The organism is Paeniglutamicibacter terrestris (genome assembly GCF_012271785.1).
Lineage (GTDB): Bacteria > Actinomycetota > Actinomycetes > Actinomycetales > Micrococcaceae > Paeniglutamicibacter > Paeniglutamicibacter terrestris.
The window spans coordinates 1-115343 of record NZ_JAAWVT010000008.1; the positions used below are offsets into that span (position 1 = coordinate 1).

Annotated in this window: 91 protein-coding genes, 4 pseudogenes and 1 riboswitch (1 of these 96 running past the window's edge); of the genes and pseudogenes, 47 read left to right on the forward strand and 48 right to left on the reverse strand. The window is 59.5% G+C overall.

Going from position 1 to position 115343, the window contains the following annotated elements; genetic code table 11:
- Together HED64_RS14805 and HED64_RS14810 are read left to right on the forward strand one after the other, a co-directional pair.
- On the forward strand, nucleotides 1-516 hold a 516-nt coding region (locus HED64_RS14805; RefSeq protein WP_168152781.1), incomplete at its 5' end, for a WxL domain-containing protein.
- Between the two features lie 861 nt (nucleotides 517-1377).
- Nucleotides 1378-1680 (forward strand): DUF4193 family protein, encoded by a 303-nt coding sequence (locus HED64_RS14810; RefSeq protein ID WP_132361475.1) that lies wholly within the window; start codon nucleotides 1378-1380, stop codon nucleotides 1678-1680.
- An 810-nt stretch (nucleotides 1681-2490) separates the two neighbouring features.
- On the opposite strand, the gene HED64_RS14815 is transcribed toward HED64_RS14810, so the two are convergent.
- Nucleotides 2491-3744, reverse strand: a complete 1254-nt coding sequence (locus tag HED64_RS14815) for a hypothetical protein (RefSeq protein WP_168152782.1) — start codon at nucleotides 3742-3744, stop codon at nucleotides 2491-2493.
- Nucleotides 3745-4231: 487 nt separating this feature from the next.
- On the opposite strand from HED64_RS14815, the pseudogene HED64_RS14820 reads away from it, so the two are divergent.
- Nucleotides 4232-4661, forward strand: a pseudogene (locus HED64_RS14820) (recombinase family protein); the annotation flags it as partial.
- A gap of 324 nt (nucleotides 4662-4985) precedes the next feature.
- Here HED64_RS14820 and HED64_RS14825 read toward each other — a convergent pair.
- From HED64_RS14825 to HED64_RS14835, 3 genes are all read right to left on the reverse strand, one after another.
- A complete protein-coding gene (locus HED64_RS14825; RefSeq protein ID WP_168152783.1) occupies nucleotides 4986-6008 on the reverse strand; it encodes a TerC family protein in 1023 nt (340 codons plus the stop codon).
- 359 nt (nucleotides 6009-6367) lie between these two features.
- A complete protein-coding gene (locus HED64_RS14830; RefSeq protein ID WP_168152784.1) occupies nucleotides 6368-7924 on the reverse strand; it encodes an AbgT family transporter in 1557 nt (518 codons plus the stop codon).
- 255 nt (nucleotides 7925-8179) lie between these two features.
- Entirely contained in the window at nucleotides 8180-9268 is a 1089-nt protein-coding gene (locus HED64_RS14835) for an ArsR/SmtB family transcription factor (protein WP_168152785.1), read from the reverse strand.
- 160 nt (nucleotides 9269-9428) lie between these two features.
- Between HED64_RS14835 and HED64_RS14840 the strand changes: the two genes are divergently transcribed.
- Entirely contained in the window at nucleotides 9429-11291 is a 1863-nt protein-coding gene (locus tag HED64_RS14840; protein WP_210149770.1) for a CocE/NonD family hydrolase, read from the forward strand.
- A 133-nt stretch (nucleotides 11292-11424) separates the two neighbouring features.
- On the opposite strand, the gene HED64_RS14845 is transcribed toward HED64_RS14840, so the two are convergent.
- From HED64_RS14845 to HED64_RS14875, 7 genes are all read right to left on the reverse strand, one after another.
- Nucleotides 11425-11874 carry a molybdenum cofactor biosynthesis protein MoaE gene (locus HED64_RS14845; protein ID WP_168152786.1) on the reverse strand — a complete coding sequence of 150 codons (450 nt, stop codon included), beginning with the start codon at nucleotides 11872-11874 and terminating at the stop codon, nucleotides 11425-11427.
- Entirely contained in the window at nucleotides 11861-12364 is a 504-nt protein-coding gene (locus HED64_RS14850) for a MogA/MoaB family molybdenum cofactor biosynthesis protein (protein WP_168152787.1), read from the reverse strand. Before HED64_RS14850 ends, HED64_RS14845 begins: the two co-directional genes overlap by 14 nt.
- Entirely contained in the window at nucleotides 12361-12888 is a 528-nt protein-coding gene (gene moaC / locus HED64_RS14855; protein ID WP_168152788.1) for a cyclic pyranopterin monophosphate synthase MoaC, read from the reverse strand. Before moaC ends, HED64_RS14850 begins: the two co-directional genes overlap by 4 nt.
- Nucleotides 12885-14141 (reverse strand): molybdopterin molybdotransferase MoeA, encoded by a 1257-nt coding sequence (locus HED64_RS14860; RefSeq protein WP_168152789.1) that lies wholly within the window; start codon nucleotides 14139-14141, stop codon nucleotides 12885-12887. The genes moaC and HED64_RS14860 overlap by 4 nt, the downstream gene beginning before the upstream one ends.
- A gap of 63 nt (nucleotides 14142-14204) precedes the next feature.
- Nucleotides 14205-14798, reverse strand: a complete 594-nt coding sequence (locus HED64_RS14865) for a dihydrofolate reductase family protein (RefSeq protein ID WP_168152790.1) — start codon at nucleotides 14796-14798, stop codon at nucleotides 14205-14207.
- A 445-nt stretch (nucleotides 14799-15243) separates the two neighbouring features.
- Nucleotides 15244-15456 (reverse strand): helix-turn-helix domain-containing protein, encoded by a 213-nt coding sequence (locus HED64_RS14870; RefSeq protein WP_168152791.1) that lies wholly within the window; start codon nucleotides 15454-15456, stop codon nucleotides 15244-15246.
- 2 nt (nucleotides 15457-15458) lie between these two features.
- On the reverse strand, nucleotides 15459-15932 hold the full coding sequence (locus HED64_RS14875) for a hypothetical protein (RefSeq protein WP_168152792.1): 474 nt from the start codon (nucleotides 15930-15932) through the stop codon (nucleotides 15459-15461).
- An 84-nt stretch (nucleotides 15933-16016) separates the two neighbouring features.
- Between HED64_RS14875 and HED64_RS14880 the strand changes: the two genes are divergently transcribed.
- The 3 genes from HED64_RS14880 (at nucleotide 16017) to HED64_RS14890 (ending at nucleotide 17766) form a co-directional block, all read left to right on the forward strand.
- Complete coding sequence (locus HED64_RS14880) at nucleotides 16017-16181, forward strand: hypothetical protein (protein ID WP_168152793.1); 165 nt, start codon at nucleotides 16017-16019, stop codon at nucleotides 16179-16181.
- Nucleotides 16182-16414: 233 nt separating this feature from the next.
- Nucleotides 16415-17473, forward strand: coding sequence for a GTP 3',8-cyclase MoaA (gene moaA / locus HED64_RS14885; protein WP_168152904.1), 1059 nt, complete (start codon nucleotides 16415-16417; stop codon nucleotides 17471-17473).
- A complete protein-coding gene (locus tag HED64_RS14890; RefSeq protein ID WP_168152794.1) occupies nucleotides 17473-17766 on the forward strand; it encodes a MoaD/ThiS family protein in 294 nt (97 codons plus the stop codon). The genes moaA and HED64_RS14890 overlap by 1 nt, the downstream gene beginning before the upstream one ends.
- 335 nt (nucleotides 17767-18101) lie before the next feature.
- Here HED64_RS14890 and HED64_RS14895 read toward each other — a convergent pair whose 3' ends face one another.
- On the reverse strand, nucleotides 18102-19637 hold the full coding sequence (locus HED64_RS14895) for an ABC1 kinase family protein (protein WP_245326035.1): 1536 nt from the start codon (nucleotides 19635-19637) through the stop codon (nucleotides 18102-18104).
- A gap of 182 nt (nucleotides 19638-19819) precedes the next feature.
- A complete protein-coding gene (locus tag HED64_RS14900) occupies nucleotides 19820-20362 on the reverse strand; it encodes a PadR family transcriptional regulator (RefSeq protein WP_168152796.1) in 543 nt (180 codons plus the stop codon).
- A gap of 313 nt (nucleotides 20363-20675) precedes the next feature.
- Here HED64_RS14900 and cycA point away from each other — a divergent pair, with 313 nt between their 5' ends.
- Nucleotides 20676-22151, forward strand: a complete 1476-nt coding sequence (gene cycA / locus HED64_RS14905; RefSeq protein ID WP_168152797.1) for a D-serine/D-alanine/glycine transporter — start codon at nucleotides 20676-20678, stop codon at nucleotides 22149-22151.
- 127 nt (nucleotides 22152-22278) lie between these two features.
- Here the strand turns inward: cycA and HED64_RS14910 are convergent, their stop codons facing one another.
- The 6 genes from HED64_RS14910 to HED64_RS14935 form a co-directional block, all read right to left on the reverse strand.
- Nucleotides 22279-22890, reverse strand: coding sequence for a maleylpyruvate isomerase N-terminal domain-containing protein (locus HED64_RS14910; protein ID WP_168152798.1), 612 nt, complete (start codon nucleotides 22888-22890; stop codon nucleotides 22279-22281).
- 166 nt (nucleotides 22891-23056) lie between these two features.
- A complete protein-coding gene (locus tag HED64_RS14915; RefSeq protein ID WP_168152799.1) occupies nucleotides 23057-24568 on the reverse strand; it encodes an alanine/glycine:cation symporter family protein in 1512 nt (503 codons plus the stop codon).
- Nucleotides 24569-24868: 300 nt separating this feature from the next.
- Nucleotides 24869-25681: a hypothetical protein gene (locus HED64_RS14920; RefSeq protein ID WP_168152800.1), complete on the reverse strand. Its 813-nt coding sequence runs from the start codon at nucleotides 25679-25681 to the stop codon at nucleotides 24869-24871.
- Nucleotides 25681-26907 carry a toxic anion resistance protein gene (locus HED64_RS14925; RefSeq protein ID WP_168152801.1) on the reverse strand — a complete coding sequence of 409 codons (1227 nt, stop codon included), beginning with the start codon at nucleotides 26905-26907 and terminating at the stop codon, nucleotides 25681-25683. Before HED64_RS14925 ends, HED64_RS14920 begins: the two co-directional genes overlap by 1 nt.
- Nucleotides 26908-27335: 428 nt before the next feature.
- Nucleotides 27336-28739 (reverse strand): M16 family metallopeptidase, encoded by a 1404-nt coding sequence (locus HED64_RS14930; protein WP_342590739.1) that lies wholly within the window; start codon nucleotides 28737-28739, stop codon nucleotides 27336-27338.
- 228 nt (nucleotides 28740-28967) lie between these two features.
- The gene (locus HED64_RS14935) at nucleotides 28968-31196 is read right to left on the reverse strand and encodes a polyribonucleotide nucleotidyltransferase (protein ID WP_132361511.1); all 2229 of its coding nucleotides are present in this window, start codon (nucleotides 31194-31196) and stop codon (nucleotides 28968-28970) included.
- Nucleotides 31197-31837: 641 nt separating this feature from the next.
- Between HED64_RS14935 and HED64_RS14940 the strand changes: the two are divergent.
- From HED64_RS14940 to HED64_RS14960, 5 genes and pseudogenes are all read left to right on the forward strand, one after another.
- Nucleotides 31838-32389 (forward strand): annotated as a pseudogene (locus HED64_RS14940) (recombinase family protein).
- A gap of 125 nt (nucleotides 32390-32514) precedes the next feature.
- Nucleotides 32515-33531 carry a hypothetical protein gene (locus HED64_RS14945; RefSeq protein WP_168152802.1) on the forward strand — a complete coding sequence of 339 codons (1017 nt, stop codon included), beginning with the start codon at nucleotides 32515-32517 and terminating at the stop codon, nucleotides 33529-33531.
- 372 nt (nucleotides 33532-33903) lie between these two features.
- A complete protein-coding gene (locus tag HED64_RS14950; RefSeq protein WP_168152803.1) occupies nucleotides 33904-35013 on the forward strand; it encodes a hypothetical protein in 1110 nt (369 codons plus the stop codon).
- 225 nt (nucleotides 35014-35238) lie between these two features.
- The gene (locus tag HED64_RS14955; RefSeq protein ID WP_168152804.1) at nucleotides 35239-36885 is read left to right on the forward strand and encodes an AAA family ATPase; all 1647 of its coding nucleotides are present in this window, start codon (nucleotides 35239-35241) and stop codon (nucleotides 36883-36885) included.
- 294 nt (nucleotides 36886-37179) lie between these two features.
- The gene (locus HED64_RS14960) at nucleotides 37180-38424 is read left to right on the forward strand and encodes a hypothetical protein (RefSeq protein WP_168152805.1); all 1245 of its coding nucleotides are present in this window, start codon (nucleotides 37180-37182) and stop codon (nucleotides 38422-38424) included.
- A 115-nt stretch (nucleotides 38425-38539) separates the two neighbouring features.
- Here the strand turns inward: HED64_RS14960 and HED64_RS14965 are convergent, their stop codons facing one another.
- The 4 genes from HED64_RS14965 to HED64_RS14980 all read right to left on the reverse strand — a co-directional run bounded on the left by HED64_RS14965 (nucleotide 38540) and on the right by HED64_RS14980 (nucleotide 42442).
- Nucleotides 38540-40021 carry a DUF2130 domain-containing protein gene (locus HED64_RS14965; RefSeq protein WP_168152806.1) on the reverse strand — a complete coding sequence of 494 codons (1482 nt, stop codon included), beginning with the start codon at nucleotides 40019-40021 and terminating at the stop codon, nucleotides 38540-38542.
- 451 nt (nucleotides 40022-40472) lie between these two features.
- Nucleotides 40473-41234: a TM2 domain-containing protein gene (locus tag HED64_RS14970; RefSeq protein WP_168152807.1), complete on the reverse strand. Its 762-nt coding sequence runs from the start codon at nucleotides 41232-41234 to the stop codon at nucleotides 40473-40475.
- A gap of 90 nt (nucleotides 41235-41324) precedes the next feature.
- Nucleotides 41325-41945 (reverse strand): Rv1352/Rv1906c domain-containing protein, encoded by a 621-nt coding sequence (locus tag HED64_RS14975; protein WP_168152808.1) that lies wholly within the window; start codon nucleotides 41943-41945, stop codon nucleotides 41325-41327.
- Nucleotides 41942-42442 (reverse strand): hypothetical protein, encoded by a 501-nt coding sequence (locus tag HED64_RS14980; RefSeq protein WP_168152809.1) that lies wholly within the window; start codon nucleotides 42440-42442, stop codon nucleotides 41942-41944. The genes HED64_RS14975 and HED64_RS14980 overlap by 4 nt, the downstream gene beginning before the upstream one ends.
- Before the next feature lie 238 nt (nucleotides 42443-42680).
- On the opposite strand from HED64_RS14980, the gene HED64_RS14985 reads away from it, so the two are divergent.
- From HED64_RS14985 to HED64_RS15010, 6 genes are all read left to right on the forward strand, one after another.
- The gene (locus HED64_RS14985; protein ID WP_168152810.1) at nucleotides 42681-44681 is read left to right on the forward strand and encodes a hypothetical protein; all 2001 of its coding nucleotides are present in this window, start codon (nucleotides 42681-42683) and stop codon (nucleotides 44679-44681) included.
- On the forward strand, nucleotides 44681-46291 hold the full coding sequence (locus tag HED64_RS14990; RefSeq protein WP_168152811.1) for an N-6 DNA methylase: 1611 nt from the start codon (nucleotides 44681-44683) through the stop codon (nucleotides 46289-46291). The genes HED64_RS14985 and HED64_RS14990 overlap by 1 nt, the downstream gene beginning before the upstream one ends.
- Nucleotides 46288-47508 carry a restriction endonuclease subunit S gene (locus HED64_RS14995; RefSeq protein WP_210149772.1) on the forward strand — a complete coding sequence of 407 codons (1221 nt, stop codon included), beginning with the start codon at nucleotides 46288-46290 and terminating at the stop codon, nucleotides 47506-47508. Before HED64_RS14990 ends, HED64_RS14995 begins: the two co-directional genes overlap by 4 nt.
- 100 nt (nucleotides 47509-47608) lie before the next feature.
- Nucleotides 47609-50806 (forward strand): type I restriction endonuclease subunit R, encoded by a 3198-nt coding sequence (locus HED64_RS15000; protein WP_425351808.1) that lies wholly within the window; start codon nucleotides 47609-47611, stop codon nucleotides 50804-50806.
- A gap of 120 nt (nucleotides 50807-50926) precedes the next feature.
- Nucleotides 50927-51835 (forward strand): hypothetical protein, encoded by a 909-nt coding sequence (locus HED64_RS15005; protein ID WP_168152813.1) that lies wholly within the window; start codon nucleotides 50927-50929, stop codon nucleotides 51833-51835.
- A 638-nt stretch (nucleotides 51836-52473) separates the two neighbouring features.
- Complete coding sequence (locus HED64_RS15010; protein ID WP_168152814.1) at nucleotides 52474-53484, forward strand: EcsC family protein; 1011 nt, start codon at nucleotides 52474-52476, stop codon at nucleotides 53482-53484.
- A gap of 28 nt (nucleotides 53485-53512) precedes the next feature.
- Here the strand turns inward: HED64_RS15010 and HED64_RS15015 are convergent, their stop codons facing one another.
- Nucleotides 53513-53980: a hypothetical protein gene (locus HED64_RS15015; RefSeq protein ID WP_168152815.1), complete on the reverse strand. Its 468-nt coding sequence runs from the start codon at nucleotides 53978-53980 to the stop codon at nucleotides 53513-53515.
- A 468-nt stretch (nucleotides 53981-54448) separates the two neighbouring features.
- On the opposite strand from HED64_RS15015, the pseudogene HED64_RS15020 reads away from it, so the two are divergent.
- The 7 genes and pseudogenes from HED64_RS15020 to HED64_RS15050 form a co-directional block, all read left to right on the forward strand.
- A pseudogene (locus tag HED64_RS15020) lies at nucleotides 54449-54934 on the forward strand (APC family permease); the annotation flags it as partial.
- 933 nt (nucleotides 54935-55867) lie between these two features.
- Nucleotides 55868-56371 (forward strand): annotated as a pseudogene (locus HED64_RS15025) (APC family permease); the annotation flags it as partial.
- A 374-nt stretch (nucleotides 56372-56745) separates the two neighbouring features.
- Nucleotides 56746-57987, forward strand: coding sequence for an MFS transporter (locus HED64_RS15030; RefSeq protein WP_168152816.1), 1242 nt, complete (start codon nucleotides 56746-56748; stop codon nucleotides 57985-57987).
- A gap of 297 nt (nucleotides 57988-58284) precedes the next feature.
- The gene (locus HED64_RS15035) at nucleotides 58285-59829 is read left to right on the forward strand and encodes an ABC transporter substrate-binding protein (protein WP_168152817.1); all 1545 of its coding nucleotides are present in this window, start codon (nucleotides 58285-58287) and stop codon (nucleotides 59827-59829) included.
- 1 nt (nucleotide 59830) lies between these two features.
- Entirely contained in the window at nucleotides 59831-60784 is a 954-nt protein-coding gene (locus HED64_RS15040; RefSeq protein ID WP_342590740.1) for an ABC transporter permease, read from the forward strand.
- Nucleotides 60777-61628, forward strand: coding sequence for an ABC transporter permease (locus HED64_RS15045; protein ID WP_168152819.1), 852 nt, complete (start codon nucleotides 60777-60779; stop codon nucleotides 61626-61628). Before HED64_RS15040 ends, HED64_RS15045 begins: the two co-directional genes overlap by 8 nt.
- Nucleotides 61621-63180, forward strand: coding sequence for an ATP-binding cassette domain-containing protein (locus HED64_RS15050; protein ID WP_168152820.1), 1560 nt, complete (start codon nucleotides 61621-61623; stop codon nucleotides 63178-63180). The genes HED64_RS15045 and HED64_RS15050 overlap by 8 nt, the downstream gene beginning before the upstream one ends.
- Nucleotides 63181-63488: 308 nt before the next feature.
- Here HED64_RS15050 and HED64_RS15055 read toward each other — a convergent pair whose 3' ends face one another.
- The 4 genes from HED64_RS15055 to HED64_RS15070 form a co-directional block, all read right to left on the reverse strand.
- Nucleotides 63489-65360, reverse strand: a complete 1872-nt coding sequence (locus tag HED64_RS15055; RefSeq protein WP_210149774.1) for an alpha/beta hydrolase — start codon at nucleotides 65358-65360, stop codon at nucleotides 63489-63491.
- Between the two features lie 547 nt (nucleotides 65361-65907).
- Nucleotides 65908-66504, reverse strand: a complete 597-nt coding sequence (locus HED64_RS15060; RefSeq protein WP_168152821.1) for a hypothetical protein — start codon at nucleotides 66502-66504, stop codon at nucleotides 65908-65910.
- A gap of 238 nt (nucleotides 66505-66742) precedes the next feature.
- Nucleotides 66743-68206, reverse strand: a complete 1464-nt coding sequence (locus tag HED64_RS15065; RefSeq protein ID WP_168152822.1) for a protein adenylyltransferase SelO — start codon at nucleotides 68204-68206, stop codon at nucleotides 66743-66745.
- Between the two features lie 232 nt (nucleotides 68207-68438).
- The gene (locus HED64_RS15070; RefSeq protein WP_132361540.1) at nucleotides 68439-68810 is read right to left on the reverse strand and encodes a hypothetical protein; all 372 of its coding nucleotides are present in this window, start codon (nucleotides 68808-68810) and stop codon (nucleotides 68439-68441) included.
- A 191-nt stretch (nucleotides 68811-69001) separates the two neighbouring features.
- On the opposite strand from HED64_RS15070, the gene HED64_RS15075 reads away from it, so the two are divergent.
- The 4 genes from HED64_RS15075 (at nucleotide 69002) to HED64_RS15090 (ending at nucleotide 71660) form a co-directional block, all read left to right on the forward strand.
- Nucleotides 69002-69319, forward strand: coding sequence for a MerR family transcriptional regulator (locus HED64_RS15075; RefSeq protein WP_168152909.1), 318 nt, complete (start codon nucleotides 69002-69004; stop codon nucleotides 69317-69319).
- Nucleotides 69320-69455: 136 nt separating this feature from the next.
- Nucleotides 69456-70115, forward strand: a complete 660-nt coding sequence (locus HED64_RS15080; RefSeq protein WP_132361542.1) for a cyclodeaminase/cyclohydrolase family protein — start codon at nucleotides 69456-69458, stop codon at nucleotides 70113-70115.
- Between the two features lie 399 nt (nucleotides 70116-70514).
- The gene (locus HED64_RS15085; RefSeq protein WP_245326029.1) at nucleotides 70515-71285 is read left to right on the forward strand and encodes a CPBP family intramembrane glutamic endopeptidase; all 771 of its coding nucleotides are present in this window, start codon (nucleotides 70515-70517) and stop codon (nucleotides 71283-71285) included.
- Between the two features lie 102 nt (nucleotides 71286-71387).
- Nucleotides 71388-71660 (forward strand): hypothetical protein, encoded by a 273-nt coding sequence (locus tag HED64_RS15090; RefSeq protein WP_168152824.1) that lies wholly within the window; start codon nucleotides 71388-71390, stop codon nucleotides 71658-71660.
- Nucleotides 71661-71684: 24 nt separating this feature from the next.
- On the opposite strand, the gene HED64_RS15095 is transcribed toward HED64_RS15090, so the two are convergent.
- Nucleotides 71685-72746 (reverse strand): M23 family metallopeptidase, encoded by a 1062-nt coding sequence (locus HED64_RS15095; protein ID WP_245326030.1) that lies wholly within the window; start codon nucleotides 72744-72746, stop codon nucleotides 71685-71687.
- A gap of 3 nt (nucleotides 72747-72749) precedes the next feature.
- Nucleotides 72750-72920, reverse strand: a riboswitch (cyclic di-AMP (ydaO/yuaA leader).
- Nucleotides 72921-73550: 630 nt separating this feature from the next.
- Here HED64_RS15095 and HED64_RS15100 point away from each other — a divergent pair.
- The gene (locus HED64_RS15100; RefSeq protein ID WP_245326031.1) at nucleotides 73551-75785 is read left to right on the forward strand and encodes a beta-glucosidase; all 2235 of its coding nucleotides are present in this window, start codon (nucleotides 73551-73553) and stop codon (nucleotides 75783-75785) included.
- A 79-nt stretch (nucleotides 75786-75864) separates the two neighbouring features.
- On the opposite strand, the gene HED64_RS15105 is transcribed toward HED64_RS15100, so the two are convergent.
- Nucleotides 75865-77301: an MGDG synthase family glycosyltransferase gene (locus tag HED64_RS15105; protein ID WP_168152826.1), complete on the reverse strand. Its 1437-nt coding sequence runs from the start codon at nucleotides 77299-77301 to the stop codon at nucleotides 75865-75867.
- Between the two features lie 436 nt (nucleotides 77302-77737).
- On the opposite strand from HED64_RS15105, the gene HED64_RS15110 reads away from it, so the two are divergent.
- Nucleotides 77738-78175, forward strand: a complete 438-nt coding sequence (locus tag HED64_RS15110) for a DUF1003 domain-containing protein (RefSeq protein WP_068737978.1) — start codon at nucleotides 77738-77740, stop codon at nucleotides 78173-78175.
- Nucleotides 78176-78205: 30 nt separating this feature from the next.
- On the opposite strand, the gene HED64_RS15115 is transcribed toward HED64_RS15110, so the two are convergent.
- From HED64_RS15115 to HED64_RS15135, 5 genes are all read right to left on the reverse strand, one after another.
- Nucleotides 78206-79852, reverse strand: a complete 1647-nt coding sequence (locus HED64_RS15115) for an ABC1 kinase family protein (protein WP_168152827.1) — start codon at nucleotides 79850-79852, stop codon at nucleotides 78206-78208.
- 206 nt (nucleotides 79853-80058) lie between these two features.
- Nucleotides 80059-80286: a hypothetical protein gene (locus HED64_RS15120; RefSeq protein ID WP_168152828.1), complete on the reverse strand. Its 228-nt coding sequence runs from the start codon at nucleotides 80284-80286 to the stop codon at nucleotides 80059-80061.
- Between the two features lie 90 nt (nucleotides 80287-80376).
- The gene (locus tag HED64_RS15125) at nucleotides 80377-81597 is read right to left on the reverse strand and encodes an NADP-dependent isocitrate dehydrogenase (RefSeq protein ID WP_342590748.1); all 1221 of its coding nucleotides are present in this window, start codon (nucleotides 81595-81597) and stop codon (nucleotides 80377-80379) included.
- Between the two features lie 72 nt (nucleotides 81598-81669).
- A complete protein-coding gene (locus HED64_RS15130; RefSeq protein ID WP_168152830.1) occupies nucleotides 81670-83514 on the reverse strand; it encodes a phosphoenolpyruvate carboxykinase (GTP) in 1845 nt (614 codons plus the stop codon).
- A 218-nt stretch (nucleotides 83515-83732) separates the two neighbouring features.
- Nucleotides 83733-83915: a hypothetical protein gene (locus HED64_RS15135; RefSeq protein WP_168152831.1), complete on the reverse strand. Its 183-nt coding sequence runs from the start codon at nucleotides 83913-83915 to the stop codon at nucleotides 83733-83735.
- A gap of 88 nt (nucleotides 83916-84003) precedes the next feature.
- On the opposite strand from HED64_RS15135, the gene HED64_RS15140 reads away from it, so the two are divergent.
- From HED64_RS15140 to HED64_RS15155, 4 genes are all read left to right on the forward strand, one after another.
- On the forward strand, nucleotides 84004-84375 hold the full coding sequence (locus tag HED64_RS15140) for an ArsR/SmtB family transcription factor (RefSeq protein ID WP_168152832.1): 372 nt from the start codon (nucleotides 84004-84006) through the stop codon (nucleotides 84373-84375).
- Nucleotides 84375-86036 carry a SulP family inorganic anion transporter gene (locus HED64_RS15145; protein ID WP_342590741.1) on the forward strand — a complete coding sequence of 554 codons (1662 nt, stop codon included), beginning with the start codon at nucleotides 84375-84377 and terminating at the stop codon, nucleotides 86034-86036. The genes HED64_RS15140 and HED64_RS15145 overlap by 1 nt, the downstream gene beginning before the upstream one ends.
- 168 nt (nucleotides 86037-86204) lie before the next feature.
- A complete protein-coding gene (locus HED64_RS15150; RefSeq protein ID WP_210149776.1) occupies nucleotides 86205-87188 on the forward strand; it encodes a beta-ketoacyl-ACP synthase 3 in 984 nt (327 codons plus the stop codon).
- 599 nt (nucleotides 87189-87787) lie between these two features.
- The gene (locus HED64_RS15155; protein WP_168152833.1) at nucleotides 87788-90208 is read left to right on the forward strand and encodes a phosphoketolase family protein; all 2421 of its coding nucleotides are present in this window, start codon (nucleotides 87788-87790) and stop codon (nucleotides 90206-90208) included.
- A gap of 121 nt (nucleotides 90209-90329) precedes the next feature.
- On the opposite strand, the gene HED64_RS15160 is transcribed toward HED64_RS15155, so the two are convergent.
- The 3 genes from HED64_RS15160 to HED64_RS19940 all read right to left on the reverse strand — a co-directional run bounded on the left by HED64_RS15160 (nucleotide 90330) and on the right by HED64_RS19940 (nucleotide 93283).
- Nucleotides 90330-91481: an acetate/propionate family kinase gene (locus HED64_RS15160; RefSeq protein ID WP_168152834.1), complete on the reverse strand. Its 1152-nt coding sequence runs from the start codon at nucleotides 91479-91481 to the stop codon at nucleotides 90330-90332.
- A 216-nt stretch (nucleotides 91482-91697) separates the two neighbouring features.
- Complete coding sequence (locus HED64_RS19935; protein ID WP_245326032.1) at nucleotides 91698-92684, reverse strand: DUF4389 domain-containing protein; 987 nt, start codon at nucleotides 92682-92684, stop codon at nucleotides 91698-91700.
- Nucleotides 92685-92710: 26 nt separating this feature from the next.
- Nucleotides 92711-93283 carry a hypothetical protein gene (locus tag HED64_RS19940; RefSeq protein ID WP_245326033.1) on the reverse strand — a complete coding sequence of 191 codons (573 nt, stop codon included), beginning with the start codon at nucleotides 93281-93283 and terminating at the stop codon, nucleotides 92711-92713.
- A gap of 486 nt (nucleotides 93284-93769) precedes the next feature.
- Here HED64_RS19940 and HED64_RS15170 point away from each other — a divergent pair, with 486 nt between their 5' ends.
- The 5 genes from HED64_RS15170 to HED64_RS15190 all read left to right on the forward strand — a co-directional run bounded on the left by HED64_RS15170 (nucleotide 93770) and on the right by HED64_RS15190 (nucleotide 101014).
- The gene (locus HED64_RS15170; protein WP_168152835.1) at nucleotides 93770-94396 is read left to right on the forward strand and encodes a hypothetical protein; all 627 of its coding nucleotides are present in this window, start codon (nucleotides 93770-93772) and stop codon (nucleotides 94394-94396) included.
- 23 nt (nucleotides 94397-94419) lie between these two features.
- A complete protein-coding gene (locus HED64_RS15175; RefSeq protein ID WP_342590742.1) occupies nucleotides 94420-96882 on the forward strand; it encodes an Ig-like domain-containing protein in 2463 nt (820 codons plus the stop codon).
- A gap of 457 nt (nucleotides 96883-97339) precedes the next feature.
- Nucleotides 97340-98803, forward strand: a complete 1464-nt coding sequence (locus HED64_RS15180) for an amino acid permease (protein WP_168152836.1) — start codon at nucleotides 97340-97342, stop codon at nucleotides 98801-98803.
- Nucleotides 98804-98984: 181 nt separating this feature from the next.
- Nucleotides 98985-99764: a type 1 glutamine amidotransferase domain-containing protein gene (locus HED64_RS15185; protein ID WP_132361557.1), complete on the forward strand. Its 780-nt coding sequence runs from the start codon at nucleotides 98985-98987 to the stop codon at nucleotides 99762-99764.
- A 335-nt stretch (nucleotides 99765-100099) separates the two neighbouring features.
- Complete coding sequence (locus HED64_RS15190) at nucleotides 100100-101014, forward strand: hypothetical protein (RefSeq protein ID WP_168152837.1); 915 nt, start codon at nucleotides 100100-100102, stop codon at nucleotides 101012-101014.
- Between the two features lie 386 nt (nucleotides 101015-101400).
- Here HED64_RS15190 and HED64_RS15195 read toward each other — a convergent pair whose 3' ends face one another.
- Complete coding sequence (locus HED64_RS15195) at nucleotides 101401-102636, reverse strand: serine hydrolase domain-containing protein (protein ID WP_168152838.1); 1236 nt, start codon at nucleotides 102634-102636, stop codon at nucleotides 101401-101403.
- A gap of 679 nt (nucleotides 102637-103315) precedes the next feature.
- Here HED64_RS15195 and HED64_RS15200 point away from each other — a divergent pair.
- On the forward strand, nucleotides 103316-103681 hold the full coding sequence (locus tag HED64_RS15200) for a hypothetical protein (RefSeq protein WP_168152839.1): 366 nt from the start codon (nucleotides 103316-103318) through the stop codon (nucleotides 103679-103681).
- A 257-nt stretch (nucleotides 103682-103938) separates the two neighbouring features.
- Here HED64_RS15200 and HED64_RS15205 read toward each other — a convergent pair whose 3' ends face one another.
- Nucleotides 103939-104676, reverse strand: coding sequence for a YceI family protein (locus HED64_RS15205; RefSeq protein WP_168152840.1), 738 nt, complete (start codon nucleotides 104674-104676; stop codon nucleotides 103939-103941).
- A gap of 545 nt (nucleotides 104677-105221) precedes the next feature.
- On the opposite strand from HED64_RS15205, the gene HED64_RS15210 reads away from it, so the two are divergent.
- Together HED64_RS15210 and HED64_RS15215 are read left to right on the forward strand one after the other, a co-directional pair.
- On the forward strand, nucleotides 105222-105956 hold the full coding sequence (locus tag HED64_RS15210) for a hypothetical protein (RefSeq protein ID WP_168152841.1): 735 nt from the start codon (nucleotides 105222-105224) through the stop codon (nucleotides 105954-105956).
- A gap of 248 nt (nucleotides 105957-106204) precedes the next feature.
- Nucleotides 106205-106978 carry an isocitrate lyase/PEP mutase family protein gene (locus HED64_RS15215; RefSeq protein ID WP_168152842.1) on the forward strand — a complete coding sequence of 258 codons (774 nt, stop codon included), beginning with the start codon at nucleotides 106205-106207 and terminating at the stop codon, nucleotides 106976-106978.
- Nucleotides 106979-107073: 95 nt separating this feature from the next.
- Here HED64_RS15215 and rpsO read toward each other — a convergent pair whose 3' ends face one another.
- The 4 genes from rpsO to HED64_RS15235 all read right to left on the reverse strand — a co-directional run bounded on the left by rpsO (nucleotide 107074) and on the right by HED64_RS15235 (nucleotide 109760).
- Nucleotides 107074-107343 (reverse strand): 30S ribosomal protein S15, encoded by a 270-nt coding sequence (rpsO, locus tag HED64_RS15220; protein ID WP_132361571.1) that lies wholly within the window; start codon nucleotides 107341-107343, stop codon nucleotides 107074-107076.
- A gap of 319 nt (nucleotides 107344-107662) precedes the next feature.
- A complete protein-coding gene (locus tag HED64_RS15225; protein WP_168152843.1) occupies nucleotides 107663-107872 on the reverse strand; it encodes a hypothetical protein in 210 nt (69 codons plus the stop codon).
- Nucleotides 107873-108004: 132 nt separating this feature from the next.
- Nucleotides 108005-108745 carry a class I SAM-dependent methyltransferase gene (locus HED64_RS15230; protein WP_168152844.1) on the reverse strand — a complete coding sequence of 247 codons (741 nt, stop codon included), beginning with the start codon at nucleotides 108743-108745 and terminating at the stop codon, nucleotides 108005-108007.
- A 67-nt stretch (nucleotides 108746-108812) separates the two neighbouring features.
- Nucleotides 108813-109760 (reverse strand): bifunctional riboflavin kinase/FAD synthetase, encoded by a 948-nt coding sequence (locus HED64_RS15235; RefSeq protein ID WP_168152845.1) that lies wholly within the window; start codon nucleotides 109758-109760, stop codon nucleotides 108813-108815.
- A 174-nt stretch (nucleotides 109761-109934) separates the two neighbouring features.
- Here HED64_RS15235 and HED64_RS15240 point away from each other — a divergent pair, with 174 nt between their 5' ends.
- Nucleotides 109935-110546 carry a DUF937 domain-containing protein gene (locus tag HED64_RS15240; protein WP_168152846.1) on the forward strand — a complete coding sequence of 204 codons (612 nt, stop codon included), beginning with the start codon at nucleotides 109935-109937 and terminating at the stop codon, nucleotides 110544-110546.
- A gap of 122 nt (nucleotides 110547-110668) precedes the next feature.
- On the opposite strand, the gene HED64_RS15245 is transcribed toward HED64_RS15240, so the two are convergent.
- The 3 genes from HED64_RS15245 to truB all read right to left on the reverse strand — a co-directional run bounded on the left by HED64_RS15245 (nucleotide 110669) and on the right by truB (nucleotide 112484).
- Nucleotides 110669-111163 (reverse strand): hypothetical protein, encoded by a 495-nt coding sequence (locus tag HED64_RS15245; protein ID WP_168152847.1) that lies wholly within the window; start codon nucleotides 111161-111163, stop codon nucleotides 110669-110671.
- Complete coding sequence (locus tag HED64_RS15250; protein WP_168152848.1) at nucleotides 111160-111534, reverse strand: hypothetical protein; 375 nt, start codon at nucleotides 111532-111534, stop codon at nucleotides 111160-111162. Before HED64_RS15250 ends, HED64_RS15245 begins: the two co-directional genes overlap by 4 nt.
- Nucleotides 111535-111605: 71 nt before the next feature.
- Nucleotides 111606-112484 (reverse strand): tRNA pseudouridine(55) synthase TruB, encoded by an 879-nt coding sequence (gene truB, locus HED64_RS15255; RefSeq protein ID WP_132362518.1) that lies wholly within the window; start codon nucleotides 112482-112484, stop codon nucleotides 111606-111608.
- Nucleotides 112485-113165: 681 nt separating this feature from the next.
- Here truB and HED64_RS15260 point away from each other — a divergent pair.
- Entirely contained in the window at nucleotides 113166-114263 is a 1098-nt protein-coding gene (locus HED64_RS15260) for a ScyD/ScyE family protein (RefSeq protein WP_168152849.1), read from the forward strand.
- Between the two features lie 170 nt (nucleotides 114264-114433).
- On the opposite strand, the gene HED64_RS15265 is transcribed toward HED64_RS15260, so the two are convergent.
- Nucleotides 114434-114736 (reverse strand): helix-turn-helix domain-containing protein, encoded by a 303-nt coding sequence (locus tag HED64_RS15265; RefSeq protein WP_168152850.1) that lies wholly within the window; start codon nucleotides 114734-114736, stop codon nucleotides 114434-114436.
- A 69-nt stretch (nucleotides 114737-114805) separates the two neighbouring features.
- On the opposite strand from HED64_RS15265, the gene map reads away from it, so the two are divergent.
- Nucleotides 114806-115343 carry the 5' portion of a type I methionyl aminopeptidase gene (gene map / locus HED64_RS15270; protein ID WP_168152851.1) on the forward strand. Its footprint extends 227 nt past the window's final position, so only the first 538 of its 765 coding nucleotides appear in the window; it begins with the start codon at nucleotides 114806-114808; the stop codon falls past the right edge of the window.

A 115343-nucleotide genomic window follows, 5' to 3' on the forward strand; every position in this document is an offset into this window, starting at 1 on the left:
ACCGCCACCACCGCTGCGCCCGCCACACCCACGACAGCCGCACCCACCGCCACCACCGCTGCGCCCGCCACACCCACGACAGCCGCACCCACCACCGGCAGCCTGTCGATCACTGCTCCGGAAGCACCAGTCAATCTTGGCTCTGGTACCCCCAAATCTGGTGCTGGGACAATCAGCGGGAGCTTAGGGGAAGTCCACGTTACTGACACACGAGAAGCAGGCACTGCTACTGGGTGGATTGCCAGCGTCAGCTCTGCTGGTTTCACCACGCCCACCGGGCTGCGCATTCCGGCCACCGCACTCAAGTACGATGCCGGTGACATCACGGGACCGGACTCGGCAAAATACCTCCCGAACGATTCGGATCACTTGAGTGGCACTGCTACCCCCGTCGTGACGGCAATCGAGATTACGGGCCCCAATGACGCCATATGGAACCCCACCATCACTCTAACGATTCCGGTTGGCACCCTTGCCGGCGAATACTCGGCTATTCTCACGCACTCTGTCCTGTAGAAGCGCCCGGACCTGGGACTGGGTCATCTGCGGCACCTTCGCCATGGGCACAGCCTGCTCCCTGCAGACCGCACACTTCGCTCGGCCAAAAGAGTGAATACGCAGCCGGTACGCAACACCGCCGATTGGACGAACCGGAGACTCCGCATATTTCTCGTCCCAGAGGTCGGAAGGCAGCAATATAACAGCTCAACCATCTCCGGAGGCGCCTCGCCTCAAATGAGTTCCTTCATCCGAGCCCAATCGTATGAAGCTTCTCAGCCAGAAAAACAGGATAAATCGAACACTTCGTGCGCCCAGCCCATCCGGGCACGGGCGTCTGAGTCTTGTGGGACGGCCAACGGATGCTCCCATCCAATATTGTCAGATGGTCCTTGTCGCGGATCTTGGGCTCCGTAGACATGAGCACTCGGCTGGCCACCGGCGAGGCCATCGCATATTCCCCTAAGACCCGCAGCGAAAGTTCATAGTCCTTCTCGAACAGAACGGTCTCGAATGTATCCCGAAACGGTGTCGAGAGGAGTACTTTGGCGCTCGGTGCAGGCCCATCAAAAACCAGAGCAGTTATTGCCCATATTGCCAACCAAAGGAACCCGTTCTCCCTGCCCGATCCAACTCCACGATGAACTTGCGGGACGTTCCGATGGACTCTGCCAGAGTTTGTTGGCTAAATCTCAGGGATTCGCGCATGGAACGCATGGTTCTTTCAAGTGTGAACGTGTTCAATTCGAGCAGATTCATTCCTAAAATCTCGCACCCAACGATTACACAAAAAAGTGCGGGAGATTGTCAATTGGCTAAAGCACTCCCCCGGACCTACACTTTTGGCAGTAAATAGCTCCACCAGAAAGCAGGACCACCATGGCTCAGGATTACGACGAAGTACGCCCCGATGTTGCCGAAGCATCCGAGCGCGTCCTCAAGGACGTCCAGAAAATAGAGGCCCCGAACGCCAAGAGCGTCCAAGCCGACCTCGAAGAGACTGACCTTTCCGAGGGCCAGGAATTGCCCGGCGCCATCGTTCTGGACGAATTGGTCGTCGAAGTGATTCCGCAAGGCGCCGATGAATTCGTGTGCTCAGAATGCTTTAGCGTTAGGCATCGCAGTCAGGCCGCTAAGGTGCTGGGCGGCGTGATTATTTGCCGTGAATGCAACGAGCTGTAGACCAACGTTACTTACCCGGTGAGTTGCTGAACGTTAGCTCGGCGAATTTCGTGAAACCGAGGTGGCGTTCGCAGCGGAGCTGGGCCAGTTTCCTTATGGCTATCGAAATAGCAATGAAGTTCGCGCTCCAGTTGGAACTTTAGGCCAGCGGGCTCTGGAGTTCCAGATACACCGATTCCGCCATCACAGCATTGCGTGAAAACGGGCAAAAATCTCGGGACAAAACATCGCGAGTTCATCCCGGCTGGCTGAGCGCCCAACTAACATGTTGGGCGCTGCGCATTCACTGCACCCACGGCTCAAGGACTGTGGACATTTCGAGTCGCGACCGCTTCCGGGACCTGACCCATCGACGCCCCATGCGCTCTACTTTGCGCAGGTCCCACAACTGATCGCTTGCGAGACACTCCAAATCCTCTTTGCCCAATCCCGGATTCCCGTGGTTTGTTTTTGCGGTTTTGACGATAAATCTCGCATTCTTGACAGCGATAGATGTCGCAGGAATCACGGGTCCGCTGTCCCAGAATAAGAGGGTCCGCAGACGGTGCAAACGTGACCCAAATTCGCCTGAAAATTCCACGTGTGTTGCTTCAAACCACCGACCGTTGGCTGGCAACATGCGCCCCCAGACCCATAACCCTTTCAAGGGAATCTCCGTGACCCGGAGAAGATCGTAAACAACGCGATAGACGATCCCCAAGATCTTCGTTCGCGCCGCCAGCGACAGTCTCGACCGCAAGATCGAGGCCACCCTCGACACGGAAATCTACCCAGCACCACCGGGGTCGACACCGTAAACCCGCCGGGAAACTAGCTCTTCCAGAGGACAACAACGTCGCTTGAGTCGGCTTCGGGGTCCTGGGCATCGCTCGTGGGCCAACTCATGTAGTCCCCGGAGCAATAGTCCGTGCCCCCTCCCTGCAAAGCCAACACCACCGACAGGTCCTTGGAATCGCGGTCGTACACATAGCGTTTGGTGGCGAGGTCTTCGGAATCACCGTAATAAGTCCACGAAATCCGAGGACCGCATTGGGTTAGCCACGAAATCTCGGCGCCGTCGGGATGTTGGAACCCCTCTGTTTGGCGGGTGCGAGGGTCAACGAGGTAAAGGTTCTCGCCATATTCCACCGCGAACCCACGCTCATCGGAGCCCCATAACCGCATGCCGTACTCGTCTCTGGAGTCCTCTGCCTCGCGAAGGATTGCCTCACGCTTTCCTCCCGGCGCGTAGGAACTGATCGTTCCCGTGTAGCCCTTTTTGCTGTTGTCCGGGACATCGACCGCGGCCAGTACCCTGTCTTCCCACACATTCACATACATGAGATTTTTCGGCACTTTCTCATCGGTAAGGGCCGGTTCGAATTCGTCCCGCACGGTGCCGGGGTCTTCAAGGTCCACGGAGTACAGCTTCTCTTCATAGAAGTCATCCTCCGGGTTGGAGCGTTGAAAGCTCCAATAGACCCTGCCGTCGGCCAATACTGGAGAGCTGAGCATCGTGTACTCAAAGACGTCGTTGGGACCCTTCTTCCATGAACGCGTTGCCAGCACGCGGACCTCGGTGCTCCCGGGAGAGACGCTGAGGATTTTCCATCCCCTGCTCGAGGCATTCTCGGAATGGATTTCGCTCCAAATAATCCCCGAATCGGTAACCGTCATACCCTCAACTTTTTGCGGCAGATAATCCTTCTTTGACGTTCCCGCGACGGTGAACGGCTCAAGGACCCCCGAAACGTAGCGCCCGAGGCGCTGGGATTCCGGATCGATGCCATATTCGGTTTGCGCCAGTTCCTGCTCTTGATCCGATAGGCGAGGTCCGTAGAGTCCCACTAGCGTTCCGGAGGAGTCCACCGCCTCGGCGTAGAACGCCGTTTTCGAGTTCACGAGGCCACGCGTCGAGGATTCTTCGGTGAAGTCCTCGTCTTTGGTTGCCACCCGGGCTTGCTTCATACCTTGGACATGGGCGGTGACCTTGGTGCCATCGGCCCACACCAGGGGTACGGGCACCTGTACCGGGGTTGCCGCTACGCTCGGGGTCTGCACGGCATTCGGCGGGGACAAAGGCATGCAAGCGGTCAACCCAAGAGATATCACGGTGCCGGCCACTCCAAGAGCCAAGAGGCCCCGGGTCCGCGACGCGCGCTGGATGCTACGCCGTGGATTCGAAGAAGGATTAATGATGAGTCCCTATCAGGTTTATCAAGCATGTGGACTGGTTTTCGAATAATCCTAGTTCATAGGCTGAGGGATACCGGGGTTGTCCGCGGCTATGCGCCGTATCTGAATCGTTTCTTCTCAGGACGTGTTTTCTGAATCGAATGTTCTGGCGCGGCTGATGCATGCCTGTTGTGCGAGGGAGCATTCAGTCGCGCAGCATCTCGAACGAGACGGTATTTGTGAGGGACAGGAGGGATCCGGATTAGCGACGCAACGCCCATCGGAGAGCCCGAATTTGACGTTCAACAGGAACTCGTTAACGAACAGATGCCTTCGCTGCGTTCACAGTCCATCCCTAGTCGAATAAACCCAAAGATTTTTGAGTCAAAATCACTGGCTGGGACATTTGGGATACACGTGGGTGAGCACTTTGAGCAACGATTCGACGTTACAACTTGACGCTCTGGTGTTTGCCCGGCGTGCATAAGCGGGATGTATTCGCCAATGTCACCTCCGGCAGCCGAATGGCGATCGTGCGGCCCGGGGTGAAGTAGCTGCTCGAGTACGCCGAGGCCGTGGACACCGTGGTGGTCTGGCAGGTCGACCAGCAAGGCTGCTCCCTTATTGATGTGTTGAACGCCGTGACCCTGCTGCGTGAACGCGGGGTCACCGTGCGCTCCTTCTCGGACGGGATCGACCTGTTAACCTCGACCGGTCAGATGATGCTGACCGACTATGTGCCACCTTCCGCAGTACGAGCGCGAACCGATTGGTGAGCAAGTCAACGCCGTATCGCCGCGGCCGGCCAATCCGGAACCCATTTTGGCTGACCGCGGCGATACAGCAGATCCTTCAAGAACCGGCGATCCCCTGATCCCTTTGGAAAGGACTCGACTTCTGAACGGCACTTGCCCTTAGAGATCGATCTCCGCGAGCGTCCTCAACCTGCCCCGTACCCGAGAGCCCGGGAGGCCGATCACACGCTTAGCGCCAATCGCTGTACTGCTCTTCCCAGTGGCCGTATCAGTGCTTCGACTTGGATGGCAAAGGACATCTAAGTCGAAGCACTAGCAGGTTCCGTTTCACAATTCTCCCTGCGAGGACACGCATGAATGCTCCCTACGTGGTTTAAGAGATTTCGACGTGCTATCTCATTTGGAGTTCTGCTCTAAGGCGGGGGAATCGCTCGGCGTATCTACATCTGGTGGCGTTTGGCTGCCACGAGTCTTCAGCAGGCTCGCGACCGTGGCCACAGCAACCGTCGCTCCAATGAACAACAGGGAGAACGAGATCGGGATCTCGGGGACCCACAAGAGAGGCTCCCCACCGTTGATGAAGGCAAGTTCATTGACGTGCAAAGCGTGGAAGACGAGTTTGACACCGATGAAGGCCAGGATGACAGCAAGGCCTTGTGACAGGTAGACCAGTCGCTCCAACAGGCCACCAATGAGGAAGTACAACTGACGCAGCCCCATCAGGGCGAAGACATTGGCTGTAAAGACGATGTAAGCCTCGCTGGTGAGCCCGTAGATGGCGGGGATGGAGTCGACAGCGAAGATCAAGTCGACGAAACCAATAGCGATGATAGTCAGCAGCATCGGAGTGATGAAGCGCTTGCCGCCCAGCTTTACGACGAGCTTGTCCGCGTGATATTCATCAGTCACCGAGAAGCGGCGGCGCACCCACCGCATCATCCGCCCATTGGCGGGATCTACCTCGTGGTTTGAGAACGCCTGTTTGTAGGCCAGGAAGAGCAGCAGTGCGCCAAAGATGTAGAAGCTCCAGGAGAGGTTCTCAATCAAAGTCGCTCCGAGCGCAATGAAGATGCCACGCAAGACCAGCGCAATGATGATGCCCACCATCAGCACCTTTTGCTGGTAGATCCTCGGTACGGCAAACGCACTCATGACCAGCAGGAAGACAAAGAGATTGTCGATCGACAGTGCCTTTTCGGTGAGGTACCCCGCGAAGTATTCGCTTCCATAGGTCCATCCGGAGAACACGCCGATACCGACACCGAACAGCAGTGCAAGGCTGATGTAGAAGACCGACCAGCGGGCGGACTCACCGATGGAAGGTTCGTGCGGTTTACGCACGTGGGCAAAGAACTCGTAAATGAAGAAAGCGATCGTCACAGCAATAGTGATGATCCAGATCAGGGGTGATACCTGCATGTGGGTACTCCTAAGGTCTTGGCGTGGTTGCGACGCCAAGGTCTCCTCCGCTCTGAACACCTCAGAACCGGCGGCCCGGAATGCACCAGTGCAAACGTATTGACGGACCGACCGCGGACGGGAGTACTCCCCTTGATGAAAAAATCCTATCAAACCCAGAACCGGCGGCTGATCCCGAGAACGTCAATCTCAGAACCTACACACCGTCTTCACAGGAATTACGCAGCATGTTGCCGCCCAACAGATTCCTCGGCTCCCACCACCATTCCCTTGCAGTCCAGAGCCCCAACAACGTGGCGCCGGGCTCAACGACATCGTGAGCCCGGCGCCAGATTGCACTCGGTCAATTTCCTCCTGCGCTACCGCACGGGGGCACCGGGGCCCAGCGGAATACCCAAGGCCCACCATGCGAGGAACAAGCCAAGCCACACGACGAACATGATCAGCGCACACGGCAACGTGAAGGAAATGAGCGTGCCAATGCCCGCCTTCTTATTCAACGTCTGGAGGTAACCCACACAAAGAACGAAGCTGGTGCTCATTGGCGTGATCGAATTGGTGCACGAATCGGCAATGCGATACAGCGCCATCGTGGTGGCAGGATTTGTCCCGAGCAGCATCATCATCGGGATAATAACCGGCGCGACCAACGCCCACAATGCTTGGCCGGAGGTGATCAACAAGTTCAGGACCGCAATGCACACCACAACAATCAGGAACAACGCCACACTACTGATGCCCAGGCCTTGAATGGCATCGGAGCCCACCACCGCCACCACGGTGCTGATCTTCGTGAACTTGAACAACGCCAAGAATTGGGAGACGGCAAAAAACAAGACGATCAGTGGCGCAATCGAACGAACACCATCGGCCATGAATCGAGGGATATCGGAGGCGGATTCAAGCTGCTGCGACCCGGCGGCGAAGGCCGTGCCCAGAACCAAAAAGAACATCGACAAGAAGAACGCGATGCCGTCTAGGAACGGCGATTCCAAGAATTCCCCGCCCTCGCCACGCAACGGTGATCCCGACGGGATGATGGCCGCGGCCAACAACGCGAGGAAGACCATCGCCGAGATGCCGGTAGCGCGCAGCCCACGGCGCTCCTGCTGGTCCGTGAGCACGGCGCTGGACCCCATGACCGATGACGCGGCAGCATCGGCCTGGTCAACGTCAACCACCAAGGTGTGCTCGCGCTTCTTCAGAATGAGCTCGGTGACCAAGGTAATCGTAATGGCCAACACCAGCGCGGAGACCGTTGTGAAGTACATATTGTCCGTGGCTCGCACCGTGACATTCGGGTCGATGATGTGGGCGGCTTCGGTGGCAACCTTCGCGAAGACCACATCGCCCGGAGCGATCAAAGGATTAGCGTCCCCGGCGGCATTGATCGATACGAACGCCACGATCATCCCGAGCATTGGAGATCGTCCCACAGCCTTGAAAGCCACGGCTCCCAGCGGAATCAATACTACGTAGGCGGAGTCGGAGAGGAACTTCGACAGTGCGCCGCCGAGGGCCACGGCAAACACCACGGAGCGCGGCGAAACATTGCTCAGGGCACGCCGGGCAATGACTTCAAAGAGTCCTGACCTATCGGCGACCGCAACGCCCAACATCACGATCAACACCGTGCCCAGCGGACCAAAGGTGACAAATGATTCCTCCGCGCCGGACAACAGCGAACGGATGGCATCAACGCTCAACGCGTTGTTGACCCCAACCATCTCTCCGGATGCGGGATCTTCGACCTGCACACCGGTGCCTGACAAGATCCAGCTGGCCACGGCCAGAACGCCAAAGAGGATCCAGAACAGCCAGAACGGATGCGGGAGTGCATTTCCGGCCCGCTCAACCCCGGCAAGCAGGCGGAGCCCGAGTGACTCACTGCGGCCTCGAGTTTTGGTGATGGTCATGGGTCCTCCAGTAGTGCGGTAGCCCTGAGCCATGAAGTGCCCAGTAGCGTGGAATCGAAAAACCCCACCGGTGATTTGTATTACAAACAGCGCAAGATCGGGCCATGATTAACCAATTCTTGACAATCGTTCCTGAGGTTTCGGGAGTGTTGCGGAAACCTTCCAGCTGCCCGACCAGGGACAACCAGGTCGGGGCGCGGCAAGAAACCTACACGGTTTACCTCACTGGGGATTCTTCCAATGGCCGTGCAGAAGTCACCTGGTCAGGGTGGCCAGCAGGTCCGGGCCCATCCTGAGCACCGTGGCCGTATCAATGCGGTGGTAGACCATTTTTCCGTGGCGATCCGAAACCACCAAACCCGCTTCGCGCAGCACCCGTAGGGATCGGGAGATCTGCGCCGCAGGCTGACCGAGTCGGCCCGCGAGTTCAGAGGTCGTCATGGGCTCGGCCGAGATATGCCGGAAAAGCTCCATTCGGGAGTCGGCACTCAGTGCGCTGAGTCTGTCACGGACTTGTTGGATCTGCAGGAGTTCTTCCTGCGGGGTCTGCGCCGGAAAATGGATGATGACCGGGTACCCGGCATTGTCCTTGACCGTGAGGTGATTGCCGATCCAACGCGAAGGGACCAGCATCAGCTGACGCTTGGCCAGCTGCACTCGGCGCTGCTGTAGCTTGTCGAAACGGACCTCGGAAGTTCCGTGGAATGCCTTGGCCGTGACGCTGAGCGAGGCGATCGTCTCGATGGGGTCAGCTCGGTTCAACTTGCCTGAAAGCTGTGCTGCGGCTCGACCGATGGTGAGGGAGAGAGCTACCCATTCCTTGCCGAAGAACGAATTCCAGCACTCCGAGCAAAAACTAATGATCCTCTCTCTGAACGCTTCGGGATCCTCGAGCAGCTGTTGTGCCAGCTCGAAGCGGCCCAATGATCGCGACCGGCACGTCTCCAGGAACTCCCGACGAATTTTCTGATCTTGTAGAAGTTCGGAGGCTGCCGGGAGGTCTTTGCTGAATCCACGGACAGCTTCGGCCGCCATGGAGACGAATACATCAATCGGTAGGGCTGCCATGCCGGCAAGTTCACGTTCAAAGGTTGGGTTTGATTCGCTGCGAACAGGAAAGAAGAAGCGTGCGCGGAACCGGGCCCAGAGCGGCGATAGCGCGTCGAACTCCGCGATCGTTCGTTCATCCAGGTTGCGTGCAATGGCCTGAACTTCTGCGGACGAATCGAAGTGATGATCCGGCTCGGCCCATACATGGAGTATCGCCATCAATTCGGCCAGTGGGGAAACCACGACGCGCAGGTTGTTGGTGTCGAAGCCAGCAAATCTAAGTTCAATCGCCATGCTTCATCCTTGCCGTCCGGAACCGATCAGAACAATTGGCTCAATTGCGCCAATTGTCGCACGGAGCACCGGTTCACTGCATAACTTCAAGGTGGAAGGCTTTGCCAGAACAATCGAGAGAAACACCGGGAAGATGAAAAACCGGGGAATGGGGTAACAGTTGACTAGTCACATTGACGAGAAATCCTTGATTTCGGAAGTTGCAGCCGATGGCCAGGAATTCATGGTTGAGATGAGTGACGGATGCCGACTCGCCACCGACGTATATCTGGGGACCAGTCCCGAACAGTCCCGACCCGTACTGTTAGAGCGCACACCCTATGGCAAGCGTTCGAGCCGAGATTCAGACCAGTCAATTCATGACCAACCGACGCCGTTGCCCTCTGAGATCGCCGAGTTCTTCCTGAATCGAGGCTATATCGTGATTCGTCAGGATTGCCGCGGTCGCGGTAACTCCGAGGGTGAGTTCGTCAAGTACCTCAACGAAGGGCAGGATGGGGCGGATACCATCGCCTGGATCAAAGCGCAGCCTTGGTGTGATGGGCGTGTGCTCATGAATGGCGTTTCCTACTCGGCCCATGTGCAAACTGCGGCAGCAGCCTTAGCTCCGGCCGGTCTGGCCGCCATGTTCATGGACTCCGGCGGATTCTCCTCGGCCTACGAGGTCGGCATGCGCATGGGTGGGGCCTTTGAACTCAAGCAGGCGACCTGGGCTTTTCGCCATGCGGTGCGAAGTCCGGCAGCGGCTGAGAACCCCGTCACTGCCTCCGGCTTGGCTGCAGTAGACATTGCAGACTGGTTCCATCAAACGCCGTGGCGACGTGGCAGTTCCCCGGTGAGCCTGGCACCCGACTATGAAGAATACCTACTGCAGCAGTGGGCTCATGATGATTTTGATGATTACTGGGCACAGCCTGCCATCTATGCTCGCGGTTCCTACGACAAGTTTCCCGATGTTCCAAGTTTTCACATCTCCAGCTGGTACGACCCGTACATAGACTCAGCCGTGGAGAATTTTCAACAGCTAGGGAAACGCAAGACCAGTCCCTCGTACCTCATGCTGGGACCCTGGACTCATGGGAAACGCTGCCAAAGCTACGCAGGTGACGTCGACTTTGGGCCAGCGGCCTATTTTGACGGCAATATTGCTCCGTCCTATCTGGATTTCAGGACTGATTGGATGGACGAAGTATTGGGAAAGCACCCGGGCGCCGAGCAACGGGCCCCTGTCACCTACTTCTTAATGGGGGGCGGCAGCGGCAAGGCTACGGAACAAGGCCGGCTGGATCATGGCGGCCGCTGGGAACGGGCCACCTCGTGGCCTCCGGAAAATGCTCAAAAGACCACTCTGTACTGCTCGCCGGATGGTTCGTTACTGCCGGAGCGCATGGCACAGGAATCAGCGATCACCTATGCCTTTGATCCGAACAACCCGGTTCCGACCATCGGCGGCCAGGTCACTAGCGGCGAACCGGTCATGCGCGGCGGGGCCTACAACCAAGTGCCCAGCGACGAAGTTTTTGGAGCGAGCAAGCCGCACCTACCGCTCAGCGCCCGCCCCGACGTCCTGGTGTTCCGCACTTTACCTCTGCAGGAGCAAGTCAGTATCGCGGGTGAAGTAAGCGTCGAGATCTTCTTATCGTCCTCGGTCAAGGACACCGACCTGACCATCAAGCTGATCGACGAGTATCCGCCCAGCGTTGACTTCCCCCAGGGCTTCGCCATGAATCTCACTGAAGGAATTCGGCGGGTGCGTTACCGCAATTCCTACACCGAACCCGAACTCATGGAGCCACATCAGGTATATCGCGTCACGGTCACGGCACCTGCCACCGCAAATCTCTTTGCCGCGGGCCACCGCATCCGCCTCGATGTTTCATCAAGCAATTTTCCGCGCTTTGATGTGAACTCTAATACCGGCGGCACGATTGCGACTGACAGGATCAAGATCGTGGCCGAAAATACGATTCATATGTCCACCGATCATCCGACGTCACTGTCCCTGCAGGTTCTACCCGGCTAGAGCGCACTGGTTCCTGGGCGCCAACTCGTGGTGGGAGATGTATCGCCGATCGGTGCGATTTTCGACGACCCCGAGCCGGCGGTCATGGTCCCAGGAGGCGTTGCCTCCGCAGTCAAGAACAGGAAGACAATTACTAGGCGCTGCCCACCCACTGAACCTCGCCGTCGGCGAAGAACTGTTCCTTCCAGACCGGAACGTGCGCCTTCACGGTTTCCACTAGATCGCGGCAGGCTTCAAAGGCCGCTCCGCGGTGGGCTGATGCGGCAGCGGCTACCAGTGCTGCATCGCCGATGTGCAGCTCCCCCACCCGGTGCGCGGCCCAGAGCCGGGTCCCGGGGTGGCGCGCTGCAACCTCGGTGACCAGCTCCAGCATGCGAGCCGGGGCGCTGGGGTGGGCACTGTAATTCAGCTGGGTGACGGCACGGCCGCCGTCGTGGTTGCGCACGATGCCACCAAAGGTGACCACCGCGCCGGTGTGATCCGATTCCACGGCATCCCAGGCAACATCCACGGCCAGCGGTGTTTCGCTGATCCCGGCGAACACTACTTCCCCGGGAACCGATGGTTGGTTAGTGGTGGGCATGGCGGCCCTCCAGCTGATCACAGATGTGCTCCAGAATCGGTGTGAGCACTGTCAGTCCATCCATGACCCCGGAGGGCGAGCCGGGCAGGTTCACGATGAAGGTGTCCCCGGAGATTCCCGCATGACCGCGGCTCAGTGCTGCCAGCGGCGTCTTTTCCCGGCCGGTGGCGCGCAGCGCCTCCATGATGCCGGGCACCAAACGATCAAGCAGCGGTTCGGTTTCTTCCGGGGTGGTGTCATCGGGGGTCAGCCCGGTGCCGCCGGAAGTGATGATGACCCGCGGGCGGGCCAACAGCAGACCCTGCAGCGCCGCGCCGACCGAGGGGCCGTCGGGAACCACGATGGCGGGGATGACATCAAAGTTTTGTTCCTGAAGCCAGTCGGCGATCACCGGGGCGCTGGCATCCTCATAGATGCCCAGTGCGGCACGGGTGGACGAGATCAGGATGGCTGCCTTACGAGGGGCACCCAGGGGTTCGCAGGCACTCATGCGCGCAGTTCTCCTTCGGGGTTGGGACGTAGTTCTGGGGTGATATCCCACGAGCCGGATTTTCCGCCGGACTTGGCGAGCACACGCATGTCGGTAATCACCGCATGCTTATCAACGGCCTTGATCATGTCATAGAGGGCCAAGGCCGCGGTGCTCACGGCGGTGAGGGCTTCCATCTCGACCCCCGTCACCCCGCGGGTCTTGACCGTGGCGATGATCCGCACGCTATCGGTGGACGATAGGTCAAAGTCGATGACCACTCTGGAGATGGGCAAGGGGTGGCACAGCGGGATCAGTTCGGAAGTTTTTTTGGCTCCCATAATTCCTGCAATGCGGGCCACGGCGAGTGCGTCTCCCTTGGGCATTCCCGCAGTGGCGATCAGGGCCAGGACCTCGGGGGTGGTTTTGAGGCTGGCTTCGGCTGTAGCTTCACGGCTGGTCTCGGCCTTGTTGCTGACATCCACCATGTGGGCGCTGCCATCGGAGCGAACGTGGGATAGCTCGGGTGTGGGTTCCTGGCTCATGAGCCGTCTCCAATGATCAGTGCCTGCACATCGCTTCCCGCGGGCAGGGCGGTGGTGTCTTCGTTGATGAGGATGAACGAGTTGCTGGCGGCCAGGGCGGCGAGCAGATGGGAGGAGGCCCCTCCCAGCGGGGTGAAGGTGCCATTGGAGTAGGTGCCGCGACGTACCTGTAGCTTGCCGGGCATCGAGGTCACCTCTTCGGTGAGTCTTGCCGTCAGTTGCTGGCGCTCGGGCAGCGAGAGGATCTCGGCGAGCGCGGGGCGCAGGAACATCTCGTAACTGACGTAGGCGCTGACCGGGTTGCCGGGGAAGGCAATGAACGCCACCGGTGCGTGCCCAGGCAACCCCAGGGTCCCTGCTCCCTGAGGCCCTCCCGGCTGCATGGCCACCGAGCCGAATTCGATGCCGTGATTGATGAGCACCTCCTTGACCACGTCGAAGGCTCCTTGAGAGATCCCCCCACTGCTGAGCACCAATGAGTAGGCGCGCTCGCCGGCTTCCAAGGCGTGGCCGAGGGAGGCCACGAAGCTTTCGGGGGAATCGTCAAGGACCCCCACGGTGCTCACGGCGCATCCTGCGGCTTCCAAGGCGGTGGCCAGCAGGGTGGTGTTGGCGTCGTGGATCTGCCCGGGGGCAAGTTCTCCGCCCGGTGCCACCAGTTCGTCCCCGGTGGATAGCAGCAGCACCTCCGGGCGCCTCAGCACCGTCACCTCGCCGATCCCCAGTCCCGCGAGCAGCCCCAGGGATGTGGGTCCCAGCAGCGTGCCGGCGCCTAGCACCGGGTCCCCGGCAGCGATGTCGCTGCCGATGGTGCGGATGTAGGTGCCGGGCTCGGCCATGGCCGGCAACCGAACGCGGAAGCCGGAGGTAGTCTCGGCCGTGCTGGGGAACGTGTTGGGGTTCGCGGCCTCGATGGGGATTACGGTGTTGGCTCCCCCCGGGACGGGGGCACCGGTCATAATCGGTGCCGCGGTGCCGGGTTCCAGGGCCGGTGCCCCAACGCCTGCGGCAATGGGTGCCACCACGCGCAGCGGCTCGGACCCGAGGTCCGCGGTGTTCACCGCGTACCCGTCCATTTGCGAGTTGTCCCAAGGTGGCAGAAAACGCGGGGCAGTCAACGGGGCGGCCAGCGTCCGGCCCAAGGCACGGTCCAGGACAAGGGTCTCGGTGCCCGGGTTGGTGAAGGCCGTATCGACGATGTCCTTGATGCCTGCCCGGTGTTCGGCGACACTGCGGCGGAAGGGAGAGGTCATGTCAACCATCCTAGGGCTCAACCGGCAACGGATACCCATTGGCGGCAGTGCTGCGACGAGGAGCTAGGCCTCGCTGGCCGGAGTTTTCTTCAGGCACCGGTAGCGCACCAGCATGACCCCTGTCTCAAAGCTTCGCGGTGGTTCCACCAGCTCGAAGGCGCTGGCGTCCACTCCCTTGGGGAAGAGCTTCTTCCCCGTGCCCAACACCACTGGATACACCCACAGGTTCAGCTGGTCCACCAGCCTCGCGGTGAAGAGCGACTGCAACAGGTCCGCACTCCCCCAGGTGTGGACCTGCCGGTGGGCGGCCAGCAGGATCGGGAGTGCTGCGGCGGCATCCACGAGTTGTGTGGTGTTCTCCCACGTGTGCTTCGGGGTGCCTCGGGAAGCTAGGTACTTGGGCACCGCGTCGAAGGCAACCCCGATGTCGTCCGTCTTCCCCGGCCAATAGCTGGCAAAGAGCTCATAGGTGATCCGACCCAGCAAGAGGGCATCGGATTGCTGCACGTCGGCAATGATCTGTGCACCGGCTTCGGCCGTCCGATAGGGAGTTTCCCATCCCGGGTATTGAAATCCCTCGTCCTGGTCGCTTGGACCGCCGTTGGCCTGGATCACCCCGTCCATCGTGATGTGCATGTTCACGTGCAGCTCACCCATGACGCGCTTCTTCCCTCACATTGGAACCGTCGGCAATGAATGCGCCGGCCGTTTGATGCAGCAAGTGTAGGCTCCATGCTGATCTCAGGAAACGGTTGTCCCGGCAGTTCCAACTAATACCGGGAGTGTGGATGTTGCCGCACTGACGCTGTGGGCCGGCCGCGCACGTCCCTCAACCATGTCGTGGGCCGCCCGGAGGAGTTCGTGCCGCGTCCGCACGGCGGACTCGCTCGAGGTTTTCATCGCCGGCCACACGATCGTGAACGCTGGAGGCCGCCATAGAGTCGGCCTTCAGGCTCTCCCCCGGGAGTATCGTTTCGATCGGATCCAATCTCCGATGTGCGCTACCAACAAGAACGTCGGGACCGCACAAGGGTGGGATCCCGATGGTCTCGCCGCCAACTTTGTCCATGGCCGGGTGATGCTTCCGTCGAGGCCTTGGGTATCAGCTGCTCTGCGCGCCATCGCCTCTGGGGTCAAAGAGCTCATCGATTCTGCACCCGAAAACCTCGGCCAAGCGGAAGGCCAGCGGCAAGGACGGGTCGAACCGGCCGCGCTCGATGGAGATCACCGTTTGGCGGGAAACGCCGAGCGCATCGGCGAGGTGCTGCTGCGACCAGCCACGTTCCTGCCGGCGTTCGTTAAGCGAGTTCTTCACTCTCAGCCACGCTTCTTCGCCATGAGGTACCGGACGAACGTACTGAAGAAGCCGACCACCAAGACCCCGCTGAGAGCCCAAAGCACGTCGAGCTCGAACCCCGTGATGGAGATGATCGCTAGGACCAAGCCGGTCAGCATGATGGTGTCGCGAAAGGCACCAGCCATGGCAGCATCAAGCCAAGTCGATTCGATCGATTCATCTGGCTTGTCGATTGCTCCCCGCAGGCTCGACCTGTCGACGACGAGAGCCCAGACCAAGCCCATGAGCCCCCAAGACATCACTAGGGCGAACACTCCAGCGACTGGCACCGCATGCTCGCCGTGGGCCACTCCCGTCCAGAGGGTGATGGCACCGACACCGATGGCCAGCAGCAACCCGGCCGGGACGGCGACGGCCAGGGCAGGAAGGCGTCCGCCGGCGAAGCGGGTACGGCCCCAACGCGTGCGACTGTCGGTTCCGGGTTCAACACTCATGGACACTCCTTAAGTAAAGCGTGCTTGACTTGTAAAACAAGCTTGACATGTAAAGTCCACTTTACGCAATCCCTCGTTTCAGAAATGGGCGGCATAGAATGCGACTCGGCGTTACGGCTCTTCGGACGTGCGCTTGCCGTGGCTTGGCGCATGGCCGAGGAAGTCGCCTCTCGCCCGCTGGCCCAGCGCTTCGGCCCGGATTGCGCGGCGCAGATCCAGCGACTCGACTACCAAACCTCGGTGCTCTGAGTGCGAGATGCCAATATTGCAGGCCGCGCACAGGGCTTGTTCAATGCCCCGCGCGGCCTTATTTCGCGCATTCTGGGATGGCCATCACCGGCGGGCGTTTCCTCGGACCCAGTCGAAATGAGTCGAAGTCCGCCAACGGCCGAGCAATACAAGGGGCAATGCCCAGCAAGGTGGACTACCCTCAATATATGGCGACGAACAGTGATACACCACGGAACACCGTCAGCCTGCCCATGCCCACCATCCTGACACCGGCACCCGCAGACTCCCCCGGACTCAGCGACACGTTCGGACGGCAAGCCACCGACCTGCGCATCTCGCTGATCGATAAGTGCAACCTGCGCTGCACCTACTGCATGCCCGCCGACGGTCTGGCCTGGCTAGCCAAATCCAAACTGTTGACGCTTGAGGAAATCACCCGGATCGTCCGCATCGGTGTCCGCGACCTAGGAGTGCGCGAACTGCGCCTCACCGGCGGGGAACCGCTGGTCCGCGTGGATCTGGCCCAAATCATTGCAGGCGTCCGCGCCGAACACCCCGAGCTACCCATCTCCCTGACCACCAACGGGGTGGGTCTAGCCAAGAAGGCTGAGGCGCTCGCCGAGGCCGGGCTAACTCGTATCAATGTTTCCCTCGATACCCTGCACGCGGAGACCTTTGCCAAGCTCACCCGTCGCGACCACATCGATTCGGTGTTCGCCGGCATCGATGCCGCGCTGGCAGCTGGTCTCACCCCGGTGAAGATCAATGCGGTGTTGATGCGAGGAATCAATGACGAGCAGGCTCCCGAGTTGCTCGCCTGGGCGTTGGAGCGCGGGCTAGAACTGCGCTTCATTGAACAGATGCCGTTGGATGCTGACCACACGTGGCGCAAGAACAATATGGTCACCGCCGCGGATTTGCGTGCCTACCTGGAAACTCGTTTCCGTCTCTCCACCGATACTAAGCCGCGTGACGGTGCACCCGCCGAGCGTTTCTTGGTGGCCGCCAACGAAGAACCGGAAAAAATCCTTGGTGCGGTAGGCATCATCGCCTCGGTGTCCGAACCCTTCTGCGCCGATTGCAAGCGAACTCGTATCACCGCCGAGGGCAAGGTGATGAGTTGCCTCTTCTCCCGCGAGGAAACAGATCTCTTGGCTCTGCTGCGCGACGGCTCGGATGATCACGCTATCTCCGAACGCTGGCGGGCAGCCATGTGGGCCAAGCCCCGCGCCCACGGAATGGACCACACCGGGCTGGGTTCAAAGGACTTTGTACAATCGGACCGCTCCATGAGCGCCATCGGAGGATAATGCTGATTCGATACTTTGCCGCGGCCGCCCAGGCCGCCGGCACCAGCGAGGAACATCTGAACATCGATGAGGGCGCAACCACCACCCTCGGCGACGTCTTGGGAATCCTCACCGCTCGCGAATCAGCTGCACCCCCGATCTCCGATGGACCGCTGCTGCGCAAGGCCACGAGCTTGGGCACGGTGTTGACCCGGTGCAGTTTTCTGATCAACGGCACCAGCGAACAGGACCAAGGCCGGGAATTGGCTCCCGGGGACATTTTGGATGTGTTGCCGCCCTTCGCCGGCGGCTAGCGGCTGCGAAAAACACCACAAGAACGCTTGGTGCCTTTCGGTGGATCTCAAAGGCGTCAGCGCGGTACCTGAAGATTCTCCCCAGCATGTTTGACGCCTCTGCGCCAACGCCAATGGTTCTGACGCCCCGGCCGCCACCCGCCCATGCCCGCAGAAGTATTGCTCTTCTCGGGATGCAGGGACCGAACGACGTTGGCGTTATGACTTAAGGCCGAGAATCCGATCACGCGTGTCGATCTTGCAGAGCTCGAGGCAAGCGAGCCGAAGGAAAGCAAAAGCACGTGGTGTGATTCCTTAACGTGCGCTCGACCGTGGCGTTCGGCGACATATTTCTCTCAGCGGGAGCGACGTCCCACCCACAGCCCGTGCAGCAATGGCAGTACCGAAGCCAGCATCAAAACGTTTCCCAATGCCAGGTCATCAACACGCACCAGTGAGCCCGCGATCAACAGGGCACCAAAAACCACTGCGGAGGCGGCGCGTTGTGCGGTGCGCTCACGGCGCACCATCTTTTTCTCTAGACGAGGATTGGCCACCGAGAGCAAGCCATCCTCGATCTTGGTGAGCAACCCATCAAGACGTCGAGGCAAGAGCAGGGCGGCCGACGCGGCATCGATGACCTGTTGGGCCACGTCGCGCACGATGTTGCCGCGCTCATCCCGTAGCAGTTGCGCGGCGTAGGGTTCCACCGAATCCCACAGGTTGAACCGGTCATTCAGCGAGCTGCATACCCCGGAGGTCAACGACATGGCGCGGATGATCAGCAGGAAGTTCTCCGGCAACTGGAACGGGAGCGAACGCACCACGTCTCCGAATTCATCACCAAAATCCTTGAATTCCCGGGGATCCACCTCGCGCAGTTCGGCGAAACCCTTTCCACCAAATCTGGCAAACAGGTGCGTCATGGCACGTTCGAGTTCGACGGTGTCGGCCGAGGGCACCAACACTCCCACTTCACTGATCGCCCGCACCAAGCCCTTGCCGTCACGTGCTGCCGCAGCGATCAACAGTTTGCGCAGGCCGCTGCGGGTACTGGAGGCAACCTCACCCATCATCCCGAAGTCAATGAACGTCAAGGTCCACGGATGCGTGGCAGTTGGATCGGTATTAGGCGTGACAAAGATGTTGCCGGGATGGGGATCTGCGTGGAAAAAGCCGTTGCTAAAGAGTTGGTCAAACATGACCGAGGCGAACACCGGGGCAACATCTGCCGGATCGATACCCGCAGCTTTTAATGCTCGGGCGTCGGTGATCTTGATGGCCGTGACGTCCTGCAGGGTGAGCACGCGGCGGGTAGAACGCTCCCAGACGATTTGTGGAACAGCTACCCGCTCGTCGTGGGCAAAGTCGGAGGCAAAACGCTCGGCATTTGCCGCCTCATGCAGGTAGTCGATCTCCTCGAGGCTGGTCTGCGCGAATTCTTCGACGAGCGCTGGCATATCCGCACGTTTGGAAACGATGCTCACGTGGCTAAGCCAGCCCGCCACCTTGCGCAGTGCCGCGAGATCCACCGCAACAATCTTTTCGATACCCGGTCGCTGGACCTTGAGAACGACGGCTTGAAGCCCGGTGTCGTCAGCATCGATTCCCTGAAGCTGCGCCCTGTGTGCCTGGCCCAGCGATGCCGCAGCGATCGGCGTTTGCTCGACCCACGCGAATACCGTCTCCAGCGGCGCACCCAGTTCGGACTCGGCCAGGGCCCGGATCGCGGGGAACGGGACCGGTGGCACCTCATCTTGCAAACCCTCGAGTTCGGCGGTGATTTCCGGCGGGAGCACATCAAGGCGTGAGGAGAGGAACTGCCCCACCTTGATCATCAGTCCACCCAAGTCCAGCGCGAGGGCATGGAAGCGCTGGGCAAATCGTCGCATGCGCTGGGTGCGGGTGCGTTCGGCCAGCTTGGAGAGGCCGATGCGAGGAAAAGCCAACTCAAAAAGCCACGTCACAGCCAAGTGCCAGGCAGCGAAGCGAAGGATGCGGCGATACCTGGCACGAGTTGCCCGTGCACTGGGCGTCGGGTCAGTGCGCTCCGGAGAAACTGCTGGCACCGGTGTCAGTCCTGGGCGAGGATTGCGTACAGTCGGCGTCGTGCATCATCGAGCACGGCAACGGCTTCTTTCACTTGTTCCGGCGAACCTGTGCGACCCACCTGCGTGGCTGCCTGCGCTAGCTCGACGCCTGCCTTGGGCAGCGCGGAGAAAGCCGCACCAGGCGACGGTGCCATGGTTTCCCACGGCGCCGATGGACCGATCTCGGCCGCTTCTGCCCTGCCCGCTTCGGTGAGCGAGTAGATCTTGCGGCCATTGGCTTCCTCGACACTGATGAAACCTTCATCGGCCAGCAGCTGCAGGGTCGGGTAAACGGAACCCGCGCTGGGCTTCCAGTTGCCCGAGCTGCGTTCCTCGATCTCGCGGATGACCTGATATCCGTGCATCGGACGTTCGGCGAGCAGGGCCAATATGGCAGAGCGCACTTCGCCTCGTCCCGCGCGGGTGCCTGGACGTTTTTCGAACCGTGAACGCAGCTCCTCGACGGCCTGCCACATGGAATCAAAGTTGTTGCCGGTAAATCCACCGGCCTGATAGGAATTACGCATTTTGCTCTCCCGAATCAATCGTGAACGATGTGCAGCGATAGTCAACGATATATCGCCCATTTGAGCAAAAACAAGAGTTTCGGCGCTTCTGCCAGCAGATACACAGCAAAGAATCGCCGCCCATAGAACCTCGCAACGGTTCACCGGGGCGCCCGGTCGCGCAGCTACGACGACCGGCACTCAAGCATGTGATTCACAACGCATTCACCTCGAGCCGAGTGTGCCCGCGTTCACATGCCTGGAAGTTGGGCGTAAGGTTTTGACCGTTGTACTACGCATCACACTTTCGCATCTAGTTGCTCAAGGATCCTTCATGACTGAAAAGTCCACCCACGTGGAGCCGGAGGGCATCGCCAATGGCGATAACCCACCGCTCGAGCGGGCCCTCTCAAACCGCCACATCCAGCTCATGGCCATCGGCGGCGCCATCGGCACCGGCCTGTTCATGGGTTCGGGAAAGACCATCTCCGTAGCCGGCCCCTCGGTCATTTTCGTCTACATGATCATCGGCTTCATGCTCTTCTTCGTCATGCGCGCCATGGGCGAATTGCTACTCAGCAACCTGAAGTACAAGAACTTCGGTGACTTCGCCGGCGACATCCTGGGCCCGTGGGCCTCGTTCTTCACCGGCTGGACCTACTGGTTCTGCTGGATCGTTACCGGCATCGCCGACGTGGTCGCCATTGCCCACTACGTGGCCTTCTGGTGGCCAAATCTTCCGCTATGGATTCCGGCCATCCTCTGCATCCTGATCCTGCTCGGCTTGAATCTTCCCACGGTTCGCGCCTTTGGTGAGACCGAATTCTGGTTCGCACTAATCAAGATCATTGCCATTATGGCTTTGATCATTGTCGGCCTGGTCATGATCATCATGCAGTTCGAAACCGAGGGTGCTACCGCTTCCTTCACCAACCTCTGGGATCACGGCGGCATGTTCCCGACCGGCTTCATGGGCTTTGTTGCAGGCTTCCAGATCGCTGTGTTCGCCTTCGTGGGGATCGAATTGGTCGGTACCGCGGCCGCGGAAACCAAGGCACCGGAGAAGAACCTTCCCCGAGCCATCAACTCCATCCCGATTCGTGTGCTGCTCTTCTACGTGGGTGCCCTGATCATTCTCATGGCCGTTCGTCCCTGGACCAGTTACACCGCGGATGAGTCTCCGTTTGTGGGCATGTTTGCGCTGGCTGGTCTGGTCGGCGCGGCAGGCGTCATCAACTTCGTGGTGCTCACCTCCGCGACCTCGAGTGCTAACTCCGGCATCTATTCCACCTCGCGCATGGTCTACGGGCTGGCCCGCGAGGGAGATGCCCCCAAGGGGTTCGGCAAGCTCTCCAGCCGCAAGGTGCCCAAGAACGCGCTGATCTTCTCCTGCATGTTCCTGCTCGCCGGCGTGGCACTGCTCTATGCGGAAGGCTCCGTGGCCGAGGCCTTCACCCTAGTCACCACGATCTCGGCACTGTGCTTCATGTTCGTCTGGTCAATCATCCTGATCAGCTACATCGTCTACCGCCGTCGTCGCCCGCAGCTGCACGAGGCGAGCACGTTCAAGATGCCCGGCGGAACCTTCATGCCCTACGTGGTGCTGGCCTTCTTCGGCTTCATCATCTGGGCATTGACCACCCAACCCGACACCATGGCGGCCCTGCTCTTCACCCCGCTCTGGTTTGTTGCCCTGGGCATTGGCTACTTGGTATTGCGCCGCAACCCGGAGCACGCAGCCATTCGTGCCGAGCACGATGCCAAGGTCGCGCAGGAACACGCTGAACGCAAGGCACGTATCAACGCCTAGCCAATTCAGTTTCACCGGCCACCGGCCGGGTTTCACGAGCCCCTGGATGATCAGGGAATCGTGACACGCGGCCGGTGGTCTTTTTTGTGCCCTCTTGCCACTCCAGCGGCGCGTTGGCGCTTGAGCTTCAGAGCACCGAGAAGCCGGCGGGATAACTCGCTCGTCCCGTGGCGGCCAGCAAAAGCGGCCCGGCTAACCCTCCGGAGATCGCCAGATCGGAGACGATTGCCAGCGCCTGCGCCGCCGCGGAATCTGGAACCTCGGCGATGACCCCGAGTGCAACACAAAGATCCGTGGTGTGGACCGTCAATTCGAAGGTGCGTGTGGGCAGGTAGTCGCACAATTGCATGCCGCCGACGATCGTGGTGATCAGCTCCGTACCGTCACGGGATTCCAGCAGCGGGATCACTCGGGCGGTCAGCTCCGCCACGCTGGCCGCCGGGTCGGAGCCCAGGGCTCGGCCAGCTTCGTGTCCACGCGCGGCGACGGCCGCCGCGTCAGCCGTTCGTGCCGCGCGGAAGTACTCGGCCGAGGACGTCACCTCAATACTGGTGGCAGGCTGCTCCAGATATGTCTCAACGGTCAGCAGGGCTCGGCTGGTGTGGCCCACCAGCGCGCGGATATCCCACTCCCCCAGCCCCGGTTTTTCCCATTGCTCACGAGCCAGGCCGCTGATGCGCTCAAACCAGAGCGCCGCATCGGTGAACGCCCGGCACTGTTCATCCCATGTCAATTCCATGCGCCCCAGTGTAGTTCGCGAAGTGACCACCACAACCGGTGCGATCGGGGTCAATATTGTGGGTACAAAAAACCTGGGGGCCGTGGGCAGCAGTTTTCACTGCTGCCCACGGCCCCCAGGTGTACTGGCATCTCCGCCTCAGCGGGACCCCAGTGTGCGCTTGGTACTAAACCGGATCGACTTCGCGTGCACGCTCGGCCTTGCGGCCCATGTGGCTGGATCCCAGAACGTCGCCAGCCTTCCAGTCGTCCCATCCCGGGCGATCCTTCATGAACGCCTCGATGTCTTCCTTGGTGGCTTCAAGCTGCGGATCGTGCTTGAGGTACCACTTGGTTTCGCGGGCGATCATTCCGGAGAGAATCAGCAGACCGACGAGGTTTGGCAGCGCCATCAGACCATTCATCATGTCGGAGAAGTTCCACACGGCGGTCAGCTCGGTGGTGCAACCCACGTAAACGACCAGCGAGAAGACTACACGGAACGGCATTACGGCACGGCGACCGATGAGTCGCTCGATGTTGCGCTCACCGTAGTAGCACCAGCCCAGAATGGTGGAGAAGGCGAACATCACCAGTCCAATGGTTACGATCCAGTGTCCCCATTGCCCCGGCAGGCCGAAGGTGAAGGCATAGCCGGTCATCAGGGAGGCCTTGATCTGTTCCCCGGTTTCCGGATCGATGTAGTTCCAGGCACCGGTGGTGATGATGACCAGACCCGTGCAGGAGACCACGATGATGGTATCGATGAACGTCTGGGTCATGGAGACCAGTCCCTGACGTACCGGGTGGGTGGTCTGTGCGGCGGCGGCGGCGATGGCAGCGGAGCCCATGCCCGATTCGTTGGAGAAGATGCCGCGGGCCACGCCGAACTGTACGGCGATGATGATGGCCGATCCGGCGAAACCGCCGATCGCGGAGGTGCCGGTGAAGGCCTGGGTGAAGATCTGGCCAAGCGCCGCGGGAATCTGGCCCACGTTGGCGATCAGGATGTAGATGGCAGCAACCACGTAGAAGACGATCATGACCGGAACAAAGCCGGCGGTGACCTTACCGATGGACTTGATGCCACCCACCAGCACGATCATCGACAGGATGGTCAGCACCAGGCCGGTGGTCCAGGTCGGAACGCTGAAGGAGTTATCCAGGTTGGCAGCGATCGAGTTGCCCTGGGTCATGTTGCCAATGCCGAAGCAGGCAAGGGTTGCAGCGATGGCAAAGAACAGCGCGAGGAACTTCCCCAGCGGGCCCTTGATGCCACGTTCCAGGTAGTACTGCGGGCCGCCGGACTTCTCGCCGGCGGCATCAGTACCGCGGTAGCGAACACCGAGGTAGGCCTCGGAGTACTTTGCTGCCATGCCCACCAGACCGGTGACCCACATCCAGAACAGTGCGCCCGGGCCGCCGATGCCAATGGCCGTAGCAACACCAACGATGTTGCCGGTGCCAACCGTTGCGGCCAGTGCCGTGGTCAGCGCCTGGAACTGGGAGATGTCCCCCTCGGACCCCGGGTCCTTGCGCTTGAGCAATCCCAAACGCAGGGCGGCACCCAGTTTGAGGAATTGCAGTCCGCCGAGGCGGAAGGTCAGGTACAGCCCGGTGCCCAGCAGCAGCGGAATCAGCATGAAAGGTCCCCAGATGACGCTACTGATGTCTCCGAAGAGTGTTGCGAGGTCGTCCATGTGCATGGCTCCCATGTCGTCTTGTGCGAGTGGATGAATGTGAAAGTGATGAGCTTCACAATTTATCCATCATAGGCGCTATTCAATAAGCCCCAGTCAAATGCGCGTTACATCCAGATGAATCAAGACAATGGGGCGCTTTTCGGCGTCAAACGACCGAAAATGTCGCGGAAAATGAGAAAAGGATCGCTTTTTGCTTACCAAGAAGCAAAAAGCGATCCTTTTGACCAAAGGCAGGAAAGCCTGCGGATCAGTACGTAATCAGGACTCGAAAAACTGGCGCTTTCGGTCCGTTTTCTCTTACTTGATCCCGAAGTCGAAGCCACCTGGTTGGTGGTGCCCGAACCGCTCCCTGAGGAAGTTGCCCGTGCTACTCAAGTCCGCCGACGATTGGTTGTGCCGGGTGGAGTGCAACGTCTCGGACTGTCCCTGAAGCAGACCAAGTTGCTCAACGAATTCCTCATTGGGGGTTCGCCCGTTTGGTTGCCGGTTGTCCACCATGCTCGGCGGTACGGCCAAGAATCCCTGAAGAACATTTGGTAGGTACTCACGCACCATGGCTTCGAGTTCATATTCGAAGCGCGCATCGCCAGAGGGCTGCCGGGCTTCCGCGTCGATGACCGAGTCCAGCATCTGGCATGTTTCCAGAATGGTGACATACGTATCAGCAGGAAGACGGTGCTTGTTCTGTTTGGCCTGCGCGCTCACCCATGTCAGAGCGGTCGACAATTCGTTCGAAGTTCCCGCAAGTGGCGCTGCCGCCGGGGATGCTTGGTAGAACTGGACGGGCGGCGCTGGAGCGGCCACTGGCGCTGGAGCCTGGATGGCCTCACCACTGCGCAGTTTCCGAACCCGTCTGGGGAGCCAGAGATCGCGAAGCATGTAGGACCGCACGGCCGACAAGACCATGGATCCGAGACCGAGCATGGCGCCGCTGCCATTGGGAAGAGAAAAAGCACCGATAAAGAGGGCCGCGTAGAGCGCCCCCTCAAGCATGACCTTTTTGTTCTTGGCGCCCATGCCGATGATGAGCACGTAAAAAGCAGCGAGAAGCCAAAATACGAAGGCAAGAACCACTTTGAGGATGTTGCCTCGAGTGAAGCGCGACAGCATTATGCGCCCCGTGGGTGCGTAGTGGCGGCGTCAAAGGCATGACTCCGCTCCAACTGAAGTCGAGCCTGCCCCATCTGACCTTCAAGGACCTGCACCGTCTGTTTCATCGACTGTGCTGCTTCGACCTTAAACCTATCGATCTCGTCCATGGCCTGGAAAACATTATCGAATGCTTCTTGCAACTTGGTGGAGTCGATCGAGGCTTGGGCAGAAGTCTTGTGAATTGCTGCGCCCTGGGAGCGAAGGAGTTCCGAGGTAGAGACGATCAAGTCCGAGGTAGTTGAATTGAGTGCATCAATTTGCGCCAGCACGATCTTTTGCTGAGCCAGAGCCTGCGCAACGATCACCGCCACTCGAAGCGCCGCGAGTGTAGTGTCCAGTGCCCGATCTACACCCTTGATCAGTTCGGAGTTGTTCTTCTTGACCACATCAAGAGCTAGGTACCCCTGAATGGACACCGCCATCTGGGTCAAGAGGTCTTGGTGGCGCTGACGAACGTAGAAGAGTGCATCTGCTTCAAGTGTTGTGGCATCGTCCGATTTGCCCGTATTGCGTAGCTCTACGATCCGCTGCTCCAAACCGTTTCCAAGATGGCTCGCGAGCACGGCGTAGTTCGCCAACTGCCCCATCGCCGCCCAGAGAGCATCGCGTTCGGTCTGGATGGCGGCGTTGTCCTGACGGAGATCGTCCTGCCCACCCTTGAGTGCCTTGGTGATGGCGTCAAGCTGGTCCTGTGCCGACTCGTACCTCATGAAGTAGCGCTGGATGGCGTTGCCTCCGGGAAGGAACCGCAAGATGCGCTTCGCACCGGTCAAATCATGGCGCTTGGGGTCTAGCTCGGTGACGATCTGTCGCAGTTCTGCCAGAGTGTTGCCGGTGCGCGATGCGGGGTCGGCGCCGGTGGCTGCTAGAGCGGCTGCAGGCCTCTTCAACATGCGGTTGGATGCGGAGCTTGCCTGCTGCATCGTGCCCTCGCCCAGACGGGTCAACTGCGCTAGCTTGGTCTGAAACTCCGGGCTCTGGAGCGGCGTGGCCAGCAGGTCATCAAGAAAAGTTTTGGCATTCTCGGCGTGCTTCTGCTGTGCGTCGGCATCCACCAGGATCATGCCACCGACCTTCTCCGGGGCGTGAACCACAACCTCTACTATTGGTTTCGGCGGCTCGAGCTCAAGTGGATTTCCTACCTGCGGGGACGAGGTCGCGCCGAGGTCGAGTGGGTTCAGCATGAAGTACTCCTTGGAAGGCTCTGGGGCAAGTTGCAGTCTACTAGGGATTACTTGTAGCTAACCGTAAATGACCTGTTTTGGACGCGGTAATCACATTTAAATCGATCTCATCCGCCACGCCACAATCCTTCTGAATAAACCAAATCTGCCCCTGTTTTCGGGCCATTTACGGGATTGAGAATCGAGCAAACGTTTGCGGTCTAGCCCTCAAACATCCCGCTGTCATGGCATGTCTTGTTCGCGGTGTTCCGTAGCAACAGCATCCGCGAGAACCAGAAGCCACGTCCCGAATCAGACCACGAAGCCATGGTCAGAATCTTGCATTGAAGGAACCTTGGAAAATACTGAAAGTTCTTGGAAATAGAGAAAAGGACCGTTTTTGCTTTCAACAAAGCAAAAACGGTCCTTTTGGCCAGAGGCCGAAAAGCTTACATTCCGAAGTCGGAGGGCTTATCAAACGGGCCCACCACGGTGATGGTGCGCGGACGGGCGGCCAACAGTGCCGCCAGTTCCTGAACCTGCGCCGGGGTGACAGCCTTGACGCGGTCAAGCGACTCATCAATGTCGTGGAATACACCAGTGACCAGCTCTGCGCGGCCCAGGCGCGACATGCGCGATCCCGGATCCTCCAGGGCCAGTACCAGTCCGCCCGAGAGCTGGCCAACGGCCTTGCGCAGCTCCTCGTCGGTGATGCCGTCGGCGGCCAGCTTGTCCAACTCTTCGCCGAGCAGCTTGATAACGCGTTCGGTCTTCGCCGGGGCGCAACCTGCATACATGCCGAAGTAGCCGGCGTCCGAGTACGCGGCGGAGAACGAGTAGGTGGAGTACACCAGACCGCGCTTCTCGCGAATTTCTTGGAAGAGGCGTGAGGACATGCCGCCACCGAGGACGGCGTTCAGCACGCTCATCACGTGGCGACGCTCATCGGTGGCCACGATGCCGGGGCAACCCATGATGATGTTGACCTGCTCCACGGGGCGGCGAATCACGTCGATGCGCTGCACTCCGGTGATCTCTACCGGGACAGTGGAACGACGCGGTACCGGTGAGGCACCCTCGGTCAGATCCCAGCCCGCGGTGCGCAGGGCTTCAAGGACTTGGGCGCAGACCTCGTCGTGGTCCAAGGAGCCTGCAGCGGTGATGACCAGTTCATCGGGGGTGTAGAAGCGCTGGTAGTGCTCCCAGACGGCGTCGCGGCCGATTCCGGTGATGGCCTCGGGGGTACCGCCAATGGGACGACCCAGGGCGTGTTCGCCCAGGACGGCTTCGACAAAGCGCTCGTGCGCAACGTCTCCGGCATCATCCGCGTCCATCGCGATCTCTTCGAGGATCACGTCGCGTTCCTGCTCGAGCTCGTTGGGATCGAGCACCGCGGAGGTGACCATGTCGGCAATGACGTCGATGGCCAGCGGCAGATCCGTATCCAGCACGCGAGCAAAGTAGCAGGTGGATTCTTTGGCCGTAGCGGCGTTAGATTCTCCTCCAACTTCGTCAAAGGCTGAGGCAATTTCTAGCGCCGTGCGGCGCTTGGTGCCCTTGAATAGCAGGTGTTCAAGGAAGTGAGTGGAGCCGTGTTGGCCTTCCTGCTCATCACGAGATCCAACGCCGACCCAGAAACCAATGGTGGCCGAACGTTGACCGGGCATGGCCTCGGTCAAGACGCGAACGCCACCGGGCAGTACGGAGCGGCGCACCAGCGCCCCACCGGCCTGTCCATGGATGATTGTGGGGTCGCCCGTCTCGATGGGGGCGGGGGCACCGGCTGCGCCGCGCTCCGCTGCTAAGGCAGGGGATATTCCAACGCCGTCGAGCGGCAGGGGAATCATGGCCACTGAGCATTTCCTAACTGTCCACCAAATATTGGGTGGTCCGCGCCTGGTGGAGCGCGAAACACATTCGTCCATTCTTCCACAGTGCCATGAGGAAGTAGCAGAGCTATGAGTGGACTCTCATTTGAGCACCGCTCCTAGCAGCGCACTCCCCCACGCTGGGCGAAGAAAAAAGTCCCGGCCCACCTTTCGGTGGGCCGGGACTTTTTAGCCTAGAAGACTAGGAACTGATTACTCAGCAGCTTCGACGAGTTCTTCGTCAGCAACCACCGGGGCGAGTGAAAGCTTTCCGCGATCATCAACCTTGGTGATTTCAACCTGAAGCTTCTGGCCCACGGAGACAACGTCTTCAACGTCGTCCACGCGCTTGCCACCGGCGAGCTTACGCAGCTCGGAGATGTGCAGCAGGCCATCCTTGCCCGGGGTCAGCGAAACGAACGCACCGAAGGTGGTCAGCTTCACGACGGTGCCGAGGTAACGCTCGCCGATCTCAGGAACCTGAGGGTTGGCGATGGCGTTCACTGCGGAGCGTGCGGCTTCTGCCGACTCTCCGTTGGTGGCGCCGATGAGGACGGTTCCGTCGTCCTCGATGGAGATATCCGCTCCGGTATCTTCCTGGATCTGGTTGATCATCTTGCCCTTCGGGCCGATGAGTTCGCCGATCTTGTCAACCGGAATCTTCACCGAGATGATGCGCGGTGCGAAGGTGGAGAGCTCATCCGGGGTATCAATGGCCTGGTTCAGGACATTGAGGATGTGCAGACGAGCTTCGCGAGCCTGGGTCAGCGCGGCGGCCAGGACCGAGGCAGGGATGCCGTCGAGCTTGGTGTCGAGCTGGATGGCGGTGATGAACTCCGAGGTACCTGCAACCTTGAAGTCCATGTCGCCCATGGCATCTTCGGCGCCGAGGATGTCGGTCAGGGCCGCGTAGCGGGTCTGGCCGTCAACTTCGTCAGATACCAGGCCCATGGCGATGCCGGCAACGGCAGCGCGCAACGGGACACCGGCGTTGAGCAGCGACAGGGTCGATGCGCAAACAGAACCCATAGAGGTTGAGCCGTTAGAGCTCAAGGCCTCGGAGACCTGGCGGATGGCGTACGGGAATTCTTCACGCGACGGCAGTACCGGCACGAGGGCGCGTTCTGCCAGGGCGCCGTGACCGATTTCGCGGCGCTTGGGCGAGCCCACGCGGCCGGTTTCACCGGTGGAGTACGGCGGGAAGTTGTAGTTGTGCATGTAGCGCTTGCGCGTTACCGGGCTCAACGAGTCAATCTGCTGTTCCATCTTCAGCATGTTCAAGGTGGTGACGCCCATGATCTGGGTTTCGCCGCGCTCGAAGATTGCCGAACCGTGAACGCGAGGAAGAACCTCGACCTCGGCGGTGAGCTTACGGATGTCGGAGAGGCCGCGGCCGTCCATACGAACCTGCTCGGTCAGGATGCGCTGGCGCACAACCTGCTTGGTGACGGCACCAAAGGCCTTGGAGATTTCTCCGGCGCGGGAAGCGAATTCGCTGCCCTCGGCGGTGAGCGCTGCAACAACTTCGTCCTTGAAGGCCGAGGCTGCGTTGTCGCGCTCCTGCTTGGCGGCGATCTGGTAGATGCCGGCAAGCTTGGTAGCGGCCTTGGCCTCTACAGCTGCATAAGCGTCTGCCTCGTAGTCGCGGAAGACCGGGAACTCAACGGTCGGCTTGGCGGCGCGAGCTGCCAAGTCTGCCTGAGCCTCGCACAGGGCCTTGATGAACGGCTTTGCAGCCTCAAGACCTTCTGCAACAACCTCTTCGGTCGGGGCGGTGTGGCCCTGTTCCTTGATGAGGGTCCAGGCGTTGTCGGTAGCTTCTGCTTCAACCATCATGATGGCGACGTCGTCGCCTGCAACGCGGCCGGCAACGACCATGTTGAACACGGAGCTTTCCAGCTGGCTGTGCTTCGGGAAGGCAACCCACTGGGCACCGTTTCCGTCGTTAACCAGTGCAACGCGAACGCCACCGATCGGGCCGGAGAACGGAAGACCCGAGAGCTGAGTCGACATCGAGGAGGCGTTGATGGCCACCACGTCGTAGAGCTCGTCCGGGTTGATGGCCAAAACGGTGACCACGATCTGGACCTCGTTGCGCAGGCCCTTGACGAAGGCCGGACGCAGCGGGCGGTCCATCAGGCGGCAAGCCAGGATGGCTTCGGTCGACGGGCGACCTTCGCGGCGGAAGAAGCTGCCCGGGATACGGCCGGCAGCGTACATACGCTCCTCGACATCCACGGTCAGCGGGAAGAAGTCGAAGCCTTCACGCGGGTGCTTGCCGGCGCTGGTGGCCGAGAGCAGTGCGGTGTCTTCGTCGATGTAAACCATGGCCGCACCTGCGGCCTGCTGGGCCAGACGGCCGGTTTCGAAGCGGATGACGCGCTTGCCGTAACGGCCGTTGTCAATCACTGCCTCGGCGAACTGAATTTCGGGACCCTCCATGGGGCGTGTCCTTTCGATCAATATCCGCAGCACACGGCGAACAAGAAACACCACGGTGCAACCTGGTCTTCGATCGAGACTCGCGCTCTTCGTAGAGGAAGAGCGAAAGCCACTACCGAGGACCGCAATTGTCTTCCGGTGAGTCAGGTGCGCGAGGTGCGCGGATATTTCGTCTTGTTTCTGTGCTGGTCATGCGAAATTGCAAACCATACGTATACCAGCCTACCGGGTTAACGGAATCGGCGCAGTGACGGCGCGGACTCCCGGTTGGTCGGAGTCTCATAGCATGTAAAGGAGCATCAACTGCCCCAGCCAAACGCCCGTCGCCGGTGAGCGAACCGCACAGTGAACCGTCGCTACTTTCGCTGCAGGGTGCACGATCGGAGCTCGTGCGTTGTGTCACTTCCTGTGCGTTCACTATCGCGACATGACAGAAATAGCAGTTCACGATAACCGGCCAGCTGTTGAAGCGGGTCTTGCAGATAAGGCTCCTTCGACGCGACACCCGAGCCCAAACAAACCGGCAGTCGAAAAGGTTGAAGTTTCGCGTTTTCCAGATTCTCGCACACCCCGCCCGACATAGTGCGGTGAAGGTAACCCAAACTCTACATTTGGGGGCATATCATCGCATCTGGTCGGGTATGGCCCGCGTCTCCACCAACCACCAAGACCTCGGCTCCCAGCAGGTGGGGCTCCAGGGCCTCGGCGTGCCCAAGGACCTGGTCTATGTCGATCACGGACTCACCGATCGCAACCGAGAAGGCCCGGGGTTGAACCAGACCCTGGCCGCGTGCCGGGCCGGCGACACGGTGGTGGACACCAAGCTCGACCGCCTCGCCGGCTCCCTGGCCGATGCACGGGACATCGTTGAGGACCTTACCAAGCGCAAGATCAAACTCAGCCTCGGCTGAAACGTCCACGACCCCACCGACCCGGTGGGTCGGCTGCTTTTCAATGTCCTGGCGATGGTGGCAGAGTTCGAGTCCGACCTCTATTCGCGAGAGAACCAAGGAAGGCATGCAGATCGCCAAGGCTAAGGGGCGGCTCCGCGGCAAGCAACCCAAGCTCTCCTCCGTCCAGGAAAACACCTCGTCGCACTCCACCGCGGCGGCAAACACACCAGCGCCGAAATCGCCGAGCGCTTTAGGGTGGCGCGCAGCACCGTCTACCGCATCGCGCAACGAACGACATAGAGAGCAGCCATCCACCCTGTATGCGAAAATATTTTCGTATACATTTTACGATAAGTTGCGGATTCATTCGTACAAAGCTAATCAGCAAATATATGATCATAAACATTTGGTTGGAAGGACAAACAGTGGCAGTGGAACCCAATTCCAGGCATGACAGTGACGATGTTAAATTATTGCTACGGCCCGGGCATGAAATCACTATTACACCGCAGCTTCGGCTGCGGCGTGCGTTCAAAAATGCCGCATCACTGTTCGATGAGCAATCACAATGGTTTCTAAATCATCATCCCGAGATTCAACGATATTCAAATTCGGAAGGCACGGAACGTCGACTTTCAGTGATCATGCCTGCAGCGCCTGAGGATTGGGTACTGCACATCGGCGAAGTCTTCAATCATCTTTCGAGCGCAAAAGACAATCTATTCCTCGAGATAGTTCGTAAATTTAGCGAGTATTCGGACAGTAAAATTCAAAAGCAACTGGGGGGCACCTATTGGCCAGTGTGCCGATCTGCCCCTGAGTGGGAAAAGACGAAGGAAATGTTCCCCTTCATACCAGCGTGGGTCCTAGATCGGATCGAAGTCTTTCAACCGTTTAGGGACCGACCTGACGAGCTCACCTCCCCTGATGATAACTGGATGAGTTTGGGGGCATCAGCATGGGCAAGGAGCATGAATAATTCCGACAAACACTCCGAGCCGGTGCATGTCACTTTGAACCACTACCTGAATGAACCATTGCGAGTTATTGGGACTCTGCCAAATCCAATCGAGGTCGTGCAACGCTTTGACGACACAGAACCATTGTCCGAAATACCCATGGCCAGAGTTTCCTCTCCGCCGTCAAAGGGTGTCCATCTGCACGTCGATTCAGTCGGGTTTCTGTTTATGATTCGCAAGAACCTGAAATCACAGTGGGCCCCGATGAATCAGAGCATTTGGAACGTAATCGTCGAAAACCAAGTTACCCTGAATACTGTGTACTACGGTCACAAAACGGCCCTTGAACGCGCAATCCCATGGGCCCACGATGATGGCGTGCATCTCTCAGATGCAACCTACTCGTGGACCCGCCGCGGAAAAAGACGCTTACATCAAAGACCCAATATTTTTTCGGCCGCGATTCGAGATGGTTACGTATAAGTAGAACTTGCATCTCATACCGTCTGGTGGGAAACAAAGGATTATAGGGACGCAAAGTGTAGCTCTCGGATTTAGCAAATTTTTTGAGACAGACACCCCTGCGTGGAACAGCTGATGGATGAGCAAATCACTCAGACAGCAGCTCGCAGGATTGCTGACGAACCGTATCAAGTAGGGCTTCAAGTTCTTCGATGAATCAGGAACAGGGCCTACCCTGTCACTGGACATTTGCCTTATCTGACGCCCGATTGAGGTATACCCCTACCGGACTTTCTTGGACAGCTCGGAATAGATCTCGGAGGTCTTCGAGTTCGCTGCTGCGTAGCCCCCAATGGCCTGTGGGCGATGTGGCCTAGGCACTATGTTTGAAGCATGGAACCAAACGAGCCTTTCAGCATCGGCATTGCCGTGCCGTTGATCCCCATCGATGTGAACAACGCTGCAGCACTAGAGCGGGAGCTTTCCGAGCACTATTTCAGGATCAGCCCCGCCGAGTATTTTGAACGCCGACTCTGGGAGATCATCAAGACCGCGGATACAGCCCGCCAGGAGGTGCACGATTGGCATACCGACGACCCGACGAACTTGTTCAACCAATACGCCGCACTGATCAACAAGGAAATCGACCTTGACAACCCTCCGGGTGACACGCTCGACCCAACGACCATGGCTTCAATCGAGTCGTACACCTTAATGCAGCACGTCATCGAAACCGCGTTGCGCCTGTATGTGGCAGCGAAAAGCCGCAAGATCGGGACCAGCCCGTTGCAGACGTTGCTGAACATGCGGACCTCTGACCAACTCCGTCAGCCAATTAAGGAGCTACTTCGAGATGACGCCGCGCAGACCGTCAAGGCAACGATCTTCCCCCCCCCCCCCCCAGAGCTCCAGCCGGCGGATGAGCCCGCCGACGTCGATCCGATGGATGACCACATTCTTTTCATGGCCGAGTGGTTGAAGCGTTTCGCACGCTTCTATTCCGATGACCATTTCGGCGGCGCCCAAGGGAATAACCAACTCAAACACGGTGCCGCCGTGGCCCCAAGGGCAGACATCGAATATACCTATCACGCCGAGATTCTGCCAAGGGAATCATTAACCAATGATGAGTGGGACGCCGGAACTCCACTCATCAATGGCCCATCAGTCTCCTACATGGAGCTCATCAAGCAGAAAGGGCACGAGCCCGGCATCCGGTTACGCACGGATAATTCCGACCCAGCAACCAACCTGGCCATAGCCGGTGTAGGCATCAGCATCATCCGGTCGCTTTGGATTATTGCCGGTGCAGTGGCAAAGCCTCTTCACCCGATCGACTACCTTTTTGATTTCTCGCCGCTGCCGGATGAGGTGTTTTCCAAGTCAAAGCGGCCACCACGCTCCATCGTACGCGTGCTGCGGGCCCCAGTCCGCAAGGCGGGGGCACAGCACGGGGCAAAAAGAAAAGGTGGCCCGACTCCGAGAAGGGGCCGCACCGAATAAGCGGGCGGTACGACTTTCCTGATAGCGAGTGCACGTCCCAGCAAAGACTGCTCACTCCTTCGTTGCGACCAAACTGATTGAGACACATTGAAGCGATGCGCTGCACGGATCAATCAAGCCAGCCAGGCAAAGTTCCCACTACTCGCTGCCCTGTCAACCAAAGGATCGTTTTTGTGCGATTGAGCGACCAGCAGGAAACTGCTGATACGAACTAGGCTTGCGCATATGAGCGATGCATTACCTCCCGAAACTACGATTGCTACCTGGACTATCCCTCGCGTTAGCGGAGACCCACTGACGATCGACTCTGCAGTTGGCGAAGTCATCACTGTCGTTGGGGCGAATGGAGCAGGAAAGTCTGCGCTCGCTACATATATTGCGGGGCAAACGCCCACAGGCAAACTTCACCGAGTCCTCGCGCAGCGCAAAATTTGGTTTGCAGCCTCCGGCCCAAACATTAGCGCTTCCGGGCGCGAGCAGATGGTTAACAATCTCAATTACTGGAACACCGCTATCGATTCCCGCTTTCTGGATCATGCCGACGGACAGCGAACTGATATCACCCTTTTCGACTTGCTCGGAAAAATTGCCGCTGAGGATCAGCGCATCGCTGAGCTGGTCCTAACTGAACGCCGTACACCGGAAGAAATCGAGGCGATCATTGGCACCCGTCTCTTTGACGTCCTCAACTCCGTGCTCGAAAAGGCCGGCCTTGTTATCCGCGTGAAAATCACCGACAAGCAGACGTTCATGGCCGTCCATCGTGAGCTAGGCAACGAATATCCGATCGCACAAATGTCGGATGGTGAAAGGAGCGCTTTGCTTCTGGCCGCGGAGGTCTTGGTAGCACCGGACAACTGCATCATTTTGCTGGACGAGCCTGAGCGCCATCTGCACCGCTCCATCTCTGCCGGGCTGGTCGAGGCACTGATCGACTCGCGAACGGACTGCGCGTTCGTCGTCTTGACCCATGACCTCGACCTGGCGCTAGGCCTTAGCGCTCGCCCCGGCAAGGTACTAGCGGCTTTGGGGGTTAATTGGTCTGAGAATACGATAGCCGGTTGGGACATCAACGAGTTCTCTACGGAGGCTGATCTGACCGAGAACGCCCGACGAGCCATACTCGGTGGGCGGAAACGCATATTATTCATCGAAGGAACAACTGACAGCCTCGATTACGCGCTATACAGCCTTCTGTTTCCGGCGTGGACACTCTCCGCCAGTGGCAACTGCGAATGGGTCATCCGCAGCGTTGAAGGAATCAAAAAGACGCAAAGTCACCACTGGGTTGATGCTGCAGGGATAGTCGACGGTGACGGTCGCTCACAACAAGAACGCGATGCACTGATAACGAAGGGCATTCACCCAATCAAGGTAAGTGAAGTCGAGAGTCTTTACTACATGCCAGCCGTTCTTACTGCTGTGGCCACCAAATTCACCCAATTAGATGGCAAAGATACGGAACAACGCGTGTGCGCAGCCAAAGCGGCCGGCATCGCTGCGCTCGCTTCGAATCAAGGCTTACATCGCATAGCCAAAAAGCTGGCCACGGACGAGGTCTCGCGAAAACTCGTCACGGCTGTCCCCTCTGAGATTACAGATCCCAAGATTACCTTCAACCTGCCATCCCCATATGCGGAAATCAGAGCCAGGTTGGACGAGCTTCATGCTGGAGATAATTACGAAGAACTTGTCCGAATAGCCTCGATTCGCGATTCCGCGTTCCGTGACAGAGTGGCCGCTGCATTAGGTGCTCAATCTAAAGAGCAGTATCAAAGTGTCGCGCGGCGTGCTATCGCAGAAAGCCCCGCACTAATCGCTGAGTTACGACTCGAAGTCGCGGACCAGCTCTTCGACAGATCCGATCATTGATCATTTACGCGTTAGGTACTGGATAGCGAACCTGGAATCATGCGGCCGTTATGTCAGAGGCTTGATTGCCGCGAAGGTTCAGGTCGAATCGCCTATAAACGCACATATGACATCACTACTGAGGATTCCGCAGAACCGCATTTTCGTCGCTTGCACGAGCCTTCGTCCCCGCCGGAACAGAACATTGGATCACAGCAAAAGATCCTTCGATCTGGGTGCTTTACTCATCAGCCTGGCACATAGGGACACGACAGAATGTGGTACGAAATATTCGAGGCGCGCTAAGGTCAAGCAATGACAGCATTCTTTGCCAGCCTTGGAATCGGCGCGTTCGGTTCACTGCTCCTCTATTTGGTGTTCAGGTTATTGAAGAGCGATTGGCCAACCAATTATTCGGATATGAAGAATGTCGTGGATTCCGCGTCTCAACGCAATGCATGGGTATATGTGCTGCTGCGGTTCGTGCCGATGTATGTAGTTTCGGTATTGGTCATATCGCTCTCGGAGGCTACAGGAGGTCAGAGAATCGTTGCCCTCGTGGCCTGCGCCGTGTTGCATGTTTTGTTGACCAACTTTCGCCCTCAGATATTGCGGAAAGCCTTTCGTCCGTCGCGAAATCGCCCACGGTACTTGGTCGCATTCGGATCATCGCTCACATCCATTCTTTTGGCAACATTCTTTGCTGCACGCACTTGGGTTTACTGGATTCCGGTGCTCCCCAACCCTGGTGAGTTGGTTCAAGCCATTTGGACGAGCATATTCGTGGGCATGGTCGTGGTGTTACTTCGGACCGTGGGATCTTTCGAAGATAACCCGAAAAAACGCATTGAGCGAGCCAAGCACGACTTGGGAGACGAGCTCCAGCGAGTAATCGAGATTGAAGCTCGCGATAACGAGGTTTCCGTCGAGTTCATCAGGGCCATCATCCTCACCGAATGTATCCAGAGACCAAGGTGGATACGGAGATTGGAACGTGCTAAGGGCCTGATTTCCGGCCCTGGAACGTATGGGGTGGCGCAGGTTACGTCTCCTGAACCCATCTCTGACGAGCTATCGATCAAGGTGCTCTGTGCAAACTATGCAGGCTATTATCCTGCAGGGCATGACTCTAATGGGTACAACCACACGTTACTCAGAGTGCGATTTGAGGATCATAATCCCGATCCAGTGTTTGTGGAGCAGGCAACAGAAATCTATAACAGCCTGTTTCCGGACCTTCTGGACACCTCCCAGACTTGGGCTAATGATGGCCGAAAGTTGATTGAAGTTCTGTCTCTTAACCGCCGAGGTAGTAAATGGATCATCAAAATGAGTCTTGGCCCGGCTTGGCAAGGTTTGCAAATGACCACGCTAACCAGAAATCACCTTGAGAAATCCTCCAACATCGAGATAAGTCCTGACAATAGGTTTCGTCGTTTTGCCGAAGTATCGTTGCCCGTTGATGTCCTACGGGTCGAGTTCGACACGGTCGATGTGGCGATGTCCAACGACGAGCCCGATTCTTTGGTCATAGACCTCGACGATCCATACTTGGACTAGTGCACATGTCAACGAAATTCCTTTAGGTAGGTGGACCTTGCCAACATGGCATTGTCACCTACCTAAAGGAAGGTTCTGCACGTCTTACGAGAAATCCGAGTTGATCAGCACCATACTATTTTTCTTCTTCGCTCACCACGATCGGATTGTCGGTTACTGCTTGGGGCACGTCCGGGGCCTCTGAGAACTTCGCAGCCATCGTGGCGTTCCCGCGGGTAAGGCGCTTGATCGTGAGGTCATCGGCCTTACTATTGGCTAACCGAAGATTGTTTTCGGAGCCAATCAGCGATTCCTTGACCTTGCCCAGCACCACAATCGTTTTATCGATGTTGTCGATCGCGTCTTTGAATTTTCGCGCAGCGAGGTCGTAGTTCCTGGCGAATCCCGTTTTGAAGGTGTCTAGAGCGGTCTCAAAATTGGTGATATCAATATTCTGCTCCCTGACACGGGCGAGCTCAGACTTGTATTCCAGCGAATTCAGCGCTGCGTTCCGGAGCAGGGTGATGATCGGAATGAACAGCTGCGGGCGCACGACGTACATCTTTGGGTACCGATGGGACACATCCACAATTCCACCGTTATACAGCTCACTGTCGGACTCCAGAAGGGACACGAGAACTGCATATTCGCAGCCTTTTTCCTTCCGGTCTTTATCCAGTTCTTTGAGGAAGTCCTCGTTCTTCTTCTTGGAGGCAGTTTCGTCACCTTCGTTTTTCATCTCAAACATGACCGAGATGAATTCCGTGCCTGCCTCATCCGCCTCGCGGAATATGTAGTCTCCCTTGCTCCCGCTTCGAGCGTCATTGTCCTTCTCGAAGAAAGCATTTGGAAAGCCTAGAGAGCGGACGCGGTTGAATTCGATCTCACAGTGCTGCTCAAGCGTCTCCCCGACCAATTTGGTTGAGAGCTTCGCCTTCAGATCCTTGTAATAGGCGATCATTTCGTCTCGAGCCTTGAGCTCAGCGGAATGTGTGTCCTTCACTGTCGACTCACGCAATTGCTGCTCGGTCTCCTTGGCCTGCAGATCGCGCGCGAGCTCGTCCCTCTGCTTTTCAATCACACTGACTGCTTCGTTGACGGCGAGCTGCTTCGCAACCTCGCGAGACTTCAGCTCTTCATTGAGGCGTCCGATTTCGGCAACTTTTTCCGCAGTCTCTGTCTGAAGCTTGTTGGTGAGGGTCGCCTCAGCTAGCTCAATTGCAGACTGTTTCGCGTCTCGCACTTCCTGGAGCTGATCGGCCAGCACCTTCTGCTTAGTTTCTGTCGCGTCTAGATCACGGACAAGGGCATCTCGTTCCTTTTCAAGAATCCGCACAGCTTCGTTAACCGCTAGCTGCTCCGCCTTATCGCGAGCCTTAAGCTGCTCGTGCAGGCGAATGATCTCGGCGTTTTGCACGGCTGCTTCTTTCTCAAGAACTGCCGCGAGCTTTGTCTCTGCGAGCTCGACCGCATTTTGCTTTTCTTTTTCCGACAGCTCCAGTCGTTCGTGGAGCGCCTGCTCAAACTCACCGTCATGCAATTGCTTCAAGATGTCGGCGTAGCCGGACTCATCGATTTTGAACGCCTTGTGGCAGTTGGGGCAGATGATCTCGTTCATGGGGACAACCTTTCATTGAGTTCATGCATGGTTTGCCGGGTGAAGTAAACGCTCGGCGGCCCAAGGAACGGACGTTCCCGGGCATTTTGGACAGCACGGAGTAGATTTATGATCTGTTTTTGATTCCTCGATTAACGAGGAATCAGCTATACCTTGGAGAATTTGAACCATCGAGCTGACGAGCCCCGACGCTCGGATTCCGGTGCGTGGCCAAAACTTCCATGGAATCGTCCTCCGATGTGCCGGTACGGAAAATTGAACTCGAGACTCATCGTCAGCTCCGATTGAAGTGACTATTTCGGATGGACCCAACTGGGACGACCCCTGTAGGGATATTCAAGAACGATTGTTCTCGGCCACGCAGTCCTCAGCCTGGATGGCTGGAGTACCGGATGTGCTGGTACACAACGGATACTCTGACCTTTTGCCAGAGCCACCTGCGAAATTTGGCCTAGCGCTTTTCCTCGATAGTCAGGGTCCATCCATCAAAGTTGGCTGCCTTGACATCTACGTAGTAGCTTCCTGCTTTCTTGTGCACCGCAGTACTCGCCTTCTCAGCCTTGTCGAGCATCAACAGGGGAAGCCCACCGTCGGTCATGAGATCGACTCCTTCTTCTTCCAGATAGACGCTGCCAAGTGAGAAGTCACCGCCGCCGGTGAAGTTATAGCTCATCCGGGCATCTGCGCCAGTCAGTTCGAAGATCTCGCTCGCTTGACCGTTGGTGCCTTTGAGGGAGACTACCTTTGTCCATTTCTTGGCCTGTTCCACGGGTGCAGCTGCAGCCTCGTCGGCGGGCTTTTCGGCCGGCTCCTCTGCCTGCACCTGTTGAACTGGCGCTAGGCTGCTTGCATTATCGGCGGCGCCACCGGCGTCGGGGCCGGTAATCGCTCCAATAACGATGACGATCCCGGTGACGATCCAGGCGATCACCTTGTTCTTGTCGTAACCGGCCAGGGTTGCACCGGACTTGTCACGCTGCTTACCGGTTAGCACGAGGATGAGGTCGACAAGGACCCAGATGCCGAAACCGCCGAGGGTGAACAGCTTCAGCAATCCGGTCCCGATCTTGCCGAGGTAAAACCGGTCGACACCGAAGACGCCGAGGAAGAGTGCGAATAGCCACGTGGCAATGAACGACTTACCTGGTGCTGGCGGTGCGTATCCCTGCATTGGCTGCTGAGGAAAGGCCTGGTACGAATTGGTGGTGCTCATGGTGTCCTCCTTGCCGCTGTTGCGGCGCTCTAATGATGATCTGGATGAAATGTGAAACGGTATGTGGCCACATGGCCAGGTCGCATGGACCTAGTTTTTCTTCCAGCTACCACAACGAGATGACTTGAAGTCTTGGCCTTTGGAAAGCTTCACGGTGGGCCTACCACCACCGGGGATGTCGTTCTCGATGATGTCTCCGCCGTTACTGCCAGAGCTGTAGATAGCCCAATAGCAGGTACTGCCCACATCGGCGGTTGCGCGATAGCTACCAGGTTTGATGTCATCATCAACCGACCAGGTGCCGTCACTAACCGTGTTTGCAGCAGCCTCGGTCTCAGCGGTGCCAACGGCTTTCTCCCGCGTCTTCACCGCGGCCTCTGCATCGGAGACTTTGGATTCCTTCTCACCCACTGCGCTCTCGCGTTTTTCCAGCGCGCTCTCGCGGTCAGCAATTTCGGATACCAAGGTGTCGTGCTTCGTGGTCAACTCGGATAGCTCACGTTGATACGTATCTCGGTCGGTTGCAGCCACTTGCACGTGGCTCACCGCAGTGGCGTACTCCTCACTCGCGGTTGGGTCGATCATCGCCATTCCTGCAGAGATTCCCCCGATGACCAGCCCGGCCGCCAAGACTGCGGCGAGCGTAATCTTGCCGCTTTTACTCATTGGGGGCTTGGTTTCTTTGACTGTTGAATCGCTTACCGTATTCATGGCTGTTCCTGACTTTCCACAATGATGTTCAATCCGTTGTCCGGGTGGTAACTCCAACTGGCCGAGTAGCCTGACCACGTGGTTTCCTGTCGGCCATCTAGTGACCTGGTCGTACTCATACGGGCCTTCACGCTTTCGGGCATATCCAACCCATCCAGTACGCAGACGATCTCCGAATATGGCGCACCGGCTGTCTCCTTACCGCGAGTTTGGAGTTCTACGCTTTTGCCCTCATCCATGACCATGACGCCAGCGCTGTCGGTGAACTCGCAGTTCTGGACGGCGTTGGTGATGGCTACCGATGTGGAATCGGTGGAAGACTCAACAGTGGAACTCGAATTGATGCTTAGGCCGATACCTAGGCCAGCCGCGATGCCGATGGCCAAACCTGCAATGCCGACGAGCCACGGATTCTTGTGTTTCGCCGCGCCGTTCGGGATGCCGGCGTGGACACCGGCGGTTGTTTGGTCTGGATGAGTTTGTGTTTGTTCCTGCATGTCGATTCCTCCTTGAAAGCTGCGGTGAAGTAGCGGGCAGGTGGGTTGGCCCCAAGCCATTCCCACCTGCCCTAGCGCCGGGTCTCCCCCAAGCACCGGGCATATTTCAAAGCTAGAGATCCCTGCCTAAACACTCAAAGTTCTTCTTGATAACTAGGGTTATCAAAGAATCATGAACTATTTGTTTCAACTGACGTAGGGTGGATCTAAACCACACGAGACGCGAAAGGAACGACGAATGGGACACGCCGGTAACGCAGACCTCAAGCTCTCTCTTGTCGATATCTCTCGGTTGGCCATGGTGCAGCGTCCGGTGGTCTCCATGTGGCGCATCCGCCACAGCACATCGGCCACGCAGTTCCCGGATCCGGTGGAAGTGCGCAACAAGCAGGAACTGTTTCATGCCGACGACATCGTTGAATGGCTGCAGGAGACCGGATTGGGAAACAATCCAACGGTGGCAGAAGACGTAGCGGCATTCGCCAGCAGAGCACGCGAAAACTTTGATCTCGTCACCGCGTTGCTCGTGGTTCGGGCTCTCTGCGGGACCCAGCTCGCCGACATGCATCCCGAGGATGTCATCGATTTCGCCGACGAGCTTGATCCGGACGATGAATGTCTCTTCTCCGAGATCGAGTCCGGCGCCTCTTCTCTTGAACCCTTACTGACCTACACCGACCAATTGGTCGATGCCACGTTCAGTGCCTCGGCAGCATTCGAGAAACTCATGGAAGACCGCTCACGGTTTGAACGAACGGATGCCCTCTTCGATCCGCGAGTCCTCGGTTTGGTGGCGCTCGCGGCCCGATCACTGACCGACGGGCAGGCTTCGTTTTCAGATGCAACTCCCGGTGGCAGCGACCTGTTATTGGCGATCGCTGACAGCTTCGATGAGGCTACGTCCGTGACCTTGAAAACTGCTTCACCAACCCCAGCTCCCTCCCGATTGGCCATACGACGCCTCAAGGTTCATGCTTTCAGCCGGGAAAATCTCCATATCGGCGCCCCAACTGTCGCTTTTCCCGGGCAAATTGTGGTTGCCCATTTTCCGGCAGCGAATTACTCGAGCATGACCGATAAGCAGATCATGACCGCCGTTGACAATATTGCTCTGGAGTTAGACGGCACCCAGGCTGCGATCGTGTTGGCTCCGGCGCGGTTGCTGACCGATGCGCTAGAGGCCAGGACACCTGCTCGCATCCGTGACACGCTGCTCCGATCGGGAAAGCTCCGTGCAGCTATCCGCTTGCCGGCCGGTCTTTTGAAGTCTCGCCCGAGGCAGCCCTTGGCTCTCTGGGTGTTGGGCAAGGAACGAATTAACACACCCATTGCCGATCGCTGGACCACGATTGCTGATCTTTCGGCACTCACACTCGATGATTCCAGCAGCCAAGACGTAGTTGCCGACCTCATGGCATCCATGCAAAGCCGGGATACTTTGAAAGCCCGTGCTTTTCGATTTACTCGCTTGGTCAGGACAAGTGTGCTTCTGGCAGGAGACGGAAACCTCTGCACAATTCCGCTGAAGCCCAATGTGCTCCAAGCACAAAGTTCAGGCCATACAGAGTTGTTGGTGAATGCCGAAGCCGCAATTGAGGCCCTGAACAGCACGTCCCATGGCTACCTTTTGGATATCCAGCTTGATCTGGGAGCAGCAGTGGCGGTGTCGCCTGCAACCCTCGGAGAATTGCTAGAAACCAAACATCTCAGGTTGCTCGCCGGTTCACGGCTCCACGCCCACGACACGACCAATTCCAACGGGTTCACTGTCATCGGACTGCCTGAACTTCAAAACGGCACCAGCACGCGCCATATCGACAAATTGCAGCTGGCATCCCAGTACCCACAGGCGCACCTGACCGAACCGGGCGACGTGGTCTTTTCGACCATTGGAAAACCCTCAGCTTGGGTGGATCGACGGGGCCTGAGCATCGTGGAATTTCCTGCCCGCATCCTTCGAATCAATCACGCCACCCGCGCTGGCTTGATACCGTCGGTTCTTGCGGCCGATATCACCTCGGGACAGGGTGGATCATGGCGTCGGTGGCATGTGAAACGATTCCATGAAGAGCATCTGAAAAACACCAAGACCGCACTCGAGCAGATCGAGAGCAGTCGACAACAAGCACTCGATCGTGCAGCACGGCTCGAACAGCTTTCCAATCTACTTGCCCAGGGTTCGGCAACAGCCGCCCTGCGCATCAACAGCACCACGTCCACTCTGGAAGGGAACAACTAGTGCCTCCGAAGAAAAAGGTTGAGACAGCACCCTCAACCATGAAGGAACTCAAGGACACGCTCTGGAAGGCCGCCGACAAGCTCCGCGGTTCCATGGACGCGTCCCAGTACAAAGACGTCATCCTCGGCCTGGTTTTCCTGAAGTATGTCTCCGACGCCTTCGAGGAGCGCCGTGAACAGCTCAGCGAAGAACTCGCTGCCGACGGCATGAACGAAGTCCAGATCGGCCAGCTCATCGATGACACCGACGAGTACACCGGTCGAGGCGTGTTCTGGGTTCCGGGCAATGCACGCTGGGGCTACCTTGCGGAAAACGCCAAGGGCCTTCCCGCCATGGACGGTGAAGCACCGAAGAACATTGGCGAGCTCATCGATGCCGCTATGGATGCCGTCATGGCATCAAACCCAACGCTCGCGGCCACCTTGCCACGCATCTTCAACCGGGACTCAGTTGATCAGCGTCGCCTCGGTGAACTGCTCGACCTGCTCAACACCGCCCGCTTCACCGGCCAAGGATCCGGACGCGCGCGAGATCTCCTCGGTGAGGTCTATGAATACTTCCTGGAGAAGTTCGCCCGCGCGGAAGGCAAACGCGGCGGAGAGTTCTACACCCCCGCCGGCGTGGTCCGCGTGCTAGTTGAGGTCCTCGAACCGACTAGCGGACGCGTCTATGACCCGGCGTGCGGATCGGGCGGCATGTTCGTGCAAACCGAAAAGTTCTTGGACTCCCACAACGCTGATCGCACCGCGATTTCCGTTTACGGTCAGGAATTGAACGAACGCACTTGGCGCATGGCGAAGATGAACTTGGCCATCCACGGTCTCAACGCAAATCTGGGCCCACGTTGGCAGGACACTTTTGCCCGGGATGTACACCCGGACATGGAAGCCGACTACATCATGGCCAACCCGCCTTTCAACATCAAAGACTGGGCAAGGAACGAGTCCGACCCGCGTTGGCGATACGGTGTTCCACCGGCGAACAACGCCAACTACGCGTGGATCCAGCACATCATTTCCAAGCTTGCCCCGAGCGGAACCGCAGGCGTGGTCATGGCCAACGGTTCAATGTCCTCGAACTCCGGCGGCGAGGGACAGATCCGTGCCCAACTTGTCGAAGCCGATCTGGTCTCCTGCTTGGTTGCTCTTCCGACTCAGCTTTTCCGTTCGACTGGCATCCCCGTATGTACGTGGTTCTTCGCCAAAGACAAGACCGCAGGCGAATATGGCTCGGTGGACCGCACCGGACAGGTGCTATTCGTCGACGCCCGGAACCTGGGCCACATGGTGGACCGCGCTGAGCGTGCGTTGAGCGACGAGGACATCGCGAAGATTGCTCAGACGTTCCACGAATGGCGCGGCAGTGCGTCCGCCGAAGGCAATACCTATGTGGACGAGGCCGGATTCTGCTACTCGGCTTCACTGACAGAAATCAAGGAGGCTGACTATGCACTCACGCCCGGTCGCTATGTCGGTGCCGCTGATATCGAAGACGACGGCGAGCCGCTCGAAGAGAAGATTTCACGTCTCAAACAAGAACTGTTTGAGCAGTTCGAGGAGTCCGACCGGCTAGCAGCGGTTGTTCGGCAGCAGCTGGGGCGAGTTTCGTGAGCACTCAAGAATGGCGTCAAAGCACACTGGCAGAAGTACTCGGAAGCAACGGTTCAATAAAAACCGGCCCCTTTGGGACGATGCTCAAGGCTAGTGAATATTCCGAATCAGGTGTACCCGTTATCTCCGTTGGCGAAGTCGGCTACGGCACTTTAAAACTCCGCAAAGACACCCCTCGAGTATCGCCAACGACAACGTCGCGGTTAGGTGAGTATGTTCTGGAAACGAACGATATTGTTTTCGGTCGTAAGGGCGCCGTAGACAGAAGCTCGATCGTCCGTTCCTCCGAAAACGGCTGGTTCCTCGGTTCCGATGGCATTCGTGTGCGTCTTCCCTCAACAGTTAATGCTGGATTTATTGCCTATCAGTTCCAGCTCGAAACCATTCGTACCTGGTTACTGCAACATGCCTCTGGATCAACTATGTTGTCGCTAAACCAAGGCACCCTTGAACGAATACCGCTTCTCGTTCCTACACTTGCAAAGCAACACGCCATCGCAGACGTTTTGTGCGCTCTCGACGACAAAATCGCAGCCAATACCAAGCTCGCGACGACTTCTTCATTGCTCGCCCAGTCGGTGTTCGCTGCGGCGGCAGATAACCACGGAGTTGAAGTTGGCCTATCTGAATCCAGCAGTCTGCTCAGCCGTGGGATAACACCCAAGTACTCGGATGATGAGGAATCCATGGTTGTGCTGAATCAGAAATGTGTCCGATATCAACGAGTCGGCCTCGGACCGGCACGCCGAACTATTCTCTCGAAAGTCCGTCAAGACAAGGAGCTCCACCTAGACGACGTTCTCGTGAACTCCACCGGTCAAGGGACTCTTGGACGAGTCGCCCGTTGGACTCTCGACGGGAGAGTTACGGTCGACTCGCACATCACCATCGTCAGGTTCAATCCAGAAGTAATCGATCCGGTATGCGGCGGCTTCGCAGTCCTCCGTAACGAGGAGAAGATTACCGCCATGGCGGAAGGGAGCACTGGTCAAACTGAACTTTCTCGGGTTGAGCTCGGAAAGCTTAAACTCATGCTCCCACCCAGCGAACAGCAGCGGGCGCTCGGACAACATCTTGCAAAGATGACCACCATGGAAAATGCGTATCTGCTGGAGAACCAAGCGCTAGCCGCCACTCGCGACGCACTACTTCCACAGCTCATGTCAGGCAAACTCCGCGTCAAGGACGCCGAACAGATCGTTTCAGCAGCGGTCTAGTGCTGTGGCATTTGTGCAACACTTTGTTTCACAAATGCCACGGCTCAACAAACAAACGATAGATTCAGGTCAGGAACAAGTTCTGGGGGAATGAAAACCGTTGAAAATGCAGACCAGCTTCACCGAAGCCGACTGGGAAGCGCTCGCACTCGAACAGCTGGGTGAGGAGAATTGGCGACCGTTGCACGGGGATGCGATTGCACCGGGCACTGACGAGCGCGATTCCTGGGACGAGTTGCTCATTCGGCCGCGCTTGTTGGCTGCACTACGACGGTTGAACCCTGGCATCCCGGGGCAGTATCTGCAGCAGGCTGCGGTGGAAATCGCGGCACCCGGTTCGCAGGATGCGATCACCGAAAACCACCGTATGCACAAGAAGTTTGTCGAAGGGCACCGGATCTCTTACTTGGATCCGGACGGCACCGAGCAGAACCCCACGCTCCGGATCATCGGAGCCGAGGAGACTGACAATGATTGGCTCGCCGTCAGTCAGGTCACCCTGATCCAGGGCGACTACCACCGTCGCTTCGATATCGTTCTGTACTGCAACGGAATGCCCGTGAGCATCATGGAACTAAAGAAGGCCGGAACCAAGACCGCCGACGTCGCAGCAGCACACGCCCAACTGCAGACCTACCTGCGTGAATTCCCGTTGGCCTTCCGCTTCTGCGTCTTTACCTTTGCCTCTGATGGCTTGGAAGCAAAGTACGGTACCCCGTTCACCCCGCTGAACCATTTCTCCCCGTGGAATGTCGATGACGACGGAATCCCCGTCCCAGTGGGCCACAGCATAAACGGCGATGCGGTGCTGCCCATCGAGACAGCCATTGCCGGGCTCTACAACCCCACCCGCTTTCTGCAGCTGCTGCGCTCCTACACTGCGTTCGACGCCGGAGCTGAGGGCCTACTCAAGCGCATCGCCAAGCCGCACCAGTACTTTGCCGTCACCAAGGCACTGGGATCCACCATCGACGCCGTGCGCACCAATGGCAAGGCAGGCGTTGTCTGGCACACCCAGGGCTCAGGAAAATCCATGGAAATGGAGCTCTACACCGCCGCCGTCATGCGCCACCCGGCGCTGAAGAACCCGACGGTCGTACTGATCACCGACCGCAACGAACTGGATGGGCAGCTCTACTCCGGATTTGCCCGCTCCCAGCTGCTGCCGGACACCCCGAAGCAGATTCGCCGCCGCTCCGAACTCCGCTCCGAGCTATCCGGCCGGGTCACCGGAGGCATCTACTTCACCACCTTGCAGAAGTTCGGCCGGACCAAGGATGAAAAGGACTCCGGCACCGAGCACCCACTGCTGAGTGACCGCAAGAACATCATCGTCATCGTCGACGAGGCGCACCGCAGCCACTACGACGATCTCGACGGCTACGCGCGTCACTTGCGCGACGCCCTACCCAATGCCACACTCATTGCATTCACCGGCACCCCAATCTCCTTCGCGGACCGCAACACCCGCGACGTGTTTGGCGAATACATCGACGTCTACGACCTCTCGCGCGCCGTCGATGACGGCGCGACTGTACCCGTCTACTTCGAGCCTCGCCTGATCAGGGTGCAGCTCGCCGATGGCCGATCGTTGGAAGACTTGGACGCCGACGCCGATGAAGCAACAGCCGGCTTAGATGACACTGAACGTGCTCGGATCGAGCAATCGGTGGCAGTGGTCAATGCCGTCTATGGCGCACCGGATCGACTAGCGGAGCTGGCCAAGGACTTGGTCGCGCACTGGGAAGTCCGCCGGGACACCGTTGCGCCGTTCATTGCCGACGCCACCGGGGACCCCACCTTCGGCAAAGCCATGATCGTTGGAGGGACACGGGAAATCTGTGCAAACCTCTATTCGGCCATCGTGGCCTTGCGCCCCGAGTGGCACTCGGACGAGCTCGACAAGGGCAAGATCAAGGTGGTGTATTCGGGAACGCCTTCCGATACCTCGCCAGTTATCAACCATGTCCGTCGTGACTCGGCCAACAATTCCATCAAGGAGAGGCTCAAGGATCCGGGCGATGAGCTTGAACTGGTGATCGTCAAGGACATGATGCTCACCGGATTCGATGCTCCTCCCCTACATACTCTGTACCTTGACCGGCCGTTGAAGGGTGCACTGCTGATGCAGACGCTCGCCCGCGTCAACCGCACCTTCCGTGGAAAATCCGACGGACTGCTGGTGGCCTATGCGCCCCTGGCAGAAAACCTCGCCAAGGCGCTGAACGAATACTCACAGAGCGACCAGACACAAAAGCCTGTCGGCAAGAACATTGATGAGGCAGTGGCCCTTGCCGTAGAGCTGGTGACCCAAGCCCGTGAGCTGTTAGTCGGCCATGACTGGCGCGCGGTGCTGGGTAAGCCCGGGCCAAAGGCGTTCCTGAATGCCGTCACCGGAGCGGTGAACTACCTGCGTGCCCCAGAATCACCGGGCAACGCGACCTCCGCGGACGGTGCCCAGCCGCTGGCCGTGCGGTATCGCCAGGTTGCTGGCCAGTTGGCCCGTGCGTGGGCACTGTGCACCGGTTCCGGCAAACTCGAGGAACTGCGCCCAGAGATCCAAGTGTATGAGGAAATTCGAGTGTGGATGGGCAAATTCGATGCCCAGGACCGGCAGGCCCGGGGCGAGCCCGTGCCCGAAGAGATCCAGCGCATGCTTGGACAGCTGATTGCCACGGCAACGGATGCCACCGGGGAAGTCTTGGACATCTACGAGGCCGCAGGCATGCCCAAACCCTCGCTCAGCGACCTCACTCCGGAGTTCATCGCCAAGACCCAGAAAGCACGGAACCCGCAGCTGGCCATCGAGGCGCTGCGCAAGCTCATAGCCGATGAATCGAAGCGCACCACTAAGAACAACGTCATCCGGCAGCGCGCCTTCTCCGCTCGCATTACCGAGCTGATGAACAAGTACACCAACCAACAGCTGACTTCAGCGGAGGTCATCGCCGAGCTCGTTGAACTCGCCAAGGAAGTCGCAGCGGAGGCTGACCGAGGACAACAGTTCACCCCGCCACTGGACGAAGACGAGCTCGCCTTCTATGACGCTGTTGCGGTGAACCAGTCGGCCGTCGAGGCGCAAGGGCCGGGCATGCTCGCGGAAATCGCTCGGCAGCTGGTCATTGTCATGCGCCGCGATGTCCGAACCGACTGGACGGTGCGCGAGGACGTCCGAGCCAAACTGCGTTCTTCGGTCAAGCGGCTCTTGATTATCAACGGCTACCCGCCGGACAAGCAGCCCGAGGCCATCAAGCTGGTCATTGAACAGATGGAAGCGATGGCCCAAAGGGCCGTGTAGAAATCAAGCAGCTGTTTTCGGTACCAGGTCACGCCATCTGGCGTACTTTCAGCCTTCCGGCCTTCGGGACCGTTTCAATTGTTATGCCCGGGATAAGAATTCGGCCTGAAAGGCGGAACTTTGGCAAAAGAACATCACCCAGCTGGGCCATTTGACGGCTCGGACGTACTCGTCATAACCGCGCATGCAATAGCTTCGAAAGCCATTACCGCGTTCTATGAAGCAAACCAACGAGACCGCGCAACAAAAGCCGCAACGGCCCACGCGGCAATCGGCCAAGCTCGAGAAGCGTTGCTGTCCGTTGGGGGCGCGCCTGCAGAGATCAAGCGAGACATCATTGCCTGGGTCGGGCTTCAGGGCAGCCAAACCTTCATCATCTCTGACATCTCCACTCCTGAAAAGACTGTCGTCGGCCAACAGAATCGGATCAAGGCTGAGGCTTCCGACTCACGGAAGTCTGCCCAGAACCAGCCATCGCGGCATGCCAAAGAACAAAGAAAAGGCCTTGCACAAGGCCAAATCGCGATTGGAAAAGCCAATCCAAAAGTCAAAGCACGACAAACCGGCGAAACCATTTCCAAGGTTCAGATCAAAGGTCGGGGCACGACTCGAACCGTTTCCACACCAGTCGTTGAGCCACTCAAATCCACTGGAAACAATCCATTCATGCCGGTTACGAGAAGACGACCAGCAAGAGTTACAAATGCAGGCTCCTCGACCCCGAATGCCCAAGCAGTTGGAGACTTCGAGAACGTCAAACGCAAGCTGATGGATCTCCGCGCCCAGCTGAAACATACGGCAAGTGAATATCACGCCAGACAAATCTTGAAAGAACGCGCACAGTTACTCAAGAACGATATTGCCAGATTCCGTGCCAAACATGTTGCTAACAGCGGTTCGCCGGAAAACCGCAAGAACTACATGGAGCTGGAACGTCTCTTCGGACAATGCCGATGGCGACCTCCACGCAAGGGCAACAGTGGTTCAGTCTTGTCGGGCGGACTCCCTTCACACGGCACCCGCTACTGAACTCCGGTCCAGCCACCCCCGGGCAACCGCCGGCACGCTGCATTGGCGACGCCACAAAAGTAGAGGGCAACTATCGAGGGGTGGCCCCTTGCACACACGATGCACGACAACGCCTGCATTCCTTCATTTGGGGCCTCCCGAATGAGGGCGTAGGACGCGGCTAAATGCGTCGTATTCGAGCCATGTGTGCGAGATGTAGTTGGCGAGGAACGAGCTGACTCGTCGCCGCGCTGCCCACGATGCAGGACTACTGCTCCACCGGGTGCCGTCACTACAGGCGTTGTCATGCCCCACCTCTGGTTGATGGCCGGCCGAGCAGCTGCTTCATCTATGTTCACAAGTACTCGCTAATGAATCCTGGCAGCCCGCCGTGCGGCAACAATGGTCAATTCTACGAAGTGCAGGACACCTTCGAGGTTATGTCCATGAGAATCTCTCATTCCGATGTCCTAACGAGATGTCAGAAGGTCGACTCTCAAAATCGAGCACAGTGATGAATTTGCCTCCGCGCACACGGCTTAACGAATATGTGACGGCCCATTCTTAATTGAAAGGCGATTCAACACTGCGGATTCACTCCGGCGTGGGGTAGTAGTGGATCATGGACCCAGCAATCACACCCGAAATGGAGAACCTGAATGAGTATCTACACCGACCCACTCGTCGAAGAAGGTACCCCGATGAGTGAGTACGAGGGGAAGGTGTGGAATTCGCTCAATGACCATTGGGAGCGCCGCAGCAACCGTCGAGGTCTACCGAATTGGGCTAGCACCGCACTCAATCGCACCGGAGAAGTCGCGGGAAGCGCTGCGAACCGCGTTGCCGATGCAGTGCCAGAGGTAGTCAAAGGTCCAATCCGTCGCGCAGGAGAGGCGGTCTCCGATAAGGCCGCGCGACCGGCGGTTGGTGCCGTGACTTCGATGCTGGAATTGGTGAACGATTGGGCCCTCGAGCTAAATGACCCGAAAAGCGTCGAGAAGCTCGCTCGCAAACAAGGCTTCGAGCTCAATCACTTCACCGAATTACGGGAGCAGGATCTGAAGGTCTGCGACAGGATACTGACGTTCAATACCCTTACCTGGCGGACCGCTGGCGCGGTCGAAGGTGGCGCAATGGGATTGTTGGCCATGGTTCCCGTGGCCGGTATCCCAGTCGCGTTAACAGCCGATATTCTCGTTATCCAAGTCTTGAGCACATCGATCGCATCGCGCATCGCATACTCCTACGGCTACGACGCCAAAGATCATGACGAGCAGGCCTTCATCCAACGTCTGGTGCAGCGTTCCTTCATGGCACAGGCGGCCAAGGTCAAACCGTTGCGCGACGCCGCACGTGCGGCCGACGCAATCAAGGGACGCATTAGGTGGTCAAACAAGCTCCGCCAAGACCACCACCTTGTGGCTGCTCTCGAGAAGCTGCTGAAGCACCTAGGCACCGGCTCCACAGTACCGGTGAAACACGTCGCCAAGGCAGTGCCACTTGTGGGTATCCTTATTGGCGCCGGCGTGAATTCCACAATACTTGGCAATGTGGCCGCCGATGCTCGTCGATATTGCCAGACCCGATTCCTTTGTGAAAAGTATGGGCTGCCGCTGCCAGCTGCCCTCGCAACGAATCAGGACGAGGATCCTTTGATCGACGCCGTGTAAGTGATATCCCGTGATTCCATGGGCTGCCCTAGCGTGCCAGACGGGGCAGCACCTCGGTGGCATCGCCATCCGATTGGCATGACGGAACAGCAAAATTTCCGTCAGTGATCTGCAACTTGACCTGTTCAAGCTCAATTTGGAGCTGGTCAACGGTGGCACGGTACTTTTTAAGGTCCGCTTTACGACGTATGACAACGAAGATACTGATAATAACGGCAATAATTGCTAGCGGGAATAACGCCAGTATGGACATTCCGGACGTCGTCAGGAAGTCAAGTGCGATGGGAAGCGCATGCTTAACCGCTAGGAAATCGTTCACCTCGCCCACCACTGCTCGAAGAGATAAATCCAACGGGACCAAATACTCCCCCACCACCGGAGTCTCGGCAAACGACGGAGCTGTCAGCGAGGGTGGATCCCCGGCAGACCAGCGCGAATCACCAATAGTGCTCAGGACGCAGATCCCAGCGCCAGCGTTGAGTGCCAAAAAAGGCATGACCGAAGCAACCACGGTTCAGTGAATGCTGCGCCAGCGGAGGGCCCCTAACACGATCAAAACTATGGCGGCGATGACCCAAGAATAGTTGTGTAATTGTTCGAGGATCAAACTGCCAAGTAGTTCCGTGAGGTTTCCACACCTTGCTGTTAGAGCCACCATTTGCTCTAGACCGAAGTGATCTTATCCCGGCCATCCCCGAAAGACGGCGGAGGTTACAGGTAGGGAGCTATGAGCTCAGCAGTCGTCAGTGAATCGTATTTTGCGCCAGCATGGCCAGCACTTATGCGTTCCCGCAACGGCGGACGTGCATCACGCAGCTGATCTAGGATCGGCATCAGATCCTCAATGAGCAGCGCGCCCGGCTCTTCGTCATCGCCCCCCCTTTATATGGCGACGCCTAGACATCGACAATGGGGCGCGGACCTCCGTCCAGAACTACCAGGGCATCGGCCCGACCCCGGATTCATCTCCGTGTTCGCCGTCCTGTCCATGCTCAGCGTCATGCTGACCTTTCTGCTCGGAGTCACCCACCTCTGGTTCTCCATGAGCCGCGACGGGCTCCTGCCAGGCTGGTTCGCCAAGACCGACCGCCATGGAACAGGACAGCGCGTCACCCGAATCGCCGGCATCGCTTCGGCATTCCTGGCCGGCGCCTTCCCGATAGAGGCCGTCGCGGACCTGACCAACATCGGCATCCTTGCAGCCTTCGTGGTGGCTTGCCTCGCCGTCATCATCTTCCGGCTCCACTTCATGCCGGTCATCCCGGCATTCGGCCTGCTGGCCTCCGGGTTCCTGATGCTGCAACTGCTTTGGGAGACATGGCTCCGCTTCGCCGTCTGGCTGGTGGTCAGCCTCGCCATCTACTTCCTTCTACGTCCGCAAGCATCGCTCATGATCCCGGACAGTCCGCGGTACGATGACGGCATGGTGTTCCTTCACTGGACGAACTAATTCTTGGTCTGGTGGCCTAATTCATCGCTAACGAAAAATCCATGGCTTCGAGGCATCCTCTATTCATGAAATCCTGCAGGGAAGGAGTGGATGCTCCCCGACGTGGGAAACTGAGGCGCAGGTAGTTTGCGCATCATCTCGTTCAGTTTTTGAACTCTTTCAGGACGCGAATACCTGTAGTTAACATTGAAGGCATTGACCTGTTGCTGGAGATCTGCGCGTTGGAGAAACAACCGATAAAGCCGACTTTCGTCGCCACCGTAACGAATTCTTGCCCTAAGGCTATGGATCTCCGACAGGAGAGAATTATATTGCCTTAGCTGCTCGTCATAATATGGACTGTAATCATCTACTACCGAATTTTGGCGCTCGGCCGGTGGTTGGTTCAACGTTTTCGGTTGCAGCTTGTTCTTTAGGTCTTGGAGCCCCTTGAATGACTCCTCGTCTATGTTTAAGATAGCCCACCTCCACTTGGTTCAAGCAGTCAGCTCGATGTCTAGTAGCCACACCACATGCGTCCAGCATCTGTCCAAGTTCAGGTGAAATCAATAGTCGCCAAGGACGCGGCTTGAAATGGGCACGGCCTATTCGAAATGGTTGGCCAGCAAAGCCCTCCGACCAATGCCCTGACGCTCCACTGCGAGAGCCCCCCATCATCGGCGGGTCAACTTATGGCGTTCCCGTGTTCTTGCAGGAAACGGGTCAAGGCACATTGAGCCCGGCCCCGAGAAACTTACCTTTGTCCGCTGGCGTCACACCGGAAAAGATGGGATGACTTCTGAGGAAGTCACCGAGCATAAACATGTTGAGCGCGAACAAATTCCCCGGCACTCTGTGTATGGAACCAAGAAATCTCAATCGACCCTCGAGATGCACCTGACAAAGTACTTGGAACTGTAGCAAGAGATTTCGATCGGCATCGGTACCGGAAGCATGATTGGCCTGGGCATCTTCTAGCTCAACACCCAGAACTACAACCCGTTCATGCCCAGCGGATTCGGACCCGTCATGGCCGGAGCCGCAACGGTGTTCTTCGCGGTCTTCGGCTACGACGCCATGAGCACCGAAGCCGAGGAATCCACCGACGGCTAAAACACACGCCAAAGGCCATCATCTTCTTCCTAGTCATCGCCATGCTCCTCCACGTCGCTGCCACTCTGGTACTCACCGGCATGCAGATCTATCGGGACATCGCACCGACCACCGGATTCGCCTCGGCATTCAACGGCGTGGGGCTTCCGGTCATCGCCACGATCATCTCCGTATTTACCGTCCTGTCCATCCTTACCGTGATGCTCACGTTCCTGCTCGGAGTAACCGCGTCTGGTTCCCCATGAGCCGCGACGGGCCCCTGCCGGACTGGTTTGCCAGACCGACCGCTAGGGCACCCCGCAGTGTGTCACCTGGATCGCCTGCATCGCCGGCGCTTTCCTGGCTACTGACGCCCAAAACCCTTGCCTGTCCGGCCACGGCAGATCTGCTATCTGGCTCGAATGCGCATCGCCACCACCGAAACCGCAGTGGGCGGCACCTGTGTTCACACCCCCACTTGATCCGGCGTTTTTGAGAATTCGTGAGCCAAAGGGATTTCAGGGCCGGATCCCTTCAGCGCCAGTAAGTTAGAGTGGCAGATTCATCCACAGTCGGAACCAGCATCAGTGAGGCTCGAAAGATTGCGCACAAGGGAAAACGACACGGACAAAAACCCGGCCCAAAAGGTCTCTCCGAATCCGTCAAATACCCAGATCCCGGGACTCATGAAACGACCCCCACGAGTCGGCAGCGGAGTCCCCGTTCTCCTCGGAACGCAAATGTTGTTCAACATTGGCTTCTACGCGGTGGTCCCCTTTATGGCTCTGGTCCTCACCGAGGATTTCGGCTTGGCCGGTGCTGCAGTCGGGCTCATCCTTGGCGTGCGCACCTTCGCCCAACAGGGACTTTTCATCGTAGGAGGAACCCTCGCTGACCGATTCGGCCCTCGGTCGATCATCCTCGTGGGTTGCGCTGTTCGGGCTCTGGGGTTCTTCACGCTGGCGGCATCACTATTCACCGGTTTCCCAATCGTGTGGCTGTTCATTGTCGGTACCCTGCTCACCGGTTTCGGCGGCGCGCTTTTTTCCCCTGGACTCAGCGTTCTGGTGGCCGCGGCGGAAACCACACGGCGGGACGATTCGCATCCGGCTGAGCAACGAGTCACGCTCTTTGCTTGGCTGAGCATTACCGGTGAAATTGGCGCCGTCGTCGGCCCCCTCGTCGGCGCTGCGCTGTGGGGCTGGGGCTTTGCCACGGTTGCCGGACTCGGAGCCGCCTTTTTCCTCGGCATTGGTGTGCTGCTCTGGCGGACACTCGGCAATACCCCTCGCCCGGCGACATCGCACACGCAATCCACGGAAACATCCCGTCGGTCGTGGGGCAGCCTTAGGGATCGCCGCTTCATCGCGTTCGCCAGCCTTCATGCGGTGGACCTGCTGGCCTACAACCAGCTGTACCTGGCGATCCCCCTCGAACTCGGACGTGCAGAAGTCGCCACCCAATTCCTTGGGCTGGTCTTCGCCTGGGTCTCAGTCTTAGCTCTCGCGCTGCAGTTGCCGATCTCGTGGCTGGCCGCACGCGTGGGCGCCCCAGCAGCTCTTCGCATGGGCTACATTCTCGGTGCACTGGGTTTTTGCACGCTCGGGGCTCCCGGTATGTTTTCCCCGGGTCACAAGATCGGCCCCGCCATTATCTTGGCCGCGGTGACGTTACTTGCGCTGGGGCATATGACGGCTCATCCCACGGCGCTCGGACTCATCCCCCGGATTGCCGGAGCGAGACCGGTGGGTTCCTATTATGGTCTGCTGGCCACCTGCGGCGGCATTGCCGTCCTCCTGGGCAATCTCCTGATCGGAGGGCTTCTGAACGAACCCTCGTCCCCAGGGCCCGCCAGCATCTTGCCATGGCTGGTCCTCATCGTTCCTCTGCTGCTTGCGGCATTCTTTGCCCCCGGAGTTGTTCGAGGCCTGCTCACAAGGTCCGAAAAGTCCATGGCTCCCACAGAGATTCAATCTCGGTGACGCAAGGCCGGTCCCGTTTGTGTCTGACCTGCAGCGCCGGCCGCGGCCACTTTCTCGGTATCAGCAAAACGCATGCTTTCTGGCGTTGACCTGAAGGTTCGTCGCCTCCGTCATCTTGCTAATCTTTTTCGTGCCATGCGGCCGACCCTCCACCCGCCAACGCACGACGATCCACCATCCGATTGACCGCTTCCCCGAGCGACTTTCATTCCATCACTGCAGTCAGAGTTAGGGTATGCTTACCAAGGCTTTTTGTGATTAAGGGGCCTAATCATCACGTAATCTCAAAGGATCTTCATGAAATTGGGACGCCTCCACACCGCGACTGCGGCCGTCTTACTCACCGCCGTACTTGCTTCATGCGGCGCCTCGAATCAGAATCCCGCCGCCGATGCAGCGGTCGACTCCGAGGCTCGTCTGGTCGTCGCCAACTTCCGTGCCCCGGTGTCCAACTGGGCCATGGAGAGCGACGACGCCTACGTGTTGTCCATCGCGGGCTGCCTGGAGACGTTGGCCAGTTATGACCAGGTGGACAAGAAGGTTCAACCCATGCTGGCCGAGTCGTGGAAGCAGACTTCACCCACCGAGTGGGAGTTTAACCTTCGTGACGGCGTGAAGTTCCAGGACGGCACCGCGTTTGATGCCAAGGCGGTCGAGAATTCACTAAACCATGTGCTGAAGGCCACCGCACCGGCCCGTGCGGTGAATCCCAAGACCATCTCCAAGGTCAAGGCCGTGGACGCAGAGACCGTGCGGATCACGACTCCCGCAGCGGATCCATTACTGCCCTACCGTATGGCCAGCGTGAATGCCGGAGTCCTGGCTCCGGCCGCCTACACCGCCAAGGGAATCGACCCCTTCGGACACTGCACCGGCCCATTCGCCCCGGTGTCGGCCAAGGCCGGACAGTCACTGAGCATGGATCGGAACGCCAACTACTGGGGCGGCGAGGTGAAGCTGGCCGGAGGCGAAATCCGCTACATCACCGATGGAACGACGCGCTCCACCCAGGTCCAGACCGGGGAATCCGACATTGCCATGTCCATCCCGGCCACCAACATTGCCACGCTTGAAGCCGATCCGTCGGTGGAACTGGCCAAGGCCGACTCCCCTCGCACAGCAACGCTTTACCTGAACAACTCACGGGCCCCCTTCGAAGACCGGCAGCTACGTCAGGCCGTCACCAAGGCGCTTGACCTGCCGGCCATCGCCGCCAGCGTCTATGAGGGCATTGCGGAGCCGGCGACCGGACCGTTTGCCCCGAGCGAGCCATGGGCCAACAGCGAGTTGGGTGTCCCCGCGGTCAACCTGGACGAGGCCAAGGCCTTGGTCCAGAAGTCTGGATATACCCAGGACAAGCCGCTGGAGATCATCGCCATCGTCGAGCGCGCCGAGTTCGCCTCGGTCGGCGCGATCATCCAGGAACAGCTCAAGCAGATCGGGTTGCAGGCCAACGTCGTGACCAAGGCCTATGGCGCGGTGGAACCGGATCTGCTGAAGGGCGACTACGACATGGTGCTCAGCCAGCGCAACCGGATGATCGACATTGCCGATCCCGTTGGCTTCTTGCAGGCCGACTACAGTTGCGCCGGTGGATACAACCTGAGCCACTACTGCAACAAGGATTTTGACGCCCTGGTCACCCAGGCCGCTGGCGAGTCCGACGCAGCTGCTCGCCACACCCTCTACCGCCAGGCCGGCGACATCCTAGCTCAGGATGCTGTCAACGTTTGGCTGGTCAACGAGCAGGCCATCGACGCCGTGGGCGAATCGGTGCAGGGCTACGTGCAGGATCCCCTGACACGTTATGTCTTCACCAAGGACCTGGCAAAGACTAAGTAACGTGCCTGTCCTGACCATACTGCTGCGCCGGCTCATCGGGCTCGGCGCAGCAGTCCTGCTCTCCTCCTTCGCCGTTTTCCTGGTTCCCTTTGTTGCCCCCGGGGACCCGGTGCGCAACCTGCTGCGTGCCCGGATGGACGCCGGCGCGGCGGATGAGCAGACGGTTCAGGCTTATGCCGAGCAATTCGGTTTGCATGACCCCCTGCTGGTGCAGTTCGGACGCTGGCTGGCCCGCTTCTTCACCGGAGACATGGGGATTTCCTATATCAGCGGCACTCCCGTCATCGATCAGGTGTTGCCGGCCATCGGTATCACGCTGCTGATCGCCGGGATCTCGATCCTCGTGGCCATGGCCGTCTCCATCGTCCTGGGAGTCATTGCCGCGACCCGTGCCGAGCGCTGGCCCGACAAACTCATCACCTCCATCACCCATGCGCTGATCGCCATTCCCGAATACGCCATCGCGCCACTGCTGGTGCTCCTTTTTGCCGTGAAGCTCGCGCTGTTGCCCTCCGCGGGCTTCAATTCGCCGGCCGCCCTGGTGCTTCCGGTCTTTGTGCTGTGCCTGCGCCCCATCAGCTTCTTCACCGTTGCCGTGCGTTCGGGCATCTTGCAGTCGCTGGGCTCCGAGCATGTGTTGGCCGCTCGGGCGCGCGGTCTCAGCCGCACCCGCGCGCTGCTGCGCCACGTCATCCCGCACGGTCTGCTTCCGTTGTGGACCATGACCGGCGTCTGGTTTGCCGGGCTGCTGGGAGGTTCGGTGATCATCGAGGTCATCTTCGCCATCCCCGGAATGGGCCGACTCATCTTTGATGCCATTATCAATGCCGACATTCCGGTGGCCCAGGGCGGCGTGGTCATCGTGGTGATCTGCGCGGTGCTGGTCACCAGCGCCGTGGACCTGGTGCAGCAGTTCAGCGACCCGAACGTACGTGTTGGAGCACGCCATGACTAAGAAATCCCTGTCCTTCGTGTTACTCAGTCCCCCGGCACTCGTGCTCTTTTTGGTACTGGTGCTCACCGTGCTGGCACCCTGGGTCGCCCCCAGTGATCCCAATGCGCAGGATTTGGCCCAACGTTTGCAGTCTCCGAGCTGGGGACACCTGCTAGGCACCGATTCACTCGGCCGGGACATCTTGAGTCGGGTCTTACACGGTGGCCGTTTCTCCCTGTCCGTGGCGCTGCTGACCACGCTGTTTTCATTGTCAGTGGGCACCGTGTTGGGATTGCTCAGCGCGCTGCGCGGCGGCTGGCTGGACGAGTTCTTCCTGCGCGCCAACGACCTCTTGCTGGCCCTGCCGGAAATCGTGGTGGCCCTGTTGGTGATTGCGATCATGGGGCCCGGATTCTCCTCAATGGTGCTGGCGGTAGGTGTGGTGTCGTGGACCCCGACCGCCCGGTTGGTCCGCTCGTTGGCCGTCCAGGTGCTCTCCACCGGATATGTGGAGGCCTCCCGCCACGTGGGCAGTTCGCGCTGGTTCATCCTCCGTCACCATGTGTTGCCTTTTCTCGCCGGTCCGGTGCTGGCGCAAACCGCCCTGCGCTTCGGGCTGCTGCTGGTGCTGCTCGGCTCGCTGTCCTATCTGGGCATCGGTGTCCAGCCGCCGCAGTCGGACTGGGGATCCATGCTCGCCGAGGCCCAGCCCCATGCGATCCGTTCCCCCTGGGGCCTAATCGCCCCGGGTGCCGCCATCTTCATGGTCAGCTTCTGCGTGACCTTGGTGGGCAACCGACTCACCCAGTGGTTCAACGGCCACGATGTGCTTGAGCCAGCCGGACAGGAGCAAGCCCGTGGCTAGCGAATTAGACGTCAAGGACCTGTCGGTCTTCACCGGAACCAACGTCCTGCTGGATGCGATCAGCTGCTCGATTCGCGCCGGCGAACTTGTCGCGGTGGTGGGCCGTTCTGGATCCGGCAAAACCATGTTGACCAAGGCCATCATGGGCCTGCTTCCCTCCGGGGTGCAGGCCACTGGCCAGATCCTGCTTGACGGGCAGCGACTGGATACTCTCGGCGAACGCGACATGGACGCGGTGCGCGGTAAAAAGATCGGCATGCTCTTCCAGCAGCCCAAACGAGTCATGAATCCGCGGATGACTGTCGGCGCCCATCTACTCGAGGCCATGGGGGCCACCGGATTCCGCAAGCCAAAGAATGCCCAAAAGCGCATCGAGTCCCTGCTGCAGGAAGTCGGTTTGTCCCCGGCCGCCGAGATATCCCGGATGCGCCCAGACCAGTTGTCCGGAGGCATGGCCCAACGGGTCATGCTGGCCATCGCCCTGGCCGCGGATCCCGCCTACATCCTGGCCGATGAACCCACTTCTTCCTTAGATTCCATTCTTAAGGCCGAGATCTTGGACCTGCTGCGACGCCGGCAACTCGAACGCGGGTTGGGTATCCTGCTCATCACCCACGACATCGCCAGCGTTCAACACATTGCGGACCGGGTCATCGTTATCAGCGACGGTGCCATCGTCGACCAATGCCCGACCTCGGCGATGTTTTCCGCGCCCCGGCACGAGAAGACGCGAGAGCTCATCTCCGCCACGGCTTCCGTCATCAGGGAAGTCCAGGAGATCACCACGCACTGTGTCTTGCGGGCCGATTCCGTGGGCAAGAACTACACCCGCCGCGCCAAGGGCGCAGCCGCGCTGAATCCCACCAGTTTGAGCCTGCATGCCGGTGAGGTCCTCGGCGTCGTCGGGCGTTCGGGCTCGGGCAAGAGCACCTTCGCGCGACTGCTTGCCGGCCTCGAACGACCCACCCATGGAAACATCACCGGACTCACGGAAGGGTCACAACCGACCGGAGTGCAGATCATTCCGCAGGAACCCTTTGGTTCCTTTGACCCCGCACTCGATCTGCGCACGAGCCTGATGGCAGCCGTCCACCGGGTCCCGGATAGCGAGGCCGCTGAGCTCATCGAGGAAGCCGTCGATCGAGTGGGGCTGCCGGTCCGACTCCTTGACCGCTTGCCGACACAGTGCTCCGGCGGCCAGCTGCAGCGCATGGCCATTGCCCGGGCGCTATTGGTGAAGCCCGACGTGCTGATCTGTGATGAATCAACCTCGGCGTTGGATTCTGTGGCCCAACGCCACATTCTCGATTTGCTGCTGCAACTACGCGAGGACATGGGCATCTCCCTGGTGGTGATCTCCCACGACATGGACGTCATCCGGTACGTCAGCGACCGCGTTGCCGTGTTTTACGCGGGGAACCTCGTCGAGATAAAACCGTTGACCCAATTCCTTACGGCACCCGAGCACCCACACAGCCAACAGCTGGTCCGGGCGTTGGACAAGGGAAACAGTTACTCGGGCCTCGCCCTCGACAAAACTCAGGCCGTCTAGTTCGAACATTTCGAGTGGTGTCTGCGACTTCATCGGCGTCGGTGCCTTCTGTCTGACCGGTCAGGTGGCCCACGGCGTTCTGTGATCGCCTGCCACCGATTGGTAGCCGATATGCGAGCTGGCTGACGCCAACACACAACAACAGGCCGCCGGCTTGATAAGCCCAAAGTCACCGACAAGAAAAAGTAGGCTCCGGCGATGGCCAAGTCGCCGTCAATGGTGGGATTTAGCAACTGCCGCATGAACGATTGGAGGGATGAAACCGTTTCCCGGTTCCATCCCTCCAATCGTTCGACCGCTTTCTTCGCTTAGCTGCGCGGAAGCGCTCCGGGAAGCGGCGGCACGACCGGCGGCAGCTGGCGCTCCGGACCGGCCTTGCGACGCTGGTTACCAAAATCGTCAATCTTTTCAGTGAAGGGTTGCACGTCTCCCGTGCAGAGCTTCCCGACTGCTGGCATTCGCTTGGTCAACAGGTAGCTGTCCATGGCATTCGTGACACACTTCGAGGTGCCGTATGCGGTGTGGCCCCAACTATCACTGCTCAGAAGCCGGCTGTTAGGCATCAACTTCGCGACCTTCTGGGCCCCAGAGTAGTTCGTCGCCGGATCCCAGTAGTTTCCCACCACCAACATCGGGTTCTTGGTCCGGCGCGTGAAGGGACCCATGTAGGAATCCTCGTCCTTAGCAGTCCACGTGGTGCTGGCACACGGGGCCGAAGCCCACGTCCACAGTTGGCCGAACCCTGGCGCGGTCTTGCTTGCCGCAGCTGCGTAGCGTGACCAGTTTTCTGCCTTCGCAGGATTCCTTGAATCGGTGCACAGCACCGACTGGAAGACTTCGGGAGAACTGTCATAGGGGAACGCGAACCCGGTGGCTGCCGCCTTTTTGGCGATATCCTGAGCCGCAGCCTTTTCTTCCACTTCGACGGCACGCATGCTCTTGGCCAGCGCCCTACGTGCGATATTCAGTTTGGACTTGGTCGGTTCCTTCGTCGGGGTGGCACTCTTCGGGAACGTGGTTCCCTTCGAGATGGCCCTTTCCTGGAGCATCTGCAAAACATACGTCAGCTCCCCGTCCACCATCGATGCCCCTTGCGGGTCATACATGTAACTAAGCATGCCCGAGGTCAGTGCGGCTGAGTTCAGTGAGAAATCGTATTCGGGATATTCAGGATCCGTGAACACTAGAGGTGAGCGCTTCAGTTCTGCCATGATCGCGCGGTAGAGCGTTTCTGGGTCGCCCTGGCCAGCCAATAGACAGTATTCCTTGCCGGTCTTCTTACAGCGGCTCAGGATTCCGCGCATGGCTTTCTCCGCGCCCTCTCCTGATTTGATGCGTTGGGTCTGCGGAGTGCCAGCGGTGGAGGCGGTTCCAGCCCAAGCCACCGGATCAAGCACGCCGTCGATGGCCACAGCACGGACCCGTTCAGGGAACATGTTGGCATACACGGTGCCTAGGTAGCTGCCGTAGGAAAAGCCCAGGTAGGTCAGTTGCTTGTCCCCGACCATGCGACGCAAGACATCCATGTCGCGGGCCACCTCGGCGGTAGACATCGAGGCCGAGACTGGCTTGCCGGTGGTGGAGCACGCCTTGCCGAAGGCCTTGGAGGATTTTGTGAAGGCGCGTATTTCCTTGAGCGTGTCCGGATACGGAACGTTCATCCCGGCTAAGGCTGTTTCCTGCCCTCCGAGGTTCTTCCAGCAACGCACATTGTCACTAAAGTTGGTGCCGCGTGGGTCGAACCCGACGACGTCGAAACGCTCCAGGACACTGGCGCTCAGAAAATCAGGGGCCGCAGCAGCTATCGAAACTCCGGACCCTCCAGGGCCGCCCGGGTTGACGAACAGGGTTCCGATGCGTTTCTTCTGGTCCTTGGCCTTGATTCGCAAGAGCGCGACTTCGGTCTTGGCCCCGCTGGGCTTGTCGTAGTCCAAGGGGAGCTCTACCGAAGCACACTGAGCGCCCGGGGCGAAGGGCGTGCAGTTGAACCACTGCGGCTTGGGGGTCTTGAAACCATCGACGCGTTTGCTTTCGGCCTTGCTCGTCGTGTCATGGGTGGTCTTCTTTGCTGCCTGTACCGTCGGTGCGGTGGAGGAAAGAATGTTCATGGAGGACGGCACGGTGGCGTTGGCCGGGGAGCTGAGGGCCGTTGTGGCCAGCAGGCCAACCACCGTCAGCATGCCAAAGGCAGCACCTAAACGTTTTTGTACGATGTCAGTTCCTTCAAAAGTAGTTACTCGGCACGGACTATTGGACGGTTAGGTCACTAAGCCCTGATTAGAGTATTGATTATTTGATGGATAAACCGAACATTGTGCGTGTCTCAATCTGGACACAATAATAGTTTCCCCTACTCCTCGGGGAGGGTTTTGTGCGGTTCAGTTAGCTGTGATTAAGGAATGACTAGGTCATTAGTAAGGCTGGAAGTCACCGATCAAATTGATCGTCCGCGAGTACATAGTTTGGACAAACCACCTCATGGTGACAACGGGCTTCGCTGACTTTCAGCGAAGCCTCATCAGATAAGTAAGGTTCTCAACACTAAGTATTTTGCCGTGCGACCCGGACGCAGGGATCGGGATTTTTCAGTTCACCTTTCGGGCGCCAATTCAGCCCGGTCTACTTTCATCAGTCCTTTTCAAGGACCTGCGGCTCCGTTTGGGCCAAAGGACTGGAGCAGTCTGTTAACCCTGTGATGATATCCGCTGGCACAGAATCACACCATCCTTAGCGTGTCCGCTTGGGCAGCACTTCGGTGTCGTCCTCCGCTGTCTCGAATGTAGGACGACCCATACTGCCGGTGGAGATTTGCCATTTAACCTGCTCAAGATCAGCCTTCAGCTGATCAACGATGGCACGGTACTTCTTCAGTTCCGCATTTCGATTCTTGGCAATGATCATACTGATGATGACGGCGATAAATGCTAATGCGAATGCCACCAATAGGGCTATTCCGGACATGGTCAGGAAGTTGAGTGCGATCGGAAGCGCCTGTTTGAAGGCTATGAAGTCATTAACACCGCCAACGACGTCCTGAAGAGCAGAATCCAAAGGGAGCAGATACTCCCCCACCACCGGAGTCCCGGCAAACGATGGAGCGGTGAGCGATGACTCCGCCCCGGCAGACCAGCGGGAATCACCAACAGTGCTCAGGACGTAAATCCCGGCGCCAGCGTTGAGCGCGGCAAAAAACATGAGAGAACCAACCACGGTCCAGTGAATGCTGCGCCACCAGATGACACCAAACAAGATCAAAACACCGGCGGCGATGACCCATGTGTAGCTGTGCAATTGGTCGAGGCTCAGGCTGCCCAGAAGTTCCATAATGTTCCCCCGCTCCTTGCTGCCGGAGCCATTCTTTGCTCCGCACCGAAGCGATCCTATCCCGGGCTTCTTGGTAGTGCGACGAAGGTTACTGGCACAGGGCTATGAGCTCAGCACTCGTCAGCGAATCGTATTTATCGCCCGCATGACAAGCACTTATGCGTTCCCGGAACGGCTGACGTGCACCACGCAGCTGATCCAGGATCGGCATCAGATCCTCAGCGATCAGCACACAGGCTCAGGTTCCGCAGAAGGTCCGGTAGGGGCCGAAGTCTTCCGGGGCCGCGGCGGCATACCGCTCGAAGCCGGGACGCTCCTCGAAAGGTGCGCCGACCGCAGCCAAAAGCTTCGAGAACGGTTCCAAATCGCCGTCAACCGCGGCAGCGAGCGCCTCCTCGACGAGGTGGTTCCGCGGGATATAGACGGGATTACTCCGGTCCATCAGCTCCGCATCCGGATCCAGTGCCCGCCAGCGCTGAACCCACGCCTCGAAACCGGCCGGGTTCGCGAACATCAAGCTTGCCGGCTCGACATCCCCGCGCGCGGCCCTGCCTAGGCTCCCGAAAAAGGACGTGTAGTCGACGCGGCCTTCTTGCAGGAGGCTGACCAGTTCGTCGGTGAGGGCGGTGGCTACGTCATCGTCCAGATTGGCGGCCAGACCGAGCTTGGTTTTCATTCCGGCCAACCACTCGGCGCTGTACTTGCTGTGGAAGGCGCCGAGGGATTCCTGTGCCAGGGCAACGGCCTGTTCCTGGTCCTCGTGGAAGAGCGGCAGCAGTGCCTCCGCAAGGCGGGCGAGATTCCACTGCGCCACCAGTGGCTGGTTGCCGTAGGCATAGCGCCCTCCCTCGTCGATCGAGCTGTAGACCGTGGCCGGATCAAAAACGTCCATGAAGGCGCACGGCCCGTAGTCGATGCCCTCCCCCGATATGGTCATGTTGTCGGTGTTCATCACCCCGTGGATGAAACCCACCAGCATCCACCGGGCCAGCAGCGATGCCTGGGCCGCGAGCACCGCTTCGAAGAGCGCGAGATAGGGGTTCTGCGCCTGCGCTGCACCGGGATGGTGGCGCGCGATCGCATGGTCTGCCAGGCGACGCAGCAGGTCCTGATTGTCCATGGCACGCGCATACTGGAAGCTGCCTACCCTCAGATGGCTGCTTGCCACCCGGGTCAGCACGGCCCCGGGCAGCATGGTCTCGCGGCGAACCTGCCGTCCTGTCGCCACCACGGCCAGGGAGCGTGTGGTGGGAATGTCCAGGGCGTGCATCGCCTCGCTGATGAGGTATTCGCGCAGCATCGGGCCGAGGGTGGCGAGCCCGTCACCGCGGCGGGCAAACGGGGTGCGTCCGGACCCCTTAAGGTGCAGGTCCCGAAGACGGCCCTGCGCATCGGCAATCTCGCCGAGCAGCAGCGCCCGGCCATCACCCAGACGCGGCGAGTAGGAGCCGAACTGGTGGCCGGCATATCCCTGGGCCACCGGAGTGGCACCATCCGGTAGCGCGGTACCGATCAGCAAACCCAGTCCCTCTGCGTTGCGCAGGGACGCGGGGTCGAAGCCCAGCTGGGCGGCCAGCGGCTCGTTGAGCACCAGCAGCCGCGGATCCGGAGCAGGTTCTGCCTGCCAGGGGGTGGCCAGCTCGGGAAGTTCACGGGCAAATTGGCCGTCTAAGGAGACGGTGGATTGTGCGTCGACACTCATCCTTCAAGAGTACCTTCGAGCAGGTGCGGCCGGTTCGGGATGACGTAACCAGGCATCAGGACGCTTCGCCGGGGTGCAGCGAACATTACTCGAGGCCATGCGTGATGGTCGGCACAGCCCTGACGCCCGAACAAGCCCTGCCCCGTGATCAGGCGTAGTGCCCTCTTCGAACACCGAGACTCGGACGGCAAACCGGCTCCGGTGCGGCTCCGGGTGTTCGAGGGATCGAAGTTCAGAGATTTCCGGATCCCTCGATGAAGGCCCGCGCGTGGTCTACTGCTTTCTTGAAGGCGTCGTTACGCAAGGTAGTGCTTCGAAGATTCTCCGATTCGAGGTAATCAGGGATACCCGGGCGCAGCAGCCAAATGTCGCCGGCCGGTGGCAGGTAAAACATCGCGAAGGACCTGCGATTCTCGTCGTGGGTCCAAACGGGGACCACCGCCAGTGCGGCACCCGTGTCAATGTTGATCCACTGGGCCCGCGGCATGGGCTGTTCATGAACTTCAGGATCCAAGAAAGGCGCGGTGCCCTCTCCCCAACGTTTCTCGAACCGTTCATGGAAGGCAGGCAGCAGCGGCGAATCGTAGCGACGCCATGCACTCATCTAAAAACACCTCCTGGGGTGGTTTCATTTGATGCCGTTTTGGGTGGTGGATCTCCGCCGGAACCTCTATTGGTGAGAATAGATTTTTTATAGCACCGGTGACAGTCTGGTGCAAGAGAATTTTTGGGATCATGTCTGGAAGATGATCAACCACCGCCAGCAGAAATCCGGAGGCGCTCGGGGTCTATGCCATCTCGGTCGCGGCCGAGCTGGCGGCGATAGGGCAGCAAAACCTGCGCCGGTACGAACGGGCGGGTTTGTTGGAGCCGGGACGCACCGACATAGTGATCCTGCGAAGGATCGCCGGACTCCTTGCCCTCGGCCTCAACCTTTCCGGCATCCGCCTGGCTCTGACCTCGCGGAGGAAAACACGACCTTGCGCCCGGAATTCTCGCGGCACAGCGACGCTCCCGACAACACGGCACCCACAGACCAGCCCTAAGTTTCAACGATCCTTTCGAATCGCCCTCCGCCCTAGCGCACCTAGCGCACCTAGCGCCGAAGAGTAGACGCCCGACGATCAAGATTGGTGCCGCGGCAGGAACCAGGATGAGGGTGGCAATGTGCGTTCGAAGCAGTGAGCAGGGATTCCACCGACGGCGCCCAATGATGCGGCAGCACAAACTTTTGGGCAGACTTGGTGTCATGGAGAACAGCGACGAAGTCACCACCCAAGGATCAACGGTTGAAGACTGGACGCGGGCCTTGGCGCAGTCCACTGGCTCCCCTGGTGGGGGCGCCGGGGCGGGGCTGATGCTTTCCCTTGCTGCTGCGCTGACTTCTATGGTGGCCGGCTACACCGAAGCCGAAGGGCACGAGCGCGGGGCCCTGGACCGCATTCGGGAACGAGCCCGGTCCCTCCGGAATGACGCTCTTGAATTGGCCGATCAGGATTCGTCTGCGTCCCGCGCCTTTGGCGCCGCATTCCATCTGGAACCCGGACCGGAACGGGATGCGGCCATATCCCGGGCATCCCTGAATGCTGCCAAGGCATCCGCAGTGCTCGGCAAACGAGCCATGGACGCCATCGAAGACTTGGCGTGGCTCGCTGCCAACGGCAACCCGGCACTTGTTGCCGATGTCGTTGTCGCGTTCGGAGCCCTGAGGGCAACGGTGGGCGGCGCGCGCACCAACGTCAGTTTCGACCTCGCCTCGCTTACCTCCGGCGGCAACACCATGGAGCAGATCCGCGAGGAACATCCTGCCCTCTGGGCGATGGTCGGCGATCTCAACGCCGCCACCGAGCGGATCGACGCACTCACGGCCAAAATCGATCGCCGTGCCGCCCCAACCGACGCCATCTGATCCGGGCCGCGTCGGAAAACGCCATGACAGCTCGCCAATAGGACGGGTTCAAGTCGTCTCGCTGGGACGATAGCGTTGGCGGCATCATCGGCGTCGGCATCTCCGGCTATTTCTTGGCCTTCCTCGCTGGGATCGGGCTGACACTGCTCGATTGGGCGGCCTCCACGGCTGACGAACTCGTGGCGCTGCCGCACGGGGAACCTAGGCTTTTTGTCCTTGACCCACCACAGGAATCCGAGGGCATGTTTTGACTACCGGTCCGACTGATGGCAGCAACCGTCTGTAGAACCGTCGAACCGCAGGAATCACCAAACACTTTTGTGCCGCGGACGGTACTGGCATGCTGGTGGTGTGAGCCAAACCTCAATTGCGCTATCCCGTACCGCCCTGAGCTGGAAGTTGGTGCCGGCGGGGCTGCTCTCGGCCTCCGGAGTGCTGCTTTTTGGCGTCGGCAGCGACCCTGCAGGCTACGCCGTGCTCGCCCTGAGCCTGCTCACGGCGGCAATGATCGACCGTGAACTGTTACGCCACCTTGCCCTGATCGCGGCTGGATTAGTGATCATCAGCGTGGTTCCGCTGAATGCTGATTTGAGCATTCAGCACATGATCTTGATGGGCGGTGCGCTCACGTTGGCGGTTCTGGTGCCGTGGTTGGTTTCGCGGTTTGTTTACCGCGAGGAAATCATCAAATTTCCTGTGAATACCGGACGTAAATGGCCGCTGACCGCTAAGCTCTACCTGATTGGTGTCGTAGCGCTGGGGTACTTCATCTTGCCGGTCTACCTCATCAGCACGGGGGTCTACCAAAACTGGCCGGATGCGTCAGATCCCACCATCTTCTGGCGGCTCTTTCTGGGAGTGAATTCCGTTGGCATCTGGGACGAGCTGTTCTTTATTTGCACCACCTTCACGCTCCTGCGGCGGCACTTTCCGGATTGGCTCGCCAACATTCTTCAGGCGGTGGTCTTCTCGTCTTTTCTATGGGAGATTGGCTACCAAGCGTGGGGTCCGCTTTTGACCTTCCCCTTCGCGCTGCTGCAGGGTTACACCTTCAAGCTGACCAAGTCGTTAACCTATGTTGTCTCTGTTCATCTGATCTTCGACTTTGTTTTGTTCCTCGTACTGGTGCATGCCCACAACCCTGACTGGCTGCCGATATTTTTGTACTGACGCCCTTGCCCACGTATACCGGGGACTAATCGGCGGGAACGCACTCCCTCTCGCACACGCGCCATCACCGATTCGAGGACCATCGGCAGTATCGCCGCCTTCATGCCGGTGGTCGCAGCATTCGGCCTGCAGCCCTCAGACTTCCTGATGTTGCAACTGCACCGGGAGCCATTGCTGCGGTTCGTGGCATCGCTCGTGGCGAGTCTGGCCATCGCCTTCTCCTGCGGACGAAAGTGTTCCCTCATCAATCCGCACAACCCACGGCACAACAACGATGTGGTGCTTCCGCACACAGAGTCTCAAAAGCCTGCTGCGATAAAAACCGCGGTCTATGTAGCTAAAACAAAAGTCACCGTTCCGGGCTCGGAACGGTGACTTTTGAGGTGAGAGATGTTGAGGCTAGAGCCAGCTCTCGGGGTTGACCCACTGGCCATTAACAATGACCTCGAGGTGCAGGTGGGGACCTGTCGAGTTACCCGTGCTACCGGAAAGCGAAACGACGTCGCCGACGTTGACCTTTTGTCCCACGGAGACTTTTAAGGATGAGTTGTGGTTGTAGCTGGTGTGCAAGCCATTGCCGTGGTCGATTTCCACGCGGTATCCGGAGTGCCCGGCCCATTCGGCCTGCACAACAGTGCCGGCGGCGCTAGCCTTGACCGGCGTTCCCAGGGGAACGGCATAGTCCAGACCATTGTGGTTCATGTAGCCGGCCGCGGTTGGGTTCTTGCGGTAACCGAAGCGCGAGGTCAACCGAATGCTGTCCACCGGCTGGGCCAGTTCTCCAGCAGCGGGGGTTTTGGTGATCTCGCTACTGGCAGCAGTCGTGGTCGATGCAGCCTTGTCGTCCTTGACGGTGACTTTCTCGGCGGCGGTCGTGACGGGCGCCGGTACTACTTTCTTAACTTCGACAAACTTGCTGGTCACCGAGGCGCGGTCGACCGACAGTTTGTCCTGGGCCGGGGCGCTGACATCTGCGACGGATGTATGGGCTACGCGCTCGGGCTCTGCGACGATTCCCTCAGATTCCTGTGCAGGTGCGGCGACGAAGGCCAGGCCGGTCACGGCGGCGACAGCGGCGAGCTTGTAGACCAAGCCGAATCGAGGGCGCTGAGCCCGGGGTGCGGACTTCGGAGCACTGCTCAGCTTGTCGGCGTCACCCACCTTTGCCAACGACACTGGCTGCGCGGCAGCTGCGGGTTGGATTTCGGTGGCGGCGATGGTTGCTTCTGCCGGAGAAGCGGCATAGCGCGGTCCCGCCCCGAAGCGACGGCCACCATACTGTGAAGTTTCGGTGGTCTCGAGGGAGTTCTGGCCCGCACCTAGTGCGCGTCGGCCGGAGCGACTGGAAGTGTTCTCGCCGTTTAGCGCGGTGTCCAAGATCTGCTCTAGCGAACCGCCGGCAGGCGAAGCGTCAGTGGTGCTGGGCGCACGGCGGTGCCCGGAATTATGCTGCTGAATCAAGTGATTACCTCTCATGTGTCGCCTGCGAAGTTAGCTGTCGGATTCGAGTCATGAGATCAACTCGGCCGAGCCCACCAAGGCGGACTCCGCTTCACCCCGAGTTCCAAGGTCTAAGACCTAGAACGGTTGAATGGGTCCTCCGCCCCTACCGGTAAGTTTTGACCTGCGATCCGCCAGTAGGGTTGTGCGATCCGGATCGGGATTGGGTTGCCCAAGTGCAACCAGAATCTAAACCCTACGAGGTACAACTAAAAGTTACAATTCCGTTATCTGTCCATGCATCAGACAAACTCACGTGTCCCGACTACCCGATGAGGCTTCGGTGCGCCTCTAATTTAAGAACTCGCATCCATAAAGCTTGACGGCCCTTTTCGGGGTGACTAGGACCCTGGGCAAATGCCGCAATCGTTGGGCTGCACCACCAGCTCCAGTTCCATCGGGATAATTTTGGCTTGGCACTCTCCCGCGACGGCACACTAAACGTGAGCAACACGACTGAAATCCCGGGGTCGAACACGGTGCGAATGCTCCCCACCAACGTGGCCAAAATGCTAATAGTGCCCACCACGCTTCGCCACACCACTCCCATTGCCGGTGCTGCACTTGGTCCATCCGACAATACGTCGCAACACCATCACCGGCTTGGATGGATTCTCCACCCCCGAATCACTGCGCCCACGGGTAGCATCCTTCCTTGGTTGGACGGGACTGTCGCCGCCCGCGTCGAGCGATTCGGTGGGCACCTAGAATTCACGATCGGTTGATAGGCACCGAATGGGGCCGACAGAGTGCAGACTTTAGTGCATGGACAAGATGGCGGGGCCTCAAGTCGCACAAGCGCAGAAGTGGTGGGGCGGCGGTCCGCGCCCCACGCTAGGCAATGACGCAGGCGCCTACGACGAAGCAGTCCGGGCGGCGCGGGCGGGCGAACTCGATGCGGATGCGGCCGCAGGCCAGCTGATCGATAGGATGACCGATCGAGAACTCCTCGGACTGCTCGATGGCGACTCCCCCAGACGGCTGATGCCGATCATCCCGCTTTTGCACGGCCGACGTCCGTTTGTCGCCGGGGCCGTTCCTCGCCTGGGCATCCCGGGAATCCGATTCAGCGATGGTACTCGCGGCGTGGTGATCGGTGATTCCACCGCCTTCCCCGCGGCGATGGCGCGGGCAGCCACCTGGGATCCATTGCTGGAGGAGCGTGTTGGCCAGGTGATCGGCATGGAAACCAGAGCGCGGGGCGCAAACTACTCCGCATCCATCTGTGTCAACTTACTGCGCCACCCCGCGTGGGGCCGCGCGCAGGAGTGCTACGGGGAGGATCCGGTGCTCACCGGCAGAATGGGCGCGGCCCTGACCCGCGGAGTACGGGTACATGTGATGGCGTGCGTGAAACACTTCGCGCTGAACTCGATGGAAAACGAGCGCTTCGAAGTCGACGTGTCTGTCGACGAACACGCCCTGCACGAGGTGTACCTGCCGCACTTCAAGGCCGTCATCGACGCCGGCGCCGACTCGGTAATGAGCGCCTACAACAAGGTGCGCGGCCAGTACATGGACGTCAATCGCGCCCTACTCACCGAGGTGTTACGAGACGAATGGGGCTTCACGGGTTTCGTGACCAGCGACTGGGTCTTCGGTACCCATGACGCGGTACTCAGCCTCGAGGCGGGGATGGATATCGAGATGCCGTTGCGACTTCTGCGGGCCCGCGCGTTGCCGGGCGCACTGCGCAGCGGTGTGCTGGACCGGGCGACGGTCGAGCGCTCCGCACGCCGGATTTTGAGCACCAGCGTGCGCCATGCCGCAACCCTCGAGGCGGCCAAGCCCAGCGAAAGCGCCATCGCTTCCCCGGCACATCGGGCGCTGGCCCGTCAGGTCGCCGCGGAGTCAATCGTGCTGCTCAAAAATGAGCACATCGGTGCGGCACCGCTGTTGCCATTGGCCCCCACCCTTACTCACCTAGCGGTGATCGGGCGGCTTGCTACGCACGCGAACCTTGGAGATAACGGTTCCTCACGCGTTAGCCCACCCTTCACGATCTCGCCGCTGCAGGGCCTGCGCGAGGCGTTACCCGGGGTGCGGTTCACCACCGCCTCCGGCCAGAACGTTTCCGCCGCGGCCGCGGCGGCTGCGGCAGCGGACACGGCGATCCTGATCGTCGGGCTGGATCAGCACGATGAGGGCGAGTCGGTTGTCACCGGCGGCGTCGAGGTGGGTGTGCTGGGTCGGGCCTTTGATGCCGGTCCGCTGCGGCGGATGTTCGTCGCGCTGGCCCACGTGGCTTCGCACTTTGTCCACGGTGGCGATCGCACGACGCTCGATCTGCACGCCAGCGACGTGCGCCTGATCCGTGCTGTCACCGCCGCCAACCCGCGGACCGTCGTGGTGTTAATCGGTGGCAGCACGATCCTGACTCAGGGGTGGGACGAAAGTGTTCCGGCACTCCTCCTGGCCTGGTACGGCGGGATGGAGGGCGGACGCGCTCTGGCCAGCGTACTCACCGGGACCGCGGAGCCCGGCGGACGCCTACCCTTTGTGCTGCCCACGAACGCCGCTCAGCTGCCACCGTTTGATCCCGCGGCGAAGGCCGTGACCTACGACAACAGCTGGGGACAACGCCGGCTGGACGCTGCGGGACACACTGCCGCGTTCCCCTTCGGGTTCGGTCTGGGCTACACCACGATCGAGCATCGGCTGCTGGAGCACAGCTTCGACGAGACCGGGGGCAGCGCTCAGGTGATGGTGAGAAACACCGGCGAGCGCGCGGGCTCGAGTGTCGTTCAGCTCTACGCAGCGGATATCTCGCTGCGCAGGCCGGTGGCGCAGCTGCTGGGCTTTGCCAAGATGACGCTGCAGGCCGGGGAAGAGAAGAGCATCCGAGTCTCTCTGGATGCGGGACCCACGCTGCAGCGTGATCCGGTAACCCGGCAGTGGTCCCCGCGCGCGGGTGAATGGGCCCTGCTTGCGGCCCAGCACAGCCCCGCCAGCTGGGCGGGCGCGGTTCCGTTACACCGTGCAGCGGGTATAGACGGCTAAAAGGCTCCTAGGATACTCGGTGGGCGCGAGATCACGGTGGGTCGCGTCCCGATCCCTGAGGCAGAGTACGAATCGGTGCCTAGGGCACCTCAATACGCACCGGCAGCTCGTCCTCGCCGCGGAGCATGGCGCGGATTAACCGCCGTTCCTCCCACTTCAGCGTTATGGACGCTTGATCGCGGCGCAGGACCAGCTCCCCGGTTTCGGTCCCATACCGCTTGCGCAGCACCACCAGCTCATCTGCCCGCAGCAGGGCCACGGTGCTGCCCGTCGCCTCCTCATTGAGGCGGACCAGCGAGGAGGGTCCGCGCAGGTCGGTCGCCACGACACGATCCCCGCTCGCTGCCAGGATCGTCTTCTGCGCCGCACGGGACACCACCAGCGGACGCGATGGCCCATCCAGCAGACCACTGAGCACGTCCGCCGCAGCTTCGGGACGGCCGGTCTTGTGCGCCGCCGCCTTCATTCGTTCAAGGCGGCCCGGTTCGCGCAGCACCGAATCGATTTTCCAGCCGATCGTGGCGGCAGAATTACAACGCACTGCAGCCCCCTGCTCCAGCAGGTAGTCACCGTTGCGAATTTCCTGCCCCGGGATCGGATTCACCAGCACCATGGGCAACCCCGCGGCCATGCACTCCGAGGCAGTCAACCCGCCGGGCTTGCCCACAAATAGATCGGCGCTGCGCATCAGTTGCGGCATCTGTGTGGTGAATCCGAGCACCTGGTAGCGATCTGCCACCGGCGCCACCAGCGCCTCAATACGCCGCCGCAGTTCCTCATCGTGTCCGCACACGATCGTGGCTGTGAAGGCGGAGCGCATATGCAGCGTCTGGCGCACCACGGCCTCGGCGTAGTCGCCGCCCTTGGCGCCGGCGGAGATCAGCAGCATCGGCGGCCCGCCGCCTTCCCGCGTGGCCGGAAGGTTCGGCTCGGTCGCGATGGGGATTCCCGTTGCGGTGATGCGGTCGGTAGGTAGGCCGAACGCCGTCAGCTCGATTCGCCCCTCCTCCCTGGCGACAAAGAGTTGGTGGAACGCACTGGTCAGCCACAAGCCCTGGAAGTCATAGTCGGTCGTGACCACGGCGGTCTTCGCGTCGATCACACCACGCAGGAGTAAGGTCGCAAGCAACTGGGCCGGCAGGAAGTGTGTACACACGATCGCCGTCGGTCGGAATCGCTTGATCGCACGGATGACCGGAAGTGCGTTGATGCCTGTCCACGGGTCCAGCGGTCCACGGCGCCTAAAGGGCGGGTCGCTGGCGTCATAACCCCACTCGATCAGCCATGGCAGGTCCTCGACTAAGGCGAAGTACCCTTTCGCCAACACGTCACGGTAGAGCGCGCTACTGACCTGGAGCACGTCCAGCACCTGCACCTCGTTGACGTCGGTGCGCACGGAACACGCCTGCTCCACCGCCGCCGCGGCGCTGTTGTGTCCGGATCCCACCCCCGCGGAGAGGATCATGACGCGCTCACCTACGGCCTTGTGGGGGCCACGTTCCGACGTCTTACGCATGAAGAAAGGCTAACGCACGGCTGCGACCCACCCCGGTTCCCGCCCACCTCACGGGGCGCGTCGCTCTCGTCGGTTCTCTGCGAGGGGGCTTCGTCGTGGTTGTGGACGCCAGGGTCCGGCTAGTTGCGGCCGCTCCCCCACATCGGCAGCTGGGCATGGCCGGTGCGGAGCTGCGGTCCCGAACAGATCCCCCGCACGAACTGCGGTTCTACTGCCATCGCTTTACACGGCACGGCGCGGTACCGAACGGTGCCGGTCATTCGCGGTCCAGATGCTTGGTTCCACGCTCACGGTGGTGCCGCGGCCGTCCGGCTCCTTCATAGGGACTCTGTCCAGGACTGGAATTCAGACAAATGCCGCCCATTGTCGCCCGGATGCGCCCCTTGCTCCTGAAGGATCTGACTTGAAGCGGTCCTTCACCGGAATATGCTGAGCCATGGACAATCAGCAAAAGACGTGGCACGCCGAGCACAAGGCCTCACTGACCAAGGGACAACGAGCCGCCGACTATATGCGTAATGGGATGGGTAGCTGGCCGTTTGTGGTGGGCTTTCTTGTCTTCATGATGCTTTGGGCCGTAGTCAATACCTGGGTGCTGTCGCAACGGGCGTGGGATCCCTACCCCTATATTCTGCTGAACCTGTTCTTGTCCATGCTCGCTGGCCTGCAGGGTGCCATTTTGTTGATCGCCGCCAAACGTCAGGACGCCATTGCCGCTGCCATGGCCCAGCACGACTTGGAAACCAATTTGGCGTCAAAAGCCGAGATCGAGCAGCTCAGCGCCATCAATGAGCAGCAGCTGAAGATCCTCAAGGAGTTACTGGCGCTGGGTGCGCTCAAGAGTTCCGAGACCCCAGCTCGGGGAGGGAGCTGAGGCCTGGGGCCTGGAGCCTGGAGCCCACAGCTACCGCGAGCCTCGGTACTTCTTGCGTCGGGAAGTCCACACAAGGTAGGTAGCCAGAGATCCAGCCGCACCAAGACCAGCACCCATGAGCGGATTTTGCCAAGTCTGCAGTCGCTCCCGGTCCGCCGCCGTCAGTTCTCCGATTCCCCGAATGAAGGCAGCGGCAATCATGCCGGCCACCAGCCGGTTCCCGATGCGTTCCACTCGTCCCACCAAGGGCTCCAGCTCCTCAGCGCGCAGGTGCACTTCAACTCCGCCATCGATGTTCTCGAAAAGGGTGCGTAGCTTCTCGGGCAGGATCATGCCCAACTCAGCGGCTTCCAATCCTGCCTTACCCAGCCGCTCGGCAAGGTTCCGGGGGCTAAACTTCTCTTGCGCCAGGGTCTTGGCATAGGGACGAAGAATCTCACCGAGATTGAACTCTGGGTTCAACCGGACCCCCATGCCCTCGGTCATCAAGACCATCTTGAGCAGCATCGCCATCTCACGCGGCAGTTGGAGATGATGGTTTCGCAAAATGGCCAGCATCTGGGTAATGAGGGGTGCGATCTGAACCTCACGAAGTTCGAGGCCTTCATAAAGCTGGATAAAACGGGCCGCGTCGTGCCTCAACACACCACGGTCCACGGACGGACGCGTCACGGAGATCGTTCGTAGGGCGGAGCTGACCTTGTCCGGATCGTTGCTGGTGAACGCGAAGAGCAGCGTTCCCAACTGGCCTCGCAGTTTTTCGTCAATCTCACCGACCATCCCAAAATCAATCAAGGCGATCCTGCCACCGGGCTGAATGAACAGGTTGCCGGGATGCGGATCGGCGTGGAAGAACCCGTCTTCAAAAATCATCTTCGCTGCGGCCCTCGCCGCACGTTCGGCCACCTCGCCCCTGTTGATCCCCGCAAGGTCAAGTGCCTCGATGTTATCTACCTTGATGCCCCTGATCCGTTCCATGGTCAGTACTCGGGACGTGGTGGTCTCCCAAAAGATCTTGGGAATATAAATACTCGGATCTGAACTGAAATTCTTAGCAAAGCGCTCGGCGGAGCGGCCCTCACGTAGATAGTCGAGTTCTGCGCGCAGCGTGGCAGCGAACTCGGTGGCGATCCCCGCCACGTTGTAATCCGCCGCAGCTTCCCAGCGCCTGCTGGCGTGGGCGGCCATATTTTGCAGGATCTCCAGATCCTCATCGATCCGGTTCACGATGCCGGGGCGCCGCACCTTCACCACGATCTCGGTGCCATCGGCCATCGTCGCGGCATGGGCCTGGCCGATCGAGGCGCTGGCCAATGGTTCATCGTCAAACGAGGCGAAGAGCTGTTCGGGGGTGGCTCCGAGTTCCTGTTGGATCAATGAGCGGATCTGCTCAGCGGACACCGGGGGCGCGCCATCTTGGAGCTTGGATAGTTCACTGAGGTAGGCGGCCGGCATAATATCTGACCGAGTGGAAAGCAGTTGGCCGAGTTTGATGAAGGTTGGACCCAGTTCTTCCAACGCCAACCGAAGCCGCACCGGGCTGGTGGGCTCCGCTGTGGGCATCAGTGGATGCCGCGGCAGCCAACGCTCCAGCCCCATGGTGCCGGCCAGGAATCCCAGTCCGTGCCGGGCCAAGATTTCGGCAATCTGGGCAAACCGTTCCAGATGGGTGTTCATGGGCGAGCGCTTCCTTCCCCGTGGGGGTCCCGGACCAAATACTTGGCCCTGGACAGATCGGTCATGGTCTTGATCCTACGGTGCCCAGAAAGAACTCCCGCGCCTCAAGTCTTCGTGCTTGGCATGGGGAGCGAGTCCGCTGCTCTAAGTATGGAAAGTACAGCCAGTTCGTTCGCAACTTTTCGGGACGCCCCATGGGGCCGGGTTTACCGTGATACAACGTCCAAAGCGGAAGGGATCCTGCCAATGATTGCGGTCGACGAAGCAGCCGGCAAGAGGATCGCGATGGATGCCATCGAGGTGGGACCCATAACCAAAGCTGCGGCCAGGATTCCGATCCACATGCGCAGGAATAAGTGCTGGCCGAGGTGCCGATTGTGTGGAGTCATGGAAGCGATGAAGCCCGCACCGATCATCGCAACACGCGAACTCATGGCAGCACCCTGAACAACGGATCGATACCGCTGTTCAGGGTGCTGTGAGCCTGTCCGTTTGCTCGCGTGCCCACTACATTTCGGGCCGTACTATCGGTTCAGGCGCGACTTCAAGCGAGTCTCAAGTTCTGCGAGGAACTGCTCCGTCGTCAACCATTCCTGGTCAGTGCCCACCAACAGCGCCAAGTCCTTGGTCATGAATCCGGCTTCGACGCACTTGATGACGGTGTCTTCGAGGTCCACAGCAAAACCGACCACGGCCGGAGTGCTGTCCAGTGTTCCGCGGTGGATCAGGCCGCGGGTCCACGCAAAAATGGAGGCGATGGGGTTGGTGGAGGTGGGTTTGCCTTGCTGGTGCTGACGATAGTGCCGAGTCACGGTCCCATGCGCGGCCTCGGCCTCAACGGTTTTTCCGTCCGGGGTCAGCAGGACGGAGGTCATCAGGCCGAGCGATCCGTAGCCCTGGGCGACGGTGTCGGATTGGACATCCCCATCGTAGTTCTTGCAGGCCCAGACGTAGCCGCCTTCCCATTTCATGGCCGATGCGACCATGTCATCGATGAGCCGGTGCTCGTAGGTCAGCCCGTCTTGATCGAATAGTTCCTTGAATTCGGTCTCAAACACTTCTTGGAACAAGTCCTTGAACTGTCCGTCGTAGGCCTTGAGGATGGTGTTCTTGGTGGACAGGTAGACCGGGTAGCGCCGCTTGAGTCCATAGGCGAAGGATGCACGGGCGAAGTCGCGGATGGAGTCGTTGAAGTTGTACATCCCCATGGCCACGCCGCCGCCTTCGGGGTAGGTGATAACGCTTTGGTGGATTTCTTCACCTCCGTCGGATGGGGTGAACGTCATGGTGAGGGTGCCTGGTCCCGGGACCTTAAAGTTGGTTGCCTTATATTGGTCACCAAAGGCATGGCGGCCGATGATGATGGGTTTGTTCCACCCGGGAACGAGGCGCGGAATCGTTGAGATGATGATCGGTTCGCGGAAGACCACTCCGCCAAGAATATTTCGGATGGTTCCGTTAGGGGACGGCCACATTCGTTTCAGGCCGAATTCCTTCACGCGGGCCTCATCCGGAGTGATGGTTGCGCACTTGATCCCGACGTGGTGCTTCTTGATAGCGTGTGCAGCATCCACCGTGACGCGGTCGTCCGTGGCGTCGCGGTTCTGAATGGACAGGTCGTAGTACGCCAAATCCATGTCCAGGTAGGGAAGGATCAGCTTGTCCTTGATGGCTTTCCAGATGATGCGCGTCATCTCGTCCCCGTCGAGTTCGACGACGGTTCCGATGACTGTGATTTTTGGAATCATGTTTTTCCTGAGTTTCTGGTTCCCCTGGGGAAGTAGCCGCAGGGGCACCGGTTTTCGCGCGAATGCGGCCTACAAGTTGGACGAGGAGCGCGTGAAGCGCTCGGTGAGCCCGTCCAGTTGGGCAGATAATGGTGTTGGCAGGGAATCCCCGAAGCGGGCGTACCACTGCTTGATGCTCTCGATTTCCTGATCCCATTCGTCGGGGTCAACGTCCATCGCGGTGCCCAGGTCTTCATTGCTGACACTCAGTGCGGTGGTATCGAGGGCCCCGGGAGCCGGGACGTAGCCGATCGGTGTTTCGACGCCGGCAGCGGTGCCTTCGATCCGCTCGATAGCCCATTTGAGGACGCGGGAGTTTTCCCCGAAACCGGGCCAGAGGAACTTCCCCGCGGCGTCTCGGCGGAACCAGTTGACCAGGAAAATCTGCGGCAGCTTTGAGGCAGTCGTCGATGTGCCAACGTCAAGCCAGTGCTGGAGGTAATCACCGGCGTCGTAGCCGATGAACGGCAACATCGCCATCGGGTCGCGGCGGACGACGCCGACCTTGCCTGCTGCAGCCGCGGTCGTTTCGGAGGACAGCGTCGAGCCCATGAAGACCCCACTGGTCCAGTCGCGTGACTGAGTGACCAAGGGGATCGTTGTTTTACGTCGGCCACCGAAGAAGATCGCGGAGAGGGGAACTCCCTCGGGGTCCTCATATTCAGCTGCCAGGATCTCCACCTGGCTGATGGGTGTGCAGAACCGCGAATTGGGGTGGGCGGCAGGCTTGCCGCTGGCCGGGGTCCAGTCTTTGCCGGTCCAGTCCCTCAGGTGTTCCGGCGTTTCTTCGGTCATGCCTTCCCACCAGACACCCCCATCGTCGGTGAGCGCAACGTTGGTGAAGATGGTGTTTCCCTTGGTGATGGCATCCATGGCGTTGGGGTTGGTACGCCAACCCGTTCCCGGCGCGACACCAAAAAGGCCCGCTTCGGGGTTGGTGGCCCGTAGCCTGCCGTCTTTTCCCACACGAATCCAGGCGATGTCATCGCCCAGGGTCTCAACCCGCCAGCCTTTGACGGTGGGGTTTAGCAGGGCCAGGTTGGTTTTGCCGCACGCGGACGGGAAGGCTGCGCTAATAAAATGCGACTGCCCTTCGGGGTTGGTGAGCTTAAGAATGAGCATGTGTTCGGCCAGCCAGCCCTCCTGTCGAGCCATCGCCGAGGCGATGCGCAGCGAGTAACACTTCTTGCCCAGAAGGGCATTGCCGCCGTACCCGGAACCGTAGGACCAGATCGATTTCTCTTCCGGAAAGTGGACTATCCATTTTTCGCGATTGCACGGCCAGCTCACATCTTGCTGCCCCGGCTCCAGCGGTGCGCCAACGGAATGAAGGGCGGGAACAAAGTCTGCGTTCAACTGATTCATCTTGGCCAATACGTCGGCCCCGGAACGCGTCATGATGTGCATCGACGCCACGACATAAGCGCTATCGGTGATCTCCACGCCGAACTTCGGATCTTGTGACTCCAAGTGCCCCATGACGAACGGGATGACATACATGGTCCTCCCGCGCATGGAACCGGTGAACAGCTTGCGCAGCTGCTCCTTCATGATGGCCGGGTCCATCCAGTTATTCGTGAACCCGGCATCTCGCTCCTTCTCAGAACAGATGAACGTCTGTTCCTCCACCCGGGCAACGTCGTCCGGGTCGGAAAACGCGGCAAAGGAATGGGGGAACTTTTCTTCCGCAAGCCGTACCAAGGTACCGGCACCGACTAGCTCATCGGTGAGCTCCCGGTACTCGGCTGCTGAACCATCAACCCAATGAATCTTCTCCGGGGTGGTCATGGCGGCAACCTGATCAACCCATTGCAGCAGGCTGGCGGGGGCATGGGGTGTGAAACCTCGGACTGCGGGTTCTGTGAAGCTGTTCATGAACGTCTTCTTTCTTTCTCGTTTCAGCGCCGGAGTCACTAAGGGTGCTCGGCGGCTGAGATATCGCAGGTGCGGCGGTGCGCCAAGGTGCCGTCGTTTCCAGTCTTTTGGACTCAAAATTTCGTCATGTTGCTTATTGGCCTGTCGAGTTCGGTGGCTAACTTGCCGGCTGGGGGCTTGGCCGCCGTGCTTTGAGCCGTGGTTTGGTGATGCATTCTCTAGGGATCGAGTCGGGGAGCAATCACAAACGGGACCATAAATGCCGCAGTCACCCCGAGGATTCCGCCAAGGAATCCGAGCCCTTGCCATTGCCATTGTTCAAGCGCCCACGCTTCTCCGATCAGGTAGATCCCCCCGACAAAAAGCGAAAACGAAATCAGAAAGACGAGGACATTCTTCATGTGGTGCAGCCGATCAGTGGATGGGTGATTCCATCATGTTACAACATCGTGATATGATAAAGTCATCAAATCACGAGAGGAAGTACCCATGGATCAGTACTTTGACGCGCAGCGACCGCTGTACGAGGTGAAGGCGAACCTCTTTAAGGGCCTGTCACATCCGATACGCGTCAGCGTGTTGGAGGTACTGACCCGCAAGGCTGAGGTTTCGGTGACGGAGTTGCTCACGAGCACGGGACTGGAGTCCTCACACCTCTCCCAGCACCTATCTGTCCTGCGTCGGCATAACCTTGTTGTCGCCGAACGCCGTGGCAGTCAGGTTTTCTACAGGCTGGCTTATCCGCAGGTGGCGGATCTGCTCCGGGTGGCCCGCTCGTTGTTGGTCGAAATCCTTCAAACCACACATGAGCAGCTCGCCACCAGTGCCGGCCTTCCGGAGCTTGTCCAGGATCCCAGCTAGTGACGCGCCTCCCGTCCGCCCTGCGATCGGCTGCAACATTGCTGCCCAGCTGGCGCGATTACCGCCAGTTCCCCAAGACCTGGCGCCAGGACCTGTTGGCCGGCGTTACCGTGGGAATCGTTGCCCTGCCCTTGGCGCTGGCGTTTGGTGTCAGTTCTGGTGCCGGAGCCGAGAGCGGATTGATTACCGCAATCATCGCCGGCATCGTCGCGGCAGTCTTTGGCGGTTCCAACATCCAGGTCTCTGGTCCCACCGGGGCCATGGTGGTGGTCCTCGGCCCGGTCGTGGCAACCCAGGGCCTTGGCGTGTTGGCTGTGGTTTGTGTGATGGCGGGCCTCATCGTGGTGGCGGCAGGATTGCTGCGCCTTGGTCGAACCATCACCTACATACCGTGGCCGGTGATCGAGGGATTCACCCTGGGCATCGCCATGATCATTTTCCTCCAACAGGTCCCCTCGGCCTTTGGCGTACCCGCAGGACCTAGTAGCAATGCCTTCATGGCCGCCGTCGAAGCTCTCCAAACCGTGAGCGGGGCGGCCGTTTGGATTCCCTTGTTGGTTGTTGCCGTGGTTATTGCGGTCATGGTCGTGGCCCCGCGCATCCACAAGGCCATCCCCGGGTCGATCATCGCAATCATCATCGTCACCGTGGGCGTCAATCTGGCCCAGCTACCCGTGGCGACCATTGGGGCATTGCCCGATTCGCTGCCGGCACCCCGGCTGCCTTCGGCGGACTGGGAAACCCTGACAGCACTGCTGGGGCCAGCCCTGACGATTGCAGCGCTGGCCGCCATCGAATCCCTGCTGTCGGCTCGCGTTGCGGCCTCAATTTCAGACACGGGACCCTATGACGCCGACCGTGAACTCGTGGGCCAAGGCCTCGCCTCCGTGGCCTCGGGCTTCTTCGGTGGCATGCCCGCGACCGGGGCCATCGCCCGAACAGCTGTGAACATCCGTGCCGGCGGTCGCACTCGCATGTCGGCAATCATCCATTCATTCGTGCTGATTATTGTCATCTATGCAGCAAGCGGTATGGTGGGGAGCATTCCCCTCGCAGCGCTGTCCGGCGTGTTGATGGTCACGGCGGCCAGGATGATCTCGATGGCGACCGTGAAAACAATTGTCGGGTCCACCAAGTCCGACGCCGTCGTCTTCATCGTCACGGCGCTCATCACCGTCAGCGTCGACCTGATCTACGCGGTGGGCATCGGCATTGCCGTTGCGGCTTTCTTCGCTCTACGGGCCTTGGCCAATTCCGCTGGTGTGTATCGGGAAGAACTTCCCGATCCGAAGGCCCCGGGGGACGAACATATTGCCGTTTTCCGTATCGACGGTGCGCTGTTCTTCGGAGTAGCCGAACGGCTGCTGGCCCGTGTGGGAAAAATAGAGAACGTCGCCGTGGTGATCCTGCGCATGTCGCAGCTCCAGATCCTGGACGCCACCGGAGCACAGGTCATGACCGAACTCGTGCACGGACTGGAACGGCGCGGAATCACTGTGCTCATTAAGGGAATCCGCCCCCAGCACCTGCGTCTAGCCACCAGAATCGGGGTGGTCTCATCTCTGCGGCACGAGAACCACCTCTTTGACACGCTTGAAGACGCCATTGAGCATGCGCGAAGCCATATCCGACGGGCCGAACACGGACTGAATCCGGCCTGAGTCAAGGAAAACTCTCGAGGAATCACTGGTTGATTGTTACAGGTCCTCACAGGTTGGGAAATAAACCCTTAGGCTCAATAAGAGATCAGGGCGATGCATTCGGTGCCCGTCAAAAATTCCGCATGATCCCCCGCGTTGCAGTTGGCGCAAGGAAACGATGGAGTCACTATGCAGTTACCGAAGGGCCCTATTGGTTCCCAAGTCATCGGGCTAGGCCATTACCAGCCAGCGAACTCGATGACCAACCGTGATCTTGCCAAGATGGTGGACACGAGCGATGACTGGACGCAGTCCCGGACCGGTATCGTCACCCGGCACATTTCCGAGCAAACAGAAACCGTCGCGGACATGGCTGTAGCCGCCGGTCGGCACGCCCTCAACGACGCAAACGTCGATATCGAGCTTGTCGACTTGATCATTGTTGCCACCACTACGGCCACCGAGCGCACGCCGAATACCGCCGGACGCGTCGCCCACGCCCTGAGCGCCCTTTCACCGGCAATCATTGACATCAACACGGCCTGCTCGGGATTCTGTCATGCCCTTGGCCTCGCGGACAGTGCCATCCGGACCGGTACCGCCACTGTCGCACTTGTCATTGCCGCCGAGCAGCTTTCCGCGCTAACCGATTGGACGGATCGCGGCACCTGCACCCTGACCGCTGACGGTTCCGGGGCCATGATCGTCGCGGCCAGCGATTCTCCACGCATCAGTGCCGTCAATTGGGGTTCCGATCACCGCATGAGCAATACGACTGGACTCCAAGCACCCATGAATCGGTTCGACCAGGACGACCAAAACGGGCTCCGGTGGACAATCACTGACGCCGCCAAACACGCCAGCAAAGTCATCGAACAAGCCGGCTACTCCATCGATGACATCGACGTCCTCGCGGCTCAGCAAGCCAATCTACGCACCATCGAGCCTCTGGCTAAGCACCTGGGACTTGATCACAAGATCGTCCTGACCGACGCCTCGGAATCAGGTAACACCTCCGCAGCCAGCATCCCCCTAGGACTCTCCAAATGGTGGCATAACGGCAAAGTACCCGCCGACGCGCTCACCCTGCTCTTAGGTTTCGGTAGTGGCTTCGCCTACGCCGGCCAACTCATCCGCACCCCAGCCAGGGATCCGCTCCGTTCCCAGCCCTAGGACGAAGACGGCTGAGCACCGACGCGTCCAATCCTTCGTCGCGACATACGCGTCGAAGAACTCCACAAATCCGAGGACCTTGAGTCAGTAGCTCCCCGCCACCACTAGTTCCTCGTCATCGACGTCGCCAGGGCGAATGCTGCAACGCGGCCTATAGTTACCAATTTCTTAACGGCACGCTTCTTATGGGCCGATCACTGAAGAACATCAAATCATCGGCCGCCCGGAACGAGCTCCGTCAGGTCACCGCTACTCCGAATTGATTTGCAGTGGAACACACCGAGCGGAGCCTGTCTGAAGTCTTGAACACCCTAGGTGTCCGCCCCGATTTCGGTCGTCTTGGCCCACCATATTCGCTCAAGACTCCATCGGACTGGCGATTCCGGCCAATGTCCAGGTTTCCATGAAGGTCACTCTGTCTATGGCTTATGTCCGTCTTAGCACGTAGGTTCGGAGCCATCGCCTAGGGCTATTTCCCACCTAATCGGAACGAGTGTTCTGGCACTAAGCGTCACAACCTCAGGACCCCGTGGCGCACGGTAGATACAGCGGTTCGGTCAATCATCATCACGACGAAGCGAAAGGGACCCATCTCCTCCATGAATCACCGCCCAGAGTTTTCCGAAACAGATGACGTCTTATCCCCCCAAGAACTGCAGCGCATCCACGCGTGGTGGCGCGCGGCAAACTATCTGTCCGTGGGGCAGATCTATCTCATGGACAACCCGCTGCTGCGCGAACCGCTGCTGCCTGAGCATGTCAAGCCGCGACTGCTCGGTCACTGGGGCACCACCCCTGGACTGAACTTTATTTACGCACACTTAAACCGGGCGATTATGAAACGCGATCTGGAGATGATGTACGTCATGGGTCCGGGACACGGCGGGCCCGGACCGGTCGCGGCAGGATGGTTGGAAGGCACCTACAGCGAGACCTACCCCAATATTTCCCAGGATCTAGAGGGCATGAAGCGGTTGTTCAAGCAGTTTTCCTTCCCCGGAGGCATACCGAGCCATGTTGCCCCGGAAACCCCCGGATCTATCCACGAAGGCGGGGAGCTGGGGTATTCGCTCTCTCATGCCTACGGGGCGGCCTTTGATAATCCTGAGCTGATTGTTGCTGCTGTGGTGGGAGACGGGGAGGCAGAGACCGGGCCACTGGCGGCCAGCTGGCACTCCAATAAATTCATGAACCCCGCCCGTGACGGAGCAGTGCTGCCGATCCTGCACCTGAACGGCTACAAGATCGCCAACCCCACCATCTTGGCCAGGATGGACCGGGACGAACTCGACGCGCTGCTGCGCGGCTACGGACATATCCCCCACTATGTGGAGGGCAAAGACCCCGAACAAATGCACCAAGACTTCGCTCGAACTCTGGATGCCTGCCTCGATGAGATCAGGGAAATTATGCGCCGGGCCCGAGAGGACGGCCAGATCCAGCGGCCCCGCTGGCCGATGATAGTGCTCCGTTCCCCCAAAGGCTGGACCGGCCCCGCCGAAGTCGACGGGAAAAAGGTCGAGGGTTCCTGGCGATCGCATCAGGTACCATTTAGCGCCGCACGCGAAAACGAGAGTCACCGGCAGATCTTGGAAACCTGGCTGCGCAGCTACCGCCCGGAGGAGCTCTTCGATGAATCAGGGGCTCCGGTTGAAGAAATCCGTAGCCTGCATCCCGCAGGACCGCGCCGGATGAGCGCCACCCCGCACGCCAATGGCGGGATTCTCCTGCGTGATCTGCGGATGCCCGATTTTCGTGACTACGCGGTTCAGGTGAATAAACCGGGCACCGGCGCGGTGGAAGCCACTCGAGTGCTCGGGCAGATGCTTCGGGACGTCATGGCGGCGAACATGGACAACTTCCGCGTCTTCTCCCCGGATGAAAACAACTCGAACCGACTCGCAGCCGTCCTCGAAGCCACCGACCGCACGTGGAACGCCCACACCGTGCCCGAGGATGACCACTTGGCTCCGGACGGGCGGGTGATGGAAATCCTGTCCGAACATACCTGCCAGGGCTGGCTTGAAGGCTACCTGCTGACCGGCCGCCACGGATTCTTCTCCTGCTATGAGGCGTTCATCCACGTCGTCGACTCGATGTTCAACCAACACGCCAAATGGCTGGACACCAGCAATTCGATTCCTTGGCGGCGGCCTGTCGCTTCCCTTAACTACCTGCTGACCTCCCACGTCTGGCGGCAGGACCACAACGGTTTCTCGCACCAGGACCCCGGCTTCATCGACCACGTGATCAATAAGAAGTCCGAGGTCATCCGGGTATACCTCCCCCCGGACGCGAACACTCTGTTATCTGTCGCCGACCATTGCCTGCGCAGCCGCCAGTACGTCAACGTGATCGTGGCCGGCAAGCAGCCGCAGATGCAGTTCCTGGACATGGCCGACGCGATCGTGCACTGCACCAAGGGCATCGGCATCTGGGATTGGGCCAGCACGGACACCGATGCCGAACCCGATGTGGTGATGGGCGCTGCCGGGGATGTGCCGACCATGGAAACCCTTGCCGCCGTCGAGATCCTGCGCTCTCGGTTCCCGGATCTGTCGATCCGGGTGGTTAACGTCGTGGACCTACTGCGGCTCCAGGATGAGGCCAATAACCCGCATGGTCTGGCAGATCGTGAGTTTGATGCGCTGTTCACCACGGACAAGCCCGTGATTTTCGCCTATCACGGTTACCCGTGGTTGATCCACCGGCTCACGTACCGGCGCAGCAACCACGGCAACTTTCACGTCCGCGGGTATAAGGAGGAGGGCACCACCACCACTCCGTTCGACATGTGCGTGCTCAACCAGATCGACCGCTTCAACCTTGCCATCGATGTGATCGACCGGGTGCCGCGGCTCCAGGACATCTCGTCGCACGTGCGCGAGGAGCTCAAAAACAAGCTCATCGAGCACCGCCAGTACATCCGGACCCACGGTGAAGACATGCCGGAGATCAGAAACTGGCAATGGAGCGCCAATCCCGGTGCCGCCGACCAGCCCACGCCTCAGGCACCGTAGGGGCGCGTCTTTCCTAGCCCGTCTCACTCTTCGTGGTGTGCGCCCTGAGTTCAGGCTGTCGCGGTGTCCTTGGCTACCGTGTTGTGAGACGGCGTTCGGTCCTGAGCGCTTGCGGGGAGCTTCACGGTGCCCCAACCAGAGCGAGCGTTGCCTCGGCGATGGCGCGCTCCTCATCGGTGGGAATCACCAGAACCGGAATGGTCGACTCCGGGGCGGAGATACACAGGCCTTCTTCCACGCCGGTGGCATCCTCATTCGCGGCGGCGTCGAGGCTGATACCCAACGGTCCCAGCTTGGCCAGAAGCCGGGCACGGAAGGGGGCCGAATTCTCCCCAATACCGCCGGTGAGCACTACTGCCTGAGCCCCCGCACAGGCCACGTGATAGCCGCCGATGTACCGGGCGAGTCGGTGCGCCGCGGTTTCCAACGCCAGCTCTGCCTCCTCGTTCCCGTTCGCGGCCGCCTCGGTGATGGTGCGCATGTCATTGTGCCCGGCCAGGGCCTTGAATCCTGAATTTCGGTTGAGCAAGTTATCCAGTTTCTCGGCGTCGTAGCCCTTGCGCAGTAGGAAGACCAGCACGCCGGGGTCCACGTCCCCGGACCGGGTGCCCATGACCAGGCCCTCCAACGGCGTGAAGCCCATGGAGGTGTCCACGCTGCGCCCCTGATTCACCGCCGTGACCGAGGCACCATTGCCCAGATGCGCGATCACGCCGTTGAATTTCTCCCACGGCACTCCCAGCAGGGCTGCTGCCCGTTGTCCAACATATTCCACGCTGGTGCCGTGAAAGCCATAGCGGCGAATTCCATACCGACGGTAGAGCTCGTCCGGCAGGGCGTAGCGCCAGGCAGCTTCGGGCAGGGTGCGGTGGAAGGTGGTGTCGAAGACCGCCACCTGCGGCACGTTCGGCCAGGCTCGGGTAGCTGCCCGGAGGCATTGCACACCGGGCGGGTTGTGAAGCGGCGCCAGCTCGTTCAGCTGCTCGATGGCGCGGATGATTTCATTGTCGATCAGTGCGGGTGAGGTGAAGCGTTCACCACCGTGGACCACCCGGTGTCCTACGGCATCCACGGTGCATCCGCCGAGCGCTTCGGCGAGTTCGCCCCTGACGATGTCGAAGGCTTGGAGATGGTCGGCCACGTCCCCTGCGCCGATCTGTTCCACGATGCCTTTGGCGATCTTCACGCCTCCGTTCAATGACTGGTCCGGGTCGAATCGTCGGACCGAATACTTGAGCGACGAGGAACCGGCGTTAAGGACGAGAACAAGCATTGGTCTGTTTCCTGTGATCGGGCGAGCATGGGCGATTGAGAACCCACCGGCTAGAGTCTGGCGGCAGACCGTGGATCATATGATCGCGCGTCAAGCACGTGCATACTCCTGTCAGTGCTGATGCTGCGAGCCGACGTGCCACCGGACCAAAATATAGTGCGGCCGCTGGTGTGCGATCCGCCTCGGGGCTGAAGCCCTGGGGCGGATCACGGAGGTTCAGCGGGAAGTGGGCGGTTGATTCCCAGGTCCCGGAATCTCGTTGCCTTCCACCGGCTCCGGTTCCTCGGGGGCAGCGCTGGTCGGGTCAAACGGGCCTTGATCGAGGCGGAACGGTGGGTACTCATCGCGCATCAGCAGCACATACGCGCTGACCCGGTAGACCCAGCGATTCACTCCCATGATCAATGCGAACAACCCGTGCCAATAGCGGCCCGTGAATAGGAGCAGCACTGCGGAGATCAACACGAGCAGCCCCAACAGCGAAGGCCCCCACGTATTGCTGGAAAGCTCGGCGCCATCCTCCCAACCACCGTTCCATGTGGCACCGGTGCCGCTCGTAAAGATGCCAATAATCAGCAGGTGTGGGATGGCCAGCAGCCACCACTTCACCAACACCAACCCACGCGAGAGCCGCTGTGGGAAGGCCACGTCAAGATCTGCGGGGTAGTCGGCACGTGCCAAGGTGAAAGGCGGATAGCGGTCGGTGCCCAACGCGGAGTAACCGTAGAATCCCACCCGCCAGGACCAACGCAGCACACCGACGTTGAAGCAGAACCATGAGCGCGGATAGCGGCCGGTGAACAGGATGACGACCCCGGCCGCGATGGTCGTCACCACCAGAGCGACCCACAACAACGCCAAGACAAAGTAGTGCGGCACCGCCAGCAACCACTTCACCAGCCACAACCCTCGCGACAGCCGGCCCTCCAGCACACCGGTCAAGCTGAGCGGATACACCGAGAATGCTCTCTGTCCCCGCCCCGCATGCTCCGCTAGGGCTGCCCCGGGGCCTTGACCGGGACTCGGACGGGCCGCGTCGATGTCCCGCCCCAGCCACGCTGTTCCCAGCAAAAGCAGGGGAATCCCGAGGACCAAGCCAATCAGCCCCGCGACCAGCAGTCCAGTACCAATTGGACCGAGCAGATCAGAGCGGGCACCGGCCTGCAGGTCCACCCACACCGGAGCGTCGGCATCGGCGTTCATGACCACCAGTGCCCATCGCCCGGGCTCTAAGTCCCACGAGATCTCTTGGGCACCAGGCCCAGAGGCCGAGACTCTCCAGAAATCCTGTTCCCCCGGGGGTTCTGGGACCCGGTTCCCCGCCGTCGTCCGCGCGGTGTCCTTCGCCCACGGCGAGCGCCCCGGCCATGGGTCGGCAGCTGCGAACGTGGTGTCCCCAGGGAGGAGCGGGCCACGTCCTGCAAGTAGACATCGATATCGGAGACGTCGGCTATTCCGACGAAGACTTCGGTATCCGGGACCGCATTGGTCACGCGCACGTGGATGCTGGCCAGATCCCCGAGCGGAGGAAGGGCAGACATGTTCTCGGACCCGGCATCGAGCACCACCGACGGGCTGGTCAATGCATATCCCGTGCTCCGGTAGTTCTCGGTATCACCCACCAGGTAGCGGCCGTCGCGCTGGGCTGCGTTGGCTCCCAGCGTCACGGCTCCGCCGACGGTCAGGCCCAGTCCAAGGACGGCTAGCAGCACGCCAAGGACCAATAAGACCCAATGTCCTGGTTTCATGCGGGCCGACCTCGAGGGGAAGGGTGCCAACGGTGGGACAGCGTGGGAGGCCATGTCAATCCTTTCGATGCTCGTGACTGTACCTCCGTGCGGGGTAAACACCTATGGCTAGTGGGCAGGATCTTGGGTGCGCTGAGCATTGCCGCGTGGGCCAAGCGCAGAACCGAGACTACGACCCGGGCGTTGGCGTGGAGCCACACCGTGGGCAGGCGCGAAGACAGTAAAATTTTCCTCTTCCAATCGCGATTTTCTCGATATCGAATACTAATGATGTGAAGATGCACCAGCACGGGAAACCGCACCCCATTTGACACCTCCTGCGCGCGGAAGCGCCCATTAACTGGAGCACAAAAAAGGGAGTTGAGAAGTCAAAATTGGTTGGATACCGCAATAAATTGAGACTCCACACGAAACGGTAGCCAATCCCATACAGTTCGGTGTTTAATGATCGAGGGGGGCTTGGGGAAAGACGGTTTGACCTTTGTGTCGATCCGGGTAAGTCATTCGCTTCGTCCGATTCCCAAGCCAAAGGTAATCCTCATGAAAAACCCATCCACACGTCTTCGCAAGGTCGCCATGTTCGGCGCCGCCCCGCTGGCCATCCTGATCGCCGGGACCATGGTCTGGCAGGGTTCCCAGGCCGCCTTCACCGCCTCCACCCGCAATGCCGGTAACGCCTGGAGCACCGGCAACGTGGTCCTCACCGACGATGACCTAGGTGCTGCCGCGTTCACGGTGGAAAACATCGTCCCTGGCCAGACCGGCCAAAAATGCATCGTCGTCACCTCAGGATCCAATGTTCCCGGAGTCGTGAAGGCATACACGCAGAACCTGATCAGCGCCAAGGGCCTCGAAGACCGGATCTTCTTCGACCTTGAACAGGGCACCGGCGGCTCCTTTAATGACTGCACCGGCTTCACCTCGGTCACCAACAATGTCCCGGAAATGAGCCTCTCGGCCCTCTCAACGGCCAACCAAGATTTCGCCAGCGGCGGTTCTCCCTGGGTAACGGCCGGTACACCCGGTGAAACTCGAAGCTACCGCGGGACGTGGCGCTTTGACACCAGCGGCATGAGCCAAAGCGAAATCAATGCCCTGCAGGGTGCCCGCGTGGGCATCGACCTGGTGTGGGAGCTCCAGTCCGACGACTCCCCTACAACACCGTAGAGCGGCCGCGGTAGAACTACTCTGTGAACCGGGAGGAACCCGGGTCCGCCCGGAACCTCTCCCGGTGGGCCCCGCTGTTTCCCGCCGACGGCTGGACGCTGCTTCTGGCGTGCATTGCCGCACGGCTGTATCTGGGCGTGCTGTTGAGCCTTGCCCTGATCGCGATGCTGCCCGCCCTGCTGGGCTGGCACAGCACCGTGGTCCAGAGCGGGTCCATGGAACCACACATCAGCGCCGGCGACGTGGTGCTCGCTGCGGAGTTCGGGGCCACCCAGCAGGTTCCGGTGGGCGGAGTGGTCCAGTACACCAGCCCGGCCGAGGCCGAACCCAGCGGGGTAGAAAAGACGCGGTTGCACCGGATCGTTGCCGAGAACCCCGACGGAACCTTTGTCACCGCGGGCGACGCGAACGTCGAGGTGGACAGTACCCCACTGGACCGAGGACAGATCACCGGCCAGGCCAGGCTCCTGGTCCCCATGGTCGGACTCCCCGGGCTCTGGTTGGGCAGCGGAAACCTCGCCGCGCTTTCCTGGTGGAGTCTTTTGACGCTGTTCGCGGTCCTCGTCGCAGTGTTCGGTGACCGTCCTTCCAAGCTTGAAGACGAGGATCAAGACGACGACGATAAAGCAGAAGAGGACGGCGACGACCTCCCTCCCAACGCTCACCGCTCCCGTCGCTGGAAGACCGGTGCTGCACTTGCCATCATGGCCGTCCTGGCTGCCCTCATCATGGCGACAACCACCGCATTCTCCTCGGCCGCTTTCACCGCCTCCACCGCAAACGCCTCCAACACCTTCGGCACAGCAGCAGACTGGACGCCGCCAACTATCACTTTGAACAGCCCCGGAACCACGGTCCGGGCCAGCGTCGCACTGACCGCCGAGGCCAGCGATGCCGAAACGGGCATCCGCAGCGTCGCCATCCAGTACCTGCCGCCCAACGGTGCGTGGACCACGCTGTGCACCACAACATCCGCACCCTACAAGTGCCAGTGGAACACCGCATCAGTGCCGGACGGAGCCTACGGTCTGCGCGCGATTGCCACAGACAATTCGGGCTTGGTCACCACCACATCCCCAACCCAGACCACGGTGGCCAACACCTTCTCGATCGGCCTCGAGGCTCCACTCGATATCGTGCGCGGCAATGTCGCCCTCGCCGCCACCCTCAACAGCCCGGGCGCCACTGCTTACGCTGTTCGGGTGGAATATTCGTTGGAGGGCGCCAACAAGTGGACCACGCTGTGCCAGATGCCTTCCTCCCCCTATAGCTGTTCCTGGCCCACGGGCAGCTTCGCCAACGATGCCTACGATCTGCGCGCCGTGGCTGTTGCAGGCGGAATTTCCACCTACTCGGACACGACCACCGATATTCTGGTGGACAACCTGGCACCCACTATCACCATGAATGACCCCGGCACACCCCTACGCGGCACCAGCACCTTCGCAGCCGTGGCCGCAGATGCCCACTCGGGCGTCGCCCAGGTGCAGATCCAGTACGCCCGCACGGGCACCAGTACCTGGACACCGCTCTGCAGCATCACCGAGTCGCCCTACTCCTGCCGCTACAACACCACGGCCCTCGCCTCGGCCTCCTACAGCTTCCGGGCCGTTGCCACCGATGAGGCGGGCAACAGCACCACCTCGGCTCCCATCGCCAACAGGCTGGTGGACAACACTGTGTCCTCCGTGTCCCTGGATGATCCGGGTACCTACCTGACGGGAGAGACCACGCTCTCGGCCTCCGCGAACTCGACCTCGGGCGTGGGCAGTGTCCGGATCCAATCTTCGCCGGCCGGGACAAATACCTGGATAACACGCTGCACCCTCGCAGCGACCCCGTATTCCTGTTCCTGGGACACCCGGACCGTGGCCGACGGTCTGTACGACTTCCGCGCCATCCTCACCGACGCCGTGGGCAAGGAAACGATTTCCGCGTCCGTGACGTCTCGGCGCGTGGACAACAGCCCGCTGCGCGGCGCCGACGTGCAGACAGTCAACGGCACCGGGACGGCCGGCAAGATCGATGCCGGGGACACCCTGAGCTTCACCTACAGCCAGCAGGTCAACCTTGCCTCCGTCACTCCGGGCTGGGCCGGGGCGGACTTGCCGGTGACCCTTCGCCTGCGAGATGGCAACGTTCAGGGCCTAGGCACCGGAAACAGCGCAGACATTGTGGACATCCAGCGGCCGGGCAGCACGGTGAACCTGGGCTCGGTGAATACCAAGGGAAACTTCGCCAAGACCAAGAAGACCGTCACCTTCAGCGCCACCATGAGGGCCAGCACCATCACCACCGCCGGGGTCCCCAAAACCGTGGTGACCGTAACCCTGGGAGCCCCCACATCGGGGGCCGGCAGCCTCCGCGCTTCCACCACGACGAGCGCGATGATCTGGACTCCGTTGTCCTCCGTCACCAGCACCACCGGCGTCGCATCGTCAGTCGCACCAGTCATCGAGAGCGGAACGCCCGACAGGGATTTCTAGCCGGGGCACATAACCGTGCATCCAGCGTGGCAGTGCACTGGTGTGCCTTCGAAGATCCTGGAGCAGGGTATACGTTCCAAGCAAGAGGTCATGATGAATCTCAAAAGATCTCAAGCCTGCTCGTCGGCCCCTGTGGCGCGATCGGATCGCCACATTCAGCGTCGCTGTTCTACCTCGAGTCTTCCTCTTCCCCGGTGCGGGGCAAAGTGTGAATGCCGAAAAATACCTGCGCTGCGGTTCTAATTCAGTGCCGCCGAAGACCAAGACGAAACGCTAATCGAGGGCAACACCACGGCTCTGCGACCGGCCATCCACGCAGCCGACCAACCGATCCCGTCCGGAGCCCCGGCTTCGCAAGTCTTTAGTAATCGCGGACAGACTCGCATACTGATCTGAGAAGACCGCTTGGCTCACGAGGCGGCCAAAAATGCTGGACACGTCAAGGCAGGAGTCCCTCATGAACGGAAAAGATAAAGCCCAGTCCATCTTGCGGCGCAAACCCATCGACGACATCGAGGAAGAGAGCAAACACAGCGGCCTAGCCAAGTCGCTCGGACTCTGGCAACTCACCGCGATTGGTGTCGGCGGCATCATCGGTGTCGGCATCTTCTCCCTAGCGGGCTTGGTGGCCCACGGCAGCGCAACCGAACCAGGCGTCGGACCCGCCGTCCTGATCTCCTTCTTGATCGCCGGTCTGGCTTCCGCGGCCGCTGCCCTGTCCTACGCGGAATTCGCTGGCATGATCCCCCGCGCCGGCTCCGCCTATACCTACGGATACGTGGCCCTCGGGGAGATCATCGGCTGGTTCATCGGCTGGGACCTCCTACTGGAATACATCGCCATCGTGGCGGTCGTGGCCATCGGCATTTCCGGCTACTTCTCTGCCTTCCTCGCCGGGATCGGGCTCAACCTGCCCGATTGGGCGGCCTCCACCGCGGATGAGGGCCGCGGCGGCATCGTGAACATCCCCGCCATCGCCGTCTGCATCCTGGTGACCTGGATCCTCTCGCGCGGGACCCGGGCCTTCGGGCGCTTCGAACTGGTGGCCGTGGCCATCAAGGTCGTGTTGATCCTTTTCATTATCGGTCTGGGCATCTTCTACATCGACACCGGGAACTACAATCCGTTTATGCCCAGCGGATTCGGGCCCGTTATGGCCGGGGCCGCTACGGTATTCTTCGCCGTTTTCGGCTACGACGCGATGAGCACCGCGGCCGAGGAATCCACAGATGGTAAAAAACACATGCCCAAGGCGATCATCTATTCATTGATCATCGCCATGCTCCTCTACGTCGCAGCCACGCTGGTACTCACCGGCATGCAGAACTATAAGGACATCGACCCAACCGCCGGATTCGCCTCCGCATTCAACGGCGTCGGGCTCCCGGTCATTGCCACGATCATCTCCGTGTTCGCGGTGCTGTCCATCCTCACTGTGATGCTCACCTTCCTGCTCGGGGTGACCCGCGTCTGGTTCTCCATGAGCCGAGACGGGCTGCTTCCTGGTTGGTTCGCCAAGACCGACCGCCACGGCACACCACAACGTGTCACCTGGATCGCCGGCATCGCCTCCGCCTTCTTGGCCGGAGTGTTCCCCATCAAGGCGGTCGCAGATCTGACGAACATCGGCATCCTGGCCGCCTTCGTGGTCGTCTGCCTCTCCGTGATCATCTTCCGCTACAAGAAGCCCGACGCCCCGCGCACCTTCCGGCTCCCCTTCATGCCCGTGGTCCCGGCCTTCGGCATGCTGGCCTCCGGTTTCTTGATGCTGCAACTGCATTGGGAAACGTGGCTGCGCTTCGGTGTCTGGCTGGTTATCGGTCTGGCCATCTACTTCCTTTATGGTCGCAAGCACTCACTGATGAACCCCAACAGCCCACGGCATGCCAAAGTCAACGGGTTGCCGTCCGCGGAAACCTAGGCAGCTGTGCTGCCAGCATGGGTCAGTCCCTCACCGCGCATCTCAGGAATCACGTTTCGGGTCCTAGATGCGGGCTAATGTCAGCGAACTCTAGGGCAACACTCAGGAGACACGCGCCACATGGCGGTTGGCAGGCGGATTGCCCCCGCATAGGGTGGAAAGTGGACGAAAGGAGCACTTCATGAAGAAAATCCTCATGGTTCTGACCAGCGTTTCCGAGATCGGCGATACGGGAGAGGCGACCGGCTACAACGTGGCCGAGGCCGCACACCCTTGGAAGGTCTTCAAGGATTCCGGGCATTTTGTCGATTTTGCCTCCATCAAGGGCGGCCAGCCCCCGCGAGATACGGTCGACACCGAAGATCCCATCCAAGTTGCCTTCACCGAGAACGAGGCCACCCGCGCGGGCCTCTACAACACCGCCCGCGTCGACGTGGTTGACCCCGGCCAATACGACGCCGTCTACCTGGTGGGCGGCCACGGCACCATGTGGGACTTCCCGGACAGCGAAGGCCTGCAGAACCTAGTGGCCAGCGTCTATAACTCCGGCGGCGTGGTGGGTGCGGTCTGCCACGGACCGGCAGGCTTGGTGAACGTTGAATTGGCGAACGGGTTCCGCCTCGTTGAGGACCGACGGGTCGCTGCCTTCACCAACGACGAAGAGATCGCCGCTGGCAAGGACAAGGTCATCCCGTTCTTCCTCGCTGACCGGCTCGCCGAACAGGGCGCCACCCACGTGCCAGCAGAAAACTGGGCGGAGAACGTGGTTGTGGACGAGCGACTGGTGACCGGTCAGAACCCTGCCTCCGCTGCGGGCGTGGCCAAGGAGATGGAAAAACTTCTGGCGGAGATCATCCACCAGGAGAAGGCCGAAGAACACGACGAGGCCGACGCGCTTCGGGCGGAGAAGGACGCCGAAAAGGCGGCCAAGAAGGCAGCCGAAACCCACCACGAGCACTAATACCTTCCAGCACTTCGCAACTGGCGGTCGTCCCATCGATGGGACGACCGCCAGTCGTCTTTAAGGATGCATTGCGATGCCGCGGATTATGGCCAACCGTGAGACTCTCACTTTCGCGGTTCAAGATTTCTCTCGAGATTTCCATCGTGGAATCCGCCTGTTGGCTCTGTTGAAGAACCGTGGATAGCCTCATCGGAGATTGTAAATAGAGGTGCAACATTCGCCTTCGCCGGCATTCCGCTGCCCTTCCATTGACTTACACTCTGCAGCAGCACACAATGACGTGACTAGGCGATATCTGCCCGCTGAGTTTGCTCTTGAATTGGGGAATCAATATGTCGATCCAGACGGTCCAGAGACGGATCCCAATCATCATTCCCACCACCGCGCTTGTACTCCTGACTTTCGCGCTAACAGGAGCTCGGACGGTTGCCACAGCAACGAGCAGCCCGGAGCCCAGTCCTTCACCTGGAAATTCTTCCGCACCTGCCCCCGCAAATTTTAACCTTTCCACTTTCATGCTGATTGCGTCGTTTGTGGTTATCGCGACGGCTCTGTTCTTCGCGATGAAATACCACAGGGCACTTCTAGAGTTCATGACAACGGCTTTGGCCGGTGGCACCGCTTATGCGGGGATTTCTGGCGATGCCTATCCCGATGAAGGTGGAGCTGCAAACCAAGCGATCAGGCGAGTACAGGCCGAACCAGCTGCCGCACAGATTGTCGGTCCGGCGATAGGCTATTCAGGCCAAGAACTGGCTTTCGTCCTCAGCACTCAACTATTCGCCGACACGCAGCCCCCAAAGAAACTGTTGGAGATTCTGTGGACGATCGACGGAATAAAAGTCGATGGAAGCACTCAACATTTCCTCAAGCACACGTTCGAAAAAAGTGGACCTTATGTTGTTGGAGCTAGCGCGGAAAACCAGTCAATTCCACCGTTCATGATATCGATCGTTGCTTCAAAAATTGCCCCGAAAACAGCCAGCGGATTGTCACTTCCCTTTGCCATCCAAAATTGGGGCAGGATGGTCGTTTTACTCTTTGGCCTCGGCGTAGTCGGTGCGCTCATGGCGTCCAAGACCTTAAGCTCTGAGGCAGGAGCCGGGCTCTTGGGTGCAATGCTCGGCCTCGGGGCCGCGGCAGTCGGTTCGGGCGAAGCCAGTAAAGGCAATGGCGCTAACGGACAAGTCCCGATGGATGATGGAGGCGCCACTCCCATCGTTGGAAACGACCCCAAAAAGAAGTAGTAGTTCTACTCGAAACATCCGTACTTGGAATGATGACCGATAGCGAGATCGCCCATATTTTGTGCATGGCTGCAGGACACATCAAAGCAAGAAATCACCCTGGACACCAATGAGACATCGCAGTCAATTATGCGGCGGAATCCGCTCGAAGTAATCCAGAAATTAGACATTCATATTGCACAACACACGTCCTTCGGCCCAACGCCAGCACCAGTGCCCGAGTGAGTCTTTCTCTGCACGTCAGCCTGTGGCGATCATCGGTGAACGCGACTTGCCTCGAAAGCGCCGCGTCAACGATATTCCCTTCCAAGATCTGCTAATTGACCTAATTACGCATAGGTTTTGTCCCGAATAACGGTGGCACCTAAATTTTCGAAGTCCGGCTGCTAGGCGGCCTCGACCGGTGCCACCGGAGCAGCCGCGGTATTGACCTCCACCAGTAGTGCAGCAGAGATCGCGTCGAAGGCGCGCAGCGTGGGGAAAAGCCTGGCCGGATCCTGCGGGATCGGCCAGCTGGACAACTTCACTGCCACTACTTCGGCTGGTCGGTTGATGTAGACCATCTGTCCGTGGATCCCTAGACACAGCACCACGTCGTCACCGGGGTATGGGAACCACATCTGGTTGCGGTACATCCCGCCGGGCATGAGGTTATCGACGGGGCTGTCTTCAAAGGCATCGCGAGAATCCGGTGCCCCGGCCAGGGTCTGGGTGATCCATTCGCTTGAGAGCACCTGCTCTCCGCTAGGAGAGCTGCCCCCGTTCAGGACGAGAGAACCGAAGCGGGCCATGTCACGCATCGTGGCGTTGATTCCGCCATCAAAGATTCCGGTGCCGAGCTGGTCGATTCCCATGGTGGCGTTTGATTCGGCGCCGAGCTTGCCCCACACCAGCTCTGACATCAGCGTGGCCATCGGGCTCTTGGCAGCAGCCTCGCAGACCCAGCCGAGCATGTCGGTCTCGCAGGAGCGGTATTCAAAGACCCCGCCGTGGGCCGTCTTGCGCAGCAAGGTGCGCAAGAACGGATACATGCCGGTGGGACCTGGGGCCTTGAAGGCAGACCAACCGATGGCTTGCTCCATCATGCGGATTCCGGCAGTTGGGTCCAGGTAGTTCTCCGAGAAATCGATGCCCGAACGCATGTCCAGCAGCTGGCGCACCGTGGCCCCGGCATAACCCGCCTGGGCCAGCTCAGGAAGGTAATCGGTTAATTGTGCATCGGCATCAAGTACCCCCGAGTCGCACAAGGCGCCGGCAACCGCGCCGATGAGCGACTTACTCATGGACATCAGTAGGTGCGGGCTTGCTGCCGTCATCTCTCCGAAGTACTGCTCGGTGAGCACCGCCCCGCGGTGCATCAGCATCCATCCGTCGGTCTCCGTGGTGGCCATGACCGAGCCGACACTCACTGGTGCTCCCCCGGGGAGACTCGGGAGGATCATCACCGAGTCCAGGTCGCGGTGTGCCTCAGGAAGTTGTGCCACTGGCGCTTCTCCGCGGGAAATAACTGCCGTGGGCAGGAAGTCGGCCATGTGTTGGAAGGACCAGCGCAGGTTCTCGGGCAACTTCCAATTGTTCGCGTCTACCCCGGCGGGGACGTGGTCCAGATTTGTGCCGTCCATTGTGCGTTCCTTATTCGTTGCTGCCCCATTGAATATAGGGACATTACCATTGGGTAACCTCGGGAACCAGTTCATTTGCTCGCGGCTCCGTACTTGGATAAATATGACGTATGAGCGCCGACTCCCCCATTGGAAATCTCCTGCGGTCAGCCAAGGAACGAGCGAGGTACCCGCGCGAACGAAAATGTAGCTATTCTGCCCCTTCACCGCCGTTAATCAACTCGTCTGCAAGACTATCGACCTGCTTTTATAGACCAATCTTCGATTGGAGCCATACCGAACGTACTGACATGATAAATATCAAATGCAACTGAAGATATTATGTTGCTTCGAATCTAGACTGAGTCACGGAAACTACAATCACTCGCCCACGCGTTACCGTTGTTGCACTCCTCGCCGTTGAATCGGCACTAGCTTTGCTGGCCGTGCTGGCGCACTACGCCTTCACGGCAGAGTACGGAGACGTTACCGGCACTGCCCTTTAGGGTTTGGTTTGGGGTCCGACGGCGGGGTTGTCCGGAATGGCCCTTATTCCCGTTCTGATTGTTGGGCTCATCGCCTTAATAGTCGCCCGAGCGCCATGGACGCGATTGTTGGCCATCACCATCCCTTTCATCATGTGTTGTTCGGGGTGTTCGCCGTCACTTCGCTGGCACAACGGCAGAAGATTGATCGTTAGTTGGATTCGACCCCGCAATGCATGGGCCTCGACTCCAGCGATCCAGAGACGGCCGAGACTGCGGCCGCCGAGCAGGAATCCCAACGGATTTTTGATTCCATCGAGCGCATCGGGTTCTTCAGTGCCGGCGGGGAAAGTGGCGTGGGTGGCTGCGACCGCCAGGTTGTCTTCACAGAAGACATTGATGCGCTGGAGCACTATCGCTCAACGCTGACAATGGCAGGCTGGGACGTCATCGAGGACAATGAATCCCGCCTCCGGGCAGAGCGTAACGGCCTAGCCTTTGAGGTCCTTCTCTGTTCCGAAGGAGGCGTCGTCTGGGCCGGAAAAGCCACTGACAGTTTCGGCACGACGTGCAATTCTTAACGTCCGATGTGGCAGATCAACAGGCCAAGGGCATGTGCGGTTGGAGTAATTCCAGCCGCACAGGCCACTGAGGCTTCGGGCCAGTCATTTCGACACCCATGTACCGTGATGACGGATCTGCTCCTACGAACCAGACAACGCACTGCCACTTTGCAAAGTAGGTCTGGTGGCCCTACTGAAAGAGTGAATGGTCAGATGATCCGAAAGCCTGTCAGATTATTAACGCGATCATGCTCCCCGCAAACACTTCCTCGTTATCAGCCCTGTGTCACGTTCAAGGAGTACTCGATGAACCCAGTGTCCTCCACCGAGACGAACCCCAAGTTCGGCGCTTCGACGCCAAAATCTTCCCAGGTCATAGGAATCTGACCCACCAGTTGCGCTGATCCGTCGCTGAACGCACCCTGCACCGTGGACGTCACTGACACAGTCTGACCGTTGAGGGTTAGATCCCCGGTAATCTCGAATTCCTTGGTGTCGCCGTCGAGTGTCGCGGATACATCGACGGGCTTAGTGAGCGCGAAGGTCGCTTCGGGGAACTGCGATGTATCGATGGCAGAGGTGCGGAAGTATGAATCTCGGCGGTCTGAGTCCGTGGTGATGGTGTCAACCTGCAGCTTCAGATCCGCGGCCGTGAGCTTCTCATCCTTGACGGTCAAGGAACCGCTGACGTCCTCGGTACGCCCGGTAACCGTCACGTCAGCACCGTTGAGAACTTCATCCAGTCGGTATCCCGCATAGGATCCGGAACCGACACTCCAGGTCCCGTTGCGATCTGTGGCGGCAATGGTTCCGCTGGCGGCGCCGGACGTGCTCGATGCTCCGGCATTTGTCGGCGCAGACAACGTCGGCACCGCTTCCGCTTCTGCTGACACGTTAGCGGCGTAGATGCGGCTACCAACAAATACACCAGCGATGATCACGATCGCAGCAATAGCAATGATCCATAGCCGGCGTTTGTTCTTGGGGCGGGTTGGTGCTGACTTCTCGGTCATGGGGTCTCCCGATCGATAGCGTCGCACTCCGGCGACCTTTTACTTGACCCTTAAATTATTGCATCAGAAGCTTGGTCCTGGACAGGATTCTGCTGGTCTCTGAAGAGTTCACCAGAGATACACAGCTTCTCAACAGCGAACTATTCGCCGTGGCAACAGGCCGGATCTTTGCGGCTATTGGAGTGTTGGTGCTGCACAAGGTACTCGAGCCGCGGACCGAAATAGTGCACCGCCAATCCCAGCTATCCTCCGCACGGACCGCCCTCGAATGGGACGGACACGGTACGAGGGCCGACACAGCGTCCACTCTCACCGCCAACGGGATCCGAAACGCATGTTGGAGCGACTTTCGGGATTCTGCCAGAGGTCACAAGCGGTCAGAAGAATACCGGCGACCCACCTTGAAGCCGTTTTGAAAAAGAATTTGAATCCGTCAGGCAATCAATGGTCGACATCTTTCAAAATGTCACAGGACCTGCGTATTATGTAAATTTCGTGCATAAAATTTCGGGTATGAAACTCGCATTTCCAGGGGGAAAAGAAGAATGATCAAATCACTACTGCGCCGGAGCGCCGGTCTCGGCGTCGCCATCACGTTGGCCGCAGGGCTACTTGTCACGGCAGCACCCGCCCAGGCCAGCGAACGTCCCATCGATATCACCGGCTACAAGGTTTCGAACATCACGGTTTCGGACTCCAACTGCCGAAATCTCACGATCACTGCGTCCACCAAGGTCAAGAAGGATTTCATTGATTCCTTCGGATCCATCGACATCACCCGAAAGGGTGGGCTCGTTGATTACCTAAGTTTTGAGGGGCGCAAGATCACAGATCGTGCGATGATTTGCCCGTCGTTCAATGGACTGGGCGCCTACAAGGTAGGACCGGCCGACATCTTCGCTGAGTACGAATACTACGATTCCTACTTCAAGGAGTACTCGAGCGATTACAGCGACTACACGGACAACACCAGCAAGACCTTCTACGTCCGCGGCAAGGCCAAGAGCGCATTGACCGCCAAGCGCTCGGGATCCAAGGTCACGCTGACGGCCAAGGCTCAGGTCTACTCGCCGGAAAAGTTCCGCTACGCGCAGTACAACGCCAAGGGCGCAAAGCTGCAGGTTAAGTCCGGATCGTCATGGAAGACGATCAAGACGGTCAACTTGGCTAAGGGCAAGGCCACCGTCACCATCAAGCAGTCAAAGAAGAAGTCCTACCGACTTCAGGTACCGACCGCTACATGGGCGGCATCAACAACCTCGAAGAGTGTCTCCAAGTAATTGAAGTGAAAGACGGCCCGGAAACTCACGTTTCCGGGCCGTCTGCATACGTAGAGGCGGTTTATTCTCAACAACGTCGTCAGTATCGTGCGAGGCTTTGGGGCGCTGGAACGGCTGACGGTAGTGATCGCCCGGGGGCATCAGTTCGTAGCCGGTGCGGGGATCCTGACCGCGTATCTTTTGGTGCTCCGAAGGGGGTCATACACTTGGGACAAGCCGCCGTTTAGAAGGCTCGGGATGGGAACAACATGACCACGTTTCACGAACTGCACCACGCTGATACTCCCCTGCTTCTACCCAATGCATGGGATGTCGGTTCGGCTCTGGCCTTTGCACATGCGGGATTCCCCGCCGTTGGCACGACCAGCTTTGGTTTCGCGGCTAGCGCTGGTTATCCCGATGGCTACCGTTCGAGCAAACAGGCAACTGCCGCGCTGGTGACGCAACTGGTCCAGCTGCCCATCCACGTGACGGTGGATATTGAAGACGGCTACAGTGACGACCCAGTAGAGGTCGCCGAATTCGTGGCCACATTGGCGGATCTAGGTGTTGCCGGCATCAATCTCGAAGACAGTAGATCCGGGCATCTTGTCGATCCAGCCGCAGTCGCTTCCAAGATCGCCGCGATCAAGCACCGCTCCCCCGACGTCTTCGTCAATGCCCGGGTGGACAATTTCTGGTTTGCCGAGGATTCCTCCGTGGACGCCGTGCTGCGTCGCGCTCACACCTACGCCGATTCCGGAGCCGACGGGATCTTTGTCCCGGGAATAACTGTCCAAGACATTCCGAGCATCACCGCCGGGATCATACTGCCGGTGAATGTGTTGGCACATCCCACGATGACCGTGGCCGAGTTGGGGAAGCTGGGAGTCAGGCGCGTGAGTTCCGGTTCCCTGCCCTACCGTGCAGCGGTAGACGCCGCCGTGGGCATAACCAACGCCTTACGCGGCAACAAACCGCTCCCGGCAGCAACGCCGTACTGGGAGATGCAATCCCACCTCATGACGTTCCGCCAAGGCTGATCGTACTGACAACCCGGGGGTTAGGTGTGGATATAAAAATTCCCCGGTTCCTTTGACAGGAACCGGGGAATTTCAATCAAACCTAGTGCTAAAGACTAGCGGCGCAGGCCGAGACGCTCGATGAGCGCACGGTAGCGTGCAATGTCGGTGCCCTTGAGGTATGCAAGCATACGACGACGACGGCCAACCAGGGCCATCAGGCCGCGGCGGGTGTGGTGATCATGCTTGTGCATCTTCAGGTGCTCGGTCAGGTCGAGGATACGACGTGACATAACGGCAACCTGAACCTCCGGTGAACCGGTATCGCCTTCGCTGGTTGCGTAGGCCTTCATGATTTCCTGCTTGATAGCGGCGTCTAATGCCACAATAACTCCTAGAGTTGTACCGCGTTTCCTTACACCGTTACCGGCAGGTGCACTCGCAACCGCGGACTGCAGCGGGCACCGTCGTCAAGTCTAGCAAATATATAAGCCCTCATGACACCCTTCGAGATGCGCACCACTTGAAGTGCAGCGGACTATAAACGCGTGCCGCCACCAATTCACTTCGCCAAAAGGGACGCCGGCAAGAATGCGGAGCCTTTTTCAGCGGTCAAAATGACTTCCGCGTTCATCCGGAACAAGGGTGATTCAATCCGCTGTACGAAGTTGTCTATGGTCCCTGGGAGATGCTGGGGCTACTGCTCTACTCGACATCAGCGGCATTGGGAGTGCGAAGCTTTAGACTCCGGAGGATAACCACGATGGCCGTAAGCGCTACGAAGGCTGTACCCGATACCACGGTGAGCAACTCCTCGTTTGGCTGATGCGCATCAAACAACGGCGGCAGTGAGAGGATGAGCACCACTCCCGCCAGAGCCATTAACACGAATGCGGTTAACAGCGTTTTACTCATGTCGACTCCTAGGACTCGCCGTGCTTCAGTGCTGCCTCTTCTGGCACCGACAGTAGCATGAACTGCAGATCAGTCGCTGAATAACACAGCTCCGATGATGCCCGTCGCCACGGCCAGAATTTCATGGGGCAATCAGTAGCGTGGTTTCGCTCGCCAGGCATGGGTGAGGTAAGGAAGCGCAAACGGCTCCCCCGGCTGGTGCCCCAGATGATCAAAGAGGTACCAGGTCAGGTTGTGTTCAACTCTTGCCCTGGTCGCAGCCCCGGCACGCAGGTAGTAGCTGCGTGACTTGGCCAGCTCGATCACCTGCTCACCGGTTAATTCTTGTTCCCACGTCCATGCCCCGGATTCTGGAGTCTGAAACTCGAGCCCCAAGGGTGGAACGAAGTCGGGGCGATGTACATCTCCGGCGTGCATGATCCGTGCTAAACGGTGGACCCATGAAATGGAGACATCAAATTGGTTCCACACCAAAGACAGCTGGCCCTCGGGACGCAACACACGCGCTGCCTCCGAACTCGCGGCCTTCGGATCAACCCAGTGCCACGCTTGGGCGTAGCTAATGACGTCGGCCGATTTCTCTTCGAGTCCGGTGTTCTCGCCGGTGCCCGAGGTGGCCTCAAGATCAGGAAGTCGCTCACGCAAAACGGTGAGCATATCTTCGGAGGGTTCCACGGCGCGAACGCTCAGCCCACGGTCCAATAGCTGCGAAGTGAAGATCCCCGTGCCCGCACCAACGTCAACAACATCCTGCGCCCCGGTCGGCACCATGAAGTCAATTGCGGCATCCGGGTAGGCCGGACGTACTGAGTCATAGTGCGAGCCACCAATGGTGAAGGCGGTGGCGAGTTCTGCCCGGCGTGTGGCATTCATCGTGAAGGCACGCAAAGGCAACCCCGGAACGGGCCGCGGCGCCATTCCGGGAAGCGGAGGCTTGGAATCAGGCATCAAGCAAGACCGTGCGGGTGCGTTGAACGTCCTCACGCATCTGATCCACCAGCGCCTCAACTCCTTGGTATGCCACCATCGGGCGCAGGTGCTCCACAAACTCGACCACGATCTGCTGGCCGTAGAGGTCAAAGTCCTCCACACCTTCGGCCGGGCGGTCGATCACGTGGGCCTCAACCTGTCGGCTGACACCTTCAAAGGTCGGGTTGGAACCAACGGAGATGGCGGCTGGCCAGCGCATCTGCGCCTCATCTACCAACCAGCCGGCGTACACGCCGTCTGCCGGGATGATGCCTGAAGCCGCTGGGTCAAGGTTGGCGGTGGGGAAGCCGAGTTCGCGCCCGCGTGCGGCTCCGTGCACTACCTCACCGCGCATGCGGTGAGGGCGTCCGAGGATCTGGGCGGCGGTGCCAACTTCTCCGCGGTTCAGTGCCTCACGAACCCAGGTGGAGGACCAGCGGCGGTGATCCCCAATATCCTCGATGCCAATGACATCAAAGTTATATTGTTTGCCCAGAGCGACCATGACGTCGAAGTCACCGGAATTATCAATGCCAAAGCGCACATCGTGGCCAACAACCACGGTGCAGGCGTTCAATGCGCCAACGATAATCTTGGCAACAAATTCCTCGGCGGTGGCCTTGGAGAATTCAAGGGTGTAATGAATCATCAGCAGAGCATCAAGCCCCTCATCGGCGAGGGTCTCGATCCGGTCTTCTAGACCCATTATGAGTTCGGGGGCTGCGTCGGGGCGGTGAACCTGTGCCGGATGCGGATCAAAACTGATGGCAATTGCTTTGGCGCCGCGTTCGCGGGCGGTGGCGACAACTGCTGCCAGGACCTCACGATGACCGCGGTGCACCCCATCGAAGTTGCCGATGGTGACTACCGATGGGCCGATGCCGGGGGGTACGGCTTCAAGGCCTTTCCAATAGTGCACGTTGCTCCTTAGCGGGGTTAGTTGCGGCCACATTTTCGGCGGCCATTACCATTATGGACGACAAGTGCTCCAACTACCGATTTTTGTCTCGTGGCTCTCCCCCAATCCGGGCGTTCACAACCTAGGATGGGCGCAGGGACGTCATCCTGGACGCCCAATTCAAAGGAGCACTTGATGGCAGACATTAACGAACTGTTGAAGATGATCCCACTGGAGCAGTTGGGCGCAAAGTTGGGTGTGGATACCGAGACCGCTCGTGCCACCGCTGCCGCTGCCCTCCCCTCGCTATTGGCGGGCCTGAACAGCAATGCTTCCTCCCCCGAAGGCGAGGAAGCATTAAACTCGGCCATTGCCCAGCATGACGCAACTTTCCTGGACGGTGGCGTGGACATCGACGCCGTTGATACCGAAGACGGCCAGAAGATTGTCCAGCACGCCTTGGGCGGTAACCAGGACGCTCTTGCCGCATCACTGACCAGCGCTGCCCCGGGCGGCTTTGACCTGGGCGATCTGGTGAAGAAGGCACTGCCGATCCTAGCCCCGTTGGTCATGTCGTTCCTGGCCAAGCAGGCCAGTAATTCTTCGGGCGGCTTGGGCTCGATCCTCGGCGGCCTACTGGGCTCCGCGGGCGGTAACACCGCGCAGGGGGCCGGTGGAATTGATCTGGGCGGAATCCTCGGGGGTCTCTTCGGCGGCGCGCAGCAGGGATCGAGCACCGCAAATCCCCAGGGCGCCGGCGGCCTGGATCTCGGCGGCATTCTCGGCGGACTCTTCGGTAAGAAGTAGTCCTTTTCCGTCCCAGACAACAGACGCCAGCGGGCCCGTCCCTAAGAGAGCCAGCACCGTTATCGGTGCTGGAGTTCAAAAGGAACGGGCCCGCTGTTGTTCTTATTGGGTGTCCGAGGAACTTAGTGTGTCTCGGTTGTGCTCTCGCGGTGGCGGGAGAGCCACCAGAGCCCGATCATCGGCAAGACCAGCGGCACGTAGCCGTAGCCAGAGCCGAAGTGCGACCAGACAGCCGGGTGGGCAAAGAGATGCGGTACGGCGAAGCTCAGCACACCGACCACCAGCACACCCACCAATTCGAAAAGGACCGCGTACCAGGAGAGCCTCCAGCTACCGGGCTTCTTGGAGGCCAGAGCGAGGGTGGCCACAATGTAGACCACGCCCGCTACGGCGCTGAGCGTGTAGGCCAGCGGGGCTCCGGAGAAGTCCTGGGTGATCTGGTACAGCGCGCGCACCGTGGCGGAGAGCGCCAGCACGCCGTACACGGCGATGATGATTCGCCCGAGGCCAGAGCTGCGCCCGCCGTTGGATCCCTTGGTGGAATTCTTGGTCTTACCGCGGGACGCTGCGTCAGCAATGCGCGAGCGTTTCACCCCAGTTTTTCCATCGTCACTCATGCCGGAAGCACCCCGTCCCAAATCTGTTCCATCCTGTACAACATGACAAATACAACCGCGCCGGACGCCGCGAGCACCGTATTGGAATAGCGCGACTTATCGGTCACCGCCCAGATAAAGGCAAGAGCTGGAACCAGCAGAGCGGTAATCAGATAACCCCAAAATTCCCAGGGTTCACCGTTCAGCGGCTGACCGCCGGCTTGCCGGATGGCCGCTCCGATTCCGTAGACAATCAGGAACACGTCCAGCAGTGCTACGGAGATCAGGGCAAAATCGTCCGGGTAATCACGAATGATGGTTGCCACCACACCCAGCACAACGGCCAGGGCACACAGAATGGCTCCGGCTATAAAGAATCCGTCAACGATCACGGCGGAGGTTACCCCTTAAACATAGTGATTCTTCCTTGGTCTTGATGCCCGATTCCTCCGGGCAACAGTCACTAGGAAGCGGTGGCGAAGACCAGTTCGGGCTTGGCCTCGGCGCCCTTGTTCTTCAGCAGTGCCACCAGCGTTCCATCCGGAGCGAAGGCGGCCGTCACCTCATCGGTCTCATTTGAGCTGATGCGACGACCAAAGGAGAGCTCGGAGCGCTCCTTCTCCGTCAAATCACGACGGGTGAACAAAGCGTCTGCTGCATCTTCCAGCGGCAGGTACTCAAAGTCCTTGGCCAACTGCTCCAGCGTGCGAGCCTTGTCCAACGTGTAGGGTCCAACCTCGGTGCGACGCAGCGCGGTCAGGTGGCCGCCCACGGCTAAGTCTTCACCGAGGTCGCGGGCCAGAGCACGAATATAGGTTCCGGAGGTGCATTCCACGGTCACATCGATGTCTAGAATCTTGCCACCACGTTCGCGGCGAATATCGTGCACTTCAAAACGACGAATGGTCACCGAGCGAGCGGCAAGCTTTACTTCTTCGCCGGCACGCACTCGGGCGTAGGCGCGCTCGCCATTGACCTTGATGGCGCTGACGGAAGATGGAACTTGCTCAATGTCTCCGGTGAGCTTGGCAATGCCGGCGTGGATCGCTTCCTCGGTCAGGGCAGCGGCAATCCGCGTTTGCACGATCTCGCCTTCGGCATCATCGGTGATGGTCGACTCGCCCAGACGGATGGTGGCGGTGTAGGTCTTGTGGGCGCCGACGATGTAGGTCAGCAGACGCGTGGCCTTGTTGATGCCCAGCACCAGCACGCCGGTGGCCATCGGATCCAAGGTTCCGGCATGGCCGACCTTGCGGGTTCCGGCTAGCCGGCGGGTGCGGCCCACCACGTCGTGGCTCGTCCAGCCCTGAGGCTTGTCGACGATGACCAGGCCTGAGCCGATGGCTTGGGTGGGTTGCTCCGGAACAGTTTTCACGCCCTCTAGTATATGCCGCCAACCTGATGGCGTTCTTACCCGTGTTTTGGACTCCCTCCTCCCCGACCCAGCGCCCGCGAATACGCCTCGGCTCGCCGGATCGCGGCGACCCTTGCTCAACACAGGGCGTCAATCAGCCACTTTTCACAGGGCGCGAGAGTCTCGGTTACCGTCCAACATTCCGCCCAAACCCCACGCACAAACTACCGATCTTCGGTGTTTCGAGATGAGTGCGTGTGCTGATTACCACGAACGATCTGGCTCCACCGGCTCCGCGCGGGCTGATGACAGCTCACCCGATGACCAATCCACTGATCGGTTTTGTTACTCTCCGGTCGCCATTGACTTAGGCCAGCGCGAAACATAGCGTCGTCTCTACCCGGTCTCAGCCGGAACACTCGCATCGGGCATGGAACCTCTGGGGGGATCCAACGCCCACGTCCCCGTTTTAACGGCGTCACTCGTAGCAAAATATCATCATCGACAGAATGAGCCAGGGGCATCGCTCCGCGCCCGAAAATAAAAAGCTGCGCAAGCTCATTTTCCTGCCCGGCTGCATGTCGCGTGATGAAAGATGAAACGAGCCAGCTCGATCGTTCACGCAACGCACCCTCGTTGCGTCCAGATCTATTGGCTAGGAAACTCATCATGAAGTTTCGTACCGTAGCGGCAGTAGCCGCTGCTTCGGCCTTGACGGTGACGCTGAGCGTCACCCCCTCCCAGGCCCGCAATAACAATCCCACCGCACCAACCATTTCCAACGTCAAAACGCTCGCCGAAGGTCTGGCGGGCCCACTCAAGGTTGCCTTTGGACCCCATGGCAATATCTTGGTCGCCGAGGACTTCGCTGGCCAACTCAGCTCCATCTCACCCACCGGGGAAAAGAAAACGCTGGTGAATGCGCCGGGCAAAGAAATCGTCGGCGTCTCACATGAGCGTGGAACCACGTATTACTTCGAGAATGCTGGGGCCACGGGCGAGGAGCCACCCAGCGGGGCGACACCCGCACTGCTGAAGTCAATCAACAAGTCGGGCAAGATCCACACCATCACCGACATCACGGAGTTCGAGAAGACGCATGACCCGGACGGATCCACGGTCTATGGGGTGCGCGATGCCAGCGCAAGTTGTTTGGCGGATGCCCCGTGGATGCAATCCACCGGCGAGCTCTATTCCCACCCGTTCTCCAGCGTTCCGGCGCGTAACGGCGTTTATGTAGGTGATGCGGGAGCCAATACGATCCTGCATGTGAACAATCACGGCAAGGTATCACTGGTCAAGGCACTCAAGGCCGAACCGATCACCGTGACCGAGGCGGTGCGGGACCTCGCCGAGGGGATGGGGCTTTCCGTCCCTGATTGCATGCTTGGCCACACCTATTGGGCCCAACCAGTACCCACCGACATCACGATCATGGGCAACTGGCTCTACTACACCGTGTTGCCCGGGGTACCGGGTGAGTCGCTATCCAGCGGCAAGGTCTACAAAATGAATCTGCATACCAAGAAGACCCAGGTTCTTGCCACCGGATTGAGCGCACCCACCGGAATTGCGCTGGATAAGCGGGGCAACGTCTATGTGTCCGAGCTCTTTGGCGGCGGGATCTCTCGCATCGTCAACGGACATGCCGTGAGCGTGCTGCCGGCACAGATGGCCAGCGACGTCGCCATCCACAACAACAAGTTGATCGCCGGCACCGAGGCCCTGACACCGTCCGGAAAGCTGGTGACCGCCACCATCAAATAGTGAGGCTTCTACCTGTTGTATTCCTTGGGGGAATAAAGAAACCCCTCCGCGAAGGACACTGGAACCATGCAGCACCTCGTTCCTCGCGGCGGGGCTTCTTTGTGTTTGGATCCAAAACTCAATCCAAACCAAACCAGTTCAGGCAAGGTGTACCGGCATTTTTTCGATACTCAGGAGGCCAAACGTTCGCCCGACTCCCCCACCGAGACATCGCCCTTACCGCAGAGCGTCGGGCCATTGATGGATGCCCACACCTCATCAAGGGAGAGCCCCAGGACGGTAGCGAGCGCAGCGATGGTGGAGAAAGACGGGGTGGCGATACGTCCCGTTTCGATCTTGCGCAGGGTTTCGGGTGAAATTTCGGCAGCAACGGCTACCTCAAACATGGATCGATCGGTACGAGCCGCACGCAGGAGGGAACCGAGTTGCTGACCGCGTTCGAGTTCGGCGGGAGTAAGTGGAAGTCTGACCATAGTTCCAATGATAGTACCGGTATAGTATTACCGGTACTATCATTGGTGCCAACGAGAGGAATATTCCCCATGATCGAAATTTTCGGCCCCGCCGAGCTGCAACGCGCGGCTGAGAGTGGAGCATTTATCTCCTCCGTTCTCCAGAGCCTGAAAAAACGGATCACCGTTGGCACCAATCTGCTGGAGATTGATCAGTGGGCCGGGGAGATGATCCGAGAGGCGGGTGCACGTTCGTGCTACGTCGATTACGCACCCGACTTCGGCAGCGGACCCTTCGGCCATTTCATCTGCACATCACTGAACGATGCGGTGCTTCACGGAATGCCGTACGACTACGCGCTGAAAAATGGTGATCTGCTCACCCTCGATTTTGCAGCATCTCTTGACGGGCTTGTGGCGGACGCAGCGATCAGCTTCACCGTGGGAACGCCCATCAACACCACGGACGCCAAGATGATCAAGGCAACTCAGTTAGCCCTTGCTGCGGGCATCAACGCCGCGGTTCCCGGGGCTCGCAATGGGGACATCTCGCACGCCATTGGCTCGGTTCTCACCGATGCGGGCTACTTGGTGAATACGGAATTTGGTGGCCACGGCGTGGGATCAA

Bases quoted from the DNA above. Each gene is read 5' to 3' on its own strand.
- HED64_RS15180 (WP_168152836.1), top strand. From the start codon at position 97,340: ATGAACGGAAAAGATAAAGCCCAGTCCATCTTGCGGCGCAAACCCATC.
- HED64_RS14910 (WP_168152798.1), bottom strand. From the start codon at position 22,890: ATGGAATTGACATGGGATGAACAGTGCCGGGCGTTCACCGATGCGGCG.
- HED64_RS15115 (WP_168152827.1), bottom strand. From the start codon at position 79,852: ATGAACACCCATCTGGAACGGTTTGCCCAGATTGCCGAAATCTTGGCC.
- HED64_RS15065 (WP_168152822.1), bottom strand. From the start codon at position 68,206: ATGAGTGTCGACGCACAATCCACCGTCTCCTTAGACGGCCAATTTGCC.
- HED64_RS15150 (WP_210149776.1), top strand. From the start codon at position 86,205: ATGCAGTTACCGAAGGGCCCTATTGGTTCCCAAGTCATCGGGCTAGGC.
- moaC (WP_168152788.1), bottom strand. From the start codon at position 12,888: ATGAGCCAGGAACCCACACCCGAGCTATCCCACGTTCGCTCCGATGGC.
- HED64_RS15160 (WP_168152834.1), bottom strand. From the start codon at position 91,481: ATGCTTGTTCTCGTCCTTAACGCCGGTTCCTCGTCGCTCAAGTATTCG.
- HED64_RS14975 (WP_168152808.1), bottom strand. From the start codon at position 41,945: ATGAATACGGTAAGCGATTCAACAGTCAAAGAAACCAAGCCCCCAATG.
- HED64_RS15080 (WP_132361542.1), top strand. From the start codon at position 69,456: ATGGAGAACAGCGACGAAGTCACCACCCAAGGATCAACGGTTGAAGAC.
- cycA (WP_168152797.1), top strand. From the start codon at position 20,676: ATGACTGAAAAGTCCACCCACGTGGAGCCGGAGGGCATCGCCAATGGC.
- HED64_RS14865 (WP_168152790.1), bottom strand. From the start codon at position 14,798: ATGGGTGAGCTGCACGTGAACATGCACATCACGATGGACGGGGTGATC.
- HED64_RS15070 (WP_132361540.1), bottom strand. From the start codon at position 68,810: ATGAGTGCATGGCGTCGCTACGATTCGCCGCTGCTGCCTGCCTTCCAT.
- HED64_RS14830 (WP_168152784.1), bottom strand. From the start codon at position 7,924: ATGACCATCACCAAAACTCGAGGCCGCAGTGAGTCACTCGGGCTCCGC.
- HED64_RS15185 (WP_132361557.1), top strand. From the start codon at position 98,985: ATGAAGAAAATCCTCATGGTTCTGACCAGCGTTTCCGAGATCGGCGAT.
- HED64_RS15155 (WP_168152833.1), top strand. From the start codon at position 87,788: ATGAATCACCGCCCAGAGTTTTCCGAAACAGATGACGTCTTATCCCCC.
- HED64_RS15265 (WP_168152850.1), bottom strand. From the start codon at position 114,736: ATGGTCAGACTTCCACTTACTCCCGCCGAACTCGAACGCGGTCAGCAA.
- HED64_RS15135 (WP_168152831.1), bottom strand. From the start codon at position 83,915: ATGAAGAATGTCCTCGTCTTTCTGATTTCGTTTTCGCTTTTTGTCGGG.
- HED64_RS15140 (WP_168152832.1), top strand. From the start codon at position 84,004: ATGGATCAGTACTTTGACGCGCAGCGACCGCTGTACGAGGTGAAGGCG.
- HED64_RS14960 (WP_168152805.1), top strand. From the start codon at position 37,180: ATGACAGCATTCTTTGCCAGCCTTGGAATCGGCGCGTTCGGTTCACTG.
- HED64_RS15260 (WP_168152849.1), top strand. From the start codon at position 113,166: ATGAAGTTTCGTACCGTAGCGGCAGTAGCCGCTGCTTCGGCCTTGACG.
- HED64_RS14890 (WP_168152794.1), top strand. From the start codon at position 17,473: ATGCTGATTCGATACTTTGCCGCGGCCGCCCAGGCCGCCGGCACCAGC.
- HED64_RS15045 (WP_168152819.1), top strand. From the start codon at position 60,777: ATGACTAAGAAATCCCTGTCCTTCGTGTTACTCAGTCCCCCGGCACTC.
- moaA (WP_168152904.1), top strand. From the start codon at position 16,415: ATGCCCACCATCCTGACACCGGCACCCGCAGACTCCCCCGGACTCAGC.
- HED64_RS15210 (WP_168152841.1), top strand. From the start codon at position 105,222: ATGATCAAATCACTACTGCGCCGGAGCGCCGGTCTCGGCGTCGCCATC.
- HED64_RS15195 (WP_168152838.1), bottom strand. From the start codon at position 102,636: ATGGACGGCACAAATCTGGACCACGTCCCCGCCGGGGTAGACGCGAAC.
- HED64_RS15230 (WP_168152844.1), bottom strand. From the start codon at position 108,745: ATGAATGCCACACGCCGGGCAGAACTCGCCACCGCCTTCACCATTGGT.
- HED64_RS14950 (WP_168152803.1), top strand. From the start codon at position 33,904: ATGGAACCAAACGAGCCTTTCAGCATCGGCATTGCCGTGCCGTTGATC.
- HED64_RS14825 (WP_168152783.1), bottom strand. From the start codon at position 6,008: ATGCAGGTATCACCCCTGATCTGGATCATCACTATTGCTGTGACGATC.
- HED64_RS14880 (WP_168152793.1), top strand. From the start codon at position 16,017: ATGGGCGGCATAGAATGCGACTCGGCGTTACGGCTCTTCGGACGTGCG.
- HED64_RS14915 (WP_168152799.1), bottom strand. From the start codon at position 24,568: ATGGACGACCTCGCAACACTCTTCGGAGACATCAGTAGCGTCATCTGG.
- HED64_RS14810 (WP_132361475.1), top strand. From the start codon at position 1,378: ATGGCTCAGGATTACGACGAAGTACGCCCCGATGTTGCCGAAGCATCC.
- HED64_RS15010 (WP_168152814.1), top strand. From the start codon at position 52,474: ATGAGTATCTACACCGACCCACTCGTCGAAGAAGGTACCCCGATGAGT.
- HED64_RS15105 (WP_168152826.1), bottom strand. From the start codon at position 77,301: ATGCGTAAGACGTCGGAACGTGGCCCCCACAAGGCCGTAGGTGAGCGC.
- HED64_RS14900 (WP_168152796.1), bottom strand. From the start codon at position 20,362: ATGCGTAATTCCTATCAGGCCGGTGGATTTACCGGCAACAACTTTGAT.
- HED64_RS19935 (WP_245326032.1), bottom strand. From the start codon at position 92,684: ATGAACGCCGATGCCGACGCTCCGGTGTGGGTGGACCTGCAGGCCGGT.
- HED64_RS14835 (WP_168152785.1), bottom strand. From the start codon at position 9,268: ATGGCGATTGAACTTAGATTTGCTGGCTTCGACACCAACAACCTGCGC.
- HED64_RS15225 (WP_168152843.1), bottom strand. From the start codon at position 107,872: ATGAGTAAAACGCTGTTAACCGCATTCGTGTTAATGGCTCTGGCGGGA.
- HED64_RS14875 (WP_168152792.1), bottom strand. From the start codon at position 15,932: ATGAGTGTTGAACCCGGAACCGACAGTCGCACGCGTTGGGGCCGTACC.
- HED64_RS19940 (WP_245326033.1), bottom strand. From the start codon at position 93,283: ATGGCCTCCCACGCTGTCCCACCGTTGGCACCCTTCCCCTCGAGGTCG.
- HED64_RS14895 (WP_245326035.1), bottom strand. From the start codon at position 19,637: ATGCGACGATTTGCCCAGCGCTTCCATGCCCTCGCGCTGGACTTGGGT.
- HED64_RS14965 (WP_168152806.1), bottom strand. From the start codon at position 40,021: ATGAACGAGATCATCTGCCCCAACTGCCACAAGGCGTTCAAAATCGAT.
- HED64_RS15215 (WP_168152842.1), top strand. From the start codon at position 106,205: ATGACCACGTTTCACGAACTGCACCACGCTGATACTCCCCTGCTTCTA.
- HED64_RS14955 (WP_168152804.1), top strand. From the start codon at position 35,239: ATGAGCGATGCATTACCTCCCGAAACTACGATTGCTACCTGGACTATC.
- HED64_RS15055 (WP_210149774.1), bottom strand. From the start codon at position 65,360: ATGCTGACGGTGGTTGGCCTGCTGGCCACAACGGCCCTCAGCTCCCCG.
- HED64_RS15090 (WP_168152824.1), top strand. From the start codon at position 71,388: ATGCCGGTGGTCGCAGCATTCGGCCTGCAGCCCTCAGACTTCCTGATG.
- HED64_RS14920 (WP_168152800.1), bottom strand. From the start codon at position 25,681: ATGCTGTCGCGCTTCACTCGAGGCAACATCCTCAAAGTGGTTCTTGCC.
- HED64_RS15060 (WP_168152821.1), bottom strand. From the start codon at position 66,504: ATGGAACTTCTGGGCAGCCTGAGCCTCGACCAATTGCACAGCTACACA.
- HED64_RS14925 (WP_168152801.1), bottom strand. From the start codon at position 26,907: ATGCTGAACCCACTCGACCTCGGCGCGACCTCGTCCCCGCAGGTAGGA.
- HED64_RS15030 (WP_168152816.1), top strand. From the start codon at position 56,746: ATGTTGTTCAACATTGGCTTCTACGCGGTGGTCCCCTTTATGGCTCTG.
- HED64_RS14985 (WP_168152810.1), top strand. From the start codon at position 42,681: ATGGGACACGCCGGTAACGCAGACCTCAAGCTCTCTCTTGTCGATATC.
- HED64_RS14815 (WP_168152782.1), bottom strand. From the start codon at position 3,744: ATGCCTTTGTCCCCGCCGAATGCCGTGCAGACCCCGAGCGTAGCGGCA.
- HED64_RS15130 (WP_168152830.1), bottom strand. From the start codon at position 83,514: ATGAACAGCTTCACAGAACCCGCAGTCCGAGGTTTCACACCCCATGCC.
- HED64_RS14845 (WP_168152786.1), bottom strand. From the start codon at position 11,874: ATGCCCACCACTAACCAACCATCGGTTCCCGGGGAAGTAGTGTTCGCC.
- HED64_RS15015 (WP_168152815.1), bottom strand. From the start codon at position 53,980: ATGCCTTTTTTGGCACTCAACGCTGGCGCTGGGATCTGCGTCCTGAGC.
- HED64_RS14980 (WP_168152809.1), bottom strand. From the start codon at position 42,442: ATGCAGGAACAAACACAAACTCATCCAGACCAAACAACCGCCGGTGTC.
- HED64_RS15100 (WP_245326031.1), top strand. From the start codon at position 73,551: ATGGACAAGATGGCGGGGCCTCAAGTCGCACAAGCGCAGAAGTGGTGG.
- HED64_RS14850 (WP_168152787.1), bottom strand. From the start codon at position 12,364: ATGAGTGCCTGCGAACCCCTGGGTGCCCCTCGTAAGGCAGCCATCCTG.
- HED64_RS14935 (WP_132361511.1), bottom strand. From the start codon at position 31,196: ATGGAGGGTCCCGAAATTCAGTTCGCCGAGGCAGTGATTGACAACGGC.
- HED64_RS14860 (WP_168152789.1), bottom strand. From the start codon at position 14,141: ATGACCTCTCCCTTCCGCCGCAGTGTCGCCGAACACCGGGCAGGCATC.
- HED64_RS15245 (WP_168152847.1), bottom strand. From the start codon at position 111,163: ATGAGTGACGATGGAAAAACTGGGGTGAAACGCTCGCGCATTGCTGAC.
- HED64_RS15170 (WP_168152835.1), top strand. From the start codon at position 93,770: ATGAAAAACCCATCCACACGTCTTCGCAAGGTCGCCATGTTCGGCGCC.
- HED64_RS15190 (WP_168152837.1), top strand. From the start codon at position 100,100: ATGTCGATCCAGACGGTCCAGAGACGGATCCCAATCATCATTCCCACC.
- HED64_RS15120 (WP_168152828.1), bottom strand. From the start codon at position 80,286: ATGAGTTCGCGTGTTGCGATGATCGGTGCGGGCTTCATCGCTTCCATG.
- HED64_RS14970 (WP_168152807.1), bottom strand. From the start codon at position 41,234: ATGAGCACCACCAATTCGTACCAGGCCTTTCCTCAGCAGCCAATGCAG.
- HED64_RS15240 (WP_168152846.1), top strand. From the start codon at position 109,935: ATGGCAGACATTAACGAACTGTTGAAGATGATCCCACTGGAGCAGTTG.
- HED64_RS15035 (WP_168152817.1), top strand. From the start codon at position 58,285: ATGAAATTGGGACGCCTCCACACCGCGACTGCGGCCGTCTTACTCACC.
- HED64_RS15205 (WP_168152840.1), bottom strand. From the start codon at position 104,676: ATGACCGAGAAGTCAGCACCAACCCGCCCCAAGAACAAACGCCGGCTA.
- HED64_RS15110 (WP_068737978.1), top strand. From the start codon at position 77,738: ATGGACAATCAGCAAAAGACGTGGCACGCCGAGCACAAGGCCTCACTG.